97 protein-coding genes, 10 pseudogenes and 1 riboswitch are annotated in these 111045 nt (G+C 70.5%); of the genes and pseudogenes, 59 read left to right on the top strand and 48 right to left on the bottom strand.

Translation table 11 applies throughout. The features are described 5' to 3' along the window. Nucleotides 1-175: 175 nt before the first annotated feature. Both ASD25_RS30930 and ASD25_RS30925 read left to right on the top strand, forming a co-directional pair. A pseudogene (locus tag ASD25_RS30930) lies at nucleotides 176-1449 on the top strand (malic enzyme-like NAD(P)-binding protein); the annotation flags it as partial. A 1-nt stretch (nucleotide 1450) separates the two neighbouring features. Beyond that, nucleotides 1451-2569 (top strand): phosphate acyltransferase (locus ASD25_RS30925; protein ID WP_255356210.1); only part of this gene is annotated, 1119 nt, incomplete at its 5' end. Here the strand turns inward: ASD25_RS30925 and ASD25_RS28920 are convergent. From ASD25_RS28920 to rdgB, 9 genes are all read right to left on the bottom strand, one after another. Next, complete coding sequence (locus tag ASD25_RS28920) at nucleotides 2566-4311, bottom strand: MFS transporter (RefSeq protein WP_055831982.1); 1746 nt, start codon at nucleotides 4309-4311, stop codon at nucleotides 2566-2568. The two genes, ASD25_RS30925 and ASD25_RS28920, sit on opposite strands and share 4 nt — an antisense overlap. A gap of 35 nt (nucleotides 4312-4346) precedes the next feature. After that, nucleotides 4347-5855, bottom strand: a complete 1509-nt coding sequence (locus tag ASD25_RS28915; protein WP_235561816.1) for a response regulator — start codon at nucleotides 5853-5855, stop codon at nucleotides 4347-4349. A gap of 107 nt (nucleotides 5856-5962) precedes the next feature. Beyond that, complete coding sequence (locus ASD25_RS28910; protein WP_055831978.1) at nucleotides 5963-7552, bottom strand: YifB family Mg chelatase-like AAA ATPase; 1590 nt, start codon at nucleotides 7550-7552, stop codon at nucleotides 5963-5965. Nucleotides 7553-7640: 88 nt separating this feature from the next. Continuing rightward, nucleotides 7641-8585, bottom strand: a complete 945-nt coding sequence (gene gshB, locus ASD25_RS28905; RefSeq protein WP_055831975.1) for a glutathione synthase — start codon at nucleotides 8583-8585, stop codon at nucleotides 7641-7643. A 59-nt stretch (nucleotides 8586-8644) separates the two neighbouring features. Continuing rightward, nucleotides 8645-9460: a SirB1 family protein gene (locus ASD25_RS28900; protein WP_055831973.1), complete on the bottom strand. Its 816-nt coding sequence runs from the start codon at nucleotides 9458-9460 to the stop codon at nucleotides 8645-8647. Next, complete coding sequence (locus tag ASD25_RS28895; protein WP_369816709.1) at nucleotides 9457-9897, bottom strand: YraN family protein; 441 nt, start codon at nucleotides 9895-9897, stop codon at nucleotides 9457-9459. Before ASD25_RS28895 ends, ASD25_RS28900 begins: the two co-directional genes overlap by 4 nt. Further along, nucleotides 9894-10766 (bottom strand): 16S rRNA (cytidine(1402)-2'-O)-methyltransferase, encoded by an 873-nt coding sequence (gene rsmI, locus ASD25_RS28890; RefSeq protein ID WP_055831971.1) that lies wholly within the window; start codon nucleotides 10764-10766, stop codon nucleotides 9894-9896. Before rsmI ends, ASD25_RS28895 begins: the two co-directional genes overlap by 4 nt. A 410-nt stretch (nucleotides 10767-11176) precedes the next feature. Beyond that, nucleotides 11177-12346 carry a radical SAM family heme chaperone HemW gene (gene hemW / locus ASD25_RS28885; protein ID WP_055831965.1) on the bottom strand — a complete coding sequence of 390 codons (1170 nt, stop codon included), beginning with the start codon at nucleotides 12344-12346 and terminating at the stop codon, nucleotides 11177-11179. 40 nt (nucleotides 12347-12386) lie between these two features. After that, complete coding sequence (gene rdgB / locus ASD25_RS28880; RefSeq protein ID WP_055831963.1) at nucleotides 12387-12989, bottom strand: RdgB/HAM1 family non-canonical purine NTP pyrophosphatase; 603 nt, start codon at nucleotides 12987-12989, stop codon at nucleotides 12387-12389. A gap of 549 nt (nucleotides 12990-13538) precedes the next feature. On the opposite strand from rdgB, the gene ASD25_RS28875 reads away from it, so the two are divergent. From ASD25_RS28875 to ASD25_RS28865, 3 genes are read left to right on the top strand one after another with little or no spacing between them, the layout of a single operon-like run. Beyond that, the gene (locus tag ASD25_RS28875) at nucleotides 13539-14036 is read left to right on the top strand and encodes a DUF2975 domain-containing protein (RefSeq protein WP_055832022.1); all 498 of its coding nucleotides are present in this window, start codon (nucleotides 13539-13541) and stop codon (nucleotides 14034-14036) included. A 23-nt stretch (nucleotides 14037-14059) separates the two neighbouring features. Continuing rightward, entirely contained in the window at nucleotides 14060-14320 is a 261-nt protein-coding gene (locus ASD25_RS28870; RefSeq protein ID WP_055831960.1) for a helix-turn-helix transcriptional regulator, read from the top strand. Further along, nucleotides 14317-14859 carry a Smr/MutS family protein gene (locus tag ASD25_RS28865; RefSeq protein WP_055831957.1) on the top strand — a complete coding sequence of 181 codons (543 nt, stop codon included), beginning with the start codon at nucleotides 14317-14319 and terminating at the stop codon, nucleotides 14857-14859. Before ASD25_RS28870 ends, ASD25_RS28865 begins: the two co-directional genes overlap by 4 nt. Here the strand turns inward: ASD25_RS28865 and ASD25_RS28860 are convergent. From ASD25_RS28860 to ASD25_RS28850, 3 genes are all read right to left on the bottom strand, one after another. After that, nucleotides 14856-16121 carry a cupin domain-containing protein gene (locus ASD25_RS28860; protein ID WP_055831953.1) on the bottom strand — a complete coding sequence of 422 codons (1266 nt, stop codon included), beginning with the start codon at nucleotides 16119-16121 and terminating at the stop codon, nucleotides 14856-14858. The genes ASD25_RS28865 and ASD25_RS28860 overlap by 4 nt on opposite strands. Further along, a complete protein-coding gene (locus ASD25_RS30920; RefSeq protein WP_055831951.1) occupies nucleotides 16108-16863 on the bottom strand; it encodes a hypothetical protein in 756 nt (251 codons plus the stop codon). Before ASD25_RS30920 ends, ASD25_RS28860 begins: the two co-directional genes overlap by 14 nt. Nucleotides 16864-16969: 106 nt before the next feature. Continuing rightward, nucleotides 16970-17998 carry an adenosine kinase gene (locus ASD25_RS28850; RefSeq protein ID WP_156377024.1) on the bottom strand — a complete coding sequence of 343 codons (1029 nt, stop codon included), beginning with the start codon at nucleotides 17996-17998 and terminating at the stop codon, nucleotides 16970-16972. A 92-nt stretch (nucleotides 17999-18090) separates the two neighbouring features. On the opposite strand from ASD25_RS28850, the gene ASD25_RS28845 reads away from it, so the two are divergent. Then, the gene (locus tag ASD25_RS28845; protein WP_055831948.1) at nucleotides 18091-18981 is read left to right on the top strand and encodes a RimK family alpha-L-glutamate ligase; all 891 of its coding nucleotides are present in this window, start codon (nucleotides 18091-18093) and stop codon (nucleotides 18979-18981) included. A 219-nt stretch (nucleotides 18982-19200) separates the two neighbouring features. Here ASD25_RS28845 and nth read toward each other — a convergent pair whose 3' ends face one another. Next, complete coding sequence (nth, locus tag ASD25_RS28840) at nucleotides 19201-19932, bottom strand: endonuclease III (RefSeq protein WP_082560180.1); 732 nt, start codon at nucleotides 19930-19932, stop codon at nucleotides 19201-19203. A 44-nt stretch (nucleotides 19933-19976) separates the two neighbouring features. Between nth and ASD25_RS30915 the strand changes: the two genes are divergently transcribed. The 6 genes and pseudogenes from ASD25_RS30915 (at nucleotide 19977) to ASD25_RS28815 (ending at nucleotide 24762) form a co-directional block, all read left to right on the top strand. Beyond that, nucleotides 19977-20189 (top strand): hypothetical protein, encoded by a 213-nt coding sequence (locus ASD25_RS30915; protein ID WP_156377023.1) that lies wholly within the window; start codon nucleotides 19977-19979, stop codon nucleotides 20187-20189. Between the two features lie 39 nt (nucleotides 20190-20228). Then, the gene (locus tag ASD25_RS28835; RefSeq protein ID WP_055831944.1) at nucleotides 20229-21341 is read left to right on the top strand and encodes an HlyD family secretion protein; all 1113 of its coding nucleotides are present in this window, start codon (nucleotides 20229-20231) and stop codon (nucleotides 21339-21341) included. After that, a pseudogene (locus ASD25_RS28830) lies at nucleotides 21338-22827 on the top strand (DHA2 family efflux MFS transporter permease subunit). The gene ASD25_RS28835 and the pseudogene ASD25_RS28830 overlap by 4 nt, the downstream one beginning before the upstream one ends. Next, nucleotides 22827-23420, top strand: a complete 594-nt coding sequence (locus ASD25_RS28825) for a TetR/AcrR family transcriptional regulator (protein WP_055831939.1) — start codon at nucleotides 22827-22829, stop codon at nucleotides 23418-23420. Before ASD25_RS28830 ends, ASD25_RS28825 begins: the two are co-directional and overlap by 1 nt. 61 nt (nucleotides 23421-23481) lie before the next feature. After that, on the top strand, nucleotides 23482-24237 hold the full coding sequence (locus ASD25_RS28820) for a creatininase family protein (RefSeq protein WP_055831936.1): 756 nt from the start codon (nucleotides 23482-23484) through the stop codon (nucleotides 24235-24237). A 21-nt stretch (nucleotides 24238-24258) separates the two neighbouring features. Beyond that, complete coding sequence (locus ASD25_RS28815; protein ID WP_082560179.1) at nucleotides 24259-24762, top strand: phasin family protein; 504 nt, start codon at nucleotides 24259-24261, stop codon at nucleotides 24760-24762. Between the two features lie 132 nt (nucleotides 24763-24894). On the opposite strand, the gene ASD25_RS28810 is transcribed toward ASD25_RS28815, so the two are convergent. From ASD25_RS28810 to ASD25_RS28795, 4 genes and pseudogenes are all read right to left on the bottom strand, one after another. After that, entirely contained in the window at nucleotides 24895-26340 is a 1446-nt protein-coding gene (locus tag ASD25_RS28810; protein WP_055831934.1) for an AMP nucleosidase, read from the bottom strand. Between the two features lie 61 nt (nucleotides 26341-26401). Then, nucleotides 26402-27259, bottom strand: a complete 858-nt coding sequence (locus tag ASD25_RS28805) for an alpha/beta hydrolase (protein WP_055831933.1) — start codon at nucleotides 27257-27259, stop codon at nucleotides 26402-26404. A 73-nt stretch (nucleotides 27260-27332) separates the two neighbouring features. Continuing rightward, nucleotides 27333-29375, bottom strand: a complete 2043-nt coding sequence (locus ASD25_RS28800; RefSeq protein ID WP_082560178.1) for an AsmA family protein — start codon at nucleotides 29373-29375, stop codon at nucleotides 27333-27335. A 144-nt stretch (nucleotides 29376-29519) separates the two neighbouring features. Then, a pseudogene (locus ASD25_RS28795) lies at nucleotides 29520-31635 on the bottom strand (prolyl oligopeptidase family serine peptidase). Between the two features lie 111 nt (nucleotides 31636-31746). On the opposite strand from ASD25_RS28795, the gene ASD25_RS28790 reads away from it, so the two are divergent. The 7 genes from ASD25_RS28790 (at nucleotide 31747) to trxA (ASD25_RS28760) (ending at nucleotide 41936) form a co-directional block, all read left to right on the top strand. Next, nucleotides 31747-32610: a GNAT family N-acetyltransferase gene (locus ASD25_RS28790; protein ID WP_055831929.1), complete on the top strand. Its 864-nt coding sequence runs from the start codon at nucleotides 31747-31749 to the stop codon at nucleotides 32608-32610. A 1-nt stretch (nucleotide 32611) separates the two neighbouring features. Further along, a complete protein-coding gene (gene tsaE / locus ASD25_RS28785) occupies nucleotides 32612-33073 on the top strand; it encodes a tRNA (adenosine(37)-N6)-threonylcarbamoyltransferase complex ATPase subunit type 1 TsaE (RefSeq protein ID WP_055832013.1) in 462 nt (153 codons plus the stop codon). After that, nucleotides 33066-34154 carry an N-acetylmuramate/N-acetylglucosamine kinase AmgK gene (amgK, locus tag ASD25_RS28780; protein WP_055831927.1) on the top strand — a complete coding sequence of 363 codons (1089 nt, stop codon included), beginning with the start codon at nucleotides 33066-33068 and terminating at the stop codon, nucleotides 34152-34154. The genes tsaE and amgK overlap by 8 nt, the downstream gene beginning before the upstream one ends. Then, complete coding sequence (gene murU / locus ASD25_RS28775; RefSeq protein ID WP_055831925.1) at nucleotides 34151-34867, top strand: N-acetylmuramate alpha-1-phosphate uridylyltransferase MurU; 717 nt, start codon at nucleotides 34151-34153, stop codon at nucleotides 34865-34867. Before amgK ends, murU begins: the two co-directional genes overlap by 4 nt. Further along, nucleotides 34864-37950 carry a double-strand break repair protein AddB gene (addB, locus tag ASD25_RS28770; RefSeq protein ID WP_055831923.1) on the top strand — a complete coding sequence of 1029 codons (3087 nt, stop codon included), beginning with the start codon at nucleotides 34864-34866 and terminating at the stop codon, nucleotides 37948-37950. The genes murU and addB overlap by 4 nt, the downstream gene beginning before the upstream one ends. Beyond that, entirely contained in the window at nucleotides 37947-41465 is a 3519-nt protein-coding gene (addA, locus tag ASD25_RS28765) for a double-strand break repair helicase AddA (protein WP_055831921.1), read from the top strand. Before addB ends, addA begins: the two co-directional genes overlap by 4 nt. 132 nt (nucleotides 41466-41597) lie before the next feature. Then, the gene (gene trxA, locus ASD25_RS28760) at nucleotides 41598-41936 is read left to right on the top strand and encodes a thioredoxin (RefSeq protein WP_055831920.1); all 339 of its coding nucleotides are present in this window, start codon (nucleotides 41598-41600) and stop codon (nucleotides 41934-41936) included. A gap of 401 nt (nucleotides 41937-42337) precedes the next feature. Here the strand turns inward: trxA (ASD25_RS28760) and ASD25_RS28755 are convergent, their stop codons facing one another. The 9 genes from ASD25_RS28755 to ASD25_RS28715 form a co-directional block, all read right to left on the bottom strand. Then, nucleotides 42338-43612 (bottom strand): folylpolyglutamate synthase/dihydrofolate synthase family protein, encoded by a 1275-nt coding sequence (locus ASD25_RS28755; RefSeq protein WP_055831917.1) that lies wholly within the window; start codon nucleotides 43610-43612, stop codon nucleotides 42338-42340. 5 nt (nucleotides 43613-43617) lie between these two features. After that, nucleotides 43618-44511, bottom strand: coding sequence for an acetyl-CoA carboxylase, carboxyltransferase subunit beta (gene accD / locus ASD25_RS28750; protein WP_055831915.1), 894 nt, complete (start codon nucleotides 44509-44511; stop codon nucleotides 43618-43620). Between the two features lie 9 nt (nucleotides 44512-44520). Beyond that, a complete protein-coding gene (gene trpA / locus ASD25_RS28745; RefSeq protein WP_055832011.1) occupies nucleotides 44521-45351 on the bottom strand; it encodes a tryptophan synthase subunit alpha in 831 nt (276 codons plus the stop codon). Next, nucleotides 45348-45809, bottom strand: coding sequence for a hypothetical protein (locus ASD25_RS28740; RefSeq protein ID WP_055831913.1), 462 nt, complete (start codon nucleotides 45807-45809; stop codon nucleotides 45348-45350). Before ASD25_RS28740 ends, trpA begins: the two co-directional genes overlap by 4 nt. A gap of 1 nt (nucleotide 45810) precedes the next feature. Then, nucleotides 45811-46995, bottom strand: a complete 1185-nt coding sequence (gene trpB / locus ASD25_RS28735) for a tryptophan synthase subunit beta (RefSeq protein WP_055832009.1) — start codon at nucleotides 46993-46995, stop codon at nucleotides 45811-45813. A 63-nt stretch (nucleotides 46996-47058) separates the two neighbouring features. Beyond that, nucleotides 47059-47712 carry a phosphoribosylanthranilate isomerase gene (locus tag ASD25_RS28730; protein ID WP_055831911.1) on the bottom strand — a complete coding sequence of 218 codons (654 nt, stop codon included), beginning with the start codon at nucleotides 47710-47712 and terminating at the stop codon, nucleotides 47059-47061. 31 nt (nucleotides 47713-47743) lie between these two features. Then, entirely contained in the window at nucleotides 47744-48958 is a 1215-nt protein-coding gene (locus tag ASD25_RS28725) for an FAD-binding oxidoreductase (RefSeq protein ID WP_055831909.1), read from the bottom strand. Nucleotides 48959-49010: 52 nt separating this feature from the next. Then, nucleotides 49011-49700: a pseudouridine synthase gene (locus ASD25_RS28720; protein ID WP_055832006.1), complete on the bottom strand. Its 690-nt coding sequence runs from the start codon at nucleotides 49698-49700 to the stop codon at nucleotides 49011-49013. A gap of 38 nt (nucleotides 49701-49738) precedes the next feature. Then, complete coding sequence (locus ASD25_RS28715) at nucleotides 49739-50638, bottom strand: class I SAM-dependent methyltransferase (protein ID WP_055831907.1); 900 nt, start codon at nucleotides 50636-50638, stop codon at nucleotides 49739-49741. Between the two features lie 258 nt (nucleotides 50639-50896). On the opposite strand from ASD25_RS28715, the gene recQ reads away from it, so the two are divergent. Then, nucleotides 50897-52786, top strand: a complete 1890-nt coding sequence (gene recQ, locus ASD25_RS28710; protein ID WP_369816708.1) for a DNA helicase RecQ — start codon at nucleotides 50897-50899, stop codon at nucleotides 52784-52786. Nucleotides 52787-52862: 76 nt separating this feature from the next. Beyond that, the gene (locus ASD25_RS28705; protein WP_235562921.1) at nucleotides 52863-53759 is read left to right on the top strand and encodes an aldo/keto reductase; all 897 of its coding nucleotides are present in this window, start codon (nucleotides 52863-52865) and stop codon (nucleotides 53757-53759) included. Here ASD25_RS28705 and ASD25_RS28700 read toward each other — a convergent pair. Further along, entirely contained in the window at nucleotides 53743-55581 is a 1839-nt protein-coding gene (locus tag ASD25_RS28700; RefSeq protein ID WP_055831905.1) for a TonB-dependent siderophore receptor, read from the bottom strand. The two genes, ASD25_RS28705 and ASD25_RS28700, sit on opposite strands and share 17 nt — an antisense overlap. 163 nt (nucleotides 55582-55744) lie before the next feature. Then, nucleotides 55745-55944: riboswitch (cobalamin riboswitch) on the bottom strand. 51 nt (nucleotides 55945-55995) lie between these two features. On the opposite strand from ASD25_RS28700, the pseudogene ASD25_RS30030 reads away from it, so the two are divergent. From ASD25_RS30030 to ASD25_RS28670, 7 genes and pseudogenes are all read left to right on the top strand, one after another. Further along, nucleotides 55996-56439 (top strand): annotated as a pseudogene (locus tag ASD25_RS30030) (DNA mismatch repair protein MutS); the annotation flags it as partial. Between the two features lies 1 nt (nucleotide 56440). Next, nucleotides 56441-58801, top strand: a 2361-nt coding sequence (gene mutS / locus ASD25_RS28695; protein WP_056621573.1) for a DNA mismatch repair protein MutS, incomplete at its 5' end; no start/stop codon positions are given. Nucleotides 58802-59169: 368 nt separating this feature from the next. Further along, nucleotides 59170-59876: pseudogene (locus ASD25_RS32745) on the top strand (bifunctional uridylyltransferase/uridylyl-removing protein); the annotation flags it as partial. 585 nt (nucleotides 59877-60461) lie between these two features. Continuing rightward, nucleotides 60462-61799, top strand: a 1338-nt coding sequence (locus tag ASD25_RS30025; RefSeq protein WP_235562920.1) for an ACT domain-containing protein, incomplete at its 5' end; no start/stop codon positions are given. A gap of 9 nt (nucleotides 61800-61808) precedes the next feature. Continuing rightward, the gene (gene murJ, locus ASD25_RS28680) at nucleotides 61809-63518 is read left to right on the top strand and encodes a murein biosynthesis integral membrane protein MurJ (RefSeq protein ID WP_200943755.1); all 1710 of its coding nucleotides are present in this window, start codon (nucleotides 61809-61811) and stop codon (nucleotides 63516-63518) included. Nucleotides 63519-63559: 41 nt separating this feature from the next. Next, on the top strand, nucleotides 63560-64606 hold the full coding sequence (trpS, locus tag ASD25_RS28675) for a tryptophan--tRNA ligase (protein ID WP_055831997.1): 1047 nt from the start codon (nucleotides 63560-63562) through the stop codon (nucleotides 64604-64606). A 68-nt stretch (nucleotides 64607-64674) separates the two neighbouring features. After that, nucleotides 64675-65361: a GNAT family N-acetyltransferase gene (locus ASD25_RS28670; RefSeq protein WP_055831895.1), complete on the top strand. Its 687-nt coding sequence runs from the start codon at nucleotides 64675-64677 to the stop codon at nucleotides 65359-65361. Nucleotides 65362-65412: 51 nt separating this feature from the next. Here ASD25_RS28670 and ASD25_RS28665 read toward each other — a convergent pair whose 3' ends face one another. Further along, a complete protein-coding gene (locus tag ASD25_RS28665; RefSeq protein ID WP_055831894.1) occupies nucleotides 65413-66759 on the bottom strand; it encodes an RsmB/NOP family class I SAM-dependent RNA methyltransferase in 1347 nt (448 codons plus the stop codon). A 47-nt stretch (nucleotides 66760-66806) separates the two neighbouring features. Further along, entirely contained in the window at nucleotides 66807-69056 is a 2250-nt protein-coding gene (locus ASD25_RS28660) for a potassium transporter Kup (RefSeq protein WP_082572649.1), read from the bottom strand. A gap of 173 nt (nucleotides 69057-69229) precedes the next feature. Here ASD25_RS28660 and ASD25_RS28655 point away from each other — a divergent pair, with 173 nt between their 5' ends. Together ASD25_RS28655 and ASD25_RS28650 are read left to right on the top strand one after the other, a co-directional pair. Further along, entirely contained in the window at nucleotides 69230-69700 is a 471-nt protein-coding gene (locus tag ASD25_RS28655; RefSeq protein WP_055831891.1) for an Rrf2 family transcriptional regulator, read from the top strand. Between the two features lies 1 nt (nucleotide 69701). Next, nucleotides 69702-70514, top strand: a complete 813-nt coding sequence (locus tag ASD25_RS28650) for an SDR family oxidoreductase (protein ID WP_055831889.1) — start codon at nucleotides 69702-69704, stop codon at nucleotides 70512-70514. 124 nt (nucleotides 70515-70638) lie between these two features. Here ASD25_RS28650 and ASD25_RS28645 read toward each other — a convergent pair whose 3' ends face one another. Next, nucleotides 70639-71337 (bottom strand): MarC family protein, encoded by a 699-nt coding sequence (locus ASD25_RS28645; RefSeq protein ID WP_055831886.1) that lies wholly within the window; start codon nucleotides 71335-71337, stop codon nucleotides 70639-70641. 86 nt (nucleotides 71338-71423) lie between these two features. Here ASD25_RS28645 and pyrF point away from each other — a divergent pair, with 86 nt between their 5' ends. Continuing rightward, nucleotides 71424-72143 carry an orotidine-5'-phosphate decarboxylase gene (pyrF, locus tag ASD25_RS28640; RefSeq protein WP_055831884.1) on the top strand — a complete coding sequence of 240 codons (720 nt, stop codon included), beginning with the start codon at nucleotides 71424-71426 and terminating at the stop codon, nucleotides 72141-72143. Here pyrF and ASD25_RS28635 read toward each other — a convergent pair. From ASD25_RS28635 to ASD25_RS28625, 3 genes are all read right to left on the bottom strand, one after another. Beyond that, nucleotides 72140-73015, bottom strand: coding sequence for a hypothetical protein (locus tag ASD25_RS28635; RefSeq protein WP_156377021.1), 876 nt, complete (start codon nucleotides 73013-73015; stop codon nucleotides 72140-72142). The genes pyrF and ASD25_RS28635 overlap by 4 nt on opposite strands. Before the next feature lie 138 nt (nucleotides 73016-73153). Next, on the bottom strand, nucleotides 73154-73624 hold the full coding sequence (locus ASD25_RS28630; protein WP_055831880.1) for a hypothetical protein: 471 nt from the start codon (nucleotides 73622-73624) through the stop codon (nucleotides 73154-73156). A 70-nt stretch (nucleotides 73625-73694) separates the two neighbouring features. Continuing rightward, a complete protein-coding gene (locus ASD25_RS28625; RefSeq protein ID WP_055831995.1) occupies nucleotides 73695-73931 on the bottom strand; it encodes a DUF1674 domain-containing protein in 237 nt (78 codons plus the stop codon). 86 nt (nucleotides 73932-74017) lie between these two features. Between ASD25_RS28625 and ASD25_RS32740 the strand changes: the two are divergent. The 9 genes and pseudogenes from ASD25_RS32740 to ASD25_RS28590 all read left to right on the top strand — a co-directional run. Then, nucleotides 74018-74376, top strand: a pseudogene (locus tag ASD25_RS32740) (M48 family metalloprotease); the annotation flags it as partial. 1 nt (nucleotide 74377) lies between these two features. Beyond that, nucleotides 74378-74950 (top strand): M48 family metalloprotease (locus ASD25_RS32735; protein WP_235562919.1); only part of this gene is annotated, 573 nt, incomplete at its 5' end. Nucleotides 74951-75047: 97 nt separating this feature from the next. Next, nucleotides 75048-75481, top strand: a pseudogene (locus tag ASD25_RS30910) (argininosuccinate synthase domain-containing protein); the annotation flags it as partial. Nucleotide 75482: 1 nt separating this feature from the next. Beyond that, nucleotides 75483-76400 (top strand): argininosuccinate synthase (locus ASD25_RS28615; RefSeq protein ID WP_156389508.1); only part of this gene is annotated, 918 nt, incomplete at its 5' end. Between the two features lie 87 nt (nucleotides 76401-76487). Then, nucleotides 76488-76949, top strand: coding sequence for a hypothetical protein (locus tag ASD25_RS28610; protein WP_055831874.1), 462 nt, complete (start codon nucleotides 76488-76490; stop codon nucleotides 76947-76949). 111 nt (nucleotides 76950-77060) lie between these two features. After that, complete coding sequence (locus ASD25_RS28605; RefSeq protein ID WP_055831872.1) at nucleotides 77061-77654, top strand: hypothetical protein; 594 nt, start codon at nucleotides 77061-77063, stop codon at nucleotides 77652-77654. A 49-nt stretch (nucleotides 77655-77703) separates the two neighbouring features. Then, nucleotides 77704-78171, top strand: coding sequence for a hypothetical protein (locus tag ASD25_RS28600; protein ID WP_055831869.1), 468 nt, complete (start codon nucleotides 77704-77706; stop codon nucleotides 78169-78171). A gap of 48 nt (nucleotides 78172-78219) precedes the next feature. After that, nucleotides 78220-78852: a LysE family translocator gene (locus tag ASD25_RS28595; protein WP_055831867.1), complete on the top strand. Its 633-nt coding sequence runs from the start codon at nucleotides 78220-78222 to the stop codon at nucleotides 78850-78852. An 82-nt stretch (nucleotides 78853-78934) separates the two neighbouring features. Beyond that, nucleotides 78935-79483: a hypothetical protein gene (locus tag ASD25_RS28590; protein WP_055831865.1), complete on the top strand. Its 549-nt coding sequence runs from the start codon at nucleotides 78935-78937 to the stop codon at nucleotides 79481-79483. A 30-nt stretch (nucleotides 79484-79513) separates the two neighbouring features. Here ASD25_RS28590 and ASD25_RS28585 read toward each other — a convergent pair whose 3' ends face one another. Next, nucleotides 79514-80254: a DUF6065 family protein gene (locus ASD25_RS28585; RefSeq protein ID WP_055831864.1), complete on the bottom strand. Its 741-nt coding sequence runs from the start codon at nucleotides 80252-80254 to the stop codon at nucleotides 79514-79516. 51 nt (nucleotides 80255-80305) lie between these two features. On the opposite strand from ASD25_RS28585, the gene ASD25_RS28580 reads away from it, so the two are divergent. The 4 genes from ASD25_RS28580 to ASD25_RS28565 all read left to right on the top strand — a co-directional run bounded on the left by ASD25_RS28580 (nucleotide 80306) and on the right by ASD25_RS28565 (nucleotide 85027). Continuing rightward, complete coding sequence (locus ASD25_RS28580) at nucleotides 80306-80833, top strand: prolyl-tRNA synthetase associated domain-containing protein (RefSeq protein ID WP_055831862.1); 528 nt, start codon at nucleotides 80306-80308, stop codon at nucleotides 80831-80833. Between the two features lie 242 nt (nucleotides 80834-81075). After that, complete coding sequence (locus tag ASD25_RS28575; protein WP_055831860.1) at nucleotides 81076-82347, top strand: NRAMP family divalent metal transporter; 1272 nt, start codon at nucleotides 81076-81078, stop codon at nucleotides 82345-82347. Between the two features lie 186 nt (nucleotides 82348-82533). Beyond that, on the top strand, nucleotides 82534-84138 hold the full coding sequence (gene purH, locus ASD25_RS28570) for a bifunctional phosphoribosylaminoimidazolecarboxamide formyltransferase/IMP cyclohydrolase (protein ID WP_055831858.1): 1605 nt from the start codon (nucleotides 82534-82536) through the stop codon (nucleotides 84136-84138). A 133-nt stretch (nucleotides 84139-84271) separates the two neighbouring features. Then, nucleotides 84272-85027, top strand: coding sequence for a dienelactone hydrolase family protein (locus ASD25_RS28565; RefSeq protein WP_055831856.1), 756 nt, complete (start codon nucleotides 84272-84274; stop codon nucleotides 85025-85027). On the opposite strand, the gene ASD25_RS28560 is transcribed toward ASD25_RS28565, so the two are convergent. Continuing rightward, nucleotides 85024-85488, bottom strand: coding sequence for an OsmC family protein (locus tag ASD25_RS28560; RefSeq protein ID WP_055831854.1), 465 nt, complete (start codon nucleotides 85486-85488; stop codon nucleotides 85024-85026). The genes ASD25_RS28565 and ASD25_RS28560 overlap by 4 nt on opposite strands. Nucleotides 85489-85589: 101 nt before the next feature. Here ASD25_RS28560 and rpe point away from each other — a divergent pair, with 101 nt between their 5' ends. The 5 genes from rpe (at nucleotide 85590) to ASD25_RS28535 (ending at nucleotide 90006) form a co-directional block, all read left to right on the top strand. Next, the gene (gene rpe, locus ASD25_RS28555; protein WP_055831851.1) at nucleotides 85590-86249 is read left to right on the top strand and encodes a ribulose-phosphate 3-epimerase; all 660 of its coding nucleotides are present in this window, start codon (nucleotides 85590-85592) and stop codon (nucleotides 86247-86249) included. Then, nucleotides 86246-88054, top strand: coding sequence for a heparinase II/III family protein (locus ASD25_RS28550; RefSeq protein WP_055831850.1), 1809 nt, complete (start codon nucleotides 86246-86248; stop codon nucleotides 88052-88054). Before rpe ends, ASD25_RS28550 begins: the two co-directional genes overlap by 4 nt. 85 nt (nucleotides 88055-88139) lie before the next feature. Continuing rightward, nucleotides 88140-89036, top strand: coding sequence for a thioredoxin (gene trxA, locus ASD25_RS28545; RefSeq protein ID WP_055831848.1), 897 nt, complete (start codon nucleotides 88140-88142; stop codon nucleotides 89034-89036). 9 nt (nucleotides 89037-89045) lie between these two features. Then, nucleotides 89046-89705, top strand: a complete 660-nt coding sequence (locus tag ASD25_RS28540; protein ID WP_055831846.1) for an LON peptidase substrate-binding domain-containing protein — start codon at nucleotides 89046-89048, stop codon at nucleotides 89703-89705. Between the two features lie 106 nt (nucleotides 89706-89811). Next, complete coding sequence (locus tag ASD25_RS28535; protein WP_055831844.1) at nucleotides 89812-90006, top strand: Trm112 family protein; 195 nt, start codon at nucleotides 89812-89814, stop codon at nucleotides 90004-90006. Between the two features lie 47 nt (nucleotides 90007-90053). On the opposite strand, the gene ASD25_RS28530 is transcribed toward ASD25_RS28535, so the two are convergent. After that, nucleotides 90054-91307, bottom strand: coding sequence for a UbiH/UbiF/VisC/COQ6 family ubiquinone biosynthesis hydroxylase (locus tag ASD25_RS28530; protein WP_055831842.1), 1254 nt, complete (start codon nucleotides 91305-91307; stop codon nucleotides 90054-90056). Here ASD25_RS28530 and ASD25_RS32730 point away from each other — a divergent pair. The 5 genes and pseudogenes from ASD25_RS32730 to ASD25_RS28515 all read left to right on the top strand — a co-directional run. Beyond that, nucleotides 91306-92196 (top strand): annotated as a pseudogene (locus ASD25_RS32730) (DNA translocase FtsK 4TM domain-containing protein); the annotation flags it as partial. The gene ASD25_RS28530 and the pseudogene ASD25_RS32730 sit on opposite strands and share 2 nt — an antisense overlap. A gap of 1 nt (nucleotide 92197) precedes the next feature. After that, nucleotides 92198-93758: pseudogene (locus ASD25_RS28525) on the top strand (DNA translocase FtsK); the annotation flags it as partial. Nucleotides 93759-93767: 9 nt separating this feature from the next. Beyond that, the gene (locus ASD25_RS33510) at nucleotides 93768-93941 is read left to right on the top strand and encodes a DNA translocase FtsK (protein ID WP_200943756.1); all 174 of its coding nucleotides are present in this window, start codon (nucleotides 93768-93770) and stop codon (nucleotides 93939-93941) included. 355 nt (nucleotides 93942-94296) lie between these two features. Beyond that, the gene (locus ASD25_RS28520; RefSeq protein WP_055831991.1) at nucleotides 94297-94929 is read left to right on the top strand and encodes an outer membrane lipoprotein carrier protein LolA; all 633 of its coding nucleotides are present in this window, start codon (nucleotides 94297-94299) and stop codon (nucleotides 94927-94929) included. A gap of 172 nt (nucleotides 94930-95101) precedes the next feature. Next, complete coding sequence (locus tag ASD25_RS28515) at nucleotides 95102-95896, top strand: exodeoxyribonuclease III (RefSeq protein WP_055831840.1); 795 nt, start codon at nucleotides 95102-95104, stop codon at nucleotides 95894-95896. On the opposite strand, the gene ASD25_RS28510 is transcribed toward ASD25_RS28515, so the two are convergent. The 3 genes from ASD25_RS28510 to ASD25_RS28500 all read right to left on the bottom strand — a co-directional run bounded on the left by ASD25_RS28510 (nucleotide 95893) and on the right by ASD25_RS28500 (nucleotide 97726). After that, the gene (locus tag ASD25_RS28510) at nucleotides 95893-96264 is read right to left on the bottom strand and encodes a hypothetical protein (protein WP_055831837.1); all 372 of its coding nucleotides are present in this window, start codon (nucleotides 96262-96264) and stop codon (nucleotides 95893-95895) included. The two genes, ASD25_RS28515 and ASD25_RS28510, sit on opposite strands and share 4 nt — an antisense overlap. Further along, complete coding sequence (locus ASD25_RS28505) at nucleotides 96261-96947, bottom strand: response regulator transcription factor (RefSeq protein WP_055831835.1); 687 nt, start codon at nucleotides 96945-96947, stop codon at nucleotides 96261-96263. The genes ASD25_RS28510 and ASD25_RS28505 overlap by 4 nt, the downstream gene beginning before the upstream one ends. A gap of 62 nt (nucleotides 96948-97009) precedes the next feature. Further along, nucleotides 97010-97726, bottom strand: a complete 717-nt coding sequence (locus tag ASD25_RS28500) for a YggS family pyridoxal phosphate-dependent enzyme (protein ID WP_055831834.1) — start codon at nucleotides 97724-97726, stop codon at nucleotides 97010-97012. Between ASD25_RS28500 and ASD25_RS28495 the strand changes: the two genes are divergently transcribed. Then, nucleotides 97725-98360 carry a thiamine phosphate synthase gene (locus tag ASD25_RS28495; RefSeq protein ID WP_055831831.1) on the top strand — a complete coding sequence of 212 codons (636 nt, stop codon included), beginning with the start codon at nucleotides 97725-97727 and terminating at the stop codon, nucleotides 98358-98360. The two genes, ASD25_RS28500 and ASD25_RS28495, sit on opposite strands and share 2 nt — an antisense overlap. Nucleotides 98361-98366: 6 nt before the next feature. On the opposite strand, the gene ASD25_RS28490 is transcribed toward ASD25_RS28495, so the two are convergent. After that, nucleotides 98367-98759 (bottom strand): NtrZ family periplasmic regulatory protein, encoded by a 393-nt coding sequence (locus tag ASD25_RS28490; RefSeq protein WP_055831829.1) that lies wholly within the window; start codon nucleotides 98757-98759, stop codon nucleotides 98367-98369. A gap of 335 nt (nucleotides 98760-99094) precedes the next feature. Between ASD25_RS28490 and ASD25_RS28485 the strand changes: the two are divergent. The 4 genes and pseudogenes from ASD25_RS28485 (at nucleotide 99095) to holA (ending at nucleotide 103735) form a co-directional block, all read left to right on the top strand. After that, nucleotides 99095-99557, top strand: a pseudogene (locus ASD25_RS28485) (DUF3576 domain-containing protein). Between the two features lie 65 nt (nucleotides 99558-99622). Beyond that, the gene (gene leuS / locus ASD25_RS28480; RefSeq protein WP_055831825.1) at nucleotides 99623-102181 is read left to right on the top strand and encodes a leucine--tRNA ligase; all 2559 of its coding nucleotides are present in this window, start codon (nucleotides 99623-99625) and stop codon (nucleotides 102179-102181) included. Beyond that, complete coding sequence (gene lptE, locus ASD25_RS28475) at nucleotides 102181-102672, top strand: LPS assembly lipoprotein LptE (RefSeq protein ID WP_055831823.1); 492 nt, start codon at nucleotides 102181-102183, stop codon at nucleotides 102670-102672. Before leuS ends, lptE begins: the two co-directional genes overlap by 1 nt. A 10-nt stretch (nucleotides 102673-102682) precedes the next feature. Continuing rightward, nucleotides 102683-103735: a DNA polymerase III subunit delta gene (holA, locus tag ASD25_RS28470; RefSeq protein ID WP_055831822.1), complete on the top strand. Its 1053-nt coding sequence runs from the start codon at nucleotides 102683-102685 to the stop codon at nucleotides 103733-103735. A gap of 168 nt (nucleotides 103736-103903) precedes the next feature. Here holA and ASD25_RS28465 read toward each other — a convergent pair whose 3' ends face one another. The 8 genes from ASD25_RS28465 to rho all read right to left on the bottom strand — a co-directional run. After that, complete coding sequence (locus ASD25_RS28465) at nucleotides 103904-104089, bottom strand: hypothetical protein (protein WP_055831819.1); 186 nt, start codon at nucleotides 104087-104089, stop codon at nucleotides 103904-103906. Between the two features lie 25 nt (nucleotides 104090-104114). After that, on the bottom strand, nucleotides 104115-105005 hold the full coding sequence (locus ASD25_RS28460; protein WP_056621563.1) for a ParB/RepB/Spo0J family partition protein: 891 nt from the start codon (nucleotides 105003-105005) through the stop codon (nucleotides 104115-104117). Nucleotides 105006-105027: 22 nt separating this feature from the next. Next, nucleotides 105028-105840, bottom strand: a complete 813-nt coding sequence (locus tag ASD25_RS28455) for a ParA family protein (protein WP_055831815.1) — start codon at nucleotides 105838-105840, stop codon at nucleotides 105028-105030. Further along, nucleotides 105824-106444 carry a 16S rRNA (guanine(527)-N(7))-methyltransferase RsmG gene (rsmG, locus tag ASD25_RS28450; protein WP_055831813.1) on the bottom strand — a complete coding sequence of 207 codons (621 nt, stop codon included), beginning with the start codon at nucleotides 106442-106444 and terminating at the stop codon, nucleotides 105824-105826. The genes ASD25_RS28455 and rsmG overlap by 17 nt, the downstream gene beginning before the upstream one ends. A gap of 121 nt (nucleotides 106445-106565) precedes the next feature. Continuing rightward, nucleotides 106566-108422, bottom strand: a complete 1857-nt coding sequence (mnmG, locus tag ASD25_RS28445) for a tRNA uridine-5-carboxymethylaminomethyl(34) synthesis enzyme MnmG (protein ID WP_235561812.1) — start codon at nucleotides 108420-108422, stop codon at nucleotides 106566-106568. A 69-nt stretch (nucleotides 108423-108491) separates the two neighbouring features. Next, nucleotides 108492-109799, bottom strand: coding sequence for a tRNA uridine-5-carboxymethylaminomethyl(34) synthesis GTPase MnmE (gene mnmE, locus ASD25_RS28440; protein ID WP_055831810.1), 1308 nt, complete (start codon nucleotides 109797-109799; stop codon nucleotides 108492-108494). A gap of 136 nt (nucleotides 109800-109935) precedes the next feature. After that, nucleotides 109936-110175, bottom strand: coding sequence for a DUF6489 family protein (locus ASD25_RS28435; RefSeq protein ID WP_055831809.1), 240 nt, complete (start codon nucleotides 110173-110175; stop codon nucleotides 109936-109938). Nucleotides 110176-110215: 40 nt separating this feature from the next. After that, a partial coding sequence (gene rho, locus ASD25_RS28430; RefSeq protein WP_082572648.1) for a transcription termination factor Rho occupies nucleotides 110216-111045 on the bottom strand: 830 nt, incomplete at its 5' end.

The following is a 111045-nucleotide window of genomic DNA, read 5'->3' as shown; positions in this document are numbered from 1 at the left end:
CGCACGCCTGCTTCTCCCTCCCCTTCATGGGGAGGGATGTCGGCGCGAAGCGACGACAGGGTGGGGTGCGTCCGCCATTCCCCACCCGGTCGCTGCGCGACCACCCTCCCCACTTCGGGGGAGGGAGACGGCCGCGGCGGTTGTCCCGGCCGCCCCCCCGCTTTAGGAACATCCCATGGCTGACCTGACCGACAAACAGACCTTCTCCGACGAAGACGCGCTGGAGTTTCACCGCACCCCGACACCGGGCAAGATCTCCATGGCGCCGACCAAGCCGATGGCGACCCAGCGCGACCTGTCGCTGGCCTATTCGCCGGGCGTCGCCATTCCGGTCCTGGCCATCGCCGACGACGTCGACAAGGCCTATGACTATACGTCCAAGGGCAATCTCGTCGCCGTGATCTCCAACGGCACCGCCATCCTCGGCCTCGGCAACCTCGGCCACATGGCGTCCAAGCCGGTGATGGAGGGCAAATGCGTGCTCTTCAAACGCTTCGCCGACGTCGACAGCTTCGATGTCGAGGTCAAGACCACCGACCCGGACGAGTTCGTCACCGTGGTCAAGAACATCGGCGACACCTGGGGCGGCATCAACCTGGAGGACATCAAGTCCCCCGAATGCTTCGTCATCGAAAGCCAGCTGCAGGATCTGCTCGACATCCCGGTCTTCCATGACGACCAGCACGGCACGGCCATCATCTCCACCGCCGGCCTGATCAACGCGGCCCATATCGCCGGCAAGAAGCTGGAGGACCTGAAGGTCGTGCTCGCCGGGGCCGGCGCCGCGGGCCTGTCGTCCATCGCCCTGATGAAGGCCGCGGGCGTCCGGGCCGAGAACACCGTCATCGTCGACCGCGACGGCGTCGTCTACAAGGGCCGCGCCAATGTCGACCAGTGGAAGGCCGCCCACGCCACCGACACCCCGCACCGCACCCTGGCCGAGGCCATGGTCGGCGCCGACGTGGTGCTGGGCCTGTCGGCCAAGGGCGCGATCACGAAAGAAATGGTCGCCTCCATGGCGCCCGATCCGATCATCTTCGCCATGGCCAATCCGGACCCGGAGATCACCCCGGAAGACGTGCTGTCGGTCCGCTCCGACGCCATCATGGCCACCGGCCGGTCGGACTACGTCAACCAGGTCAACAACGTCCTCGGCTTCCCCTACATCTTCCGCGGCGCCCTCGACGTGCGCGCCCGGCGGGTGAACCACGAGATGAAGATCGCCTGCGCGCGCGCCCTCGCGGCCCTGGCCCGCGAGGACGTGCCGGACGAGGTCGCCGCCGCCTATCGCGGCCGCAAGCTGAAATTCGGCCGCGACTACATCATCCCGACGCCGTTCGACCCGCGCCTGATCTGGTACATCCCGCCCTTCGTCGCCCAGGCGGCGATGGACACCGGCGTGGCCCGCAAGCCGATCGAGGACATGGACGCCTACCGGACCCAGCTGCGNTTCGACCCGCGCCTGATCTGGTACATCCCGCCCTTCGTCGCCCAGGCGGCGATGGACACCGGCGTGGCCCGCAAGCCGATCGAGGACATGGACGCCTACCGSACCCAGCTGCGSTCGCGSCTCGATCCGWCCGCCGCCCTGATGCAGAAYATCTCGGSCGCCGTGCGCGCCGCCCCCAACAAGCGGGTGGTSTTCGCCGAGGGCGAGGAGACCGCCGTCATCCGCGCCGCCTGGGCCTTCAAACAGGCCGAACTGGGCACCCCGATCCTGCTGGGTCGCGAGGAGCTGATCCGCAAGAACGCCGCCGAGGCCGGCCTGATCTTCGACGACATGGGAATCGAGATCGTCAACGCCCGGGTCAGCGAGCACAACGCCGACTACACCGACTGGCTCTACGCCCGCCTTCAGCGCCGCGGCTATCTGCGCCGCGACGTGCAGCGGATGATCAACCAGGACCGCAACTATTTCGCCGCCGCCATGTGCGCGCGCGGCCAGGCCGACTGCATGGTCACCGGCGTGACCCGCAATTTCAACATGGTCCTCAAGGAGGTCCGGCGCGTCCTCGACGTCCGGAACCGCATGATCGGCGTGTCGATCCTGCTGGCGAAAGGCCGCACCCTGTTCGTCGCCGACACCTCGATCCATGAACTTCCGAACGCGGAGGAACTGGCCGAGATCGCCATCCAGGCCGCCGCCACGGTGCGCAAGCTGGGCAAGACCCCCCGCGTCGCCTTCCTCAGCTATTCGACCTTCGGCAACCCGCCCGGGGATCGCGGCGAGAAGGTGCGCGAGGCCATCCGCATCCTTGACCAGCGCGGCGTCGATTTCGAATACGAGGGCGAGATGCCGCCCGAGCTGGCGCTCGATCCCGAGGCGCGCGCCGCCTATCCCTTCATGCGCCTGTCCGGCCACGCCAACGTCCTGGTCATGCCCGCGATTCATTCGGCCGCCATCTCGACCCGGCTCGTGCAACAGCTGGGCGGCGCCACCGTGATCGGCCCGCTGCTGGTGGGGCTCGAGAAGTCGGTCCAGATCGTCAGCCTCGGGGCCTCGGTCTCCGAGATCATCACCGCCGCCACCTTCGCCGCCTATGACGAGGGGGCCGTGGTCGAGGGCTAGGACGGGTGGGCTTCCGTCGCATCGGCGGCCGCTTCCTCAGCCTGCCGAGCCTGCAGTTCGGTCTGCTTGCGCGCCACGATGAAGGCCAGCGCCACGGCGAAGACCCCGATCACGGTCGAGTAAAGGAAGAAGACCACATAACCGGCGCCCAGCGCCGCCGGCGTCACACCGCTGGTCGCCGCCCCCTCGACCAGCGATCCAGCCGGCAGGTTCCCGAACAGGCCCCTCAGAGGCGCGAACAGCCCCCCGCCCTCGGCCGCCCGGGCCGATCCTTCGACGATCCGCCCGGACTGCGACGCGATCAGCTTCCCCGGCAGGCCGTACAGCGAGCTGAACAGGGCGTATTGCGTCGCCGTAAACCCGAGGGATGTCAGGCTCGACATATAGGCGATCAATGCGGTGCCGGCGAAACCCGTGGCGGCGTTGTCGATGCCGATGGCGACGAAAAGCGCGCCGAGATCAGGGCCCTGGACAGCCAGCCAGGCGAAAACCAGATTCGACAGCGGGCTCATGAAGGCGCCGATCACCATGGTGCGGATGAGGCCCAATTTCGCCACTGCCCATCCCGCCACGAACACGCCGAAGGTCGTGGCGAAGACACCGAAGACCTTGCGGACCTCGGCCACCTCGGTCTTGTCGAAGCCGAGGTCGAGGTAGAACGGATTCATGATGTTGAGGACGAAGTCGGCCAGTCGGTAGACGCAGATCAACGCGAGGATGAGCGTCGCAACGCCGGCGAAGCGTCGGTAGAAGTCCTTCAGCGGCTCCCCGAACGAGCCCGCCAGATAGGCCCCTGGACGGGTCGGTACGCGCGGTATCGGCCAGCAGGCCAGCACCAGCAGCGCCAGCCCGCCGAAGGTTGCGGCGACCTGGATGTAGACACCGTCCGGTTTGGCCGTCCACGCGGCCTTCAACGCTTCTGCGCTCGTCGCAGACAGGCCCACAAGACCGAGCCCCCCGGCCAGCATGTCCGCCGCGCCGGTCAGGCCGGACCCGATGATCAGCGCCGCGATGACGATGATCAGCAGCCTCACGATCCACTCGAGAAACTCCAGCGGCGGGCGGGACGGAACGTCCCCGACCGGAATGGGCCGGATTTCGTGCGCCTTCTCCCGCGGAGCAAACAAGGCCGCGGCGATGCCGATCCCCATCAGCGCCGCCATGACCGCGTAGGAAACGTTCCAATTGTAGATGTCCGCCAGCACCAGCGGCAGGGCGCCGGCCAGAATCTGGGCGAAGCGGTAGCCGAGCTGATAGGCCGCCGCCATCGCGCCGTGGCGCGTATCGTCCGCGACCTCGATCCGCCAGGCGTCGATGACGATGTCCTGCGTGGCGCCGAACACGCCGGTCAGGACCGCGAACATGGCGACCGAAGCCAGCGAACCGGACGGGTTCTGGCCCGAGATCGACCACAGGCCGAAGACGACCAGCGCCTGGGTCACGACCATCCACGAGCGGCGATGCCCGAGCCATTTCGTCAGGACGGGGATCGTCGTGCGATCAACCAGCGGCGCCCAGATGAATTTGAGTGTGTAGCTGAGGGTCGCCAGACCGAAGAAGCCGATCACTGCGAGCGACAGGCCATCCTCGCGGAGCCAGGCCGAAAGTGTGTCGAAGATCAGAAGAAAGGGCAGGCCCGCCGAAAAGCCGAGCAGCAGCATGACGAACACGCGCCGCTCGCCGTAGACCGCCAGTCCCCCGAGGCCCCGCGCGGGTTTGGCGGGCGTGTTGGCGTCGGTCATCTGGCGTCCCTCGAAAGCGACGCCCCCGCGTCGGCTTATGCGACGGCGACCTTGGCGCGCTCCGTGCGGTTCGTCCAGCGGGCGAGTGAGGCGCGCAGGGTCTCGAGCTCCAGCGGCTTGACCAGATGATCGTCCATCCCGGCCTCCAGACAGGTCCGGCGGTCCTCGGTAAAGGCGTGGGCGGTCAGGGCCACGATCGGCGTCCTGTCGCCGCCGGCGCGGATGGCGCGAGCCGCGCTGGGCCCGTCCATGCCGGGCATCCGCATATCCATGAACACCAGATCGTAGCGGGCCCGCTTCATCGCCGCGACCGCCTCATAGCCGCTGGCCGCCGTCTCGACCGCGCAGCCCTCGCGGCGCAGCAGGGTCGCGGCGAGCAGGGCGCCGACCGGATTGTCCTCGACCAGCAGGACGCGGGTGCCCGAGAACCGGGTCAGGCCGACGCGATCGTCCTCGGGCGGCGGCGGCGGCGGCAGGCCCGCCTGCAGCGTGGCGCGGCCCCCGGCCGCCGCCAGCACCCGTTCGGCCACGGAGGCGCGGCGGAGGGGCTTGATCAGATAGCCGTGGAAACCGACGCCCTTGTAGCGGGCGATCAGATCGCGTTCCGACGGCTTCAGCAGGATGACGCCGCGGCCGTGGGCCGGACGGGCGGCCAGTCCCGAACCCACCGCGCGGGCCGCGTGGTCGATCAGGACCACGTCGCCATTGGCGCCCTGGCGTCCGCCGCAAGCCTCGATCTGGGCGACGGCGCCGGCGCGAACGAAGGGGTCGGGGCTGATGACGTTGACCGTGCAGCCCTCGAGCGGACGGCCGCGGCCGGCGGCGCCCTTCGCGAGCGGGAAGGCGGCCTCGAACCGGAAGCGGGCGCCCGGGCCGTCGGGCCGGTCGCCGACCGTGACCACGCCCTTCATGGCCGAGGCCAGCTTGGACACCACGGCCAGGCCCAGGCCGGCCCCGCCGAAGCGGCTGGCGTCCGAGGCGTCGACGTGGCCGAACTCCTCGAAGATGCGTTTGCGCGCCTCGGCCGGAACGCCCGGACCGGTGTCGTCGATGATGAAGGCCAGCCGCGGGCGCGAGGCCGCGCCGCCGACCCGCTCGACCGTGATGCGCACGGCGCCGGTTTCGGTGAATTTGATCGCATTGCCGGCCAGGTTGAACAGCACCTGACGCAGCCGGCCTTCGTCCCCGACGATGTCGACCGCGTCGGCGGCGACCGACCAGACGATCTCCAGACCCTTGTCGTGCGCCCGGGGGCTCAACAGTTCGGCGACGCCCCGCACCAGGCCTTCCAGATCGACCGGGGCGGCGTCGAACTCCAGCTTGCCGGCCTCAAGCCGGGCGTAGTCCAGCAGATCGTTGACCAGTCCGAGCAGGTGTTCGGCCGAGGAGCGGGCGGCTTCGGCATAGGCGCGCTGCGCCCCGTCCAGCCGCGTGCGTTGCAGCAGGCCCAGCATGCCGATCACGCCGTTCAGGGGCGTGCGCATCTCGTGGCTCATGAGGCGCAGGAACTGCTGTTCGGGCGCGTCCCCCCTGACGGGTTTCATGTCTGCCGGTTCGGTCGTCTTCCCACGTCGCGCCATTCTGGCCTCGCGTCCCTCACGTTGTGCGGGAAACATGCGGCCTCAGATATTAACACCCGCTCAAAAGCCCTTCAGAAAACAGGCACGTCTGCGCGATGCGAGATCTGGCGCTCGAAATCGCCCTGGGCCCCGACGGTCGAGCGGCGATAGACCAGGGCCTCCGCGATGTGCCGCCGCAGGACCCCGTCGCAGCCGTCGAGGTCGGCGATGGTCCGGGCCAGCCGCAGGGTCCGGGTCCAGCCGCGGGCGGTCAGCCCCCCGGCCTCTCCGGCCCGCATCAGCAGGGCCCGGCCCGCCGCGTCGGGCGTGGCGAACCGGTCCAGGGTCTCGCCCGAGGCGCGGGCGTTGACGGCCTGATCGCGCGCGACGGCCGGATCGACGCCTGCGGCGCGCAGCCGGTCCTCCTGCATGGCGCGGGCGGCGGCGACCCGGGCCGCCGCCTCCGCCGTGCCCTCGGCGGGCGGCGGCAGCGCCATGTCCGACGCCGTGACCGGCGGCGTCTCGACGGTCAGGTCGATGCGGTCGAACATCGGGCCCGAGATGCGGTTCTGATAGTCGCGCTGGCAGCGCGGGGCCTTGCCGCAGGCCCCGCGTCCGGCCCCGCCGACGCCGCAGCGGCAGGGGTTCATGGCCGCGACCAGCTGGAAGCGGGCGGGATAACGGACATGGGCGTTGGCCCGCGCCACCACGATCTCTCCGGTCTCCAGCGGCGCGCGCAGGGAATCCAGCGCCTGGGCCGAATATTCGGGCAGTTCATCGAGGAAGAGCACGCCGTTGTGGGCCAGCGACGCCTCGCCCGGCTTGGCTTTCAGCCCGCCGCCGGTCAGGGCCGCCATGGAGGCCGAATGATGCGGGGCGCGGAACGGCCGGGCGCGCGTCAGGGCCCCGCGCTCGATCAACCCCGCCACCGACCAGACCATCGAGGTTTCAAGCAGTTCCTGCGGCGTCAACGGCGGCAACAGGCCGGGCAGCCGCGCCGCCATCATCGACTTGCCCGAGCCCGGCGGGCCCACGAACAACAGGTTGTGGCCGCCGGCCGCCGCGATCTCCAGCGCACGCTTGGCGCTCTCCTGACCCTTGACCTCGCGAAGGTCCGCCGCCGCCGGCCCCGTCCGAACGGGTCCCGGGCCCGGCGCGCGCAGGACCTGGCTGCCCTTGAAATGATTGACCAGGCCGATCAGCGAGCGCGGGGCCAGGATGTTGACGTCCCCCGCCCAGGCGGCCTCGGGCCCGTTGGCCTCGGGACAGATCAGGCCCAGCCCCATGGCCGAGGCCGCGACCGCCGCCGGCAGGGTTCCGCCCACCGGCGCGATCTGGCCGTCCAGATTGAGTTCGCCGACAGCGGCCCACCCGTCTAGCGCGTCCGGCGCGATCACCCCCATGGCGGCCAGCAGGGCCAGGGCGATCGGAAGGTCGAAATGGCTGCCTTCCTTGGGCAGGTCCGCGGGGGCCAGATTGGCGATGATCCGCCGCGACGGCAGGGCCAGGCCGATGCCGGCGAACGCCCCTCGCACCCGCTCGCGGCTCTCGGCCACGGCCTTGTCCGGGAGGCCGACGATGGCGAAGACGATTGGCCCGTCATTGCCGACCAGCTGCACCTCGACGTCCACGCGCCGCGCCTCGACGCCTTCGAACGCGACCGTCACCACCCGAGCCGCCACCGCGCCCTCCCCGCTGCAGCAGGGAACGAAACACGAACCTCCCCGAAATGCAATCCTGATCTATATCAGGCCGCAACCCTGAATGGGATCAGACCGCCCGCTTGCGCTCGATCACGTCCCACATCAGCGCGGCCGCATCGACGCCGGTGAACCGCCTGAGCTGCTGGGCGCCGGTCGGCGAGGTGACGTTGATCTCGGTCAGGTAGTCGCCGATGACGTCGATGCCGACGAACAGAAGGCCCCGCGCCTTCAGCGTCGGCCCGATGGCGGCGCAAATCTCGCGGTCGCGGGCAGTCAGTTCGACCGGGGCCGCCGTACCGCCGACGCGCAGGTTCGAACGGACCTGGCCCGAGGCGGGAATACGATTGATGGCCCCCACCGGCTCGCCGTCGATCAGGATGATGCGCTTGTCGCCCTTCGACACCGCCGGAATGAATTTCTGGATCACCAGCGGGTCGCGGCTTCCCATGGCGTGGATTTCGATCAGGGCCTCGAGGTTGGGGTCGCCGGCCTTCAGCCTGACCACGCCCGAACCGGCCGCGCCGTGCAAGGGCTTCAGCACGACATCGCCGTGGCGCTGGTGGAAATCGACCAGGGCGACCGGATCCGACGAGACCAGCGTTGGCGGGGTAAGGCCGGGGAATTGCGTCACCAGCAGCTTCTCCGGGGCGCTGCGCACCTCGGCCGGATCGTTCACCACCAGGGTCCGGGGGTGCACCGTCTCCAGCAGATAGGTCGCCGTGACATAGGCCATGTCGAACGGCGGGTCCTGGCGCATCAGGACGACGTCCACGTCGGCGCCGAGGTCCAGCTTCACCTCGTCGCCGAAGGTGACGTGGTCGCCCTCGGTCTGGCGCAGCGTCACCGGCCGGGCGCGGCAGAACAGCCTGCCGTCTTCCAGCGCCAGGGTGCGGAAATCATAGACCCACTGCGCATGGCCCCGGTCCTGGGCCGTGGTCATCATCAGCCAGGTGGTGTCGGACTCGATGTTGACCGCCTCGACGGGGTCCATCTGGATCGCGACTCTGAGCATGCCCTGTCCTTCCAACCGTGGACCTTGGCTAATGGGCAGAGGGCGGCGGTCGCGCAACCCTAGTTCAGCTGAAGGCGCACGCGATCGACCGACATCCGGCGCGTGACCTCCATGGGGTCGTCGAGCGTCCGGGCGTGCGACAAGGCCTCCAGCGCGCCGGCCAGAGCGCCCCGCTTCTCCCGCGCGGCGGCCACGTCCAGCCAGGGGCGGTGATCCTCGGGGTCCAGCAGGGCGCGGCGCAGGGCCGAGCGTTCGGCGCCCTCGAAATCCTGGGCGCGGATGGCCCGGCTGAACAGGACGTTCTGCATGCGGATCAGGGCCTGCCGATCGCTGACCGGGGCCATCAGCACGTCCAGGCGGTCGGCCACGTGCGGGGTCAGCCCGGCCCGGAGCGCGCGGCGCGTCAGTTCCGACGGCAGGACCAGCCGGCCCTGGCTGAAGGGATCCAGCGCCACCGGGCCGTCGGGCGTCTCGACCCGCAGCAGGAAGTGACCGGGGAAGTCGACGCCCCGGGCCTTCACGCCCGCCCGCCGCGCCGCATCGAGGTAGAAGACGCTCAGCGCCACCGACAGGCCGCGCCGGCGTTCGGCCACATCGATGATGTCCGTATTGGCGGCGTCGTCATAGTGAAGCAGGTCGCCGTTCAGCCGTAGGTCGGCGGCCATGGTCTCGGCCAGAGCGTCATCGGGGCCTTCGCCGCCGACGCGTTCGGCCAGCCGTTCGGCCGCATGATTGGCCAGGGTCCGGACCGGCTCGGGATCACGGAACGGATAGTCGTGGATGGCGCAGGCGATGGCCGCCTCAAGCATCGGGAAGGCGTCGTCCTCGGCCTGTCCGGCCTCCGTCAGCACGGCGATCGCGTCGTCGCGGGTCATGCGCCGCCCCTCCCGAAGGCGTCAACGCCGCGACGATGGCGCGGAAACCGTCCGGGAGCCAGCGCCACCATATCGATTCTCAGCACATGACCGGTCAAGCTGGGTCTTTGGCGCAACACCGCCCGGCCCGCCGCCAGCAGCCGGTCGTACTGGTCCGGGGCCAGGGCCGCCACGGCGGCCTCCAGCGTGGCGCGGCGCTTGACCTCGGCCACGACCAGGGTCCGGCCGCGCCGCGCGAGGATGTCGATCTCCCCCGCGCGGGTCTTCAGGCGGAAGCCGAGGATCTGGTAGCCCTTCGCCATCAGCAGCGCGGCGGCCAGCCATTCCGAGCCATGGCCGGCCCGGTGCGACCGCGCGCCCAGCCCCACCCGCCAGTCCTGTTTGACGCGCCCGACCTTGGGCGCCGTCAGCCGGGTCGCGGGCTTCGGGGCCTTCACCGGCCCTGAAGCTCCAGCGCCCGCTTGTAGAGCGGCTTGCGCGGCAGGTTCAGGGCCCGCGACACCTCGGCGGCGGCCTCGCCGGGCGGCAGACGGGTCATGGCCTCGGCCAGGGCCGCGTCGGCGTCGGCGTCGGAGGCGACCTCGGTTTCGCCCGGCCCCACCACGACGACGATCTCACCCTTGGGAGACTGGCAGCGTGGATCGACGGCCAGTTCGGCCAGCGAGCCGCGCACGCACTCCTCAAACAGCTTGGTCAATTCGCGGGCGACGGCGGCGGGGCGCGGCCCCAGCACGGCGGCCATGTCAGCAAGACTGTCGGCCAGCCGCGGTCCGCTCTCGAAGAAAACCAGGGTCTGGCGCGCGGTCCGCAGCTCTTCCAGCATGGTCCGCCGCGCGCCCGATTTTGGAGGCAGGAAGCCGGCGAACAGCACCCGGTCGGCGGGCAGGCCGGCGATGCACAGGGCGGCCAGCAGACTGGACGGGCCGGGGATCGGGTGCACCGGCAGGCCGGCGGCGATCACCGCCCGGGCCACCACGAAGCCGGGGTCGCTGACCACGGGCGTGCCGGCGTCCGAGACCAGGGCCACCACCGCCCCCTCGCGCAACCGCTCGATGGCCAGTTCGGCGGCGCGGGGCGAGGCGTGGTCGTCGCAGCGCTCCAGCTTCGCCTTCAGCCCATAGGCCGACAGCAGCTTGCCGGTCACCCGCGTGTCCTCGGCCAGCACGAGGTCGGCGGCGGCCAGCACGTCGAGCGCCCGCAGGGTCATGTCCCTCAGGTTCCCGATCGGCGTCGCCACCAGATAGAGGCCCGACGCCACCTTGCGCGGCGGCGGGGCGGTCGGGGGAAACGGCGAGGGTTCGGACATCGGCGGACCGTGCCAGCGGCGGCCGCCCGGCTCAAGGGCGGGGCTTGACGCGCCGCCGGGCGGGAGACGGAACCGGCCCCGGAAAAATGCCGGAAAGCGAGACTCTCGCCCCCTCTGCGGCGGACGCTGAACGGCGGAAATTGCGCGGGTGGCGCGGGGTCCGGTCGGGCCGGACCGGTCGGGATGACGATGTCAAAGTCCGTGGCGGCGGGATTTCGGTTCCCGACCCATCCATTTTACCACGGCGGAGAGCGGCGCCAGGGAAACGAAGGCGGCTCGGCGGCCGGATCGGGGGGGGAGACGGCCTGACCAGGGGGGCGAAAGGGGCGGATGGCAGAGGGCGGGAATACCGCCTTCTGGCCGGAGCGCGGGTCAGGCGATCCAGATCGGGCCCGCAAGCCCCGACGGCGTCAGACCAGCAGCGCCCTCAGCACCCCGTCGAGCACAGGCCGTCCGGTCGCCGTCGCCCTGACCCGGCCCGCGTCCACCACAAGGAAGCCATCCGAGATCAGCCCGGCCAGCGGCTCCTCCGCCTCCGACCGGCCCAGCGGGGCCAGATCGGCCAGGGCCAGACCCTCGAACGTGCGCAGGCCCAGCAGCACCCTTTCCTCCGCCGCGTCCCGCGCCGACTGGGTCTCGCGCTCGCTCCACGGCGTCCCCGCCGCGACGCCGGCGACGTACGGACAGATACCCTTGTGCGCGACCGTCGCCGTTCGCGCCCCGCCCAGCGTCAGCCGGCCGTGCGCGCCCGGGCCGACGCCGAGATAGTCGCCGCCGCGCCATACATGGAGGTTGTGCGAGGATCGGGCCGCCACGCCGCGTGCGTGGTTGGAGACTTCATAGGCCTCGAACGCCGCGCCCTCGAGCACGCCCTGGGTCGCCTCATAGAGGGCGGCGGACAGGTCCTCGTCAGGCGGCGTCCAGGCATGGCGCGCCACGGCGCGGCCGAAGGCGGTCGTCGGTTCAATGGTCAGCTGATAGGGCGAGACGTGTTCGAAGCCGAGGCCCAGCGCCTCGGTCAGTTCGGCGGTCCAGCCGGCGACGGTCTGGCCGGGGCGGGCGTAGATCAGATCGATCGACAGGCGCGGAAAGGCGCCCGCGGCGACGGCGACGGCGCGCCGGGCCTCGCCCGCCGAATGATTGCGCCCGAGGAAGGCCAGGGCCGCGTCGTCCAGCGCCTGCACCCCCATGGAGAGGCGGTTGACCCCGGCGTCCGCCAGGGCGGCGAAGCGCGCGGCCTCGGCGTCGGTGGGATTGGCCTCGAGCGAAACCTCGATGTCGCCGCGCGGCTCGAACAAGCCCTTGGCCCGGTCGATGATCGCGGCCACGGCGTCCGGAGCCATCAAGGACGGCGTGCCTCCGCCGAAGAAGATCGAGGCCAGCCGTCGCGGGCCGACGAGGGCGGCCTGCGCCTCCATGTCGGCGAGGATGGCCGCAGCCAGCGCGGCCTGTTCCTCGACCCGCCCCCGGTCCCGCACGACGTTGAAATCGCAATATGGACAGATGCGAGCGCAGTACGGCCAGTGGACGTACAGGGCGAGGTCAGTTCCAGGGTCGCTATCGCGATGCGCGCGGCGCATCGCCACTCGAGCGACATCGTGCCCCGGGTCTGGAACGGGATCAGTCAATCAGCGCCGCCTTCAGCTTCGCGAACGCCCGCGCCCGGTGGCTGATGGAATCCTTCAGCGCGGGGTCCAGTTCGCCGAAGGTCTGGCCGTAGCCATCGGGAACGAAGATGGGATCGTAGCCGAATCCCCGGTCGCCGCGCGGGGGGAAGGTCAGCAGGCCGTCGACCCGGCCCTCGACGACCACCGTCGGGCCATCGGGCCAGGCCACGGCGAGGGCCGAGGTGAACCAGCCGCGGCGGTCGTCCGATCCGATCTCCTCGAGCCGTTCCTCCACCCGGCGCATGGCGAAGGCGAAATCCTTGTCGGGGCCGGCCCAGCGGGCGGAAAATATGCCCGGCGCCCCGTCCAGCGCCGCGACCGACAGGCCCGAGTCGTCGGCCAGGGCGACCTCTCCGGCCCGGTCCGCCGCGTGGCGCGCCTTCAGCAGGGCGTTGCCCGCGAACGTGCTCTCGGTCTCTTCGGGTTCGGGCAGGTTCAGGCCGGCCGCGGTGACCACCTCGTAATGTCCGTCCAGAAGCGCGTCGATCTCGACCGCCTTGCCGGGATTGTGGGTCGCCACCACCAGGCGCATCCCCTTGATAAGCTTCAGATTCATTCTGGTCACGCGCTCCGCAACAATCCATTGCCAAAGTTTAATATCGTTAAACGATATGTAACATGACTTCCTTCGACGCACGTCCTATCTATGTCCTCAAGAACGGACGCCGCGACGTTCCCCGAACAAGCCGATACCGGCAAGATCGATGCAGCGGAACAACGAACGAGGGGTGAAAACATCCCTCACTCAGGAACTACGGAGAAAGACCATGAACACCATGAACGCTTCCTNCGTGCAGGGCGCGGGCGATGACTGGTCGTGAGCATGGGCGCGGTAATCATTGGCGCGACGCTGGAGGAAGTAATTTTCCGCGTCCTGCTTTTGACGGCTCTGCCCCTGTGATTCTTCTCTGTCTCACCGGAGCTTTGACGATCGGCATGACAATCGCGATGAATAAGCCCGCGTGTGGGTTCGCCGGACCCCGCGCGGCATCCTCGCCTCGACCCCCGGCCTGAACGAGGCCCCTCCATGCGCTTCCCGAAAATGAAGAAACTCGGGATTAGCGTACCCCCTGTGCCCGGCTTGCGGGCCCGCTCGATGTCCCGGCTGCTGAATGCGGCTCTCGGCGTCGCCTACTGGCTGATGATCCTTCTGACGTTGATCGTGGTGGCGGCTTTCGTCGTCACCCTGTTCATTCCCATGGGACCCACCGGCCTGATCTTCAGCGACGAATCGGGCGGCACCCAGGTTCCGGTCTCACGCACCTACATCCTGTTCGGTTTCGGGGCCTTCGCCGGCTATTTCGGCGGTTTCGCCCTGATCCTGAGGCAGCTGCGCCGCATCTTCGCCACCCTCGCCACGGGCGACCCCTTCCATCCCACCAACGTCAGCCGGCTGAAGCAGATCGGCCTGATCCTGTCCGTGGTCACCGGCGGATCCTGGATCGGGCAGACGCTGGTGGCGCGCCTCGCCCGCGGCGAGATGGACCCCCCGTCGCTTTTCGACCTCGTCACCCCCGCCTTCTCCATCCTGGTCGTCTTCGTCCTGGCCGAGGTATTCCGCGAAGGCGCCCGCCTGCGCCGCGAATCCGAACTGACAATCTGAAAAAGGTCCGCTAGAGCCCCGCCATGGCCATTCGCGTCCAGCTAGATCGCATCCTCCTCGAGCGGCGCATGTCGCTGACCGAGCTGGCCGACCGCGTCGGCGTGACCCTGGCGAACCTGTCGATCCTGAAGACCGGCAAGGCCCGCGCCATCCGGTTCTCGACCCTGGACGCCCTGTGCCGCGAACTGAACTGCCAGCCGGGCGACCTGCTGGTCCAGACGCCGGGGCCGCAGGATTCGGGCTCCGACGAGGACGTCGACGGGACCGCCCCCGGCGCGACATGAGCCGCCGCGACGACCTGAGCCCCGACGACCGTCGCATCTGGGCCCGCGTCGCCGGTTCGGTCACCCCCGCCCAACCGAAGAAGGCGGCCTTGATCATGGCCGGCCCCGCCGCGGTCGAGCCCCCGGCCGCGCCGCATCCGAAGGCCACACCGAAAGAGCGTGGAACGCCGCCGTCCTACACGCCATCGATGGCGCCCGGACGCCCGCGCGGCCTGCCCGAGGAACTGGAGCCCCGCCGACAGCGCCGCCTGTCGCGCGAGCGCGATCCGATCGAGGCGCGGATCGACCTGCACGGCTTCGGCCGTTTCCAGGCCCAGGACGCCCTGACGGCCTTTCTGCTCGGGGCGCAGGCGCGCGGCTACCGCTCGGTTCTGGTCATCACCGGACAGGGCCGCCGGGGCGGAACCGGCGTGATCCGGGCCTCGGTGCACGAATGGCTGCAGAGCCCCGCGCTGCGGGGCGTGGTGTCGGGCTACGCCTCCGCCGCCCGCCACCATGGCGGCGACGGCGCCCTGTATGTGACGGTCCGGCGAGCCTAGTCGTTCGCGCCGCCGGCCCGACGATCGGCCGGCGGCCCGGGCGCCCTCCCCGGCCCCCAGGGAGCCGCGCGCTCGCCCGCCTGACGGTGCACCAGGCCGGCGGTGGTCAGACGCTCCACCACGTCGGCGGCCTCGGGATGGTCGAGGTCCGCCAGCCGGAAGGGCTCCCCCGACAGGATCCGGCGAACGAGGCCGACCGGGGCGCGACCGAAACGGAAGTCCGAACCCGGCCCCAGGACCCGGACGCCGTCGCCCAGGTCCGAGATCCGGGTGAAGGCCGGGCGGGCGACATAGATCGTCCCGTCGTCAGCCCGGTTGCGGGCGATGGCGTCAGCGATATCCGGTTCGCGTGAACGGATGAAGGCCTCGCTGATCGTCTCCCACGCGTTGGCGGGCGCGATCGCGCCGCTCAGGCGCTCGACGAGGGCGTCGAAAACCGGTTGCAGCCGGGCGGGGTCGAAATCCGGCCTCGCATAGTCGTACGGCAGGGCCTTCCGGAACGCCCGGTCCTGGAGGCAGACCTCGGACACCGCCTCGAGCATCAGATCCGCCCAGGTGCGGACGATCAACCCCACGGTGATGTGCAGCGACGGACCGTCGCCAAGGTTCGCCGCATCATGGAAATAGCCGCGAGGGATGTAGGCGCAATCGCCTTTTCGCAGAACGAAACTGTGGCTGGCCTCCCCGGCCGCGTGTTCACCGGAGCGGAATTTCTCGCCCCGATAGGGAGACGCGGCAGGCTCGTCGTAGAGGCGCCAGGTCTTCTCGCCCTCGACCTGGAGGACGAAGACATCGTGGCTGTCGTAGTGGGTGCGGAAGCCCTGTTCGCCGGGAGGCGTCAAATAGATGTTGGTCTGGATGTGGCACGACAGGGCCTGCTCCAGCGCGCGGCAGAAGTCGGCCAGCCGTTTGTCGCTGTGCTGAAGCTGGTTGACGACCAGGGTGGCGCCGTTGCGATAGCCCCTGGCGAGCGCCACGCGGTCGACGACGCCGTTGGCGACATAGTCCGACCGATCGACGGGCGAGCGGGCGTTGGTCATCTCGACCATGCCTTCCCGGAGATCCATTTCGGCGAGCCGGTCGTTGAGCCGGTCAAGGGTCAAAAGGGCGTCGAAGCGGTCGACATCGCCGCCGCCATGGATCAGCGGCTTCTGCTCATGGACATCGGACAGAAAGACCTGATCCGGGACGCCCACCATCCATTCGATCACGCCCGGCGCCTGCAGGGCCCCCATCAGGACGCGACCCTCAGCGCGGCCCACGCCCCTGATTGGCGCGGTCGGAACTGTCGCTGTCGGTGACGCCCGTGGTGTTTCGTCCCTGCCCCGACCGATCGGAACTGTCGCTGTCGGTCACGCCGGTCATGTTGCGGCCCTGACCCGAGCGGTCGGTGCTGTCGTTGTCGGTCTGGCCGGTCATGTTGCGGCCCTGGCCCGAACGGTCCGTGCTGTCGTTGTCGGTCTGGCCGGTCATGTTGCGGCCTTGGCCCGAACGGTCCGTGCTGTCATTGTCGGTCTGGCCGGTCATGTTGCGGCCCTGACCCGCACGGTCGGTGCTGTCGTTGTCGGTCTGGCCGGTCATGTTGCGGCCCTGACCCGAACGGTCGGTGCTGTCGTTGTCGGTCTGGCCGGTCATGTTGCGGCCCTGACCCGCACGGTCGGTGCTGTCGTTGTCGGTCTGGCCCGTGGTGTTGCGGCCCTGGCCCGAACGGTCGGTGCTGTCGCTGTCGGTCTGGCCCGTGGTGTTGCGGCCCTGGCCGACGCGGTCGCTGCTGTCGGTGTCGCTCACCCCTGTGGTGTTGCGGCCCTGGCCGACGCGGTCGCCGCTGTCGGTGTCGCTCACGCCCGTGCCGCGGCCGGCGCCCACGGAGTCGGTGGGATCGGAATCTGTCGGTCCGTCCTGCCGGGCGAAAGCCGGGCCTCCCGCAACCGTCGCCAGCGCCCCGCCCGTGACGCCCGCGCCAATCACCCGCTCGAGAAACGAGCGCCTGCTGAAGTCCGCCATCAAGTCCCCCGAACCAAGCCTCCGCGCGCAACTTTCGCGCACTCCCGCAGACAAGGTCCTGTACGGACCGAAACCTGTCAACCCAGGCGGGTTGCAGGCGAGGGCGTCAGGCGTTCAGGGCCAGGCCCGCCTCTTTCGCCAGCCGCTCCAGCGACGTCATCGGCCGCGGACCCCAGTGGGCGATGACTTCGGCCGCCGCCAGCGAACCGAGCTTGCCGGCGTCCTCCAGCGACAGGCCGCGGGCGAGACCCAGCAGGAAGCCGGCGGCATACTGGTCGCCCGCGCCGGTGGTGTCGACCACCTTGTCGACCGGGCAGGCGGCGATCTCGACCCGCTCGGTCCCGCCGCCTCCGAACACCACCGAACCGGCGGCGCCGCGGGTGACGGCGGCGACGTCGACGATGCGGCCCAGATGGGCGGCGGCCGCGTCGAAATCCTCGGTCTCGAACAGGGCGTGGAGCTCGTTCTCGTTGGCCAGAACGATGTCGGCGGAGGCCTCGATGAAGGCCAGCAGTTCGGCGCGCCAGCGGTGAACCACGAAGGAATCGGACAGGGTGATGGCGACCTTGCGTCCGGCGGCGTGGGCGGCCGCGGCGGCGGCCTCGAACGCGGCGCGGGCCGGGGCCGGATCGAACAGATAGCCTTCCAGATAGACGATGGCCGAGGCGCCGATGAGGGCCGCGTCGATGTCGGCGGCCGCCAGCTGGTTGGCGGCGCCGAGGAAGGTGCACATGGTGCGCTGGCCGTCCGGCGTGACGTTGATCATGCAGACCCCGGTGGCGAGGCCCCGTTCGGGACCATCCTTCAGCGGGACGGTGTCGAATACGACGCCGGCGGCGCGGATGTCGTGGCTGAAGACGCCGCCCAGGGTGTCGTCGGCGACCTTGCCGATATAGGCGGCCCGCCCGCCGAACGAGCCGACGCCGGCGACGGTGTTGCCGGCCGAGCCGCCCGAGGCCTCGACCCCCGCCGCCATGGCGCCATAGAGGGCGGCGCTCTGCTGCGCGTCGACGAGCTGCATCGAGCCGGCGGTCAGACCCTGGGCCGTCAGGAAGGCGGGATCGCAGGGGGCCAGGACGTCGACGATAGCGTTGCCGACGGCGCAGACATCGTAGGAGGCGGGGATCTGGGTCATGGGCGGCCCATAGCGGACGACCGGCCCGGCGTCATCCAAAAACCCATAAGGAAACCCTTATGCATTTCCCGACTGTTCGCTAAGACCCGGGGATGACCGAAGTCGCCGTCCTGACCCCCGACCCGTCCGATCCCTCCTACGCCGGCCAGTGGCCGGGCGTGCTGGCGCGGCTGGGCGAAGCCCTGTCCCTCGCGGGCGTGACCGTCGTCCCGACGCCGTGGACGGAACACGTCGCCGACGCCTCGGCCCTGGAGCGATTTCCGCTGGTCCTGCCGCTGATCGTCTGGGGCTATCACCGGGACCATGAGCGCTGGATCCACGCCTGCGCGACCTGGACCGGGGCGGGGCTGCGGATGTTGAACCCGCCGTCGGTGCTGGGCTGGAATTCGGACAAGAGCTATCTGAAGCGACTGGCCGAGCAGGGGATCGCCATCCCCGACACGGTCTGGATCGACAGCCCGGGACAGGCCGATGTCGACGCCGCCTTCGACCGCTTCGGAACCGACCGGCTGGTGGTCAAACCCCGCGTCTCCGGCGGGGCGTGGAAGACCCTGCGACTGTCGCGCGGCGACCGGCTGGTCGACGCGCCCGGGGGGCCGGCGATGATCCAGCCCTATCTGCCGACCATCGAGACGGAAGGCGAAACCTCCCTGCTGTTCTTCGGCGGCGGGCTCAGCCATGTCGTCAACAAGCGGCCGGTTCCCGGCGAATTCCGGGTCCAGGTCCAGTACGGCGGCGGCTACACCGCCCTCGCCCGGCCGCCCGCCGGCGCGCTGGCCCTTGCGGAGCAGACGCTGGCGGCCATCGGCGAGGATCTGCTGTACGCCCGCATCGACATGGCGCCCGACGCCGACGGCCGCTGGCTGCTGATGGAGGCCGAGCTGATCGAGCCGGACTTCTATCTCGGTTCCGCGCCGGAAGGCGGGCAGAGGTTCGCGGACGCGGTGCGCGCCCGGCTGCAGGCGGAATGTCGAGTCCGCTGATTTTAGCGGACATTGCGGACTCATCGGACTCTTCCGCGCTTCCCCGAAGGTTGGAAAGAGAGTGTAACCCCGCCAGAAGGGGCGCCAGGCATTTGACGCTGGTCGGCTGGAAAACCTGTTTCCTTTCAATGAGTCGATCGACCAAAGTCGTCTGGCAAAACGGGTTTCTGGATCAAGTCCTGAAGGCGGGGCGCTGAACTCCCTCCCGCTGGAAAGGATTCAGCCCGCCTCGCCCATCGCCACCAGATCGGGCCGCGTCGGACACAGGTCGCTGATCAGACAGGCGCTGCATTTCGGCCGGCGCGCCGTGCAGGTGTAGCGGCCGTGCAGGATCAGCCAGTGGTGGGCCTTGGGCAGCCATTGCTCGGGCACCACGCGGAACAGCTGGGCCTCGACCTTGTCGGGGGTGGCGGCGTTGGCCAGACCCAGCCGGTGAGAGACGCGGAAAACGTGGGTGTCGACCGCGATGGCGGGCTCGATTCCCAGTTCGTTCAGCACCACGCTGGCCGTCTTGCGCCCGACGCCGGGCAGGGCCTGCAGGTCGGCGCGGTTCAGCGGCACCTCGCCGCCATGCTGCTCCATCACGATCTGGCTCAGGGCGATGACGTTGCGCGCCTTGCCGCGATAGAGGCCGATCGAGGCGATGTAGGGGACCAGTCCGGCCTCGCCCAGTTCCAGCATCTTCGCCGGCGTGTCCGCCACCCGGAACAGCCGGTCGGTCGCCTTGTTGACCGAGACGTCGGTGGCCTGGGCGGACAGGGCGACGGCCACGACCAGGGTGTAGGGGCTGGAGAAATTCAGCTCGGTCTTCGGCTCGGGCATGACCGCCGAAAGCCGCTCGAAGACGGCCTCGACCCGGTCCTCGTCGGGCGGCCAGCCCAGCACGGGGATCGCCGCGCCGGTCATGACGGCGGGACGTTTGGGCGTGTCTCTGGAAACCTTCCGGGTCATGGCCGACTTAGAGCGCGGCTGGCGTCGCCGCGCCAGATCAGCGCGTGATCCGCGCGACAACCGGAACCACCTTCGGCCGCACCTCGACGACGACGGGCGGTGTCGAGAACCGGCCGGCGCGCGGCTTCAAGGGCGGTGGCGTCGATCTCGCCCGCCGCGAGCCAGCGGACATCACGGCCGCCAAACGATGCGAAACAAGACGTGTTGCGGCGCCGAAACGAGCGTTGTTGATTTTTGGACAGTATCGTCCATTTTAAGTCGTCCTCCCTGACACCCCCTGCTCCGAGCGCGCCCCCATGGCCCTGTCGCCCACCCTGAAAAAACGCCTGCCCCTGATGGTGGGCGCCGTGGTCGCCGTGGCCGTCCTTGTCGGCGGGATCGCGTGGTGGCAGGGCAAGCAGCGCTGGGAGTCCACCGACAACGCCTTCGTCGCCGCCGACACCACCGAGGTCAGTCCCCAGATCGACGGCTATGTCGTCGAGGTGCTGGTGGCCGACAACCAGCGCGTCGCGCCGGGCCAGATCCTCATCCGCCTCGACGACGCCAACGCCCGCGCCGCCCTGGCCCAGGCCGAAGCCAATCTGGCCTCGGTGATCGCCGCCGTCGGCAATGTCGACGCCCGCGCGGCCCAGGAACAGGCCCTGATCGCCTCGCGCGCCGCCGGCGTCGCCCAGGCCCAGGCCCAGGCCGATCTGGCCCGCCAGCAGGTCGACCGTTACGGCAAGCTGGCCGAACAGGGCTGGGTGTCGCAGCAGCGCATCCAGACCGAACAGGCCGGCGCCCGCACGGCCCAGGCCACCGTCGCCGAGGCACAGGCCGCCCTGGTCGCCGAACAGCGCACCGCCGGGGTGCTGGGTTCGACCCGCAGCCAGAGCGTGGCCGCCGTCGAGGTGGCCCGCGCCCAGGTCGAACAGGCCCGCATCGCCCTGGACCGCACCGTCATCCGCGCGCCGGTCGCCGGCGTGATCGGCGCGCGCGGCGTGCGCGTGGGCCAGTATGTCCGTCCGGGCGGCCAGATCCTGTCGATCGTGCCGCTGGGCGACGCCTATGTGGTCGCCAATTTCAAGGAGACCCAGGTCGATCGCCTGCGCCTCGGCCAGACCGTCGAGATCAGCGCCGACGCCTACCCCGGTCAGGCCCTGACCGGCCACATCGACAGCTTCTCGCCCGCGACCGGCTCCGAGTTCGCTCTCATCCCGATCGAGAACGCCACCGGCAATTTCACCAAGATCACCCAGCGCGTGCCGGTGCGCATCCGCGTCGATCGCGCCTCGGGCGCCGCCCTGCGGCCCGGCCTGTCGGTCGAGGTCAAGGTCGACCTGAAGAGCCGGGGAGGCCTCAGCTTCGCCCAGGCCGCCACCGGGACCATCGCCACCGCCGCCGCCGACACGGGCGTCGCGGTCCAGTGACCGCCGCCGCTCCCGCCGTGGCCGGAGCAGCCCCGGCCGAACCGAAGATCAACTGGACCATCCTGCTGCTGGGCTTCGCCGGCATGGTGATCGGCCAGTTCATGGCCATCCTCGACATCCAGATCGTGGCCTCGTCCCTGCCGCAGATCCAGGCCGGTGGGGGACGCAGAAGGTGTTCCTCGTCTCCTGCGCCGGCTTCATGCTGATGAGCGTGGCCACGGGCCTGTCGTCGTCGATCGACGCCATGATCTTCTTCCGCGCGCTTCAGGGCTTCGTCGGCGGGGCCATGATCCCGACCGTCTTCGCCGTCGCCTTCACGGCCTTCCCGCCGGAAAAACGCATCACCGCCAGCGTGGTCATGGGGCTGATCGTGACCCTGGCGCCCACCGTCGGCCCGACCTTGGGCGGCCACCTGACCGAGTGGCTGAGCTGGCGCTGGCTGTTCTTCATCAACGTCCCGCCGGGACTGCTGGTGCTGTTCCTCGTCGGCCGTTACGCCAATTTCGACAAGGGCGACCCGTCGCTGACCAAGGGCTTCGACTGGTGGGGCCTGGGCCTGATGGCGGTCTTCCTGATGAGCCTGCAATTCGTGCTCGAGGAAGGGTCGAAGAACGACTGGTTCTCGGACGACAACATCCTGTGGCTGTCGGTCCTCGCCGCCATCACCGGCCCGGCCTTCATCTGGCGGTCCCTGACCTACCATAACCCCGTGGTCGAGCTGCGCGCCTTCACCAACCGCAACTTCATGGTCGGGGTGGTGATGACCTTCACCGTCGGCGCGGCCCTGTTCGGGGGCACCTTCCTGCTGCCGCTGTTCCTGTCCCGGGTGCGGGACTATTCGGCGGCCGAGGTGGGCACCACCATGGTGGTGTCGGGCCTGGCCATGTTCGTCACGGCCCCGTTCGCGGGCCGGCTGGTGCGCAAGGTCGACGCTCGCATCCTGATGTTCGGCGGCTTCATGCTGTGCGCCTGGGGCATGTGGGACGCCCACGCCGTGACCAGCGAATGGGGCTTCTGGGAATTCGCCGGGGTCCAGGCCGTGCGCGGGGCCGGTGTGATGATGGCCATGATCGCGGCCCAGCAGGTGACCATGTCGACCCTGCCGCCGCACATGGTCAAGAACGCCTCGGGCCTGGTGAACCTGTCCCGCAACGTCGGCGGCGCCTTCGGCCTGGCCTTCCTGAACACCTCGCTGACGCAGAACACGGCCTCGCACATGAGCGAGCTGACCCAGAACATCTCCGTGACGAACGGCGGCATGCAGGCCATGCTGGCGGGAATGCAGGAGCGGTTCGCGGGCTCGATCGACCCGGCGGGAGCGGCGATGAAGGCGATCCAGGGCATGCTGAATCTCCAGGCCACGACCCTGGCCTTCGGCGACGCCTTCGCCATGCTGGCCGTCGGCTGCGTCTTCGCCGCCTTCGTGACCCTGTTGTCCCGTCCGGTGAAGGCCGTGGCGGGCGGCCCGCCGGTGGACGCCCACTGATGGCCCGCGTCGCCGGACAGATCGACGAGGCCAAGACCGAGGCCATCCTGGACGCGGCCCTGGCCCTGTTTTCGGAGAAGGGCGCCCTGACCTCGATGGAGGCCATCGCCCGCCGGGCCGGGGTGTCGCGCCAGACCCTCTACAACCGCTTCCCGTCCAAGGTGGAGATCGGCCGCGTCCTGGCCGCCCGCCGCTCGGACGCCATCAGCACGCCGCTGCGGAGCGGCGGGGATCCCGAAACGGTGCTGACCGCCATGGCCGCCGGCATGCTGGAAAAGCTGTGCGGCGCCCAGGCCGGCGCCTCGATGCGCGGTGTCGCCCTGATGTCGCCGAGCGACCCGGAACTGGCCGCGGCCATCTATCAGGCCGGCCCGGCCGAAGGCCTGCGCCGTCTGTCCGCCTGGCTCGCCGAGCAGGACCGCAAGGGCTTGCTGCGCATCCCCGATCCCGACGCCGCCGCCGAGATGTTCTCGGGCATGGTGCTGGGCCACGGCCACCTGCGCGGCGTGCTGGGCCTCCCCCATCCGGACTTCGACCTCGGGGCCCGCGCCGCCGAGGCGGCCCGCCGCTTCCTGCGCGCCTTCGCCGTCTGAGGCGGTTGGCCGCGGCGGACAATCGGCCTAGACCGCGCCCGTACCGTTCCGGAGCGTACCCATGCTGATCCACCTCTCCTCCTGGCCCGAGATCGACGCGCGGCTGAAGACGACGAAGACCGTCGTCGTGCCCATCGGCTCGAATGAACAGCACGGCCCGACCGGCCTGCTCGGCACCGACTGGCTGTGCCCCGAGATCATCGCCCACGCGGCGGAGGCGCAGGACGAAAGCCTGGTCGTGGCTCCGACCTTCAATATCGGCATGGCCCAGCATCACCTGGCCTTCGCCGGCACCATCTCGCTGCGGCCTTCGACCTTCATGGCCGCCATCACCGACTGGGTGTCGTCGCTGAGCCGGCATGGCTTCGAGCGGATCTATTTCCTCAACGGGCACGGCGGCAACGTCGCCACAATCGAGGCGACCTTCGCCGAGATCTACGCCGAATGGTCGTTCGTCGAGGAGCAGCCGCCGTTCGTGCTCAAGCTGAAGAACTGGTGGGACCTGCCGGGGGTGCACAGCCTGTGCGCCAGGATGTTCCCGACGGGCCACGGGATGCACGCCACCCCGTCCGAGATCGCCGTCACCCAGGCCGCCTATCCGGATCGCATCAAGGTGGCGGACTACAGCCCGCAGATCGCCCCCACCGGCCCGATCCGCGACGCCCTCGACTATCGCGCCCGCTTCCCCGACGGCCGCATCGGCTCGGACCCGGCCCAGGCCAGCCCCGAAAAGGGCCGGACCATCATCGACGCGGCGGTCCCCGCCCTTCTGAAGGATGTGGCGGACTTCTCGTCGGAGGTCTTGCCCGCGACCTGATTGCGGCCCAAGGCTCGGCGCATGACCCAGTTCGACAAAGCCATCAAGACCGGCCGCCGCCTGACCCGCGACGGCGCGCGCGCGGCCAGCACCGCCCTGTCGGGCGGGGAGATGCTGCAGGCCGCCGGCGATGTGATCACCGCCCGCATGGAGATCATGGCCGCGGGCCTGGTCGACCCGCGCAAGGTCGACCTGAAGGAAATGTCGTTGATGAGCACCGAAAAGGTCGAGGCCCTGTCCGCCTCGGCCTCGGCCATGGCGAAGACGTTCGGCGACATCGGCGGCCGCGTCGGCTCCGGCTTGATGACGGAAGCCGGGCACGCCTCCAGGGCCGCGACGTCGATCGCCTCCGCCTCGACCCCCGCGGCCGCCATGCAGGCCCAGTACAGCTACGCCGTCGGCTGGTGGAGCCGCGCGGCGACCCAGATGCTGACGATGAACAGCGCGCTTCTGAAGGGCCAGGCCGACGTCATGCGTCCGATCCACCGGACCGCCGTCGCCAATGCGAAGCGGCTGAAGAAGTAGGCGAGATATTCTCCCTCCCCTTCATAGGGAGTGGGGTCGCGCAGCGACCGGGGGGGAATTTCAGACGCACCCCACCCTGTCGTCGCTTCGCGCCGACTTCCCTCCCCATGAAGGGGAGGGAGAACGTGTTTCTTACCGGAACGGCGGCTCGTCGAAGGCGCGCAGCTTGCGCGAATGCAGGCGGGCGCCCTCGGCGCGCAGCAGGTCGATGGCGTGAATGCCGATCTGAAGGTGCTCGGAGATCGAGCCCTCATAGAAGCGGTTGGCCTGTCCCGGCAGCTTGATCTCGCCGTGCAGCGGCTTGTCCGAGACGCACAACAGGGTCCCGTAGGGCACGCGGAAGCGGTAGCCCTGGGCCGCGATGGTCGCCGATTCCATGTCGATGGCCACGGCCCGGCTCTGGTTGAAGCGCAGCGCCGACTTGGAATAGCGCAGCTCCCAGTTCCGGTCGTCGGTGGTCACCACCGTGCCGGTGCGCAGGCGCCGCTTGACCTCCTCGCCCGGCGCGCCGGAGACGATCTTGGCTGCGTCGTACAGCGCCCGCTGGACCTCGGCGATCGAGGGGATGGGAATGTCCGGCGGCAGCACCGCGTCCAGCACGTGGTCGTCGCGCAGATAGGCGTGGGCCAGCACATAGTCGCCGATGCTCTGGCTGGGCCGCAGACCGCCGCAGTGGCCGATCATCATCCAGGCGTGGGGACGGGTGACCGCCAGGTGGTCGCAGATGGTCTTGGCGTTGGACGGGCCGACGCCGATGTTGACCAGGGTGATGCCGCGATGGCCCGGCGCCGTCAGGTGATAGGCCGGCATCTGGTGCTTCTTCCAGGCCGCGTCCATGACCGCCGTCTCGGGGCTGGGCGTGTCGCGCGTGATCTCGATCCCGCCGGCGCAGACCAGCCTGTCATAGGCGCTGTTCGGATCCTGCAGCTGGGCGCAGGCCCAGCGCACGAACTCGTCGACATAGCGGTTGTAGTTGGTGAACAGGATGTAGCTCTGCACATCCTCGACCGGCGTGCCGGTGTAGTGGCGCAGGCGGGCCAGCGAGAAGTCCGTGCGCAGGCCGTCGAACTGGGCCAGCGGGAAATCCCGGGTCAGGTCGAACATCCCGTCCGAGATTTCGTCGCCGATATGGGCCAGGTCCGTGGTCGGAAAATAGCGCGCGACGGCGGCCGTCTGGCTGCGGTCGAGGGCGACGTCCGAACCGTCCATCACATAGGGGAAGGGGATCTCCTGATCCGACGGGCGCACGTCGAAGGCCGCGCCATAGTCCGCCTCCAGCAGGGTCAGCTGTTCCAGCAGATAGGGACGGTACAGGTCGGGCCGGGTGATGGTGGTCGCATAGACTCCCGGCCGCGACAGCCGGGCGTAGGCGCGCTGTTCCAGATTGGCCGGCCGTTCGCCGTACCAGCTGACCCTGAGTTCAGGATAGGAGAACAGGCCCTTGGCCCGGGCCTCGGGATCGGCGCGTTCGCCGGTCCGGAGAAAGGCCCCCACCGCGGTGCGCAGGTTGGAGACGGACTGGTTGTAGAGGGCTTCGAGGCGGTCCAGCGCCGCCTGTGGTGTCATCGTTTCTGTCATGGCCTCATCTAGCGGAAGAAGATGACCTTGGCGAGACGGTGGAGCTTCAGCGCCCCGGGCATCAGCCCAGCTCGCGGCGCAGGAAGGTCGTGACGTCGTCCAGCACCGGCGCCTTGCTGCGGAACAGGGGCGAGAAGGTCGCGATCAGGTCGGCGTGATTCAGGCCGGGATAGAGCTTGGCCTCGCAGCGGCCGCCAACGGCCTTCATCCGGTCGCACAGGATGGCCGTGTCCTCGGCATGGACCACCACATCCTCCACGCCATGCCCCAGCCACAGCGGCGGGGCGTCGGCGCGGGCGAAGGTCACCGGCTGGGTCAGGGTCGGGTCCGGAACCCGTCCGAAGGCGTTGACCGAGGCCGGCACGTCAAAAGGCAGAAAGTCATAGGGCCCCGCCAGACCGGCCGCGGCCCTGATCAGCCCTGGCGCGCCCGCGCCGGTCATATAGCGGCGATCGAGGGCGATCATCATCGCCAGATGAGCCCCCGCGGAGTGTCCGATGACGCCCAGCCGGGCCGGATCGGCGCCGTACCGGTCGGCGATCTGCCCGGCCTTCGCCGTGGCCGCCGCGGCGTCCTCGATAAAGGCCGGGAAATGCGCCTGGGGAACCAGCCGGTAGTCCGGGGTGGCGACCACGAAGCCGCGCGCGGCCAGCGCCTGCGCCGCCCAGCCGTAGAGGCGGCGCTCGCCGCTGTCCCAGCCCCCGCCGTAAAAGAAGACCAGCATCGGCCACGGCCGGTCGCCCGCCTCGACGGGGGCGTGAATGTCCATCCTCTGACGGGGATTGTCGCCATAGGCGAGGTCGCGCGCCACGCGCCGCACGCCCCGGTCGCGCGGAGCCAGATTATTCAGCAGGCCCAGCGGCGAACAGGCCGCGGCGATCAGGCCGAGGGCGGGGGCGAACAGGCCTCTTCGGGTCATGCGGTCCCTGGTTTCAGACGGAGTTGGACCAAGATACGCACGGAAGTCGGCTACGGCTCAACCGCGCGGCCGCTTATCGCGCCGACGAGATCAGGGCGCCGCAGTTGGCGTCCTCGGCCAGTCCCGGGTCGACGAAGGGCAGCAGGGCCACCAGCGGGTTGATCAGGGCCCCGAGCACCGTGCCCAGGCCGACCTGTCCGGCGATGGCGCCGCCGTCGACGCCGATCTTCGGCGCCGTCAGCGGGCCCCGGATGGTGATCGGCGACCACAGGCGGATCAATCGGGGCGACTTGGTCTCGCCGTCGATGCGCAGGTTCATGGTCTCGGCGCCGAGATCGATGGTCCCCGTGCCCTTGGCCAGCACGGGCGTGGTGTCGATGACGAAGGTTCGCGCGGTGGCGGTGCCGCCGCTGACGGTGAAGTCGGCCACGGCGCAGCGGATTTCCGACGTGCCGGTGTCGCCTGACAGTAGCTTGCCGAGGCCGGCGGTGACATTGATGCCCAGCAATTCGGCGAAGGCGGCGCGCATCCGGCCCTGCGGCACGACCAGGCTCAGCGTGCCCTTCGAATTGGCCGCGAAATCGTGAATCGAGGCGCCCGGCCCCTCCAGCTTCGCCCGCCCGATGGCGCGGCCCGTCACCGTGGGGACGCCGTTTCGCGCGGGGATGATCGACTCCAGCGGATAGCCGCGCAAACGGAAGTCGGCGGTCGAATAGGGCACCTTGTTGTTGGCGTTGATCCGCGCCGTCCCGTCCAGTTCGCCGCGGTTGAAGTCGAAGGCGACGGGATCCAGATTCAGGATGCCGTCCTTCAGCCGGGCCCCCAGATTGACGCGCCGCACGTCCAGTTCGTTCCGTTTCACCTGGGCCGCGCGATAGGTCAGCGTCCCGTCCATGACGCGCAGACGCTCGACGTTCAGCGGCGCGTCCGGCAGCAGCTTGCCCGGGGCGCCGGAGGTCACCACCGTGTCGCCGGACGCGGTGACCCGCGGCGTCCCGCCCAGCACCGAGGCGAGGTCGTCGATGTCGAGCAGGCGGGAATAGAGGCTGGCCTCGACCCGGCGGCGGTCGCCGACCTTGTCCACTTTCAGATCGCCCGACAGGTCCGAAGAGCCGACCCGGCCGCTGAAGTCGTTGAAGGTGAAGACGTTGTCGTTTCGGGTCAGCTTGCCGTTGAGACGATACGGCGGCGTGTTGGGGGTGGTGATGCCGGTCAGCAGATAGATGTCCGCCAGGTCGCGCCCGCGCAGACCCAGGGTGGCGTTGAACTGGCCCAGATCGAACGGCCGGGTGATCGCGCCATCGGCCGTCAGTGTCGTGCCCACGCCGGACAGTTCGGCCTTGAATCCATAGGGGCGGTCGCGCTTGATGTTGATGAAGGGTCCGCCCCGCACCATCAGCGTCAGGGGCGTGCCGTTGATCGTCCCGCGGCCATCGAGGTGGAAGCCGGCGTTTCCGTCCGAGCCCTCGCGCGCGTTGACGGTGGCGTTCAGGCGGATGTTGCGGCCCTGCTCGTCCAGGAACACCTGTCCGTCGCGGATGACCAGCCGGTTGATCGGCGGCAGCTTCATCGGGCCGGTGTCGGGCTTGTCCGGGTCCAGCACCCAGCTCTTGCGGCCGTCGGCGGTCGAGATCAGCACGACCTGCGGGCGGACGATCTCGACCAGCGGCATCTCCACCCGACCCGACAGCAGCGGCATGAGACGCACCGAGGCCACGGCGTCCTCGACCGTCAGGGTGTCCTTCTCGCTGGCCCAGTCCGGGCCGCCGACGCGCACCTGGCGGATGCGGGCCGAAGGCGTCCAGCTGAACAGCTGCACGTCCAGATCGCCCTGCAATTCGATGTCGCGGTCGTACCGGGCCGAGGCCCATCCGCCGATCGGCCCCCTGAGCCAGTTCCAGTCGAACAGCACCAGGAAGACGACGACCAGGGCGATCAACGCCAGCGCCACACCCGCGGCGATCTGCTCCGGCCGCCCCGGCTGGCGGAAGCTGGTGTAGACCGGGTCGTTGGCCCTGACCCAGTCGCGACGGTCCCGCGCCCAGGTCCCCGCCGGGACCAGCGCCCGGTCGCGCACGGCCAGCCAGTTGGGATGGTCCTTCAAGGGGTTGGACAAGCGCGGGACTCCGTCGAAGCCTCCACAACGCGCAAACGTCCGGAAAGGCTCAGGGCGGGCCGCGGGCGGCGGCGTATTCCCGCGCGGGCGGCAAAAAGGGCGCGCCCGGTCCGGACGCGCCCTGCCTGCCGAAGACCGGTCCGGTTACGGCGCGGGCTTCAGATATTTGTCCAGCCAGCCGAACACCTCGGTGTGCCATTGCAGGCTGTTGGCCGGCTTCAGCACCCAGTGGTTCTCGTTCGGGAAGAACAGCAACCGGCTTTCGACGCCCCGGCGCTGCAGGGCGGTGAAGGTCGACAGGCCCTGCGAGGTCGGGATGCGGAAGTCCAGATCGCCCTGCACCACCAGCATGGGGGTCTTCCACTGGTCGACGTGATGGACCGGGTTGAAGGCCTCGTAGCCGCGCGGATTGTCATAGTGGGTGCCGCCGTACTCCCATTCGGTGAACCACAGCTCCTCGGTGCCATAGGCCATGCCGCGCACGTCGAAGACGCCATCGTGGTTGACCAGGCATTTGAATTCGTCGGACCAGCGGCCGGCGATCCAGTTGATCATGTAGCCGCCGTACGAGGCGCCGAGGGCGCAGGCGTTGTCGCCGTCGAGGAAGCCGTAGCGTTCCTGCGCCGCGGCCCAGCCCTTCTGCAGGTCTTCCAGCGGGCGGTCGCCCCAGTGCTGGCTGATCGARTCSGTGAAGGCCTGGCCGTAGCCGGTCGAGCCGTGGAAATCGATCATCACCACCGCATAGCCGGCGCCGGCGTAGGTCGGGATTCCAGCGGTAGGACCAGCCRTTGCCGAACGATCCCTGAGGTCCGCCGTGGATCAGGAAGGCGACCGGATATTTCCGGCCCTCGACATAGTTCGCCGGCTTGATGACATGGCCGTAGACAGTCTCGCCGTTCCAGCCGGCGAAGCTGAACTGCTCGGGCTCGCCGAACGCCTGATCGTCCAGCTGCGGGTTCACATTGGTGATCCGGCGCGGCATTTCGCGGCCGCGGAAGGTCTTGACGAACAGCTCGCTGGGCCGGGTCAGCGTGTCCTGGGCGAAGACGAAGCCGGTGGGCGTCTGGGCGAAGGCCGAAACATGTCCCGGACCCGTGACCGGGGTGACCACGCCGTTGCGCGTGTCGATGGCGAAGATCCGGGTCTGGCCGACGTCGCCGGCGGTGACATAGACGGTGTTCCCGTCCGCCGACCATTGCAGGCTGTCGGCCGAGCGGTCCCAGTCCGCCGCGATCTGGCGCGTCCGGCCCGTGGCCACGTCGCGCAGGAAGATGGCGAATTTGTCGGCCTCGAAGCCGGGCCGGGCCATGGCGCGGTAGGCCATCGTCCGGCCGTCCGGCGAGAAGACCGGGCCGGTGTCCCAGGCGTCATTGTCGTCGGTCAGGTTCTCGAACGTGCCGTCGCCCGACAGGCCGTTGGTGCGCCACAGGTCGAAATTGGTGCTCCACGGCTCGCTCTGGCCGGCGAGGCGGGCCGAGAAGACGATCGCCTGCCCGTCCGGGGCGAAGGTGAATTCGCTCTCGTCGCCGAACGGCTTGGAGGGGGTGTCGCCGTCGAAGCCTTTCGTGACATGGACGGGCTGGCCCGTGGCGCGGCCGTCGGCGCCGATCGACTGGACGAACAGATGGTTCTGGGTCCCGTCGTTCCACGTATCCCAGTGGCGCACGAACATGCGGTCATAGACCTGGCCGGTCGCGGGATCCTCGGCCACGGCCTTCGTGCGGTCGACGGTGCAGGCGATGTCGCCGCACCCGGGGAAGACGGCCAGCGACACCGCGACCTTGTCCGCGCCGGGGCTCAGCCGGTAGGCGTTGACGTCCAGCGCCAGGTCCGTGACCTGCACCGGACCCGTTCCATCCGCGTTCGCCCGCCAGACCTGGCTGGTGCCCGAGCGGCCGGACAGGAAATACAGCTTGCCGTCCGAGCCCCAGCGCGCGGTGTTGGCCCCGCCCTCGCTGATCGCCAGCCTGCGGCCCTCGCCGCCCTGGCGCAGGTCCATGATCCAGAGCGAACCGGCGCGGCGGTTGGCGGCCACATCCGTGGTGGTCACAGCGTAGACCACCCAGCGTCCGTCCGGCGACACCTGCGGATCGGCCAGGCGATTGGCCGAAATCATGTCGCGGTAGTCGAAAGCGTCCGCCGACTGGCTGGCCGGGGCGGGCGCCGGGGCGCCCTCGGCGGGAGTCTCCGCCAGGGCGGGGACGGCGGCGAAAATGGCCAGGGCGGCGCTGGCGCCGGCGAGCAGGGAACGGTGGCGCATGGACGGTTTCCTCGTGACTTGTCTTCAGTCCCGGGCGCTGGCGTAGCACCGGGCGCGGGCAGGCGGAAGCCGCTTGCCGTCCGCGCCGCGAGCGGCGACAACCGGCGTCGAATGACCGAGATCGTCGCCCTCACGCCGACCCGCCGGGAACCGCACGTCTGCGACGTGCTGATCGCCGAGCGCGCGCCGCGTCTGACCCGGTCCATCGCCTGGCCCCTGGTCCGGCCCTTCCTCTACCGGCTGCTCAACTACCGCGCCGCCGTGCGCATGGCCGACGCCGTCAGGCCGCTCCCGGGACCCGGAGCGCTCGACTATATGAGCGACCTGCTGGATCTGAAGGTCGCGGTGATGAACCCCGAACGCATTCCGGCCGAGGGCCGCTGCATCATCGTCGCCAATCACCCGACCGGCATCGCCGACGGCATCGCCGTGTTCGACGCCATCCGGGGCCGGCGGACCGACGCCGTCTTCTTCGCCAACGCCGACGCCCTGCGCGTTTCGCCCCGGCTGGGCGAGACCGTCATTCCGGTCGAATGGGTGGTCGCGAAACGCACGCGCGAAAAGACGCGGGCGACGCTTCATGCGGCGAAGGAAGCCTTCGAGGCCGAGCGCTGCGTCGTCATGTTCCCGGCCGGGAGGCTGGCCCGCGTGGCCCGCGACGGCTCGGTCACCGATCCCGAATGGGCCCCGACCGCCGCTTCGCTGGCGCGCAAATACGGCGCCCCCATCGTACCCATCCACGTCGCTGGCCCGACGTCGCGCCTGTTCCACCTCTTCGACCGCATTTCGCCGGAACTTCGGGACATCACCCTGTTCCACGAACTGCTGAACAAGCGCCGCAAGGCCTTCCAGCTGAAGGTCGGCAAGCCGGTGCCGCCGACCCGTCTCGACATCGACGCGGTCAAGGCGACCTACGGGCTCAAGGCCTTCACCGAACGGGTCCTGCCCAGCCAGCCGGACGCCGATTTTGCCTGAGATCAATGGCCTGACGCTGCCCGACGCCGACGCCACCGCCCGCCTCGGCGCCGCCATCGCGCCGCGGTTGCAGCCGGGCGAGGCGGTGTTGCTGTACGGACCGCTGGGCATGGGCAAGTCGACCCTGGCGCGGGGCCTGATCCGCGCCCTGACGCGGCCGGACGAGGACGTGCCCTCGCCGACCTTCACCCTGGTGCAGTTCTACGAGAGCGACCCCCCCGTCGCCCATTTCGACCTCTACCGCCTGACCCGGCCCGGGGAGGCGTCCGAGATCGGCCTCGACGAGGTGCTGGACGACGGCTGCGCCATCATCGAATGGCCCGAACGGCTCGGCGACGATCCGGCCCGCTGGCTGGGCCCCGACATTCTGACGGTGACCCTCGCCGAGGCCGGAGACGGCCGGGTTGCGGCCCTGTCCGGCGCAGGCGCATGGGAGACGAAACTGAAGGACCTTCATGTCTGACCGCGAGCAGCAGCGTCTCGACTTCCTCAAAGCCGCCGGCCTGGCCGAGGCGGCGCGCGCGCCCCTGCCCGGCGACGCCTCGACCCGCCGCTATGAGCGGCTGACGACGCCATCGGGCGTCAGCCTGATGCTGATGGATCAGCCGGCCGCCGCCGAAAGCCCGCCCGCTGATCCGTCGTGGTCGCCCGAGCGCCGCAAGGCCGAGGGCTGGAACGCCGTCGCCCGCCTGTCCGCCGGCCGCATCGAGGCCTTCGCCGCCGTCGCCGCCCACCTGAGGTCGCTGGGCCTGTCCGCCCCCGAGATGGTCGCCGTCGACGCCGCCGCCGGCCTGGCCGTGCTGGAGGATTTCGGCGACGACCTTTTCGCCCGGGTGATCGAGGACGGCGCGCCCGAGGAGCCGCTCTATCTGGCCGCCGTCGAGGCCTTGGCGACCCTGCACGACACGCCCGCGCCGGCCATACTGACCGGACCCGCCGGCGACTGGCCGCTGCTGGCCTATGACGAAACCGCGCTGCAGGGCGGGGCCGACCTGTTCGTGGAATGGATGCCGAAGCTGGATGCGTCGCTGATCTTCGACGACGCAGCCGTGGATGAATGGCGGGCGGCATGGGCCCCCGTCACGGCGCGCGGGGCGGCCGGAGCCACCGTCATGGCCCACCGCGACTATCACGCCGAAAACCTGATCCGCCTGCCGGGCCGCAGCGGCGCCGCGAGCGTGGGGCTGATCGACTTCCAGGACGCCGTGCGCGCCCACCCCTCCTGGGACCTGCATTCCCTGCTGCAGGACGCCCGCCGCGACGTGCCGGCGGCGCTGGAGACGCGGGCGCTGGACCACTATTTCGCCCTTCGTCCGCTGACGGACCGGCAGGCCTTCATGCGCGACTACGCCGGGCTGGCGGCGCTGAACGAGGCGCGCATCCTCGGGGTCTTCGCCCGGCTGATCGTGCGCGACGGCAAGCCGCGCTACCGCGCCTTCATGCCGCGCATGTGGGCCCATCTGAACGCCAATCTGAAGGCGCCCGGGCTCGAACCCGTGGCCCGCTGGTTCGCCGCCCATGTCCCGGAGACGAGACGCCGATGACCGCCCCAAGAACGGCGATGGTGCTGGCCGCGGGCCTCGGCACCCGCATGCGTCCCCTGACCGACGACCGGCCCAAGGCCCTGGTCGAGGTCGGCGGCCGCGCCCTCATCGACCATGTGCTGGACCGGCTGGCGGACGCCGGGGTCGAGCGGGCGGTGGTCAATGTCCACTGGTTCGCCGACCGGCTCGAGCGCCATCTGGCCGCGCGCCGCGGCGGGCCGGACATCGTCATATCCGACGAACGCATCGAACTGCTGGAAACGGGCGGCGGACTGAAGAAGGCGGCGGCCCTCCTCGGGCCCGACCCGGTCTTTGTCGCCAACATCGACAGCGTCTGGACCGACCCGCGGGGCGATGCGCTGAATCAACTCGCCCGGTTGTGGAATCCGTCAATCATGGATGCGGCGCTTCTTCTCGCCAGGCGCGAAGGCTCGATCGGCTTCGAGGGCGAGGGCGACTTCTTCCTCGCCGACGACGGAAAACTGACCTTCCGGGGCGACGCCCCCTCCGCCCCCTTCGCCTATATGGGCGTCCACATCTGTCGGCCCGACTATGTCGCCGACGGCCCCGACGGCCCCTTCTCGCTGAGCGGCTTCTGGCGCCGGTCCGCCGCGGAAGGTCGCCTGTACGGCTGCGTTCTCGACGGCGACTGGATGCATGTCGGCGACCCGCAGGCCCGCGACGAGGCCGAGGCGAAACTGGCGCTCGAATGACCGCCCGCTTCGATCCCTTCCTGCCCCCCGGACCGCGATGGTACGCCATTGAGGCGCGACGGCCCTTCCTCGAGGATCTCGCAGCCGGAGTTCTGGACTGGCTCGGCGACCATCCGCCCGAGGCCCTGTCCGACGCCGTCATCCTGCTGCCCAACCGCCGCGCCGCGCGCGCCTTCACCGCCGCCCTGTCGAAACAGGCGGGCGGACGCCCCCTGCTGCTGCCCCAGGTCCGCCCGCTCGGCGACCTCGAAGAGGACGAGCCGCCCTTCGCGCCCGGCGAACTGGGCCTCGACCTTCCCCCGGCCATCGCCCCCCTGACCCGCCGTTTCGAGATGGCGCGGATGATCGTCGAGGACTTCCGCCCCGGCCTTACGCCCCTGCGCGCGCTGGAGATGGCCGACGCGCTCGGCGGCTTCCTCGATTCCTGCCAGCTGGAGGAGATCGGGGACCTGCACCGCGTCGCGACCCTGGTCGAGGGCGATCTGGCCGAGCACTGGCGCGAGTCCGCCGAATTCCTCGCCCTCGCCGTCGAAGCCTGGCCCCGACGGCTGGAGGCCATGGGGCTGGTCGATCCGGCCTGGCGCCGCGCCCGCCTGTTGCGGCTGCTGGCCACCGCCTGGACCGAGCGGCCGCCGTCCCAGACCGTCATCGCCGCCGGCTCGACCGGCACCGCCCCCGCCGCCGCCGATGTGCTGGCCGCCGTCGCCGCCGCGCCGCGCGGTTGCGTCGTCCTGCCTGGCCTCGACCGGGAGCTGGACCCGACCGTCTGGGCCACGCTCGGCGACAATGAACAGCATCCGCAGAACGCCCTGTGGCGGCTGCTGGACGGCCGCACCGAACGCGACGCCGTCCGCCCGTGGTTCCAGCCGGTCGGCGACGCCGTCGCCGAGGCGCGCGGCCGCGCCCGCCAGCGGCTGATCAACGAGGCCCTGCGCCCGGCGGACGCCACCGACGACTGGCGAACGGTCATCGCCGCCCTGCGCAAGGACGCCTTCAGGGACCAGTCCGCCGATCCGATCGCCCAGGGGCTGGAAGGCCTGTCGGTCGTCACCGTACGCGCCGAGGAAGACGCCGCCGCCGTCCTCGCCCTGATGATGCGCGAGACGCTGGAGACTCCGGGCCGGACCTGCGCCCTCGTCACCCCCGACCTGGCCCTTGGCCGCCGCGTCGCCGCCCGGCTGGAGCGCTGGGGCGTCGCCGCCGACGTCTCCTCCGGCCAGCCCCTGTCGCGCATGGACGCCGGCCGGCTGATCGATCTCGCCGTCCGCTTCGTCGACAAGCCGCTCGATCCCCACGCCCTGCTGGGCCTGCTGAAGCATCCGCTGGTCCGGCTCGACCTCGGCGAAACCGATCCCGCCGCCGCCCTGCGCGCCCTCGAACATCACGCCCTGAGAGGCCCCCGCCATCGCGACTGGAGCCGCCTGCGCCGCGCCCTGCTCAAGGCCGGCGAGCCGCGCGACGACGGCAAGCCCCCCTCCGACGGGACCCGCGCCCGCCTGACCGCCGCTACGGCCCTGGTCGATCGGCTGGAGGCGCTGTCCGCCGCCGCCCTCGCCCCGTTCACGCCCGACGCCCCGCTCGACGCCGCCGCCCGCACCCTGACCGGACTGATCGAGGCGCTCGCCGGTCAGGACGCCTGGGCCGGTCCCGACGGCGAGGCCGCCGCCGCCCTTCTGGCCGGTCTGATCGAGGGCGGCGCCTCCCTCGGCGCCGTGTCGTGCGCCGAATTCGCCGACCTGGTCCGTGACCTGCTCGCCAGGGAGACGGTGCGCACCGGCGGCGCCACCCAGCCCCGGCTGCGCATCCTCGGCGCCATCGAGGCGCGGCTGGTGCGCGCCGACCGCATGATCCTGGCCGGGCTGGAGGAGGGGGTCTGGCCCAACGCCGCTCCGACCGATCCCTTCCTGTCACGGCCCATGCGCCAGACTCTCGGCCTGCCCCCGCCCGAGCGCCGCCTCGGCCAGACGGCCCAGGACTTCGTCCAGGCCGCCTGCGCCGACGAGGCCATACTGGTCCACTCCGAACGCCGCGGCGGTCAGCCCGCGGTCAAGTCGCGCTGGCTGTGGCGGCTGGAGATGTTGACCCGCGGCGCCGACGCCCCGGCCACGCCCATCGTCCTCGAACGCCCCTCGACCTCGGTCGACGCCGCCCGCGCGCTGGATGTCCCGCCGCCGGGACCACCGCGCTACGAGCGCCGCCCGGCGCCGAAGCCGCCTGTCGCGCGCCGCCCGCGCAAACTTCCCGTGACCAGCGTCGAACGCTGGGTCCGCGATCCCTACGCCGTCTACGCCCAGCGCATCCTCGGCCTGCAGAAGCTCGAGCGCCCCGGCGCCTCGGCCGAGGCCATGGCGCGCGGCAACGCCGTGCACCGCGCCATCGAGCGCGTCGTCGTGTCCTGGCCCGACGCCCTGCCCGAGGACTGCGCCGACCAGATCGAGGACTTCCTGCGCGAGGAGCTGGACGCCGCCGGCTTCGAGGACCACGCCATGGCGCGCGAAACGCCGCTGGCCCGCAACTGCGCCGTCTGGCTGGCCGGCTGGGAGCGCGAGCGCCGCGAGCGCGGCGCGACCCTGCTGATCGAACAGACCGGCCAGATGACCTTCGGCGCGCCGTTCGGCCCCTTCACCCTGACGGCCAAGGCGGACCGGATCGAACTTGACGCCGACGGCGCGGCCGTCATCGACTTCAAGACCGGCTCGACCCCCAGCGCCAAACAGGTGGCCCAGGGCTTCGCCCCCCAGCTGACCCTGACCGCCGCCATCCTCGCCGACGGCGGCTTCGCCGACGCCCCGCCGACGCCGGCCTCGGAGTTGCTCTACGTCAAGGTCACCGGCCGCAAGACGCCGGGCGAGGCCGTCGACGTCGGCAGGGTCACCCGCAGCCAGCCCCTGACCGCGGCCGAACTGGCCGAACGTGAACTGGCCCGGCTGGTCGACGGCGTCGCCGCCTTCGACGACGAGTCCCGGCCCTATGTCTCCTGGGCCGCGCCGCAGTTCATGGGCAATTTCGGCGGCAACTACGACCATCTGGCCCGGGTCTGGGAGTGGCACGTCGTCGGCGGCGAGGACGAGGCGCCCGAATGACGCAATCCACGCCGACTTTGGCCCCGCTCGACCAGGCCCGCGCCCACCAGACCGCCGCCGCCGACCCCGGCCGTTCGGTCTTCGTCACCGCCAATGCCGGCTCGGGCAAGACCACCACCCTGGTCGACCGCGTGGCCCGGCTGCTGCTGCAGAAGGCACCGCCGGGCGAGATCCTCTGCGTCACCTACACCAAGGCCGCCGCGGCCGAGATGCAGGCCCGGCTGTTCGACAAGCTGGGCCGCTGGGCGGTCATGGACGACGCCGAGCTGTCGGCCGATCTGGCGGGGCTGGACGGCCGCGATCCCGCCGGCCTGAAGCCCGCCGACCTGAAGGAGGCCCGCCGCCTGTTCGCCCGCGCGCTGGAGACGCCGGGCGGTCTGAAGATCCAGACCATCCACGCCTTCTGCGAAAAGCTGCTGCGCCGCTTCCCCATCGAGGCCGGCGTCTCGCCCGCCTTCAAGGTGCTGGAGAACGAGGCGGCGATCGCCCTGTCGCACGAGGCGCGCGAGGATCTGGCCCGCGCCGCCCTGGTGGATCCCGACGGCCGGCTCGGCGCCGCCTACGCCCATTTCGCGGTCGAACTGGACTGGAAATCCTTCCACGCCCTGCTGGCCATGATCGAGACCGAGCGCGGCAAGCTGGTCGCTTATGTCGAGCGCTGGACCTCGGGCTCCGCGCCGGGTCCGCATATTCTCGCCGGCGTCTCCGAAGATGAGACGCCTTCAGCCATCGAGACCGACTTCCTCAACTGGCTCGACCCCGCCGCCTGGCGCGCCGCCGCCGACGGCTTCGCAACGGGCTCGGCCAACGACCAGAAGATCGCGGCCCAGATGCGCGAGGCCGTCCCGCCCCACTCCAGCCTCGCCGCCATGAAGGCCCTCTTCATCGACTCCAAGGGCGAGGCGCGGACGAAATTCGGCACGAAGAGCGCCCCGCCTGCGGCCGCTGCGTATCTCGACTCCGTCTCGCTGAAATACTGCGCCGTTCTGGACCGGATGCGCGCCGCCCGGGTCGCTGACGACACGGTCAAGGCCCTGACCCTGGCCCGGACCCACGCCGCCCTCTATGAAGCCGCCAAGGCCCGGCAGGGCGCGCTCGATTTCTCCGACCTCGTGGTCCGCACCGTCGACCTGCTGACCGAACGGGCCACCGCCGCCTGGGTGCTGTTCAAGCTGGACGGCGGCATCGAACACGTCCTCGTCGACGAGGCCCAGGACACCGCCCCCGACCAGTGGGCCATCTTCAAGGCCCTGACCGAGGAGTTCTTCTCGGGCGAGGGCGCGGGGCGGCGCGGCGATGCCCCGCGCATTCCCCGCACCGTCTTCGCCGTCGGCGACGAGAAACAGTCGATCTACTCCTTTCAGGGCGCCCGCCCCGAACGGCTGCGGCAGGAGGCCCAGGCCTATGAGGCGCTGGCCCGTGGGGCCGGACGGCCGTTCGAGGAGGTGCCGCTGGACACCTCCTTCCGCTCGACCGAGGAGGTGCTGGCCTTCGTCGACGCCGCCTTCGAGGGCCCCGAGCGGACCCGCGCCCTCGTCGGCCAGCTCGGCGACATCCCGACCCACCATCCCGCCCGCGTCGGCCAGCACGGCTCGATCGACCTCTGGCCCCTGTTCCACGATCCGGCGACGCCCGACCGCGAGGCCTGGAACGCCCCGGTGGACAAGGAGGACGCCCGCAGCGGCCGCAAACAGCTGGCCCAGGCCCTGGCCCGCGACATCCGCAAGCAGGTCATGGCCGGCGTCGCGGTTCACAACCATCGCCGATCGGAGACCGACCCGCCGATGCGCCCGGCCCGCTGGGGCGACTTCCTCGTCCTGGTCCGCCGCCGCGACGCCCTGTTCGAGGAGATCATCCGCGCCCTAAAGGCCGAGGCCGTGCCCGTCGCCGGCGCCGACCGGCTGAAGCTGAAAGAGCACATCGTCTTCGACGACCTGATCGCCGTCGCCCGCTTCGCCCTCTACCCCGACGACGACCTGTCGCTGGCCGAGGTGCTGCGCAGCCCCTTCTGCGACGTGACCGATTTCGGCGACGCCCACAGCCTGTATCCGCTTGCCGACAAGGATGGGCGCGCCGGCCGCTCGCTGTGGCGCGCGCTGCGCGACCGGGCCGACGAACAGCCGCAGTGGCGTCGCGCCCGCGACTTCGTCCAGGCCGCGCTGGACGCCCGCGACCGCGACCCCTTCGCCTTCTTCTCCAGCCTGCTGAACCGCGTCGACGACACCGGCCTCACCGGCCGCGCCCGCATCCTCGCCCGCCTGGGCCGCGAGGCCGAGGAGGCCATCGACGAGACCTTGGCCCAGGTCCTGGCCGCCGAAGGGCGCGGCGGCGTCGATCTGGAAACCTGCGTCGCCCGGCTCGAGGCCGCCGATGTCGAGGTCAAGCGCGAGATGGAGGGCGCCCGCAACGAGGTGCGGGTCATGACCGTCCACGGCGCGAAAGGTCTGGAGGCGCCCATCGTCATCCTTCCCGACACCACCTCGCGCGCCAAGCCCCAGGGGCCGACCCTGATGCCCTCGGCGAACGAGGACGGCGCAGAAGGCGAGGGCTGGCTGATGTGCCCCGGCTCGGCGAAGGACGACTGCCCGGCCTCGAAGGCCGCGCGCGAGGCCCGGGTGGCCCGCACCGACGCCGAGACCCTTCGCCTGCTCTATGTCGCCCTGACCCGCGCCCGCGACCGGCTGGTGATCATGGGCCGGGCGGTCCGGCGGCCCGAGGAAGGCTTCGAGGCCGGCAGCTGGTGGAGCGTCATCGCCGAAACCTTCCAGCGCCTGCAGGAGGATGATCCGCAGAACGTGCACGACATCGGCGACGGCGTGCGGCGGTTCGGCGTCGACCCTGAAACGCTTGCCGCCGGGATCGCCGCCCGCCCGACGCCGGCAGGGGCGCCGGCCTGGGCGCGCACCCCGCCCGCTCCCGACAGCGCCGCCCGCTTCGCCTCGCCGTCGAAGATGGAGGAGACGACCCGCATCCCTGCGCCTTCGCCCCTGGCGACGACCGCCGGACCCGGCGCGCCGCTGGGCCGGTTCCGGCGCGGCGACCTGATCCATCGGCTGCTCGAGCGCCTGCCCGACATCGCGCCGCCCGAAAGGGCCGACGCCGCGCGCCGCATCCTGTCGCGCGAGCGGGACCTGGATGACGAGGCCCGCGGCGAAATGACCGGCGCCGCCTTCGCTGTCCTCGAGGACGCCCGTTTCGCCCCGGTCTTCGGTCCAGGCTCCCGTCCGGAGGTCGCCCTGACGGGGTCGGTCGGCGATGTCCCGATATCGGGACGCATGGACCGGCTGGTGGTTACCCCGGATCGGGTCCTGGTCATCGACTACAAGACCAACCGCCCGGCTCCCGATCGTATCGAGGACGCCGACCCCGCCTATGTGCTGCAGATGGCGGTCTACGCCTCGGTGCTGGCCCGGCTCTACCCCGACCGGACCGTCGAGGCGGCCCTGGTCTGGACCGATGGCCCGCGTCTGATGCCCGTGCCCGCCGACCTGATGCGGGCCGCCCTGTCCGGATGACGGGCCGTCCGAACATCCGCGTTGATTTGCGCGCCGGGACATCCCACATCGGGGCGCCCGGGCCGAACTCATTGAGTCTGAGCGGCCGATCATTCGCCTTCGCCGACGCCGGCGCCAGACAGGAATATCCGCATGGCCACCATCAAGGTCACCGACGACAGCTTCGACGCCGACGTTCTGAAGGCGTCCCGGCCCGTACTGGTCGACTTCTGGGCCGAATGGTGCGGCCCCTGCAAACAGATCGGCCCGGCCCTCGAGCAGATCGCCGATGATCTGGCCGGCCAGGTGGTCATCGCCAAGGTCAACATCGACGACAGCCCCATGATTCCGTCGAAACTGGGCGTGAAGGGGATTCCCACGCTGATGCTGTTCAAGGACGGCCAGATGGCGTCGATGAAGGTCGGGGCCATGCCCAAGGGCAAGATTCTCGAATGGCTGGCCGAGTCCGGCATCGGAACGGCCGCCGCCTGATCCGGCCGGGGTCGAACGGCCCCGGATTTGCCCGGCTGAAAAATCGGTGTTCTGCTTCGGGTCCCGGAAGGACACGGAGCTCCATAGCCATGCTGACCGCCGCCCTGATCGCCGCCGCCCTTTTGCTCGACGGGGGCCAGGTGAGAGTCATCGCCGGTGCCCCCGCGCCCGCCGCGGCCCGGTCGGCGGCCACTCCGCCCGGACCCGGGCGCCACCCGTCGCGTCTGCCGCCTTGAACGCGCCACCGGATCGAACATGCAGCAGAGGGTCTGCAGAAACATCCCCGTCAGCGGCGTCCAGGACCAGCAGACGCGCGATTTTCTCCGCAATCTGCAGCGCGTCCGCACGCCGGACGAACACTAGCCGCCGGCGCGGACGTTGGACGTTGAACGGGTGAGAATTCAGTCCGGCCAGGTTTCCCGCGCCGCGCCCAGAACCTCGCCGGCAAGATACAGCGAGCCGCAGATGGCCACCCGGCCGGCCCCCAGCCGCAAGGCCCGCTCCAGCGCCTCCTGCACCGAAGCACAGGCCGCGGCGCCCAGACCGTGGCCGCGCGCGACGGCGGCCAAGGCTTCCGGCTCGGCGGCGGCGCCCTCGAACGGAACGGTGAAGACGGCCGCCCCGGTGGCTCTCATCGCCTCGAAGAAGCCCCCTGCGTCCTTGTTCGCCAGCATGCCGACGATCAGGGCCAGCGGACGGGGCGCCCTGGCCTGACGCTCGGCCAGCGCCTCCGCCAGGGCCCTTGCCGCGTGCGGATTGTGGCCGCCGTCCAGCCACAGCTCCGCGTCCGCCGCCCGCGCGGCCTCGCCATAAGGCCCCGCCGTCAGTCGCTGCAGGCGCGCGGGCCAGCGCACGGCGCGCAGGCCTTCGGCGATGGCGGTCTCGGGCAGGTCCAGCTCCAGCGCCACGGCGACGGCCAGGCCGGCGTTGGCGATCTGGTGCGGCCCGACCAGCGCCGGCGCGGGCAGGTCGAGGAATCGCTCCTGATCCTGGAAGGCCATGCCGCCCCGCTCCGCCCAGGCGTCGAAATCAACGCCCATGACGGTCAGGGGCGCCTGCACGGCGCGGGCCGCCGCCTCGATCACCGCCATCGCCTCTTCGGATTGCCGCGCGATCAGGCCCCGCGCGCCGGACTTCAGGATGCCCGCCTTTTCCGCCGCCACCCCGGGCAGGGACGTTCCCAGAAACTCGGCATGATCCAGATCGACCGGGGCGATGACGCTCAGCAGCGGGCGTTCGATCACATTGGTGGCGTCCAGCACCCCGCCAAGCCCGACCTCGACGACGGCCAGGTCGGCCTTCGTCTCGCTCATGGCGACGAAGGCGGCGGCCGTGGTGCTCTCGAACACCGTCGCCTCGACATCCAGCGCCTCGATGCGGTCGAGGATGTCGTTCAGGGCAGCGTCCCCGATCAGTTCACCGCCCAGACGGATGCGCTCGTTGAACCGGACCAGATGGGGCGAGGTGTAGACGTGAACCTTCAGCCCGGCCGCCTCGGCGATGGCGCGGATGAAGGCGACGGTCGAGCCCTTGCCGTTGGTCCCGGCCACATGGACCACCGGCGGCAGGCGGTGCTGGGGGTCGCCCAGGGCCGCGCACAGCACCCGCATCCGGTCCAGCGACAGATCGATCCGCTGGGGATGCCGCGCCCTCAGTCTTTCCGAGATCGGGTCCACGGCGGTCAGGCCGCCCGGCGCCGTCCGCCCATCAGCATCGACAGGATCTGGCCCAGCACCTTCGGCAGGTCCTCACGGGCGACCACGCGATCGACCATGCCCTTCTCCTGCAGATATTCGGCGCGCTGGAAGCCGGGCGGCAGTTTCTCGCGGATGGTCGCCTCGATGACGCGCGGGCCGGCGAAGCCGATCAGGGCCCCCGGCTCGGCCAGATGCACATCGCCGAGCATGGCGTAGCTGGCGGTGACCCCGCCGGTGGTCGGATCGGTCAGCACCACCACGAACGGCAGCTGCGCCGCCTTCAGCTCCTGGATGGCCAGGGTGGTGCGCGCCATCTGCATCAGGCTGAGCGCGCCCTCCTGCATCCGGGCCCCGCCCGCGGCGGTGTAGCAGACCAGCGGCACGCCCCGCTCCACGGCCGCCCGGGCCGCGGCGATGAACGCCTCGCCCGCCGCCATGCCCAGCGAGCCGCCCATGAAGCTGAAGTCCTGGACGATCACCACCGCGGGCGTTCCGTCCAGCTCGCCGAAGCCGATCGCCATGGTGTCCTTGCGGCCGGCCGCCTTGCGGGCGGCGATCAGGCGGTCCTTGTAGGGCTTGCCGTCCGAGAATTTCAGCGGGTCCTCGGGCACGTCGGGCGTGTCGATGGCCTCAAAGGCGCCGTCGTCGAAGGTGTAGCGCAGCCGCTGTTCGGCGTTGATCCGCATGTGGCGGCCCGAGGGCGTCACCCACAGCGAGGTTTCCAGGTCCGACCGGTACAGCATCTCGCCCGTGTCGGGGTCCTTGACCCACAGGTTCTCGGGCGTGTCGCGCCGGTTGACGATCTTGCGCACGCCGGGGGCGAAGCGGCTCAGCCAGCCGCCGCGCTTTTCCTGGGGAGGTTTGTTCTTGTCGACCATGGCGGCGCTTTAGACGCTTTCTTTCACGCGCGCACCCCGGACCGCATCGGCCAGGGACCGCACCTTCGCCAGAACGCGCGCCGCCGCGGGTTCGTTCGCCTCCAAAGCGGCCGCGACCTCATCGACCAGGACCGATCCGGCCACCACCGCATCGGCCACGCGGGCGATCTCGGCGGCCCGTTCCGGCGTCCTGACCCCGAAACCGACGGCGACCGGCAGCCCCGAGGCCTTGCGCACCCGCTCGACGGCCGGAGCCACCGACAGGGCCTGCGCCTCCTTGACCCCGGTCACGCCCGCGACCGAGACATAGTAGACGAAGCCAGAGGTCCGTTCGGCGATGATCTTCAGCCGCGCATCGTCCGAGGTCGGCGTGGCCAGCCGGATCAGCGACACCTGGGCCGCGTCCAGGGCGTCCGACAGCGGCCCGGCTTCTTCCGGCGGGCAGTCGACGACGATCAGACCGTCCACCCCGCTGGCCGCCGCGTCGCGCGCGAAGGCGTCGTAGCCGTAGGTCTCGATCGGATTGAGATAGCCCATCAGGATCACCGGCGTGTCCGCGTCGCCCTCGCGGAAGGCGGCCGCCAGGGCCAGCGTGCCCTTCAGGGTCAGCCCCGCCTTGAGCCCGCGCAGGGCCGCGCGCTGGATCGGCGGCCCCTCGGCCATCGGGTCCGAGAACGGAAAGCCCAGCTCGATGATGTCCGCGCCCGCGCCCGGCAGGCCGCGCAGGATCTCCAGCGCCTGGTCCCGCGTGGGGTCCCCGGCCATGACATAGGCCACGAACCCGGCCCGGCCCTCGGCCTTCAGCGCGGCGAAACGGGCGTCGATGCGGGCTGTGGTCATTGCGCCGGGGCAGGCGTCGGGGCGGGAGCGGCCGCCGGGCCGGCGCAAACGTCGCCGGGGATCGGGCCGAAGCCGAGATAGCCCGTGGACTCGGGACCCGCGGGCCGGGCGGTGTCGTAGAAGGCCTGCATCTGCAATCCGTCGCAGCCGCCGGTGTCGCGCCGGCGCACGAAGACCACGCGGTTGTCGTCCCCGCCCGCCGCGATCCAGCCCTTGGTGGCGAGGTCGGCGATATAGGCGTCGGCCAGGGTTCCGATCCCCGCCAGCGGCGCGCTGACGCAGAAGGCGCGGCCCGCCAGGCCGTACAGATTGCCGCAATCGGGCGCCAAGGTCGCGCCCGGCAGCACCAGGGCGTCCGGCGACACGACAACCGGCGCTGTGGCGGGAGCCGCTGGCTCCTGGGCCCAGGCGGGACTGGCCAACAGGGCCGCCGCGGCGGCCAATACTGCGATCTTCATTCTACAACTCCACGCCCAGATGTTTCGCTACCGCGAAAATGTCCTTGTCGCCCCGCCCGCACATATTCAGCACGACATCGCCGCCCTTGCCCACTTCCTTCGCGATCTCGCCGATCCGGGCGAGCGCGTGGCTGGGCTCCAGCGCGGGGATGATCCCCTCCAGACGCGAACACAGCTGGAAGGCCTCCAGCGCCTCGGCGTCGGTGGCGGCGCGGTATTCGGCCCGGCCGATATCCTTGAGCCAGGCGTGTTCCGGGCCGATGCCCGGATAGTCGAGACCGGCCGAGATCGAATGGCCTTCCAGAATCTGGCCGTCGTCGTCCTGCAGCAGATAGGTGCGGTTGCCGTGCAGCACGCCGGGGCGGCCGCCCTGCAGCGAGGCCGCGTGGTCCGGTCCGTCGAGCCCGCGCCCGGCCGCCTCGACCCCGATCAGCCGCACGCCCGCGTCCTCGATGAAGGGGTGGAACAGGCCGATGGCGTTCGACCCGCCGCCGATCGCCGCCACCACCGCGTCGGGCAGCTTGCCCCGCCGGGCCAGCATCGAGGCCCGCGTCTCCTTGCCGATCACAGACTGGAAGTCCCGCACCATGGCCGGATAGGGGTGCGGCCCGGCCGCCGTGCCGATCAGATAGTAGGTGTCCTCGACATTGGTGACCCAGTCGCGCATCGCCTCGTTCATGGCGTCCTTTAGCGTGGCCCGGCCCGCTGTCACCGGCACGACCTCGGCTCCCAGCAGCTTCATGCGGAAGACGTTGGGCGACTGCCGCTCGACGTCGGTCGCGCCCATGTAGACGACGCATTTCAGCCCGAAGCGGGCGCAGACGGTCGCGGTCGCCACGCCATGCTGGCCGGCGCCGGTCTCGGCGATGATCCGCGTCTTGCCCATCCGCATGGCCAGCAGGATCTGGCCCATGCAGTTGTTGATCTTGTGCGCGCCCGTGTGGTTCAGCTCGTCGCGCTTGAACCAGATGTCGGCGGCCCCGTAGTGCTCCGTCAGCCGCTCGGCCAGGTACAGCGGGCTGGGCCGGCCGACATAGTCGGTCAGGAAACCGTCCAGCTCGGCCTGGAAGGTCGGATCCGCCCTGGCCGCCGCATAGGCCGCGTCCAGCTCGTGGATCAGCGGCATCAGGGTCTCGGCCACAAACCGCCCGCCATAGGGGCCGAAACGGCCCTCGGCGTCGGGCATGGCGTACTGGTTGGGGATGATGGCGTTCACGGCGGTAGCTTTCACGCGGGGGAGCGGCGGAAATCAGGCGGAGCGGACGGCGTCGAGGAACGCCGTGATCAGGGCGGGGTCCTTAACACCCGGCGCGCTTTCCACGCCAGAGGACACATCCACCAGGGGCGCGCCGGACACCCGGATCGCCTGCGCCACATTGTCCGGGGTCAACCCGCCCGCCACGAACCAGGGATGACGGAAGGCCCGGTCAGCCAGCAGGGCCCAGTCGAACCGCGCCCCGACCCCGCCCGGCAGGGCGGAGCCCTCGGGCGGTTTGGCGTCGAACATCAGATGATCGGCGAACGGCTCCCAGGCCGCGGCCTCGGCGAAATCCCCGTGTGTGCGGATCGGCAGCACCTTGATGATCCCGGCCCCGGTCAGCGTCCGCACCCGTTCCGCCCGTTCGCGCGTCTCATGGCCATGAAGCTGGATCAGGTCCGGCTTCAGGATCAGGGCGATTTCGGTCAGCAGGGCGTCGTCGGCGTCAACCGTCACGGCCACGATCTTCGCCCCCCCTGGACCCTGGCCGCGCGCCCGCTCGAACAGGGTCGCGGCGTGCAGGGGTTCGATGTGGCGCGGACTCTTCGGGAACACCACCGCGCCCACGAAGGCCGCCCCGCCTGCGAGGGCCGCGTCCAGCGTGTCCGGCGTGGTCAGGCCGCAGATCTTGGCGTGGGCGCTCATCAGGCGCAGGTGCCCCCGCCGCCGGCCGGGGTCAAGGCCGGTACAGGTCCGCGTCCGGATCGGCCCCGCCGCGCAGCGCCGCCGAGACCACCTGCGAGGCGATGACCGAATAGGTGATGCCGTTGCCGCCGAACCCCATCACCGCCCAGGCGTGGTCCATGGTCGGCACGGGCGCGATCGAGGGCAGGCCGGTGGCGCTCTCTCCGAAAGCCCCTGCCCAGCTGTAGTCGATCTCGAACGCCACCTCGGGCAACAGCCGTTTCAGCTTGGCGGCGATCGTCTCGCACTTGCGTTTCAGCTTCGCCTTGTCGGCATGGGCGTCCGGCGTCGCCTCGTCCTCGCCGCCGACGATCAGCCGCCCGTCTCCGCCCATGCGGAAATAGAGGTAAGGGTCCGACGCCTCCCACACCAGGGTCTCCCTCAGCCAGGCCGGGCAGCGCTGACGCGGCTTCGAGGCCATGGCCCAGGTCGAGATGACCTTGGCCCCGGGCGTCGGCACGCCCCTGGGGAATTCATAGCCGCAGCAGAACACCACCGCCTTCGCCCGCACCGCATGGCCGGCGTCGGTCAGCAGGGTCACCCCGTCCGGATCGCTGGCCGCCTCCATCACCTCGACCCGCGAATAGACTTTCGCCCCCGCCGCCTGCGCCCGCCGCAGCAGGCCGGCCGCCAGCCGGGCCGGATCGCCGCTGGCCGAGCCCTGGCTGACGATGGCGCCGGTTCGGTCGATGCCGAGCCGGTCCCGCAGAATCTCCGGCCCGACGTATTCGCTCTCCAGCCCGATCGCCGCCCGCGCCTCGGCCTCGGCCTGCAGCGCGCGATGGCCGTATTCGTCGCCGGCCAGATAGAGGGTCGCCTTGTCATGGCAGCCGCAGACGATCCCCTCTTCGGCGATCACCTGTTTCAGGTCGTCCACCGCCCGCCGCGATCGCAGATACGCCCGCCGCGCCTTGGCCATGCCGATCCGCTCGCCCAGCGCCGTCAGCGGCAGGTCGATCTCCCATTGCAGCAGGGCGGTCGAGGCGATCGTTGATCCCATCAGCGGCGGCCGCCGGTCCAGCACCGCCACCGAATGATCCCGGCTCAGCTCATGCGCCATGAAGGCGCCGCTGATCCCCGCCCCGACGATGGCCACATCGACCGAGATCGCTTCTCTCAGCGGCCGTACCGGCACGCCGAGACCGAAGCTGTCGGCCCACAGCGAACGTCCGGTGCGCAGGTCTCTCTTGATCGTCGCCCCGGTCATGTCGCCTCCGCTGCAAGCGGAGCGATAAGCCGGCGGCGTGGGTGAGGTTCCGTCAGGCGAAGATCGCGTCGATCTCCGCCGCATCCAGCAGCCGCCAGTCCCCCGGACCCAGATCGTCCGGCAGGGCCAGCCCCCCGACCCGTTCACGGTGCAGGCCCTCGACGTGATTGCCCACCGCCGCGAACATCCGCCGCACCATGTGATAGCGGCCCTCGGTCACGGTCAGCCGCGCCTCCGTTGGCGACAGCACCTCCAGCACCGCCGGCGACAGCGGCTTGTCCTCGCCCTCCAGCACCAGACCTCCGGCGGCGAAGACATCGCCCTCCGTCCCGTCCAGCGGCCGCGCCAGGGTCGCGCGATAGACCTTGGCCACATGCCGTTTGGGCGAAATAACCCGGTGCAACAGGTCGCCGTCGTCGGTGAGCAGCAGCAGGCCCGTGGTCTGCTTGTCCAGCCGGCCGATGGTCGAGATCGCCGGATCGCGCCGCCGCCAGCGCGGGGGCAGAACGTCATAGACCAGGGCCCCGTCCTCCTTGCGCGAACAGGTCATGCCCAGCGGCTTGTGCAGCATCATCACCAGACCCGGCGTCGGATCGAGCGGCTCGCCGTCGATCTCCATCCGCGACGGCAGGTCCGGCGTCACCGCGATCCGTTTCGACACATCGGTCAGATCGGCCCCGTCCAGCACGATCCCGCCCGCCTTGCCCAGCCGCGCCATCTCGGTCCGCGAGCCATAGCCCATCGATCCCAGCAGCTTGTCGACGCGGGCCGTCGGCGTCTTCACTTCACCGCCTCGAACACCTTGTAGCCGCCCGCGTCGGCGGCCATCCGCACCCGCTTGAAGGCGGCGTTCAGCTCGGCCTCATAGGGCAGGTGCCGGTTGGCCACGAGCCACAAGACGCCGCCCTTGCCCAGCATGGCGGCGGCCTGACGGATGAAGGCCTGACCCAGCCGCTTGTCCTCGGCGCCGCCGTCATGGAACGGCGGATTGGTGACGACGAAATCGAGATCGCCCGCCGCCTCGATCGTGCGGGCGTCGGACCATTCGAAGGTCGCGCGCGGGTCGGTGACATTCTTCTCCGCCGCCGCGATGGCCCGCCGGTCCAGATCGATCAGCCGCAGCGAGGTCACCGCCGGCGATTTCAGCACCACCGTCGCCAGGGCCCCGTAGCCGCAGCCGAGATCGGCCCCCGCCCCCTTCAGCGCGGGCGCGGTCTGCGCCAGCAGCAGGGACCCCGCATCGATCCGGTCCCAAGCGAAGACGCCCGGCTGCGACCAAGCCTCCAGCCCCTCGACCAGACGCGGCGCCCCGGCCGCGATCGCTTCGTCGATCCCGGTCAGCGTCTCCGGCCGGATGACGACGCAACGCCGGTGGTGCGCCTTGGCGCTTTCACCGACCTCGGCGCCGAAGCCCTCCAGCTCCTTCTTCAGCCGCGACCCGCCCTTGTCCTTGGCCGCCATCGCATCCAGCCGGCCGCCCGGCTTCAGCGCCCGCAACGCCAGCGCCAGCGTGTACCGCCGCTCCAGCACGCCGGGCGGGGCGTAGATCATGATCTCGTCCGCCGAAGCTTCGGCGACGTCCTCGAGCGGCGTCGAGCCCGGGATCAGCGGCGAAACCTGGGTCGCCGCGCCGGGCGGATCGAACACCGCCGGCGGGCGGCCATACAGAAGGGTGGTCATGGCGCGGCCTATAGCTGGAATGCGTCGCGGCGGGGACCCCCTGCCGTCCCTTCGCCCTTCACGGGGGAAGGTGGCTCGCGCAGCGAGACGGATGGGGGCTGTCTGCGGCGGACTCTGGTTGTCGACCGCTCATGCGGACAGAGCCCCCATCCGAGCGGCTTCGCCGCCCCCCTTCCCCCGAAATGGGGAAGGACCGTCTGGGCCTGCTCCACAGGCGGGGCTTCCCCGTCCCAATTCCCCGCTGACAAACGAGAACAAATGAGGCACAAGCGCACCATGCTCGCGGATTCAACCTTAACGTTAGTCGCGCCGCCGACACTCGCCGACGCCCGGACGACGCTCGAGCGCGTCTGGGGCCACGGCGACTTCCGCGGGCTGCAGGCCGACGTGGTCGCCGAGATCCTCGCGGGTCGCGACGTGCTGGCGGTCCTGCCCACCGGCGGCGGCAAGTCGGTCTGCTACCAGATCCCCGCCATGCTGCGGCCCGGGCTCGGCCTCGTGGTCTCGCCCCTGATCGCCCTGATGACCGACCAGGTCGAGGCGCTGAAACAGCAGGGGGTGGCGGCCGCCCGGCTCGATTCCGGCGTCTCCATGGACGACCGCTCGGCCATCTGGCGTCAGGCCCGGGCCGGCGAGCTCGACCTGCTCTATGTCTCGCCCGAGGGACTGGCCCAGCCGCATCTGATCGACCGGCTGCACGACCTGCCGCTGAGCCTGATCGCCATCGACGAGGCCCACTGCGTCAGCCAGTGGGGCCACGACTTCCGCCCCGACTACCGCACCCTCGGCCGGCTCGCCGAACTCTTCCCCGACGTCCCCCGGATCGCCGTCACCGCCACCGCCGACGCCCGCACACGGGAAGACATCGTCCGCTCCCTGCGGCTGGAAGGCGCGAAGGTCCTCGTCGACAGCTTCGCCCGCCCGAACCTGCAGCTCTCGGCCGTGCGCAAGGAGAACGCCTCGCGGGCGAAGACCGATCTCACCGTCATTGATCTGGTGCGGCAGCGCCGCGGCAAGTCGGGCGTGGTCTATTGCGGCTCTCGCGACGGCTGCGAGCGGGTCGCCGACGCCCTCAAGGCCGCCGGGACCAACGCCATCGCCTATCACGCCGGCATGGACGCCCGCGACCGCGACCGCCGCCTCGAACGCTTCCTGGCCGAGGACGGGGCCGTCATGGTCGCGACCATCGCCTTCGGCATGGGGGTCGACAAGGCCGACGTCCGCTTCGTCATCCACGCCGACCCGCCCGGCTCGCTGGAAGCCTACTGGCAGGAGATCGGCCGCGCCGGACGCGACGGCGAACCGGCCGAGGGGATCACCCTCTACGGCCCCTCCGACATCGCCTGGACCCTGAAGCGCCTCGAGGGCCGCCCCATGGCCGAGGCGGTCAAGGCGGTGCAGGTGAGGAAGGTCCGCCAGCTGTTCGCCATGCTGGACGGCGCGACCTGCCGGCCCCAGACCGTGCGCCGATATTTCGGCGAGACGGCCGCCCAACCCTGCGGCGTCTGCGACATCTGCCTCGAACCGCCCGCCGTGTTCGACGCCACGGTTCACGCGCAGAAGGCCCTGGCCGCCGTCCAGCGGCTCGGCGAACGCTTCGGCAAGACCCGCGTCATCGACCACCTCCTCGGCAAGACGAAGGAAGTCCAGCCGTGGGAGACCGCCCTGTCGACCTGGGGCGTCGGCGCCGACGTGGCCCTGCACACCTGGCGCGACGTGGTCGACCACCTGATGTTCGAGGGCCTGCTGGTCGAGGACCCCAATGACGGCAAGCCGCTGGTTCGCATCGGCGAGCCCGAGGCCGTCCGCGCGGTCTATCGCGGCGAGCGCGCCGTCGAGGTGCGCCTGACTCCCGCCCGCGTCGTGGGTTCGAAGGAGCGCGTCCGCACCGGCCGCAACGCCGCGCTGGAGACCATGGACGCCGATGTCCGCGCCCGCTTCGAGACCCTGCGCGCCTGGCGCCGCGACCGCGCCGCCGAACAGCGCGTGCCGCCCTACGTCATCTTCCAGGACAGGACCCTGCTGGAAATCGCCATGGCCGAACCCGGAAACCTCGAGACGCTCGGCCATATCTCGGGCGTCGGCCAGACCAAGCTGGACCGCTACGGCAAGGGCGTTCTGGCCGCTCTTGCACAGGCTGTGGATTGAAACCGACGTTCGCGAGGTAAGGTTCGGGCAAGGTCTTGGAAGGGGCGCCTTAAACTTTGGCCGTCACAGTCCGGATGTGATTCCGAACCGCGCCCCGATTCCGGTCGATAAACTCGCTCTGGCCGTCGTGCACGCGCCGGACCGCGCCATACCCGCGCCCGCCGGGGCGCGCGAGGAATCGCTGCGCATCCTGCTTCAGACCGCCGCCGACTCCGGCGTCACCCGCGTCGCCACCCGCCCCGACGGCGATGGGGAGCGCTGGCTCGGCCAGTCCTGGCCCTTCCCCTCGCCCTTCCAGGTCTCGGTCCGCACCGTGCCGGTCAGCGACGGCGTCGACCGGGTCGAGGCCCGCGCCCGCCGTTCGCTGGAACGACTCGGCCTGCCGCGCGGCGACGCCCTGCTGATCTCCAGCGCCTCGGACCTCGCCGGAACCGAAGGCCGCGCCCTGTGGGACAAGCTTCTGGCCCTCAAGGACCGCGGCCTGTACCGCCGCATCGGCTTCTGCGCCTCGGTCGAGGATGGCCCGGGCCTGCTGGCCCGCCGCTTCCAGCCCGACATCGTCCAGCTGAAATGCAACCTGCTGGACCAGCGCGCCCAGCACGCAGGCGTCCTGTCCGAGCTGGCCTCGCTGGACGTGACCGTCCACGCCTCCTCGATCTTCGCGGACGGCCTGCTGTTCATGAACAGCGAGGCCCTGCCGGTCGAGATGCACCGCCACGCCCCGACCCTGTCGCGTATCCGTCGCCGTCTGGCCGAGGCCCGCGTCGACCCGATGCAGGCGACCCTGGCCTATGCCCTCGGCCTGCCCGAAGTCTCCGCCGTGGTGGCCAGCGTCGCCTCGGCCGCCGAACTGCGCGCCGTGGTCGCCGCCGCCCACGCCCCGACGCCCGCCCTCGACTGGGCCGCCATGCAGCTGGAGCCGGCGACGGCGGGCGCCGCCACCGGCCTTCGCCGGGTCAGTAGCGCAGCCTGAGCCCGACAGAACCGGACCGTCCCGGCTCGCCGTAGCCGAACACCTGCTGGTAGCGCTCATCCGCCAGATTCTCGATCCGCGCGGTCAGCGTGACCCGGTCGGTCAGCACCCAGGACCCGTTCAGATTGGCTGTGATGAAGGCCTCGCGGACCCCGCCGGCGTCGTCCTGATCGCCTTCCGACCGAACGGTGAGCGCGCCGGTCAGCCGCCGCCCGGTCCAGCCCAGGGTCGCCGACCCCGACTGTTCCGGCACGCGCAGCAGCCGCGCCCCGGTCGTCTCATCCCGGGCGTCGGTCCAGGCGTATGCGAGCGTCAGGTCGAACCCGCCCGGCAACTGGCCGCGCCCTTCGAACTCCACGCCGTCCGTCGCCGTCTCGGCGATGTTGACGTAATAGCTGTCGAAGGTGGCTGGATCGAAGACATAGGTGATCTGGTCCTCGACCTTCAGCCGGTAGGCGGTCAGCCGGCCCTCGATGCGGCCGTCGGCCGAGCCCCAGCCGATCGCCCCCTCATAGCCCTCGGCCGTCTCGGGCCTCAGCACCGGGAAGGGCTGTGCCGAGAAGCAGAAGTCGCACACCGCCTGGCTGATCGACGGCGCCTTGAACCCGGTGCCCCAGGCCGCCGACAGGATGAAGCCGGCTCCGGCCTCGAAGGCGCCGGACACGCGGCCCGTCGTCTTCGAGCCGAAGGCGTCCGTATCATCGAACCGCAGGGCCCCGGTCAGGCTCAGCCGGTCGGTCGGATCGATCCGGGCCGTGGCGAAGGCCGAACTCGTCCCCAGTTCCTCGGTCAGGCCGCTGGACAGGCTGCCCTCGGTGTCCTCGCGCTCGGCGCCGATGGCGAAGTCGACGCCCGCCGCCGAGCCGTCCCCCTGCCAGCGAAACACCTGCCGGTCGGCCTCGAACACCGAAGGGAAGGCGGACACGGTTTCGCGCGAAATGTCCGACGCCGAGACGCTGATCTGATGCGCCAGTCCCAGCGCGTTGAGGCGCAACCGCCCGAACCCCGACCATTGCTCGCTGGCCTGCGTATCCAGCGTGTCGGCCAGGGCGTAGGCCGGGGCTGGATAGCCGTCGAGATCCGCGTCGCTGTCGGTCCAGCGGACCGATCCGTCCAAGGCGACGCCGGGCGTGAAGGCGTAGCGGCCCCGCGCGCCCATCGTGGTCGAGGTGAAGCCGTCCGGCTCGGGATTGCCGTCCGCCGCGTCTGCGGCGGAGATGCCGTCGGTGTCGAAATGCAAGACCCAGGCCCCGAAGCCGTAGCGTTCGGTCGATACACCCGCCGCCAGCCGGCCGCGCACGGTCTCGTACGACCCGGCCTCCAGATCCAGCCCGAAACCCTCGAGCTCGCGCGTCGTGAAGGCGATGACCCCGCCGATGGCGTCCGATCCCCACAACGAGGACTGCGGGCCCGACAGCACCTCGATGCGATCGATGTCCGACAGCTCCAGTCCCGAGAAGTCGAAGGCGCCGTTGACCTCGGCCGGATCGTTGACCGGCACGCCGTCGACCAGCACCAGCGTCTTGCCCGGCGTCGCGCCCCGTATCCGCACCTGGGCGACTCCTCCGAAAGCCCCCGACCGCACTACCGAAAGGCCGGGAATGTCCTGCAGGATATCCGCGGCGAACGCGGCCCCGCGCTGCTCGATCGCCGCCCGGTCGATCACGCGTGCGCCCGGCGTGTCGGCGACGATGGCCGGCAGGCGGGTGGCGGTGACCACCACCTCGGGCAGGGGCGCGTCAGTTTCGTCCGCCGACTGGGCGTGGGCGGACAAGGGAAACAGCACGGCGGCTGCGGTGGCGTAGAGAAAGGATCGCGTCATGCGCGGATCTCCGTCGGCCCCGCGCGGGCGCTGCGCGGCGGCGTGTGAAAGCGACCGACCCGGTCCCGAAAAGGGGCGCGGCGCTGGGGTCGGGTCGCTTCGACGGAACGGCTTCCGCATCGCGGAAGGGTTGGCCCCACGCCTCTGTCTGGTCCCGGACAGCGGACGAGCGACGTCGGCGGCCAGGTTTCCTGGCTTGCGGGTCAAAAACGGAGGATCGCGCCTTCCCGGTTGCCCAGTGACGCCGAAGCCGAAGCCCCGGAGTGATCGTCCGTCTCGCCGCCTACAGTTGCGGGCACAGCCGCGGTGTCTCACCGCGTTCCCTTAACCGCCTGCCGGGCTTGTCGCAGTGCGGCACAGCTTGCGCAAGACGCTTGAGGCGGGCGGCGCAATCCTTCACCTTGCGGCGCTCTCATGAACGCCCCCCTCGTCCACCCTCCGAAAGCCGACGCGGTCCCGTCCAGCGAGGGGACGACGCCTGTCATGGCGCAGTTTCTGGCGGCCAAGGCCAGCCAGCCCGACGCCATCGTGTTTTTCCGCATGGGCGATTTCTACGAGCTGTTCTTCAGGGACGCCGAGATCGCCTCCGCCGCCCTCGGCATCACCCTGACCAAGCGCGGCAAGCACCAGGGTCAGGACATCCCCATGGCCGGGGTGCCGGTCCACGCCCTCGACGGCTATCTCGCCCGCCTGATCCGGCAGGGGTTCAAGGCCGCCATCTGCGAACAGCTGGARGCCCCGTCCGAGGCCCGCAAGCGCGGCTCCAAGGCCGTGGTCCAYCGCGACATCGTCCGCGTCGTCACCCCCGGCACCCTGACCGAGGACAGTCTGCTGGACGCGCGCGGCGCCAACCGTCTGNGCCCGCAAGCGCGGCTCCAAGGCCGTGGTCCATCGCGACATCGTCCGCGTCGTCACCCCCGGCACCCTGACCGAGGACAGTCTGCTGGACGCGCGCGGSGCCAAYCGTCTGGCCGCYGTCTCKGTSCGCAAGGGCCGCGCCGCCGTSGCCGTGGTMGARCTGTCSGCCGGSTCGGTCGACGCCGTCGCCTGTTCGCTGGAAGACCTCGGCGCSACCCTCGCSTCCTTCCGCCCGTCCGARGTGCTGGTCCCCGACCGCCTGTTCTCGGACGAGGCGACCAGGGCCGCGCTCGACGGCTCCGGCGGCGTGGTCCAGGCCCTGCCTCAGGCTCTCGCCGAGCCGGTTGGCGCCCGGGTCCGGGTCGAGCGGCTGTACGGCGTCGCCTCGCTGGACGGCTTCGGCGCCTTCGAGGAGGCCGAGGTCTCGGCCCTGGGCCTGATCGCCGCCTATCTGGAAACGACCCAGGCCGGCAAGATTCCCGCCCTGTCCCCGCCGCGCCGCTCGGGCGACAGCGGCTTCCTCGCCATCGATCCGGCGACCCGSCTCAGCCTCGAGATCGACCGCACCCAGCGCGGCGAGCGCGAAGGGTCGCTGCTGGCCTGCATCGACCGGACCGTCACCTCGGGCGGAGCGCGCGCGCTGGCCGAACGCATCGCCCGCCCGCTGCGCGACACCACGGCCATCAACCACGGCCTCGACGCCGTCGAATGGCTGCTGGAGCGCCGCGATCTGCGCCGCGACCTGCGCGAGGGGCTGCGCGCCTCGTCGGACGTCGCCCGCGCCACATCGCGGCTCGTGCTGGGCCGCGGCGGACCGCGCGACCTCGTCGCCATCCGCACCGGCCTGTCGATCGCCGAGGGACTAGCCGGCCTGTTCCCGCCCGCCCGCGACCCGCTGACCGGCCCGCCCGCCCGCATCGTCGCGGCGCTGGACCGGCTGACCCTGTCGCCCGATCTCGGCCGCCTTCTGGTCGATCTGGCCGAGGGTCTGGTCGCCGAGCCGCCGCATCTGGCCCGCGACGGCGGCTTCGTCTCGGCCGGCTACCGTCCCGAGCTGGAAGAGGCCCGCCGCCTGCGCGACGACAGCCGCCGCGTCGTCGCCGACCTCGAGGCCCGCGCCGTGGCCGAGGCGGGCGTGCCGTTCAAGATCCGCCACAACGCCGTGCTGGGCTATTTCCTCGAGACCAGCGCCAGGGCCGCCGAACCGCTGCTGCGCCCGACCGGCGAGAGCCCCTTCATCCACCGCCAGACCCTGGCCAATCAGGTCCGCTTCACCACCGTCGAACTGTCCGAGCTCGATGCGAAGATCAGCCAGGCCGGCCATCGCGCCCTCGCCATCGAGGGCGAGACCTTCGAGGTCTGGCGCGCAACGGTTCAGTCGCTCGCTCAACCGCTTCAGGCCGTGGCCGAGGCTCTGGCGGAGCTGGACGCCCATTCCGCCCTCGCCGAATGGGCCGAAGAGGTCGGCGCCGTCCGCCCGGCCGTCGATGACACGACATGTTTCGAAGTCACCGCCGGCCGCCATCCCGTGGTCGAGGCGGCGGTGAAGGCGCAGGGCGATCCGTACACGCCCAACAACTGCCGGCTCGACGGCTCCGGCGCGGCCTGCGCCCGCCTGTCGATCGTGACCGGCCCGAACATGGCGGGCAAGTCGACCTTCCTGCGCCAGAATGCCCTGCTGGTCGTCCTCGCCCAGGCCGGCGCCTTCGTGCCCGCCCGCGCCATGCGTCTCGGCGTGGTCGACCGGCTGTTCAGCCGCGTCGGCGCCGGCGACGACCTCGCCCGCGGCCGCTCCACCTTCATGACCGAGATGGTCGAGACCGCCGCCATCCTGACCCAGGCCACCGAACGCAGCTTCGTGGTGCTGGACGAGATCGGCCGGGGGACCGCCACCTATGACGGCCTCGCCATCGCCTGGGCCGTCGCCGAGGCCCTGCACGACCGCAACCGGGCCCGCACCCTGTTCGCCACCCACTATCACGAGCTGGCGGGACTCGAGACGCGGCTGGCCCACGTCTGCAACCTGTCCATGGTGGCCAAGGAGTGGAACGGCGATCTCGTCTTCCTGCACGAGGCCGCCCCCGGCGCCGCCGACCGCAGCTACGGCGTCCAGGTCGCCAGACTGGCCGGCGTCCCCGCCGCCGTCGTCAGCCGCGCCCGCGAGGTGCTGGAACGTCTGGAGGGCGAGAAGGGCGCCGCGATCAGCCTCGACGACCTGCCCCTGTTCGCCATGGCGGAGGCCCCGCCGCCCCCGCGTTCGTCCGCCGTCGAGGACGCGCTTCAGGCCATCGAACCCGACGAACTGTCCCCGCGCGAGGCGCTCGAGGCCCTGTACCGGCTGAAGGGTCTGGGCCGCCGGTGACCCCCGCCCTCGACGACCGGCTGGTTGACGCCGCGTCCGCCCCCGATGTGCGCAAGGCGGTCGCCGAAATCCTGCGCGAAAGCTACGCCGCCGCCCAATCCCGCGCCGCCCGCCGCCTCGACGCCGGGGGCGAGGGCGTCGAGGTGGCCCGGCTCTATTCCCTCGCCGCCGACGAGCTGCTGATCGCCCTTTGGCGCTTCACCACCGAGACCCTCTATCCCGCCCACAATCCGACCGAGGCCGAGCGGCTCAGCCTGATCGCGGTGGGCGGCTACGGCCGGGGCGTGCTGGCGCCCTTCTCGGACCTGGACCTGCTGTTCCTGCGTCCGTGGAAACCCATCCCGCGGACCGAACAGGTGATCGAATTCATGCTCTACGTCCTGTGGGACCTGGGCGTGAAGGTCGGCCAGTCGGCGCGGTCGATCGACGAATGCCTGGCGCTGGCGAAGTCCGACATGGTGATCCGCACCACCCTGCTGGAGGCGCGGCCCCTGGCCGGCGACGACCGTCTGGCCCAGGACTTCATCGCCCGCTTCCGGACCTTCGTGACGCGGGCCGATCCCCGCCCCTTCATCGCCGCCAAACTGGTGGAGCGCGACCTGCGCCACCAGAAATCCGGCGCCGTCCGCTATCGCGTCGAGCCCAACGTCAAGGACGGCAAGGGCGGCCTGCGCGACCTCAACACCCTGTTCTGGATCGCCCGCTCCCTGGCCCCCGAAAGCCCGCTGGGCGCCCGGGTGCTGGACGACCTGCTGACCGCCCGCGAACGCCGGACCTTCGAGGAAGCCTTCGACTTTCTCTGGCGCACCCGGGCGCATCTGCACCTGACGGCCGGGCGGGCAGAGGAAAAGCTGACGTTCGACCTCCAGCCCGAGGTGGCCCGCCGCATGGGCTGGCGCGGACGCGGCGACGAGCCGGCGGTCGAGCGTTTCATGCGCCGGTATTTCCTCGTCGCYCGCGACGTCGGCGCCCTGACCCGCGCCATGTCGGCCAAGCTGGAGGCGCGCCAGCAGAAGCCGACCATGAGCCTGTCGCGSCTGATCCCGGGCCGCAAACGCAAGCTGGGCGTCGAGGGNAAGCCTTGGGCTAACGCCGGGGTTGGAGGTTCGCCGCCGCGCCGCAACGACCGAGGTTGGAGTAGCCGCGTGAGTCCCGTGTACCTTGATTACAATGCCTCGGGCGCCCTGACCCGCGCCATGTCGGCCAAGCTGGAGGCGCGCCAGCAGAAGCCGACCATGAGCCTGTCGCGSCTGATCCCGGGCCGCAAACGCAAGCTSGGCGTCGAGGGCTTCAYCGAGGACGCSGGCCGCCTGTCGGTSAMAGGCCCCGAGGTCTTCGCCGCCGCGCCYGARAAGYTGCTGATGCTGTTCCGCACGGCGGACGAACACGATCTGGACCTGCACCCCGACGCCTTCTCGGCCGTCAGCCGGTCGCTGTCGCTGGTGACCCCGTCGCTGCGCCGCGACCCCGAGGCCACCCGCGCCTTCCTCGACATCCTSGCCCACGGCCAGCGSCCCTACCGCGTCCTGACGCTGATGAACGAGACCGGCCTGCTGGGCCGGTTCCTGCCCGAATGGGGGCGGATCGTCGGYCAGACCCAGTTCAACATGTACCACGCCTATACGGTCGACGAGCACACGCTGCAGGCCATCGGCATCANTTCCTGCCCGAATGGGGGCGGATCGTCGGCCAGACCCAGTTCAACATGTACCACGCCTATACGGTCGACGAGCACACGCTGCAGGCCATCGGCATCATCAACGACATCTGGCGSGGCAAGCTSAAGGCSGAYCATCCGTCCTCGWCCGAGATCGTCCAYCGCATCGACGATTTCGAGGCCCTGATGCTGGCCATGTTGCTGCACGACGTCGGCAAGGGCGGCGACCGCGGCCAGCTGGAAGACGGGGCCATCGCCGCGCGCCGCGCCTGCGACCGGCTGGGCCTCGAYCCGCGCCGCACCGAGTTCGTGGTCTGGCTSGTGCGCAACCACCTGGCCCTCAGCGACTACGCCCAGAAGCGCGACGTCTCGGACCCGGCGACGGTCCGCGCCTTCACCCGGCTGGTCGGCGACCCCGAGCGGCTGCGGACCCTGCTGATCCTGACCGTGGCCGACATCCGCGCCGTCGGGCCCGGCGTCTGGAACGCCTGGAAGGGCAATCTCATCCGCGACCTCTATCTGCGCACCGAGGGCGTGTTCCGGGGCGAGGACGTCACCCACGCCGATCCGCTGGACGACTATCCCGCACTGGTCGCCCGCGCCCGCGCCGACGGCGCCGCCGCCGAGGCCTTGACGGTCGAGGAGAGCGGGGAGGATGAGCGCGCCGCCACCCGCGTCGCCGTCGCCGCCCGCGACCGACCGGGCCTGTTCGTCGATCTCGCCGACGCCCTCGCCGCCGCCGGGGCAGACGTCGTCGGCGCGCGTGTCGCCACTGCCCCCGACGGCACGGCTCTGGACGTGTTCGAGCTTCAGGACGGGGGCGGCGCTCCCTACGGCCAGGCCGAGCCGCGCCGACTGACCCGGCTGATCGAGGGGCTTGAGACGGCGGCGCGCGGCGGCGTTCCCACGGCGCCGCCGCCGGTCGCCCCGCCCAATCCGCGCCGCGCCGCCTTCGACGTGCGGCCCACGGCCATGGTCGATCTGGACGAAAGCCCCACCGCCGCCGTGGTCGAGGTGTCGGGCGCCGACCGCCCCGGCCTGCTGGCCGACCTGGCCCGGGCCTTCGCCATCCACCGCCTTTCGATCCGTTCGGCCCATATCGCCGGCTTCGGCGAGCGCGCGGTCGACAGCTTCTATGTCACCGACGCGGCGGGCAGAAAGCCGAAGCCGGGGCCAAAGCTGGACGCGCTGCGCGCCGATCTGGAAACCGTCCTGGACTTCACCGAGCGGGGCGGCCACCGCGTCTCGGCCCCCGTTCGGGCCAGCCTGCGCGACGTCTCCGAAGTCGGTCGCCGCCGCTCGGCTCAAGAGCCCGTATCGCGCGCGCCGGAACCACGCTAAGGCGCTGACATGGCCAAAAAGATCGACCCTGAAGCCCAACCGATCGAGGCCGCGCCGCCTGTGCCTTCAGCCACGGCCATAACCGATCCGATGGTTCAGCCGCCGGCCTCGGCCACCACCTCGCGCAAGGGCGGCGGCATGATGCGGTCGTCGGCGATCTTCAGCGGCCTGACCCTCGTCAGCCGCTTCGCCGGCTTCGCCCGCGACATCGTCATCTCGGCGGCCCTGGGCGCCTCGGTCGGACCGGCGGCGGACGCCTACAACACCGCCCTGAACTTCCCCAACCTGTTCCGCCGCATCTTCGCCGAAGGCGCCTTCGCCGCCGCCTTCGTGCCGGCCTACGCCAAGACCCTGGAGACCGAGGGCGAGGCGGTGGCGGACAAGATCGCCACGGACGCCCTGGCGGCGGTGGCCTTCGCCACCCTGGCGCTGACCATTGTCGCCCAGCTGGCCATGCCGTGGCTGATGGCCGTGATCAACGTCGGCTTCCTCGACGATCCGGCGCGCTTCAAGCTGGCGGTGGTCCTGACCCAGATCACCATGCCCTACCTGCCCTGCATGGCGGTGGCGGCCCTGCTCAGCGGCGTGCTGAACGCGCGCGGACGGTTCATCGTCTCGGGCGCCTATCCGGTCCTGCTCAACCTCATCATGCTGGTCGCGGTGATCCCGGCCCAGGGCGGCCAGATCGGCGCGGCCTATGCCGCCTCCTGGGCCGTGCTCGTCGCCGGAATTTCGCAGGCCGGCCTGTGCTGGTGGGCTGCGCGCCGGGCGGGCGCCGACATCCGTCTGGCCCTGCCGCGGCTGACGCCGGCGGTGAAAGCCATCATCATCACCGCGATTCCGGCCGCCATCGGCAACTCCGCGACCCAGATCAACGTCTTCATCTCGGGCAACCTGTCCAGCTTCGTCGCCGGCGGACGGACCTGGCTGGCCACGGCCGACCGGCTGTACCAGCTGCCGCTGGGCCTGGTCGGCGTCGCCATCGGCATCGCCCTTCTGCCGCGCCTGTCCCGCGCCGTGGCGTCGCAGGATCACGGCCAGCAACAGGCCTCGATGGACGAGGCCCTGATCCTGTCCATGGCCCTGACGCTGCCGGCCGCAGCGGCGCTGATGGCCATGCCCTATTTCCTGATCGACGCCCTGTTCACCCGGGGCGCCTTCCTGCAGGTGGACGCCGTCAATACGGCCCGCGCCCTGTTCCAGTTCGGCTGGGGCGTGCCCGCCTTCGTCCTGATCCGCATCCTCGCGCCCGCCTTCTTCGCCCGGCGCGACACCCGGACGCCGATGAATTTCGCCCTCATCTCCGTGGCGGTGAACGCAGCCCTGGCCATCGGGCTGTTCAACCTCGGCTGGGGCATAGCCGGCATCGCCGCGGCGGTGTCCGCCGCCGCCTGGACCAATGTGATCCTGCTGGCCGCGACCCTCTGGCGCCGCGGGCTCTACCGGCCCGGCCCCCAGGCTCTGGCGCGCCTGGCCCGCATCGGCCTGTCGGCCGCCGGTCTGGCGCTGGTCGTCGGCCTCGCCGCCGCCGGCCGGTCGCGGATCGAGGCGCCGGTGGCCGATATCCTCGGCGCCATCGGCATCGGCGTCGGCGCCAAGGAGGCCGCCCTGCTGCTGGTCACCGCCGCCGGGGGTCTGGCCTACATCGGTCTGGCCTTCGCCACCCGGGCGATCACGCCGGCGGAAGTGAAGGGCCTGCTGCGGCGGACAGGCAAGTAACGGCTTGCTCCTTGGGCGACGGTCGGGCATTGCGCCTCGACATGACCGACGCCTCCCCCGCCGCCGCTCCCGCCTACACCGGCCCGCGCCGTGTCCTGTCGGGCATCCAGGCCTCCGGCGCCCTGCATCTGGGCAACTATCTGGGGGCCCTGAAGCGGTTCACCCAGCTGCAGGACAGCGGCGCGCCCTGTTTCCTGTTCGTCGCCGACCTGCACGCCATCACCGTCTGGCAGGACCCGGCCCTGCTGACCGCCCAGACGCGCGAGATCGCCGCCGCCTATCTGGCGTCCGGCCTCGATCCGTCCCGGTCGATCATCTGGCCCCAATCGGCGGTGCGCGCCCATTCCGAGCTGGCCTGGATCCTCAACTGCGTCGCCCGCCTCGGCTGGCTCGATCGCATGACCCAGTTCAAGGAGAAGTCGGGCAAGCACAAGGAACGCTCGTCCGTCGGCCTCTATACCTATCCGGTGCTCCAGGCGGCCGACATCCTGCTCTACAAGGCCACCGAGGTGCCGACCGGCGAGGACCAGAAACAGCACCTCGAGCTGACCCGCGACATCGCCCAGAAGTTCAACACCGACTTCAGCGCCCCGGGCTTCTTCCCCCTGCCCGAGCCCCTGACCCAGGGGCCGGCGCCGCGGGTCATGAGCCTGCGCGACGGCATGGCCAAGATGTCCAAGTCCGATCCTTCGGACCAGTCGCGCATCAATCTGACCGACGACGCCGATGCGATCACGGCCAAGATCCGCAAGGCCCGCACCGATCCGGATCCGCTGCCGGAGACCCTCGAAGGCCTCGAGGGCCGCGCCGAGGCGAAGAACCTCGTCACCATCTACGCCGCCCTGGCCGACATGAGCCGCGAGGCCGTGCTGGCCGAATACGCCGGCCAGGGCTTCGGCGCCTTCAAGCCGAGGCTGGCCGACCTCGCCGTCGCCTCCATGGCCCCGGTGACCGCCGAGATGCGCCGGCTGATGGCCGATACGGCCGAGATCGACCGGGTGCTCAGGGACGGCGCCGAACGCGCCGCCGCCATCGCCGATCCGGTGGTCGACGAGGTCAAGAGGATCGTCGGCTTCTGGCGCGCCTGACGGCGGCTTTCGGACCCCGCCTTTCCGGTCCCTCTGGCGGACCGTCGCGCTTGCGCTAGACAAGGCCGATGAGCCCTGCCCATCCGTTGGATCGCCCGGTCTGGAGCACCCTGACCAGCCGCCAGGCCGATCTGGCGCTCGGCGATGCGCGGGCGCTGCGGTTCGATCCGGCCTGGGCCCTGTTCGGCGCGGCCGCCGACGCCTCGCCGGAGAGCCAGGCGGCGCTGGCGGCTCTCAATACGTCGCCCAACGGGATGGGGCTGGTGGAGGCGGGCGACATGCCCCCGCCCTCGGGCTGCCGCGTCCGATCGGCCGCGCTGTGCGTGCAGATGACGGCCTCGGCCTTGACGGCGGGCGGGCGGGACATCGCCTTCGAGCCTCTGGGCGAGGCCGACGCCGGCGAGATGCTGGCGCTGGCGACCCTGACTGTCCCGGGTCCCTTCTTCGAGAAGACCCACCAGCTCGGCGAATTCATCGGCGTGAAACGGGACGGTCGGCTGATCGCCATGGCCGGGGAACGGATGCGGCCGACGGGCTTCACCGAGGTGTCGGGCGTCTGCACCCATCCCGACCACCGCGGCCATGGCTACGCCAGCGCCCTGATGCGGGTGGTGACGCAGCGCATCCTCGAACGCGGCGAACAGGCCTTCCTGCACGCCTATGCCGCCAATACCGCGACCATCACCCTGTATGAGACGCTCGGGTTCACCGTGCGGACGCCAGTCACCTACACGGTGCTGCACGGGCCGGAATGACGCTCCGGGAGTCGCGGGCCGGGAGAGGCGGGAGTCTCGATCCGCCCGATCTCAGCCGACCCGGTCCAGACGGGCGATGAAGAAGCCGTCCAGCCCGCCCTTTTCCGCCCACATCGACGGCAGGATGCGCAGCCAGCCCTCGGAAGTGAGTGCTTCGTCGGGCGCGCCGACCTCGGCGGGGACGGCGGGCGCCGTCCTGAACGCCGGGTTCCGGCGCAGGAAGGCGATGATCTGGGTCTCGCCCTCCTCGCGCTCCAGCGAACAGACGCAATAGACCAGCCGTCCGCCCGGCTTGACCCGTTCGGCGGCGGCGTCCAGCAGCCGGTGCTGCACATCGGCCAGTTTGGCGACGTCGGCGGGCTTGGTGGCGCGCAGGACTTCGGGGTTGCGCCGGAAGGTGCCGGTGGCGGTGCAGGGCGCGTCCAGCAGGACGGCGTCGAAGGTGCGCGGGTCGTCCCAGTCCTCGGCGGGCGTGGTCACGACCTCGGAGTTCAGGCCGGTCCGCTGCAGATTTTCGGTCAGCCGCTTCAGCCGCACCGCCGACCGGTCCAGCGCCACCACGCTGGCGCCCGAGGCCGCCAGTTGCAGCGTCTTGCCCCCCGGGGCGGCGCACAGGTCGATGACGGTCTCGCCGGCCTTCGGGGCCAGCAGCCGGCCGGGCACGGCCGCCGCCGCGTCCTGGACCCACCAGACGCCGTCCTCGAAGCCCGGCCAGGCGGCGACATCGCCCCTGAGACCGGTGCGGATCGAGCCCCCGGGCAGGACCTCGCCCTCGACCGCTTCCGCGACCGCCGCCGCCTCGACGTCCGGCTTGACGCTCAGGTCCGTCGCCGGCTCCTCGCGGGCGGCCAGGGCCAGGCCGACCAGCGCCGGCTCGCCATAGGCGGCCCGCCAGCGGGCGGCCAGCCATTCGGGCAGGTTGCTCTCGGCCGTCGTCAGGCCGGGCCCTTCGCGGTCGATGCCGCGCAGGACGGCGTTGACCAGGTTCTTGTAGGGCCGCGTCTTGGGCTCGCGCTCGGCCAGCTTGACCGCCGTCGACACCGCCGCGAAGGCCGGCGTCTCGAGGATCAGCATCTGGGCCAGGGCGACGCGCAGGATGGTGCGCACCGCCAGCGGCGGGCCCTTCTGCAGCTTGCGGTCAAGGATCTGGTCGATCTCGCCCAGCCGCCGCAGCGCCGCCATGGCCACGGCGCGGGCGAAGGCCCGGTCCGGCCCCGGCAGGCTGGAAACCTCCCGGAACGACAGGGCCGCATCCAGCCCGCCCCGCCCTTCGAGGGCGGCGTTGAGCAGGACGCCGGCCGCGATCCGCGCCTCGACGCCGATGTCGGGGCTGTCGTCATGGACCTCGACCCTGGGCGGGCGCGGCGGCCGGGTTCCGGCCCTTGCCTTGTCCGCCATGCGGCGACCGCGGGCGGCGGAGCTGCGCCCCGGCTCGGGCGAGCGGCTCACACCACCACCTGTGTACCCAGCTCGACCACCCGGCCCGGCGGGATGTGGAAGAAGTCGGTCGGGTTGGCGGCGTTGCGGGTCAGGAAGATGAACAGCCGGTCCTGCCACAGCGGCATGCCCTGCGACGCCGAGGCGACCACCGAGCGCCGGCCGAGGAAGAAGCTGGTCGACATGATGTCGAACTTCAGCCCCTGCTTCCGGCACACGCCCAGGGCCTTGGGTATGTTGGGCTGTTCCATGAAGCCGTAGCTGATGGTCAGCTTCTTGAAGTCRTCCGAGATCGGCTCGATCGTCACCCGCTGGCTGTCCGGCACGCGCGGCCTGTCGGTGGTGCGGACGGTCAGGATGACGTTCTTCTCGTGCAGCACCTTGTTGTGCTTGAGATTGTGCATCAGGGCGACCGGGGCGACGTCGGGGTCGCTGGTCAGGAAGATGGCCGTGCCGGGCGCCCGGTGCGGCGGGCGGGCCCGCAGCATCTCGATCAGGTCGGTCAGGGGCAGGCTGTCCTTGCGCGTCTTGTCCGACAGGATCTGGGTGCCGCGCACCCAGGTCCACATCAGCAGCACGAGCGCCGCCCCCAGCACCAGCGTGGTCCGGACGGTCAGGATGACGTTCTTCTCGTGCAGCACCTTGTTGTGCTTGAGATTGTGCATCAGGGCGACCGGGGCGACGTCGGGGTCGCTGGTCAGGAAGATGGCCGTGCCAGGGGCCCGGTGCGGCGGGCGGGCCCGCAGCATCTCGATCAGATCGGTCAGCGGCAGGCTGTCCTTGCGGGTCTTTTCCGACAGAATCTGCGTGCCGCGCACCCAGGTCCACATCAGCAGGACCAGCGCCGCGCCCAGCACCAGCGGGAACCACGCCCCCTGCGGGATTTTCAGCATGTTGGAGGTCAGGAAGACCAGGTCGATGGCCACCAGCGGGCTGATCGCCGCCAGCGACAGGGGCAGACTCCATTTCCACAGCTTGCGGACGATGAACCAGGCCAGCAGGCTGTCGACGAACATCGATCCGGTAACCGCAATGCCGTAGGCGGCGGCCAGACTGGTTGAGGTCTGGAAGGTCACCAGCAGAGCCAGAACCCCCACCATCAGCATCATGTTGATCGAGGGCACGAAGATCTGGCCGGCCTGGCTTTCCGAGGTGTTGCGGATGTCGATGCGCGGCAGCAGACCCAGTTGCACCGCCTGCTGCGTCACCGAGAAGGCGCCGGTGATGACCGCCTGCGAGGCGATAACGGTGGCGATCGTGGCCATGATCAGGACCGGCCAGTACACGACGTCCGGGACCATCATCCAGAAGGGATTGGCCGCCGCGGCGCGGGTGTCGAGCACCAGGGCGCCCTGACCGAGATAGTTGAGGGTCAGGCAGGGCAGAACGACCCAGAGCCAGCCCAGCCTGATCGGCGCCTTTCCGAAATGGCCCATGTCGGCATAGAGAGCCTCGGCCCCGGTGACGGCGAGGAAGACGCTGCCGAGGATCACGAAGCCCAGGAAGCCGTTGTCGAACAGGAACAGCACTCCGTAGTGGGGCGACAGGGCGCGCAGGATCGAGGGGTCGTCGAAGATGTGATAGACGCCCAACGCGGCCAGGATCAGGAACCAGACGAGCGTGAGGGGGCCGAAGAACCGCGCCACGCTGGCGGTGCCGCGCGACTGGATCAGGAACAGGGCGATCAGGATGCCGGCCGCGATCGGTACGACGTAGGGACTGAGGGCGTCGCTGACGCCCGGCGCGTCGCGCAGACCTTCCACCGCCGAAACGACCGAGATGGCGGGCGTGATCACCCCGTCGCCGTAGAACAGGGCCGCGCCGCAAACCCCGAGGATGAAGATGAGCCCGGAGCGCCGTCCGATGGCGTGCTGGGCCAGAGCCATCAGAGCCAGGGTCCCGCCCTCGCCCTTGTTGTCGGCCTTCATCAGAAAGACCACGTATTTCAGGGTCACGACCAGCAGCAGCGCCCAGAACACCAGGGAGACGACGCCCAGGACGGCCAGTTCTTCCGCCCCGCCGCCCCTCGAGTGGTGCAGGGCCTCACGCATGGCGTAGAGCGGGCTGGTGCCGATGTCGCCGAACACCACGCCGATGGCGCCGATGATCAGGCCCCATTTGCCGGCCTTGACGTGACCGCCCTCGCCGGCCGCCGCGGGATGCGGATGGGCCGGAGCGACGGACTTGTCGGAGGGAGTTTGCGAATTGGAGGTGGCGGCGCCGGCGCCGTCTTCACCTTGGGGAGAGGCCCCGGCCATAGAGTTCCTCCGGGACCCCGCACAACGCGGTTCCCATCAAAAGAGCGGCGAGCCTTTAGGCTCTTTCATTCCGCGGTTCAATCGTACTGCGAGTGCGAAGGTTGCAAGGGCGCCGCCCTGAAGATGTCCGGTTTGTGAAAGAGCTTGGCAACGCCTATCTTGGAGGCTGCATCATGTCAGACAGCCAACGTTTCCCCGTCGCCGCCCACACCCTGGCCTATCTGGCCCACAAGGGCGCCTATTCGCCCGCCGACGCGGCGGCGAGCGCGATTCTGGCGGCCTCCATTCCGACCAATCCCGTCGTCGTTCGGCGCGTGACCGCCCTGCTGGCCAAGGCCGGGCTGATCGCCACCCGTCCGGGGGCCTCGGGCGGCGCCTGGTTGCTGCACCGGCCGGAGGACATCTCGCTCGAGACCGTGCTGCGCGCCGTCAACGGCTGCGCCCACCTCGGCTCGCCGCCCGCGGGGGCCAAGGGCTGTCCGGTCAGCGAACACATCCCCCGTCAGGTGGCCAGGGCCCTGACCGCCGCCGACCAGGCCGCCGGCGCGGCCCTGTCGAAGATCACCATCGCCGACCTGCTGGACCAGGACCCCGTCTCGCTGAAGGCGTTCGCTCCGCACCCATCCTGCCCGGTCGCCGCCTGAGATGAGCCTGCCCTCGCGGCCGAGGCCGGTCATGCTGGTCACGGGCGCGTCCGCCGGCATCGGCGCCGCCCTCGCCCGGGTCTATGCCGGGCACGGCTGGGACCTGGTGCTGACGGCGCGGCGCGAGACGCCGCTGAAGGCCCTCGCCGAAGAGCTTGCCCATGCGGGCGCGGCCAGCACCGTCCTGACGGAAGATCTCGCCGACCCGGAAGCGCCCCGCCGCCTGTTCGGCGCCATCGCGCAGCGGGGCCTGACGGTGGACGGTCTGGTCAACAACGCCGGTTTCAGCCGCACGGCGGGCTTTCTCAACACCGACCCGGCGGCCCACGCCGCCATGATCCGCGTCATGCTGGCCGCCCCGGTCGAACTGGCCCGGCTGTTCGCCCCCGGCATGGTCGAGCGGGACTATGGCCGCATCCTCAACGTCGCCTCCCTGGCCGGCCAGATGCCCGCCACCGGCGGCGACACCCTGTACGGGCCCATCAAGAGCTTCCTGATCAAGGCCTCGCAGGGCCTGTACCTCGAGCTGCGCGGAACGGGCGTCCACGTCACCGCCCTGTGCCCCGGCTACACCCTGACCGAGTTCCACGACGTCAACGGCACGCGCGAGGAGGTCTCGACCGCCTATCCCGCCTGGATGTGGCAGACGGCCGACCACGTCGCCCGCGTCGGCTACGCCGCCTGCGAGGCCAACCGCCCGAAGGTCACGCCGGGGGTGATGAACAATCTGCTGGCCGGGCTGGCCAAACACCTGCCGGATCGCGTCGCCCTGAACATGGTCGGCGGCCATGCGAAGCGGCTGAAGCGGATCTGACCCGGACGCAGTCTCCGCTGTATTCCATGTCGCACTTTCGGGCCGGAAACCGTCTTCGAATTCCTCCGAAAACCGTCTTCCAATTCCTCGACGGAATTCGCCGCCTTCCGCAGGTCTTTCGGCGTCAGTGACCGCCCGTCGGATAGGGCGTGGTCACGGCGCCCGAGATCATGCCGGGCAGGGCTTCGGACAGGCCCATCAGGATGAACTGGACGGCGAGGGCGCACAGGATCAGGCCCAGCACGCGGACGATGATCGACATGCCGACCTCGCCCAGCATGCGGCTGATGGGACCCGTCAGGGCGAAGCACAGGAAGGTGGCGATACAGGCCGCGATGATGGCCGCCATGCCCGCGACCTGGCCCTGATAGCCGATCTTCGACGCCTCGCCGGCCTGGATGATGATGGTCGAGATGGCCCCCGGCCCGATCATCAGGGGCATGGCGAAGGGCACCACCAGCCGCTGGAACCGCCGTCGGGCATAGCCGCGCACGTCGGCCGGATTGCTGTCCGGGTCGTTGTCAGCGAAGGATTTGAGGAAGTCCCCGCGCGTCATGTCGAGGCCCAGCAGCAGCAGCAGGATGCCGCCGGCGATGCGGAACGCCGCCAGCGAAATGCCGAAGAACTGCAGCAGGCCCAGACCGGTGAAGAAGAAGAAGGCCAGGAAGGCCGCCGCAAACAGGCAGATCAGGGCGGCGACCGACAGCCGCTGGCGCGTCGTGGCTCCCGCCGTCGCCGCGGCGAAGATCGGGATATTGCCGATCGGATCCACCAGGGCGAACAGGGCCACGAACAGGTTGACCCCCAGATCGACCGCGTCCATGTGCTGACCTCGCCCCCAATTGAATCGAACGCATAAGGGCCGACGCGATCGCGCGCGTCCACCCCCTGCGTCGGAACGGAGACGTCATGACGGCTGCGAAGACCGACCCCCGCCTGATCGTCGGCCTGGACCTGCCCTCCGTCGACGCCGCCCGCGCCATGGTCGACCGGCTGGGCGAGGCGGTGATCTCCTACAAGATCGGCCTGACCCTCCTGGCCCGTCCCGGAGGCGTCGCCTTCGCCCATGAACTCCGATCGGCGGGCAAATCCGTGTTTCAGGACTGGAAGCTGCACGACATCGGGGCCCAGGTCGAAGGCGCCGCGCGCTCCGTGGCCGAGGGCGGCTGCGACCTGCTGACCGTCCACGCCGAACCCCAGGTGATGCGCGGCGCGGTCAGGGGCCGGGACGCGTCCGGGTCGGACACGAAACTGCTGGCCGTCACCGTCCTGACCAGCCTGTCGGACGCGGACCTGACCGAGCTCGGCTACGGCTTCTCGGCGGCCGAGCTTGTCGAGCGGCGGGTGCGACAGGCGCTGGACTGCGGCGTCGACGGCGTGGTCTCCAGCCCGCTGGAGGCGGCCCGGGTGCGCGAGATCGCCGTCGCGGCGGGCCGGCCCGACTTCCTGATCGTCACCCCGGGCGTGCGGCCCGCCGGCGCCGACAGGGGCGACCAGCAGCGCGTGGCGACGCCCGCCGACGCCCTGCGCGCCGGCGCGACCCATCTGGTCGTCGCCCGGCCGGTGGTCGGCGCTGACGATCCGGCTCAGGCCGCGGCAGCCATCGTCGCCGAGATGAGCGCCGCCTAGCCGCGCTCGCCAGGTTCCTGGCTGTAATACTGCCGGGGCGGCGGCGCTTCACCGCCGATGCCATAGTACTGGTTCGGGGTCATGGGCGCTTCATAGACGGGCGCGGGCGGCGGCTCGGGCGCATAGCCATACGGGGCCGGCTCGGGCGCATGGACATAGGGCTCGCCGTCCCGACCGTCCGGGCGGCAATCGCAATCGCGCCGTCCGTCCATATAGCCCCGGTCGTACTCGCGGGCGCCATATTCGACGTCATGGCCGCCGCGGTCCTCGTACCGCTCTTCCCGGCGCCCATGGTCGGCGTCTCGCCAGACGGCCCCGCCTTCGAACGAACTGTACGCCTCCCGGGACTCGTACCGGTTTTCCTCGTACCGGCTCTCCGCATAGGAATCCCGCCGCTCGCTGTAGCCGTAGCGGCCGCCCCGGTCGGCATCCTCATAGTACCGATTGCCGCAGACGGGGGCGTAGCGCTCGTCGCGCCCGAAGCCGCCCAGCACATAGCCGAACGGAGCCGGTGCGCAGGCGCGGCCCTCATAGGCGACCTCGTTGTAATGGACCGGCCCGCCGTAATAGCCGCCGGCGTCCCCGCCGTAGCCGCCGCCGACATAGACCGTTCCGCCGCCGACCGCGCCCCGCGCGCCGCCGACGCTGTAGGCGCGGGCGTTCAGGTACGAGCGGGCCGAGGCGCTCGCGGATGCGCTGGCGCTGGCGTTCGCATTGACGTTGACGTTGATGTTGCGGTTCCCGCCGCCGCCGCAGCTGCCGCAACCGCCGCCCGGATGGCCGCCATGACCGCCCGTGGGGCCGCTCGCCATGGCGGGGCCGGCGGCGAGGATCAGGAAGGCGGCTCCGGCCGCGACGGTAAGCATACGCATGAGACAGGCTCCGGTGTTGGAGCCATCCTAAGTCTCTGGAAAGAAAAGGGTTCGGATTACACCGCAGGGGTGAAACCGGGACGGCTTCATTCCCCTGTGACCCTCCAATTTAACCTTGCCGGCGCGATGTCCGCCGGATCAGCGGTCATAGAAATAGACATCCGGACAGCCGCAATCGCGGTCATGCTGATGGCGCACCCGCCGCTCGCCGCGCCCTCTCCAGGCCGACGGCGGCCGGTCGTCGTTGTAACCCCACGCGTCCCGATAGCCGGGGCGGGGGGGCGGGTCGTAATGGCCGCCATATCGATAACCCCGGTCATAGCCGTAGGCGCCATGGCCATGGGAGCCGTAGGACCGGTAGCCGCTGCCGTAGCGGACATAGGGCCGCCCATAGCCGGGCGCGGGCACATAGACCTGCGGCCGATCGGAATAGCCGTCGCCCCAGCGTCCGGTCTCGACGTAGGAGCGGGTCTCCACCTCGGACAGCGGCGTCCCGCCAACGGGCCGGCCGTATGCATTGAGATAGATCGGCTGCCCGTAGGTCTGGGCCGAGGCGGCCCCGGCGAGCGCGAGCGTGGCGAGAGCTGCGGCGGCGAGCGGTCGTAACATCGGCGGCGTCTCCTGAACGGAACGGTTAACGCCGTTCGCCCGCCTTCGTTCGCCCGGCCTGGAAATCGGCTTAGAAATCGACCGCCAGACCCTTCTTCTCCCAGTCGCCGTAGCGGGTCGGTTCGGGCCCGCGCGGCCCGCCGTGTTCGGTCTGGGGCTCGGCTGCCGTCGCGGCGGCGCGGCGCCCGGCGGCTTCCAGCAGGGCCCGGCGCGCGGCGTCGCTCAGCGGCCGGTCGGGCGCGGCGTGGGGCACGTCCTGGTTCAGCTGCGGCGCGGCGCCGGGTTCGGGGGTGGGATGATCGGTCACAGCGGCCTCGCCTTGAGCCTGGGCGTTGAACCCCACAAGTTAGGCCTTCTCCCCGAAGGCGCCAGCGGCGTTCCGGTAAAACCGACATGAACCACCTGAAGACCTTCATTCTTCTCGCCGCCCTGACCGCCCTGTTCATGGGCGTCGGCTACATGATCGGCGGCGCGACGGGGATGCTGATCGCCCTGGTCGTCGCCGGCGGCCTGAACCTGTTCAGCTACTGGAACGCCGACAGGATCGTGCTGAAGATGTACCGGGCCCAGCCGGTCGACGAACAGCACCCCAACGCCGTGGTCCGCGCCTATGTCGCCGACGTGGCGCAGATGGCCCGGAACGCCGGCCTGCCCCGGCCCGTCATCGCCATCATCCCCAACGACCAGCCCAACGCCTTCGCCACCGGCCGCAATCCGGCCAACGCCGCCGTCTGCGCCACCACCGGCCTGCTNCGCGGCGTCATGGCCCACGAACTGGCCCATGTGCGGAACCGCGACACCCTGACCATGACGGTCACCGCCACCGTCGCCGGGGCCATCGCCGCCCTGGCCAATTTCGCGATGTTCTTCGGCGGCGGCGACGACCGGGAACGGCCGGGTGGCGTCGTCGGGACCCTGGCCCTGATGATCCTCGCGCCCATGGCCGCCGGCCTGGTGCAGATGGCCATCAGCCGCTCGCGCGAATACGAGGCCGACCGCGTCGGCGCGGACATCGCCGGCGATCCGCATGCGCTGGCCGCGGCGCTGCAGAAGATCGACGCCTCGGCCCGCCGGATCGTCAATCCGACGGCGGAGCGCAATCCGGCCTCGGGCCAGCTGTTCATCATCAACCCCTTGGCAGGCCGCGGGGCCGACAACCTGTTCTCGACCCATCCGGCCACCGGCAACCGGGTGAAGGCGCTGATGGAGATGGGGACGAAGATCGGTCGGGCGCCGCGCCGTGCAGCCTTCGCAGACGCCGCGCCCGGGACGGCGACGACCAGCGTCCCCGTCACGCCCGCCGGCCGCTCGGGCCCCTGGGGCTGATCCTGCCGCATTCCCGCCCTTGCATCGCGGGGCGTCTGGTCCTTTAAGCGCGCGCAACGCCGCCGAACGCCTCCCCGCGTTCTACGAAGGATTCCGCATGACCCAGTCCGCGCCCAAGAAGGTCGTCCTCGCCTATTCCGGCGGTCTCGACACCTCGATCATCCTGAAATGGCTGCAGACCGAATACGGCGCGGAGGTGGTCACCTTCACCGCCGACCTCGGCCAGGGCGAGGAGCTGGCGCCGGCGCGCGAGAAGGCGCTGAAGCTGGGCATCAAGGAAGAGAACATCTTCATCGACGACCTGCGCGAGGAGTTCGTGCGCGACTACGTCTTCCCCATGTTCCGGGCCAACGCCCTGTACGAGGGCCAGTATCTGCTGGGCACCTCGATCGCGCGGCCGCTGATCGCCAAGCGCCAGATCGAGATCGCCCGCATGGTCGGCGCCGACGCCGTCTGTCACGGCGCCACCGGCAAGGGCAACGATCAGGTCCGCTTCGAGCTGGGCTACTATGCATCGGCCATTCGTCGCCCNCGCCAGATCGAGATCGCCCGCATGGTCGGCGCCGACGCCGTCTGTCACGGCGCCACCGGCAAGGGCAACGATCAGGTCCGCTTCGAGCTGGGCTACTATGCGCTCGAGCCCGACATCCGCGTCATCGCGCCGTGGCGCGAATGGGCCTTCAAGTCGCGCGAGCACCTGCTGGACTTCGCCGAGAAGCACCAGATCCCGATCGCCAAGGACAAGCGCGGCGAGGCCCCGTTCAGCGTCGACGCCAACCTTCTGCACAGCTCCTCCGAGGGCAAGGTGCTTGAGGATCCGTCGGTCGAGGCCCCCGAATTCGTGCACCAGCGCACCCTGTCGCCGGAGGACGCGCCCGACGTCGCCACCGTCATCACCATCGGCTTCGAGAAGGGCGATCCTGTCTCGATCAACGGCGACGCCATGTCGCCGGCGACCCTGCTGACCGCCCTGAACCAGTACGGCCACGACAACGGCATCGGCCGGCTGGACCTGGTCGAGAACCGCTTCGTCGGCATGAAGTCGCGCGGCGTCTATGAGACCCCCGGCGGGACCATCCTGCTGGCCGCCCACCGTGGGATCGAGTCCATCACCCTCGACGGCGGGGCCATGCATCTGAAGGACGAGCTGGCGGTCAAATACGCCCATCTGGTCTACAACGGCTTCTGGTTCTCGCCCGAGCGCGAGATGCTGCAGGCGGCCATCGACCATTCGCAGGCGAAGGTCTCGGGCACGGTGCGGGTCAAGCTGTACAAGGGCAACGCGACCGTCATCGGTCGCGAGAGCGCCGAGAGCCTGTACGACCAGGAGCTGGTCACCTTCGAGGACGGCGCCGTGGCCTATGACCAGAAGGACGCCGCCGGCTTCATCAAGTTGAACGCCCTGCGCCTTCGGGTGCTGGGCAAGCGGGACGCGCGCGACCGGGGCTGATCCCGGGAGATTGGCCTCGCTCCGTTCCGGAATATCCGTCATCCTGCGGACGGGAGCACGGGCTCCTTCCCCGCACCAGGAACCGTCATGTCCATCCGAATGATCCTCGCCGCCTCGGCCGCCCTGGCCTTCGCCGTCCCCGCCTTCGCCCAGGACGGGCCCGCTGCGCCGCCGGCCGCCGAAGCGGTCGATCCGGCCGAAGCCGCGCTGGACGCGAAGGGCGAAGCCTTCGGCGCCCGCATGGAAGCCATGGGCGGTGAAATGCAGGCCGCCGTCACCGCTGCGGCGGGCGATACGGCCGCCGCCGACGCCGCGCTGGACGCCATCGTCGCGCGCTACCAGCCTGACGCCGACGCCTTCAGCGCCGAGCTCAAGGCGTTCTTCGACGCGAAGGCGGCCGCCGGGACCGAGGAAGAGAAGGCGGAGATGGCGTCGGCGGCCTCGACCGTCGTGCCCATGATCCAGGGCCTGCCGGCCATGGTGCGCGGCCAGATCACACAGGCCGCCGCGGCCGCGGCGGCGCCCGCCGCGCCTGCGACGCCGCAATAAGTTATTGATCCGGAAGGCGGCGGCTCCGGGTCCGCCGCCTTACCGCGATTTCACTTGAGAGCGGACGGCGTTCGGCGGAACCTCGGTGGGCTCGCTCAAGGAACCCGACCGATGATCAAGGCCCTCTCCCTCGCCGCCGCCCTGGCCCTGCTGCCGCTCTCGGCCGCCGTCGCCGAGGACGCGCGCGGCCCGTCCGAGGACGCGCTGGAAGCCGCCGCCAACGCATTCGAGGCGCGCATGGAGGCCTTCGGCGAACGCGCCGAGGCCATTTCCGAAGACAAGAGCCTGACCGAGGATCAGCGCGAGCTCCGCATCGCCGCTCTCTGGACCGAATATCAGCCCGACGTCACCGCCTTCACCACCGTGGCCACGCAGCACGCCTCGTCGATCGCCGCCGAGGCCCTGGCCGCGATCGATGTGAATGCGATCGTCGCCGAGGCCCTGGCCGGGGTCGATGTCGGCGCGGTCGTCTCGGACGCCATGGCCCAGGTCCCGGGCGCCCTGGCCGTCGCCCAGGGCATCGCCACGAACGGCTCCTGGGCCTCCAACGATCCGGAACACATGGTCACCTACGGCCTGGTCGCCGAATACGCCGTCGGCGAGGCCATGGATTCGCTGGACGAAGCGCAGGTCGAAGTCGCCGCCGGCCGCGCCGAAGACGCTGACGAAACGGACGAAGCCCCGGAACACGACGACGGGACCTGATCGGCCGGTCTGACATGGCGCCCGGGGGGCGCGCCGACAGGAGAGAGCCATGCCTTCCGGTCTGATCCTCGCCCTTGCCGCCGGCCTCGCCATCGGCGCTCCCGCCCTCGCACAGGATGCGGCGCCGGCGCCCGCCCGGGCCCTCGCCCCGTCCGACGCCGACATCAACACCGCGGCGGATGCGTTTCGCACCCAGGTCGAGGCGATGAACGCCGAGGTCCGCGCCGCCGTGCAGGCCGCCGGATCCAGCCGCCGCCGGGCGTCGGCGCGCGTGGAGGAAGTCCTGGCGCGGTATCAGCCGGGGTTCGAGAGTTTCGCCGTCCAGCTCGAGGCCTGGTTCAGCCGGCGCGCCGCGGCGGCGGCCACGGACGAAGCCCGCGCCTCGATCGTCCAGACCGGCGCCGCCAGCGTCGCCCGGGTCCGCGGCGTCCCCGATCAGGTCCGCGCCGGTCTGGCGCAACAGGCCCGCTCCGCGCCCGAGCAACCGCGCAACACCCAGCCCTCCACCGGCTACTGAGCCGCCCGACAGGCTTGACCGCAACCGCCGCCCGCCCGACAGGACGGCATGGCCAGCCTTCCCGTCGATCCGCACCTGTATCTGACCTTCCTCGGGGTCATGACGGTGATGGCGATCACCCCGGGGCCGGCCAACATCTTCTCGGTCGCCAACGGGGTCCAGCGCGGCAAGGCCGGGGCGCTTCTGGGCGTGGTCGGCATGAACGCCGCCACCCTGGTCTGGTTCGCAGCCGCCGCCCTTGGGCTGGGGGCCCTGGTGATCGCCTTTCCGCAGGTGTTCCGGCTGATCTCGATCGGCGGCGCCCTCTATGTGGCCTGGCTGGGACTCAACGCCCTGCGCGGCGCCTTCCGCACCGCCGCGGACCCCGATGCGCCGACCGTCCGGATGGGGCGCAGCGCCCTGGTCGACGGCTTCATGGTCCAGATCGCCAACCCCAAGGCCATACTCTTCTTCACCGCCGTCCTGCCGCCCTTCCTCGACGTGAACCGCCCCGCGGTCCCCCAGCTGGCCCTGTTCGCCCTCGCCACCATCGGCATGGACGTGCTTTCGATGTCCGCCTACGGTCTGGGGGGAGCCGCCCTTGCGCGGCGCATGAACGAGCCACGTTTCCGCAAGGGTTTCGCCCTCATGACCGGTGTTTTGCTGCTGGCCGCCGCCGTCCTTATTGTTTCGCGTTTATAAGGGCTTGCGGCCAGACGGAACCGCGCTGTTCATGTCCCGTTCAGCAGGCAGGGCGCGTCATGACGCGTCAAGGAGAGTTCCCATGAGATACCGGTTCCTCAAGCCCGTGCTACTGGCGGCGACGGCGGCCCTGGCCCTGTCCGCCTGCGCCACGGCCACCCCCTACGGACCCGCCGGCGTCGACAGCCGCTATGGCTATTCCGAACAGCGCGTCGACGCCGACCGCTACCGCGTCAGCTTCTCGGGCAATTCCGTCACCTCGCGCGACCAGGTCGAGATGGCCCTGCTGCTGCGCGCCGCCGAGATCACCCGCGAAAACGGCTATGACTGGTTCGCCACGGTCAACCGCGCCACCGACCGCGACGTCCGCCTGCAGGCCACGCCCGACCCCTTCTACTACGACCGGTACGGCCCCTACTGGGGTCCGTCGTGGCGCTACTATCGCCGCGGCTACTGGAGCCCGTGGGGCGATCCGTTCGCCCGCGATTTCGACGTGCGCGAGATCGACCGCTTCGAGGCCTCCGCCGAGATCGTCATGGGCCGCGGCCCCAAACCGGCCGGCGACCCCAACGCCTTCGACGCTGGCGAGGTCATCTCCAACCTCGGCCCCCGCGTCACCCGGCCGATGTAACCCTGACCTCCCCGCTTCGGCGGGGAGAGTTCAGCCCACGCGCGGCGACTTGAGCCGGCGCTTGTTGACGTGGGTTTCCGGCGCCGCGCCGAGATCCTCGGGAATCTCGCCCTTGAAATAATAGCGCTGCCACGCCTCCTTGGCGGCGTCCGGGTCGCCCGAGGCCAGCCGTTTGTTGAAGTCGGTGCGGGCCCGGTTCCAGGCCTCGAATTGGCCGTGCATGACCGGATTGGACTCCAGCGACCGGATCACCGGCTGCATGGTCTCGACCTTGCGGTGCTCGATCGGGGTGATGAAGCAGAAGGGTTCGCCCTTCTCGAACTTCACCCGGCCGGGCCGGGTGAAGAGCCAGTTCATGGTGAAGGGGAAGGGCAGCCAGTCGGTCTCGATCAGGCCGGTCAGCGGCTGGATGCCGTCCTTCATGTGGTTGGGCGAGCCGCCGGCCAGAAGGCCCCAGCCCGGCGGCGTGCGGAACAGATACTGCGGATGCATGGTCAGGACCCCGCGCGAGAAATGCGAGGTCACCACATGGGTCAGGTCGGCGGTCGGACGCTCGGGCGTGATGACGATGTCCGCTTGGCTGGGTCCGCCGTTCCATTCGGCGGTGAAGGTCAGGGGGCACAGGAGCTCCCAGCCCGTGGTGTTGGCCATGGTCAGCGGCAGGCAGCGATAGGGGTGGCGGCTGGCGAAGGCGTCCATCCAGTTGCGCGACTGGCGTCCGGGCACCAGGTCCGGCGGCGTCTGCGTCATCGGATAGCATTCGAGTTCCACGAGCGGGCTCCGGGCGGTATCGAGTGACGTTTCCATCCCTAGCGGCCCCTCATGACCGAAGACAAGACGCCCGAGCCCGCCTTCGACCGCGATCGCCTGATGGCGTGGATGGATGACCATGGCGTCGCCCGGACCACCCACGACCACCCGGCCGTCTTCCGCGTCGAGGAGGGGCTGGAGCTCAAGGCCGCCATGCCCGGCGCCCACACCAAGAACCTGTTCCTCAAGGACAGGAAGGGCCGGCTGTGGCTGATCTCGGCGCGTCAGGACACGGTCGTCGATCTGAAGCGCGCGCCCCGGACGATCGGCTCGGACAAACTATCCTTCGGCGCCGAGGCCCTGCTGTACGAGACCCTGGGCGTGCGCGGCGGCTCTGTCACGGCCCTGGGCCTGATCAACGACCCCGACCGGCGGGTGACCTTCGTCCTCGACAAGGCCCTGTGGGATGCCGATATCGTCAATTTCCATCCCCTGACCAACACCGCGACGACGGCGCTGGATCAGGCCGCGTTCCGGCGCTTTCTGTCGTTGATCGGGCGGGAGCCGATGGTGGTGGATTTCAGTCAACTGGCGGCCTGACGCCCGCTTCCGGGACCGGCCCAAGGGATCCGCGTGCGAACCCGGCGCCGACGCCGCGCAGCGGATTCCGGCATGCGCCTCTCGCGGCCCACATCCCTCATCCAGATCATGGAATAGACTCGGTATGGCCAAGCCATCATTGTGGGCGGGATCGCGCTGTTATGCGGCGCCCTCCCCTATCGATTAAGCGCACGTCTGGATTTGAGCATGCGCCCGGGGCGCCGGCGGGACGGGACAAGACGATGAAACCGACCTCCGGCAGACTGCGCCGCGCGGCGTTGCTCAAGCGGCTGGGCCCGGGGCTCATAACGGGCGGGGCTGGCGACGATCCGAGCGGCATCGCCACCTATTCGCAGGCCGGCGCGCAGTTTGGCGTCAACATGCTTTGGGCCATGGTCTTCCTGTATCCGCTGGTGTCCTCGATCCAGCTGATCAGCGCCAGGATCGGCCGCGTCACCGGACATGGTCTCGCCGCCAATCTGCGTCGGGTGTTTCCACAGCCCGTGGTCACCGCCCTGGTGGCGCTCCTGTTCATCGCCAACACGATCAACATCGGCGCGGATCTCGCCGCGATGGGCGCGGCGGCGGAACTGGCCCTGGGCTGGGGGCGTCACGTCTTCACCCTGGTCTTCGCGGGCGTATCCCTGACGCTTCAGATCCTGGTGCCCTATCATCGCTATGTCCGCTTCCTCAAATGGCTGACGCTGGCGCTGCTGGCCTATTTCGCCGTCGCGCTCACGGTGCATGTCGACTGGGGCGAAGTCGCGCGGCGCACCGTCATGCCGCAGCTCTCGCTCACCGGGGCGGCGGTGACGATGATCGTGGCGCTCTTCGGCACCACGATCAGTCCCTACCTGCTGTTCTGGCAGGCGTCCGAGGAAGTCGAGGACGACGAGGCCGATCCGACGACGGACCCGCTGATCGAGCATCCCGAACAGGGGCCTTCCCAGCTCAGCCGCATCCGCTGGGACACCTATTTCGGCATGGGCTTCGCCAATCTGGCCGCCTTCTTCATCATCCTGACCACGGCCGTCACCCTGCACGCCGCGGGCGTGACCAACATCCAGACCTCCGCTGACGCGGCCCGCGCGCTGCGTCCGATCGCGGGCGACCTGGCCTATGGGCTGTTCAGCCTGGGCGTCATCGGCGCCGGCCTCCTCGCGGTGCCCGTGCTGGCGGGATCGGCGGCCTATGCCGTCTGCGAATCGCGCGGCTGGCCGGTCGGGCTCGAGCACAAGCCGCGCGACGCGGTGGGCTTCTACGCGGTGATCGGGCTGGCGGTCCTGGTCGGCGTGGCGGTCGATTATTCGCCGCTCGATCCCATCAAGGCGCTGTTCTGGAGCGCCGTGGTCAACGGCGTGATCGCGGTGCCCCTGATGGCCGCGATGATGATCGTCGCGTCGCGTCGCGACGAAATGGGCGCGTTCGTCGCCCCGCTGCCGCTGCGCCTGACGGGCTGGTTCGCGACCGGCTGCATGGCCGCTGCGGCGATTGCGATGTTCGCCATGATCTGATGCCGGTTTAAGCCCCTGCGACATCCGGAAGATCCGGCCTTCTCCAGCCGGACCCGCTCTTCCCGTCCACGCGCCGATCGGGGTCGATTTCGGCGGTCTGATCCACCCCGGCGGTTCTATCGCGGCGCGTCCGGTGCTAGAGGCGGCGCGTCTCCCCGACCCCTCACGCCAGATACGGACGCCGCCATGCCCGCCGCTCCCGACTTTCCCCCCGCGCCGGACCGCGTGGCGCCGAAGCGCGCCCTGATCTCCCTGTCCGACAAGGCCGGGCTGCAAGAGGCCGCCCGCACCCTGCACGGCCTCGGCGTCGAACTGGTCTCGACCGGCGGCACCCGCGCCGCGATCGCCGGCTTCGGCGTACCGGTGAAGGACGTCGCCGACCTGACCGGCTTCCCCGAGATGATGGACGGCCGGGTCAAGACCCTGCATCCCGTGGTCCACGGCGGCCTGCTGGGGGTGCGCGGCGCCGCCGCCCACGCCGAGGCCATGACCACCCACGGCATCGGCCCCATCGATATCGTCTGGGTCGACCTGTATCCGTTCGAGGCCACGGTCGCTTCGGGCGGCGGCTTCGACGCCGTGGTCGAGAACATCGACATCGGCGGCCCGGCCATGATCCGCTCGGGCTCGAAGAACCACGGCTATGTCGCCGTCTGCGTCGACCCGGCCTCGGTCGCCGAACTGCTGGAGGCCCTGAAGGCCGAGGGCGCCACCACCCTGGCCCTGCGCAAACGCCTCGCCGCCCGCGCCTTCGCCCGCACGGCCGCCTATGACGCCGCCGTCTCCGGCTGGTTCGCCGGCCAGGTCGGCGACGCCGCCCCGGCGCGCAAATCGATCAGCGGCGCCCTGGCCCAGACGCTGCGCTATGGCGAGAACCCGCACCAGACCGGCGCCTTCTACCGTACCGGCGACGCGCGACCCGGCGTCGCCCACGCCCGCCAGCTGCAGGGCAAGGAGCTGGGCTACAACAACATCGCCGACGCCGACGCCGCCTATGAGCTGGTGGCCGAGTTCGAGAGCCCCGCCTGCGTCATCGTCAAACACGCCAATCCCTGCGGCGTGGCCGTGGGCAATGACCTGTCGGCCGCCTACGCCCGCGCCCTGGAATGCGACGCCGTCTCGGCCTTCGGCGGGGTGGTCGCGGTGAACCGGCCGCTGTCGGGCGCCGATGCGAAACTGATCACCGACATCTTCACCGAGGTGGTCATCGCCCCCGGCGCCGACGACGAGGCCCAAGCGATCTTCGCCGCCAAGAAGAACCTGCGCCTGCTGCTGACCGACGGCCTGCCCGACCCGCTGGCCGCCGGCGAGGTGTTCCGCTCGGTGGCCGGCGGCTTTCTGGTCCAGTCGCGCGACCGCAGCCGCATCGCCGCCTCCGATCTGAAGATCGTCACCCGTCGCCAGCCGACGCCGCAGGAGATCGAGGACATGCTGTTCGCCTTCACCGTGGCCAAGCATGTGAAATCCAACGCCATCGTCTATGCGAAGGACGGCCAGACCGCCGGCATCGGCGCCGGCCAGATGAACCGCCGCGACTCGGCCCGCATCGCCGCCATCCGCGCCCGCGAGGCTGGCGAGGCCAAGGGTCTGGCGCATTCGCTGGCGGAGGGCTCCGCCTGTGCTTCGGAAGCCTTCTTCCCCTTCGCCGACGGTCTTCTGGAAGCGGTCGCGGCGGGCGCAACGGCGGTGATCCAGCCCGGCGGCTCGATCCGCGACGACGAGGTCATCGCCGCCGCCGACGAGGCCGGGGTAACGATGGCTTTTACGGGAGTGCGGGTCTTCCGGCACTAGCCGCGCTCCCTCTCCCCTTGCGCCGACGGGCGAGGGGTCGCACCGCCGGCCCGGCAACGCCCGTGAAACCCCTCATCCGACCCGCTACGCGGGCCGCCTTCTCCCGCAAGGGGAGAAGGGATAGGTGAAAGCCATGCAAACCCTCTCCCAGCGCTGGTCGATGCTCGAGCCGCACACGACCGTCGTCGGCCCCGACGACGACCGGGCGCGCCCGACCGTCATCCTGTTCCACGGCTGCGGCGGCCTGCGTGATCACCTGCCCCGCTACGCCGCGGCCGCTGTCGCCGCGGGCTGGCGCGCCGTGATCGTCGACTCCTATGCGCCGCGCGGCTGGAGCCGCCAGTTCGCCATGGCCATGGTTTGCACGGGCGTCCTGCTGCACGGCTCGCAGAGGGCGGGCGACGTGCTGGCCGCCTTGCACGGCGTGTCGCGACGGCCCGACGTCGACGCCTCGAAGATCGTGCTGGCCGGCTGGAGCCATGGCGGCTGGGGCATCATGGAGGCGATGAGCTCGCCACGCGGGCGCCGCATGCTGGGCGTCGAGGACCCCGGGGCTGTCCCGCTCGACGGCGTGGTCGGCGCCTATCTGGCCTATCCCTACGTCGGCGTCGGCGCGGTGAACCGGATGCGGCCATGGACCCATTGTCCGAAGACCCTGGCCGTGATCTCGCGCACCGATCACCTCACCACCGTCCGCAACGCCGAGCGCGTGCACGACATGGTCCGCCGCTGCGGGGTCGAGGTCGAGACCTGGATCGCCGACGGCACCCATTCCTTCGACGAGCCCATGACGGCGCCGCCGATGCGTTATCATCCCGAACTGGCCGACGAGGCCGTGCGGCGCTTCACCGCCCTGCTGAACGACGTCGCCGTGGCGCCGAAGGTCTAGCGCGGCTCGATCGTCACCTCGGCCCGGATCGAGTTCGCGATGTAGCAGGCGCTGTGAGCCCGGTGATGCAGATCGTCGATGGCGACGGCGTCGGGCGTCTGGTCGCCGGAGAACACGACGGCGGGCCTCAGCGCGACGGTCGTGATCGAGGTCTTGCCGCGTTCGTCCCGCGCCAGAACTCCGACCGCCTCGTCGCGGTAGGAATCGACGGTGAAGCCGGCCCTGGCCGCAAAGGCGAGGAAGAACAGCATGTGGCAGCTGCTCAGGGCCGCCACGAGCGCCTCCTCAGGGTCGACCGCGGCCGGATCCGACAGCGGCGCCGGCACGAGGGCGGACGGCGCAGACGAGCCGCGCACCACCGCCCCGCCGTCGAAGCGCCAGTCGTGGGCGCGCGAGTAGCGGGCGCCGGTGAAATCCTGATCGCCGCGGCTCCATTCCACGGTGGCGAGATGTTCACTCATGACGGTTTCCCTGCGGTGATGACCGAACCGTGTAGCGCCGGAACCCTCCCGACCCAAGCCTGCGCCTTGCTCCCGCCCCCGACCCGCCTTATCCCGCTGACATGGCCGCGCCCCTGATCTGCCCCTCGATCCTCGCCAGCGACTTCGCCCGCCTCGGCGAGGAGGTTCGCGCGCTCGACGCCGCGGGCGCCGACTGGATTCACGTCGACGTGATGGACGGGCATTTCGTGCCCAACATCACCATCGGCCCGGATGTGGTGAAGGCGCTGCGTCCGCACACCGCCCTGCCGTTCGACGTCCACCTGATGGTCGCCCCGGTCGATCCCTGGCTGGAGGCCTATCGCGAGGCCGGGGCCGATATCCTCACGGTCCATCCGGAAAGCGGGCCGCACCTGCACCGGACCCTGGGCCGCATCCGCCAGCTGGGGGCGAAGGCCGGCGTGGTCCTGAATCCGGGGACGCCGCTCGGCGTTCTGGAAGACGTCATCGACCTGGTCGACCTGGTGCTGCTGATGTCGGTCAACCCGGGCTTCGGCGGCCAGTCCTTCATCGCCGCCACCCTGCGCAAGATCGAGCGGGCCCGCGCCCTGCTCGACGCCGCCGGATCAAAGGCGCACCTGCAGGTCGACGGGGGGGTCACCGCCGCCAACGCCGGCGCCTGCGTCGCCGCGGGCGCCGACGCCCTGGTCGCCGGCACCGCCGTGTTCCGGGGCGGGCCGTCCGCCTACGCCGCCAACATCCAGGCCCTGAAGGCAGCGTGAGCCCTCTCGGCCCCTTCGCCCGCCCCGAAGCCGACAGTCCCGCGCCGGGACAGATTCCGGGCCTGCGCGGCGCCCCGATGCGGACGCCGGTCCGGACCAGCGGCGCGTCCAGCGGACCCGGCCTCTGGCCCGCCGTCATCGGTCGCCTGCTGACCCGCCAGCTGTGGATCGAACTCTATGGCCTGCCCGGCTACAGCCTGACCCTGAAGGGCCGCCCGGCCCAAGGCTTCGCGGCCACGCCGCGCGACTTCCGTCCGGTCGATCCCGCCCAAGGCAAGACGGTGCTCGGCGGAAAATTCGCGCTCGCCGGATCCAGCCTCGAGGCCGCCGCGCCCGCCGACCCCTGGAACCGGGCCAGCCCGACCCGCGCCTTCGCGGTCGAGCTGCACAGCTTCGCCTGGCTGCCGTCGCTGATGCTGCAGGGCGAGCGCGGCGCGCGCGAGGCGGTGCGGCTGACCCTGGCATGGGCCGACGCCTTCGCCCGCTGGTCGCCCTTCGCCTGGGGTCCCGAGATCCTCGCCCGGCGCACCATCAACCTGGCCTGCGCCGCCCGCCGCATGGGCCAGGTGGCGACGGAGGCCGAGCGGCTCCGGCTGGCCGACATCCTCGGCCGGCAAGGCCGTCAGCTCCTGCGGCCCCCCGGCGGTCTCGCCGGCAAGGCCGGGCGCCTGACCGCCGCCGCCATCGCCGGCTGCACCCTCGCCGGCGGGACGGGCGCCGGTCTGCGGCGCTCCGCCCTGCGCGGCCTGCCCGGCGCGCTGGACCGCACCGTCGGCCCCGACGGCGGCCACGCCAGCCGCAGCCCGGAAGCCGGGCTCGAACTGTTGCTCGACCTGCTGACGCTGGACGACGCCCTGTCGCAGGTCTCGGAAGCGACCCCCGACGCCGTGCGCGCCACGATCCGGCGCCTGACCCACGCCCTGCGGCTGCAGACCCTGCCCGACGGCCGGCTGATCACCCTGCAGGGCGGCGGGCCCTCGACGGCCGCCCGGGTCGCCGCCGGCCGGGCCCATGACGACGCCCACAGCGACGCCGTCAGCGGCACGGTCGCCGGCGTCGCCCGCATCCGCAGCCCCCTGCTGACGATCGCCGCCGACATCGCCGCCCCCGCGCGCGGCGCCTGGTCCGGCGCGGCCTGCGCCCAGCCGATGGCGCTGGAGATCGTCTGCGGCAAGGACCGGATCGTCACCGGCTGCGGCTGGACCCCGCGCGCCCCCGATCGCCAGGGCCTGCGCCTCGCCCCCGGCCATTCGACCCTCACCCTGGGAGAAGGCTCGACCGGCGAACCCCTGGGCGGCTGGCGCGGCGAGCTGCTGGGCCATCGTCTGGTCGGCCGGCCGCTGCACCTCGCCGTCGACCAGCGCGACGGCGAGGGCGCGGTCTGGCTCGAGGTCGAACACGACGGCTGGGTTCACGACTACGGCCTGCTGCACCAGCGCCGCCTCTATCTGGACCAGCGGCTCGACGAACTGCGCGCCGAGGAACGGCTGCACCCCGCCCCCGGCCACAGGGACGTGGTCCGCGCCATCGCCGCCCCCTATGCCGTACGCTTCCAGCTCGAACCCGGCGTTCAGGCCTCTCTGGCCCGCGACCGCCGCTCCATCCTGCTGCGCGGCCATTCAGGCCGGGGCTGGTGGTTCCGCACCGACGGGCCGGACGTGGCCATCGAGCCTTCCGTCCATATCGACGAGGGGCTGAGCCGTCGCTCGCTGCAGATCGTGGTGCGCGGCTCGGCCCGCACCGATTCCGAAACCAAGATCCGCTGGAAACTGAGCCCCGCCGGGGCGGGCGGCGATCCTTCCTGACCGCCGCCCTTGAGACGAACGGTCGCCGCGACCATCTGGGGACTGCCGCGTTACCTTTCGGACCACCGACCCCCCAAGGACGATCATGAGCCTCGCCGACCCCATCACCCTGCCGGATGACCTGATCAAGGACGGCTCCGACGCCGGCTTCATGACCGACGTCATCGAGGCCTCGAAGACCCAGCCCGTGCTGGTCGATTTCTGGGCCACCTGGTGCGGGCCGTGCCGGACGCTGACGCCGATGATCGAAAAGGCCGTGCGCGCCGCCGGCGGGGCCGTCAAACTGGTCAAGATCGATGTCGACAAGAACCCGGCCTACGCCGGCCAGCTGCGCGTCCAGTCGATCCCCACCGTCTACGCCTTCGTCAACGGCCAGCCGGTCGACGGCTTCCAGGGCGCCGTGCCCGACAGCCAGCTCAAGGCCTTCATCGACAAGCTGACCGGCGGCGAGAGCGCCAACTCCGACATCGAACAGCTGCTGTCCCTGGGCGAGGAGTCCCTGTCGCTGAACGACCTCGGCGGCGCGGCCCAGGCCTTCGCCCAGCTGCTGACGCTGGAGCCGGCCAACGAAAAGGCCATCGCCGGCATGGCGCGCGTCTATCTCGCCGACGGCGACACGGACCAGGCCCGCCAGACCATCGCCATGGCGCCGCAGGATTCCAGAGAGCCGACGGTCCAGAGCGTGCGTGCGCAGTTGTCGCTCGCCTCGGCCGCCCCGAGCGGCGCCGCATCCGAACTGGAAGCCCGGGTCGCCGCCGATCCGGCCGACCATCAGGCCCGCTACGACCTGTCCTTGGCCCAGGCCGCGGCCGGCGATCTGCAGGGGGCGGTCGAGAGCCTGCTGGCCATCGTCGCCGCCGACCGGGAGTGGAACGACCAGGCCGCCCGCAAACAGCTGCTGGTCGTGTTCGACGCCGCCGGCGGGGCGTCCGAGGTCGCCCGCGACGGGCGCCGCCGCCTGTCCTCCATCCTGTTCGCATAGGAGACCCGGGTGGCGCAGGGATATGTGAAGGCCGTCGACCTGCCGCAGGTGATCCCGGTGTTCCCGCTGCCGGGCGCCATCCTGCTGCCGCGCGGCCAGCTGCCCCTGAACATCTTCGAGCCGCGCTATCTGAACATGGTCGACGACGCCATGGCCGGCGACCGCATCATCGGCATGCTGCAGCCCCAGGTGGGGCCGCGCCGTCTGCCCAGCCTGGCCCCGGTCGGCTGCGCCGGCCGCATCACCAGCTTCGCCGAGACCTCGGACGGCCGCTATCTGATCACCCTGACCGGCTGCGCCCGCTTCCGTCTGGCCAGCGAACTGCCCGCCCAGACGCCCTATCGCCAGATCCGCGCCGACTTCGCCCCCTTCGAGAACGACCTCAGCGCGCCGCCCGTCGATGACGTCGGCCTTGACCGGGACGGCCTGCTGGACGCCCTGCGCGCCTATCTCGAGACGCGCGGCCTCGACATAGACTGGGACACCGCCGAGACCGCCCCGCCCGAGGCCCTGATCAACAGCCTGTCCATGGCCCTGCCGTTCGAGCCGCCGGAGAAACAGGCCCTGCTGGAAGCCGTCAGCCTGACCGACCGCTCCGCCGTCCTGACCGCCCTGCTGACCATCGACGCCGCCAGCGACGGCGAGGGCGAGACGCCGTCGATCCAGTGAGGGCAGGGGCTGGCGGCTGGTGATTGGTGCGCGGCATTCCGGCTGTCGCCAACACTGCCTCGGCGCCCTACGGTCTTCCTCGTCACCAGCCACTAGCCACCGAGCCATGTCCGACACCTTCCACACCCCCGCCTCGGTCGATCCCCGCCTGCTGGAAGTGCTGGTCTGCCCGGTCACGCGCGGCAAGCTGACCTATGACCGCGAGCGTCAGGAGCTGGTGTCGAAGGGCGCGAAGCTGGCCTATCCGATCCGCGACGGCGTGCCGATCATGCTGCCGGAAGAGGCGCGGACGCTGGACTAACGCCACTCCGCTCATCCCGGCGAAAGCCGGGTTGAGCGGAGAGAAAACTAGACCGCCTCGCCCCTCAGCAACCGCGGCAAGTCCCCCGTCGCCCCGCCCGCCTCGTGCATGAAGGCGCGGCGCAGGGCCGGGATGCGATTGACGGCGGCGATGCCCAGACCCCGGGCCAGGCGCACCGGCGCGACGTCGTTCGAGAACAGCCGCACGAAGGCGTCGAACCCCGCCGCCAGGGCGACGTTGTCGAACCGCCGCCAGCGGGCGTAGCGGTCCAGCACCGTCTCCGAGCCGATGTCCTCGCCCAGCCGCATGGCCTCGACCAGCACCTCGGCCAGGGCGGCCGCGTCCTTCAGCCCCATGTTCAGCCCCTGGCCCGCCACCGGATGCACCCCGTGGGCGGCGTCGCCGATCAGGGCGGCGCGCGGGCCGGTCAGGGCCTCGGCCAGCTGCAGCGACAACGGATAGACGAAGCGCGGCCCGACCACCGTCACATCCTCGAGGAAGTCGCCGAACCGCCGCATCAGATGCGACTGGAAGGCGGCGTCCGAGGCGGCCTTCAGCGCCTCCGCCCGGCGCGTCGTCTCGGTCCACACCAGGCTGGCGCGCTGTTCCGTCAGCGGCAGGATGGCGAACGGGCCAGAGGGCAGGAAATACTCATGGGCGACATTGCCATGGTCCCGGCCCAGGGACACGGTCGCCACGACCCCGCTCTGTCCATAGCCCCAGCCGACCGTCTCGATGCCCGCGCTTTGTCTCACAGGCGAGAAGCGGCCCTCCGCGCCCACGACCAGGGGCGCCTGAAGCCGGGAGCCGTCCGTCAGCGTCACGGTCGAAAGACCGGGCCCGGCTTCGATCCTGGCGGCGGCGGCGGGCGCCCGGATCTCGATCCCGGCGGCCGTGACGGCCTCGGCCAGCGCCGTCCGGATACGCCGGTTCTCGACCATATAGCCGAGGGGCTCGCCGTCGGTGCGGTCGCCGATCTCGTCGGCGTCGAAGCGCAGGAAGGCGGATCCGGCGGGCCGCGACGCCGCCCCCGGCCGCCGCCCGTCGGTGACCAGAATCCGGTCCATCCGGCAGGCGTGGGGCCGCAGGGCCGCGCCGACCCCCAGCGCGTCCAGCATGCGGAAGGTCGAGAAGGCGATGGCCGTCGACCGTCCGTCGAACGTCGGCGCCAGCTGCAGCGAGAACGGCTGCGGATCGAACAGCACGACCTTCAGCCCGCCCTGTGCGGCGGCAAGGGCGAAGGTCGCCCCGGCCAGGCCGGCGCCGGCGATGATGACGTCATGACGGTCGGGCGTGCTCATGCCGCGGTTGTCGCGCCGGATCGGGGGCGCGTCCAGTGCCGCAAGGTCGCGGTTCGACGGAGCTGGTAAACAGCCTCTTAACCCTGCGAGGGCGACAATGACGGTTCAGTTCGATCCTCCGGAGTCCGTCGCCGCAATGTCCGCCGCCCTCGCCATCGGCCATCGCGCCTTCGAGAGCGCCCGCATCGTCTGGGGCGCGCCCATCGCCATCAAATTCCGCGGCGTGCTCCAGGCCCTGCTGGCGGCGCTGCTGCTGGCCGCCCTGGTGTCGTGGAATCCGGCCGATCCCAGCCTCAACGCCGCCTCCGGCGTCGCCCCGACCAACTGGCTGGGCCTGAACGGCGCCCTGTTCGCCGACCTGTTCATGCAGTCGCTGGGCCTGGCCGCCTTTCCCGCCGCCCTGCTGCTGATCGCCTTCGGTCTGGCCGCGGCCATCGGCGACGTGATCCAGCAACGGCTCAAGCCCACGGCGTTGAAGGCGCTCTCGGCCGCCGGCGGCGTCCTGGCCCTGTCCGCGGCCCTGTCGGCGCTGGCCCCGCCCGCTGCCTGGCCGCTGGCCGCGGGCCTCGGCGGCCTGTGGGGCGACGCCATCGTCGGCCTGATCCGCATGGCCTGCACGGCCCTGCGCCTTCCCGGCGCTCCGGTCATCGCCGGCGTGCTATTCCTGCCCATGGCGCTGTGGGCTATCGGTTACGCCATCGGCCTGCGCGCGTCCGACCTCGGCGACGCCTTCGCCTGGGCCCGCAGCGGCCGCTCCATGGCCCCGCCTCCGGCGAAAGCCCGCCGCGCCGCCGTCAAGGCGCCGCCCCGCCCGCGCCCGGCGCCCGAACCCGACGACTATGCCCCGATCGGGCTCGACGCGCGGGATGAGCCGCCGTGGGACGGTCCCNGGTCCCGTCCCCGCCCGCGACGCGCCCGAGCCGAAGGTCGCCGCCGCCAAGGCCCCCAAGGCCTCGAAGCGCGAGCTCGACGACAGCCAGGCCGCCTTCGACTTCGCCCGGCCTTCCGGCGGATTCGAACTGCCGCCGCTGGGCATGCTGACCAAGCCGGCCAAGCGGGTCGCCTCGGTCGACGAGGAGGCGCTGAAGCAGAACGCCAAGATGCTGGARGGCGTGCTGCAGGAATTCGGCGTGCGCGGCGTCATCGACCAGATCCGCCCSGGCCCCGTCGTCACCCTGTACGAACTGGTGCCSGCSCCCGGSGTMAAGCACGGCCGCGTSGTGGCCCTGTCCGACGACATCGCCCGCTCCATGTCCGCCCGCGCCTGCCGCATCTCGGTCGTCCCCGGCCGCAACGCCATCGGCATCGAACTGCCCAACGCCAGGCGCGAGACCGTCTATCTGCGCGACCTGCTGGCCTCGACCGAATACGACAAGCCCGCCCACCTGCTGCCGCTGGCCCTGGGCGAGACCATCGGCGGCGAGCCCTATGTCGCCGAYCTGGCGCGCATGCCCCACCTGCTGATCGCCGGCACCACCGGCTCGGGCAAGTCGGTCGGCGTCAATGCGATGATCCTGTCGATCCTCTACCGGATGACGCCGGCCGAGTGCCGCTTCATCATGATCGACCCCAAGATGCTGGAGCTGTCGGTCTATGACGGCATCCCGCACCTGCTGGCCCCGGTCGTCACCGATCCCAAGAAGGCCGTCGTCGCACTGAAATGGACCGTGCGCGAGATGGAGGACCGCTATCGCCGCATGTCCAAGCTCGGCGTGCGCAATATCGCCTCCTACAACGAGCGCGCCCGCGAGGCCGTGGCCAAGGGCGAGCATTTCGAGCGCACCGTCCAGACCGGCTTCGACGACCAGGGCCGTCCCGTCTACGAGTCCGAGAAGATCCGCCCCGAACCCCTGCCCTTCCTCGTCGTCGTCATGGACGAGATGGCCGACCTGATGCTGGTCGCCGGCAAGGACGTCGAGGGCGCGGTGCAGCGTCTGGCCCAGATGGCCCGGGCCGCCGGCATCCACCTGATCATGGCCACCCAGCGCCCGTCGGTCGACGTCATCACCGGCACCATCAAGGCCAATTTCCCGACCCGGATCAGCTTCCAGGTCACCTCGAAGATCGACAGCCGCACCATCCTCGGCGAACAGGGCGGCGAACAGCTGCTGGGCCAGGGCGACATGCTCTACATGGCCGGCGGCGGCCGCATCACCCGCCTGCACGGCCCGTTCGTGACGGACCAGGAGGTCGACGAGGTCTGCAAACACCTGCGCGGCCAGGCCGAGCCCGACTACCTCGACCTGATCACCGACGATCCGGACGGCGACGGCGACGCGGCCTTCGACGACGAGGGCGGCGGCGGCTCGGGCGACGACCTCTACGACCGCGCCGTGGCCGTGGTCACCCGCGACCGCAAGGCCTCGACCAGCTACATCCAGCGCCGCCTSCAGATCGGCTACAACCGCGCCGCCTCCCTGATCGAGCGGATGGAGCAGGAGGGCGTCGTCANACCGCGCCGTGGCCGTGGTCACCCGCGACCGCAAGGCCTCGACCAGCTACATCCAGCGCCGCCTGCAGATCGGCTACAACCGCGCCGCCTCCCTGATCGAACGGATGGAGCAGGARGGCGTCGTCAGCCMGGCCAACCACGCCGGCAAGCGCGACATCCTCGCCGGCCCGCCGCCWATGTAGCAGTCGGCGGGAGCCCATCGCGCTGATTTCACACGGCTTTCCATTTTTTTCGCCCTTATTCCTGGCGCCCTCGGCGGCGGCGGTATGATGGAGGGTCGCTGTTTCGCGGCGCTGGAAGGAGAGGGAAAAGAGTCCGATGTGTCCGCAATGTCCCCTGTTTGCGAGCGGACTCTCCCTCCGGTTCTGCGCAACGGAGCGGCCCTGTCCGCGTTCGTCAGGGCCCGCCGTCCCCGGGTGAAGCTGAACAGGGCTTCATCGCAGCGCCGGAATATGGTCAGGCTCGGGCCATGCCCCGGCCTTTCGCGTTCCGCATGACGGCATGATCGACAACCATCCCGAACGGGAGAAGACCCCTATGACCGTCTCGCGCCGCGCCTTCGCTCTTGGATCCGCCGCCCTCGCCGCGGTCGCCGCCCTGCCGGCGGCCGCCCAGTCCGGCCTGTCGGCCGAGGACCGCGCCGTCGTGGCCCAGGCCCAGGCCTATCTGCAGGGCCTGACCTCGGCCCGGGGCAATTTCGTCGAGACCTCGGGGGCCCAGCGCCGCGAGGGCCGCTTCTGGCTGCAGCGCCCGGGCAAGATGCGCTTCGAATACACCAACCCGGCCGGCCTGCTGGTCGTGTCGGACGGTTCGAACGTCAAACGCTACGACCCGCGCCTGAACGTCTTCCGTCAGGTGCCGCTGGGTTCGACCCCGCTGTCGACCTTCCTCGCCCGGACCGTGCGTCTGGACCAGGGCGTGCGCATCGACCGCGTGACCCGCATGGCCTCGGGCGCCTTCGCCATCACCGCCCGGGACAACCGTCGTCCCAATGACGGTTCGGTCATCCTGTCCTTCGCGGGTTCGCCCCTGCGTCTGCACGAATGGACGATCACCGACGCCCAGGGCGGCCGCACCCGCACCCAGCTGACCTCTCTGCAGCCGGCCCCCGGCCTCGCCGCCAGCCTGTTCCAGCTCAGCGATCCGACGCGCCGCCCCCGCCGGAGCTGATTCCCGCCCGAGGGGAGTTTGACATTTTTTCCGGCGCGTGGCACTTTGGCAACAGGTCGGCGGGAGTCGGCCTGACCGCTACGGATTTCATCCCCTTCCCGGCGGCGAGAGACGAACCTTCCAGCGCCCGGTCCCTCCGATCGGGCGCTTTTTTGTGTGCTAGAGCCCAGCCATGCTTCGCATCGCCACCTGGAACATCAACTCCGTCCGCCTGCGCATCGACCAGGTCGCTCGCTTCGTCGAGGAGAGCGGCACCGACGTCCTGTGCCTGCAGGAGATCAAATGCCTCGAGGACCAGTTCCCCCGCGCCGCCTTCGAGGCCATGGGCCTGCCCCACCTGAAGATCGGCGGCCAGAAGGGCTGGCACGGCGTCGCCATCGCCAGCCGCAAGCCGATCACGGCGGCCCCGGCGCTCGACGTCTGCCGTGAGAAACACGCCCGTTGCGTCGGGGTGGTCGTCGAAGGTGTCGAGATCCAGAATTTCTACATCCCCGCCGGCGGCGACACGCCCGACCGGGCGCTGAACCCGAAATTCGATCACAAGATGGACTTCTACGAGCGGCTCACCGCCGAGATGGCGGGCCGGGACAGACAGCGCCCGCTGGTGCTGGCGGGCGACTTCAACATCGCCCCGGGCGAGAACGACGTCTGGAACCACCGCTACATGTCGAAGATCGTCAGCCACACGCCGCTGGAGGTCGAGACCCTGCGCCGCCTCCAGGCCGCCGGCGGCTTCGCCGACGTGGTCCGCGACCAGATCCCCGAACCGACCAAACTGGCCAGCTGGTGGAGCTACCGCGCCGCCGACTTCCGCAAGTCCAACCGCGGCCTGCGCCTCGACCACCTCTGGACCTCGCCCGGCCTGACCCCGGCGGTCGCCGCCGGCTCGGCCCGCATCCACGACACGGTCCGCGAATGGACCCAGCCCAGCGACCACGCGCCGGTCACGGTCGATCTGGCGGTCTAGCCAATCCGTTCAGAGGACGGCTCATCGAACACGAACCGCGCCCCCGGTCTGACAAGATAAGGGACCTCGGTTCGCCACCAGTCGGCAGCGGCGGGCGCATGCTCGGCCAAGCAGGCGACCGCGGTATCCGCCGCGACCACATAGCCTGCGACCGGCTTCGCTCGTCCGGCAAGGCATAGAAACCAGTCGAGAACGATATTCTTGGGACCGGTCAGAACGCCGAAGCCGGATGTCGACACCGGCTCCGCGACCAGCAGCGGGATCTCGATGCCGATCCATGCGTCCCGCACCCATTCCGGCGCTTCCCCGGCAGGCCGGCGGACAATCCTGATGCGGAAGGCCGTTTCGGCCCAACGCCACCGGATCACGGCTGCAGCCGGTACCCGCCCGCGTCGGTCAGCAGCAGCCGCGCCTGGCCCGGCTCGGGCTCGATCTTCTGGCGCAGGCGGTAGATGTGGGTTTCCAGCGTGTGGGTCGTGACCCCGGCGTTATAGCCCCAGACCTCGGTCAGCAGCTCTTCGCGCGACACGGCCTTGGCCCCGGCGCGATAGAGGTATTTCAGGATGCTGGTTTCCTTCTCGGTCAGGCGCACCTTGCGCGCCTTGTCGTCGACCAGGACCTTGGCGGCGGGCCGGAACTCATAGGGGCCGATGCGGAAGACGGCGTCCTCGGACTGTTCGTGGCTGCGCAGATGGGCCCGGATGCGGGCCAGCAGGACGGCGAAGCGGAAGGGCTTGGTGACATAGTCGTTGGCCCCCGACTCCAGCCCCAGCACGGTGTCGGAATCCGACGTCTGGCCGGTCAGCATGATGATCGGCGTCGACACCCCGTCCTTGCGCAGCAGCCGGCAGGCCTCGCGGCCGTCCATGTCAGGCAGATCGACATCCAGCAGGATCAGGTCGGCGCGCACCTCGCGCCCCATGCGGACGCCTTCGGCGGCGGTCGAGGCCTGCACCGGCCGGAAGGCTTCGTGCAACGCGAGTTGCTCGGCCAGCGCCTCGCGCAGGTCGTCGTCGTCGTCGATGATCAATATGGTCTTGGGCGTGGGCATGGGTACCAGAATGGCGAGCGTCGGCGGTTCCGCCAAGGGTTGGACCGCAAGCGGCGCGGTTTTCAGTCCATAGAGGGTGTTTGAAGGGTGTTTCGTTCCCCGAACAGCGCCGAACCGACTCGCACATGGGTCGCGCCGAAGCGGATGGCGGTCTCATAGTCGCCGCTCATCCCCATCGACAGGACCGCCAGCCCGTTGCGACGGGCGATCTCTCCCAGCAGGGCGAAGTGGGAGTCCGGCTCTTCGTCCGCGGGCGGAATGCACATCAGCCCCTCGACCCTCAGGCCCAGCGCCCGGGCCTGCGCGATCAGGGCGTCGGCGTCCCCGGGCAGGACGCCGGCCTTCTGCGGCTCGGCCCCGGTGTTGACCTGGACCAGCACCCGCGGCGTCTTGCCGGCCTTCGCGCCCGCGGCCGCCAGGACCTCGGCCAATTTCGGCCGGTCCAGCGTCTCGATCACGTCGAACAGGGCGACGGCGTCCGCGGCCTTGTTGGTCTGCAGCGGCCCGATGAGGCGCAGTTCGAGATCAGGCGTCGCCGCGCGGCGCTCCGCCCATCGCGCCCGGGCCTCCTGCACCCGGTTCTCGCCGAACACCCGCTGGCCGGCCGCGAGAATGGCGTCGATCGCCTCGGGCGGCTGGGTCTTGGTCACGGTGGTCAGGACGACGCTGTCGGGCGCGCGGCCGGCGGCGGCGCTGGCCTCGGCCATCCGCCGCTGGACCGCCTCGAGGCGGCGGGCGACGCTGGACGCGCCCGTGTGATCGGGGGATGAGGAGGCCATGAACCGCTCGGACGCCGAAACCCTGTGGGAAGTCGCCCGTGTCCTCGCACGCGACGCCGCCAAAGTCAGCCGCTCGCCGCGGCCTCTGCCGCCCCTGCTGTTCTTCACCGACCCTGTCCGCACCCCGCGTCCCTGGGAGACGGCCGCGGGCTTGCCCGCGGGCTCCGGCGTCGTGTTCCGCCATTTCGGCCGACCGGACGCCCGTGAAACGGCGTTGCGGCTGCGCGAGACCACGGCGGCGGGCGGTGTAATCCTGCTGATCGGTCTCGATGCGGATCTGGCCGGGGCCGTCGGTGCGGACGGCCTTCATCTGCCCGAACGGGCGCTGGATCAGGCCCGGTCCCTGTCAGAGACGCGCCCCGACTGGCTGATCACCGGCGCGGCTCACGCCGGCGCCGCGCTGGACGCCCCGCATCTCCACGCGCGGGTCCTGTCGCCGGTCTTCGCGGCGGGCGGCGCCTCGTCAGATACGCCCGCGCTGGGACTGGCGGCTTTCCGGGCGCTGGCGGCGGCGGCGGCCGTCCCCGTTTACGCCCTGGGCGGAATAGACGCCGGGAACGCGCGCGGCCTCATCGGCTCGGGCGCGTGCGGTCTGGCGGGGGTGTCGGCGATCCAGGCGGCGTTCAGCGCCTGACCCGCGTCAGAAGCGGAAGATCGATTCCAGCCGGAAGCGCGGAGCCGAGCGTCGCTCGGTCTGGGGGCCGCGGGCCGGATCGGTGTCGGTCTCGGCGAGGCCGGCGGCGGCGCCCACGCGAAGGCGCGGATTGACGCGGTAATAGGCGCCGGCCTCGACGTCGCCGACATTGCTGTCGCGCGTTTCCGGCTGGCTGAGGTTCAGGTCGAGGCCCCAGCGGCCGCGTTCGGTGAAGCGCAGGCGCGAAGGGCTGCCGACCACGCGGGCGGACTGGGCTTCGGTCAGGGAGACGGCGGGCGCGCGGGTCCGGGCAGCGGTCTGGGCCGACGCGACGTCGGCCACGGCCAGGAGCGCAAGCCCCGCGGCCAGTCCAGCGATGACGGCGCTTTTTCCGCGCATGTCCTGCCCTTCACGCCGCGACGGGGTCCCGCCGCGATCTCTTCCAGCAACTAGACACCGCTGGTCAGCCCGGTCAACGAAACGGCGCCGCTGGAGGGGGGTTCCGCGCGACTCTGGAAGACTCCTGTGGCGCGAGCGTCACGGCCCGCCGGCTCTCGCGACACGCGAACGCCCGCCGCCCGACACGATCCTTGGGCTCCGGACGCGTCTTCGCCTTGTCATCGCCCCTTTTCGCCGTGTTATAGAGCCTCGCTTCGGCTGCGACCCACGTTCGGGCGAGCCAGCGCGTGGGTGGAAACGGTCCGCCGCACGTCTCGATCGAATGGAGTTTCTCGATGGTGCTGGTTCGCGGCGCGACGCTCGCCCTGATCGCCTCGGGCGTCCTGCTTGGCGGCTGCACGGCCGAACGCCCCTTCGGGCCCACGGTGGGCGACGTGTTCGGCATGGACGGCGCCCGACGGTCGGCCGCCTCAAGCCAGCCCGGCATCGGCGTCAACGCCTTCCTGTGGCGCGCCACCCTCGACACCATGGCCTTCATGCCCCTGGCCAACGCCGATCCCTGGGGCGGCGTCATCAACTACGACTGGTACACCGACCCCGAACGAGCGGTTCAAGGCCACGGTCTTCATCCTMGACACGCGTCTGCGCGCCGACGCGCTGAACGTGACCGTGACCAAGGAAGTCCGCGACGCGACCGGCCAGTGGATCGGCGCACGCGTGGCGGCCCAGACCGAGACCGAYCTGGAAAACGCCATCCTGACCAAGGCGCGCCAGCTCAACCTCCAGAACGCCGGCTAACCCTCCCCCTACGACCCCCGCCTCCTTCTGGCCCGGCCTTCAGGAGCGACGCCTGAAGGATTCCCGTGGCCCGATACGAGCCCAAGACCGCCGAACCCCGCCAGCAGGCCCGCTGGGCGGCCGCCGACGCCTTCCGCACGCCCACGGAAAGCACGGGCAAGCCCAAATACTATGTGCTGGAGATGTTCCCCTATCCGTCGGGGGCCATCCACATGGGCCACGCCCGCAACTACGTCATGGGCGACGTCGTGGCGCGCTCGAAGCGGGCGCAGGGGTTCGACGTCCTGCACCCGATGGGCTGGGACGCCTTCGGCCTGCCCGCCGAGAACGCGGCCATCGAACGCGGCGTCCATCCCGGCGACTGGACCTGGTCCAACATCGCGGCCATGCGCGACCAGCTGAAGCTGCTGGGCCTGTCGCTGGACTGGTCCAGAGAGTTCGCCACCTGCGACCCGGCCTATTACGGCAAGCAGCAGGCCTGGTTCCTGGAGTTGTTCAAGCGCGGCCTGGTCTATCGCAAGGACTCGGTGGTCAACTGGGACCCCGTCGACAACACCGTCCTGGCCAATGAGCAGGTCGTCGACGGCCGCGGCTGGCGCTCGGGCGCGATTGTCGAGAAGCGCAAGCTGAACCAGTGGTTCCTGCGCATCACCGACTACGCCGACGACCTGATCGAGGGGCTCAAGGAACTGGAAGGCCGCTGGCCCGACAAGGTCCGGCTGATGCAGGAGAACTGGATCGGCCGGTCGAAGGGCCTGCAGATGACATGGAAATGGGCCGGCGACGCGCCCGCCGCCGCGCCCGACGGTCTGGAGATCTACACCACCCGCCCCGACACCCTGTTCGGCGCCAGCTTCATGGGCGTGGCCCCCGACCACCCGATCGCCCGCGAGATCGCCGAAACCGATCCGGCAGCCGCCGCCTTCATCGCCGAATGCCGAAAGGGCGGCTCGACCCAGGCCGAGATCGAACAGGCCGAGAAGATCGGCTTCGACACTGGCCTGAAGGTGCTCCATCCGTTCGACGGCCGCGAGGTCTCGGTCTGGATCGCCAACTTCATCCTGTCGGAATACGGCACCGGCGCTATCTTCGGCTGCCCGGCCCACGACCAGCGCGACCTCGACTTCGCCCGCAAATATTCCCTGCCCGTGATCCCGGTCGTGAGGCCCGACGGGACGGGCGATGATTTCGCTGTCGCTACAGAGGCTTATGTCGGGCCGGGTCGCCTGTTCCAGTCCGATTTCATGGACGGAATGGAGATCGAAGCGGCCAAGGCCGCGGCCATCGCCCGCGTCGAGGCGGCGGGTCAGGGCCAGGGCGCGACCATCTATCGCCTGCGCGACTGGGGCGTCAGCCGCCAGCGATACTGGGGATGTCCCATCCCCGTGATCCACTGCGCCAAATGCGGCCCGGTGGGCGTGCCGACCGACCAGCTGCCGGTCGAACTGCCGAAGGACGTGACCTTCGACACGCCCGGCAATCCGCTGGACCGGCACCCGACATGGAAGCATGTCCCCTGCCCGACCTGTGGCGGCGAGGCGGTGCGCGAGACGGACACGCTCGACACCTTCGTCGACTCCAGCTGGTATTTCGCCCGCTTCACCGACCCGACCGCCGCCGAGCCGATCTCGAAGGCGGCCGCCGACAAATGGCTGCCGGTCGACCAGTATATCGGCGGCGTCGAACACGCCGTCCTGCACCTGCTCTACGCCCGCTTCATCAGCCGCGCCCTCAGCGACGCCGGCCTGATGTCGGTGCGCGAGCCGTTCGCCGGCCTGTTCACCCAGGGCATGGTGGTGCACGAGACCTACCGCCGCGCCGACGGCGGCTGGGTCGAGCCCACCGATGTCGAACTGACCAATGACGCCGGCAAACGCTCGGCCCGCCAGCTGTCGACCGGCGAGACCCTGATCATCGGCGACATCGAGAAGATGTCGAAGTCTAAGAAGAACGTTGTCGCCCCGCAGGAGATCGTCGAGGGGTACGGCGTCGACGCCGGCCGCCTGTTCGTGCTCAGCGACAGTCCACCCGAACGCGACGTGCAATGGACCCCCGGCGGGGTCGAGGGCGCCGGCCGGTTCGTCCAGCGCGTCTGGGCCGAGGTCGATGGCTTCGACGCCGCCGCCGCCGGCGAACCCGAGGCCGACGCGGCTCTGGTCCGCGAGACGCACAAGGCCATCAAGGCCGTGTCCGAAGGCGTCGCCGCCTTCCGCTTCAACTCGGCGATCGCCAAGCTGTACGGCTTCATCGCCACCATCCGCGACACGCCCAGGGCCGGCGGCGCGGCGCGGCGCGAGGCCCTGTCCGCCCTGACCCGGCTGATCGCCCCCTTCACCCCCCACCTGGCCGAGGAGTGCTGGACGCGCCTCGGCGAACGGGGGATGGTGCTGGACGCGCCCTGGCCGGCGTTCGATCCGGCCCTGGCGGCGGATGACGAAGTGGTCCTGCCGATCCAGGTCAACGGCAAGCGCCGCGGCGAAATCCGCGTCGCCCGCGGCCTGGAGCCGGCCGAGGTCGAGGCGATCGTCATGGCCGACGCCGATGTGCAGGCGCGACTGGAGGGTCAGACGGTGAGGAAGATCGTGGTGGTCAAGGATCGCATCGTCAATCTGGTGGTCGGCTGATGCTTCGCTCCCGACTGGCGTCTGTAATCGCGCTTGTCTCTCTTGTGGGACTATCCGGCTGCGGCTTCACGCCCCTGTACGGCGACGCGGGGGCGGGCTCGTCCCTGTCGCGGATCGCCGTGGCCACCCAGGACGACCGGCTCGGCTATCGCGTGCGCGAGCAGCTGCAGGACGCCCTGGGCCGCGACGGGTCGCGAGAGCCCCTGTGGCGGCTGCAGACCACGCTTGAGCAGTCGCGTCAGTCGTTGGGACGCCGGATCGACGACACGGCCACCCGCTATGAATTGACCGTGCGCGGGGCCTGGACCCTGACCCCCGTGGGCGGCGGCGAACCGATCGCCGGCGTCGAGACCGTCACCACCACCTACGCCGCCGCCGACCAGCCCTATGCCGCCATCGCCGCCCAGCAGGACGGCGAGGAACGCGCCGCCGCCGAACTGGCGCGCCTGATCCGGCTGGACATCCTGCGGGCGCTGTCGGCGCGGCCTTGAGGGTCGCCGCATGATCCTGACCAAACGGCCGGAGGTCGACCGCTTTCTGTCCGCGCCCGACCGCGGCGTCCGCGCCGCCGTCATCCATGGCAAGGACCGCTCGGGCGTCGGTGAACGCGCCGAAATCCTGTGCAGGGCGATCACCCCCGACCTGAACGACCCCTTCAACGTGACCGTCCTGACCGACAGCGACATCGACGGCGACGAGGCGCGTCTGGAGGAGGCCCTGACCGCGCTCAGCATGATCGGCGGCCGCCGTCTGGTTCGGGTGAGGCTGGGGTCCGAGAAGGCCTCGATCGACAAGATGCTGGCCGCGGCGCTCAAGCGCCATGCCGAGGGCGCCTACAATCCTGACGCCATGCTGGTGATCGAGGCCGGGGCCCTGGGCCGGGATTCCGCCTTGCGCAAGGCCGCCGAGGGGGCGTCCGGCGCCGTCGGCATCGCCTGTTATGAGGATGAGACGGGCGATGTGGCCCGGATGACGCGCGAGGCCCTGGCGGCGGACAAGGTCGGCCTGACCGGCGACGCCCTGGACCGGTTCGTCAGCCGCCTGCCCCGCGAACGCGGTCTGATGCGGCAGGAGATCGAGCGTCTCGCCCTCTATATCGGCCCCGGCTCGGGCAAGACCATCGACGTGGCCGAACTGGAGCAGCACCTGGGGGTCGAGGCCGACGCCTCCCTTCAGGACGCCGCGCTGCAGGCCTTCGGCGGCCGCCCGGCCCCGGCCCAGTCCGGCCTGCGGCGCGCCCTGGCCGAGGGGGAATCGCCTGTCATGGCGGTGAGACAGGCCTCGATCCACCTGGGCCGCCTGCGCCGCATCAATGTGCTTCAGGCCAATGGCGCCGGAGCCAAGGAGGCGGCCAAGGCGGCGGGGGTGTTCTGGAAACAGGAGGCCGAGATGCTGCGTCAGGCGCGCAGCTGGCGGCTGGAGGATCTCGACAGGGTGCTGGACAGCATCAACACGGCCGACGTGGCGACCAAGACCACCGGTTCGCCCGACCAGCTGATCGCCGAACGGCTGCTGCTGGAAATCTCCGCCCGGGCGCGGCGACTCGGGCTTTAAAACCGCCCGAAAACGCCGAGGAATTCAGCGACGGATTCGCGAGGAATTCGACCACGGATCGGAAGAAACGGGAGACAGGGGATACAGACGGTCGAGACCGGCGTCGCCCCCCCTCCGTCACGGCGCGAAGCCGCGCCACCTCCCCACGCGTGGGGAGGAGACCGGCCATCACCCCCGCTTCGACGCCTTGCGGAAGGCGGGCTTGGCCAGGGCGGCGCTGCGGGCCTGCTGGGCCTTTTCCTCGGCGCGGGCCGAGCCGTGGAGGCCGCCGTGGGACGGTCCCCCGCCCGCCTTCTTGGCGGCGAGGGCGCGCTTCATGGCTTCGGCGGTCGGATTGCTCGGCTTGTCGGTCATGACCCCAGCCTAGCACAGGTTGCCGTCAGCCCCGCATCAGCCGGCGGCACAGGTCGTCCAGCTGTTCCAGCGAGCCGTAGCGGATGGTGATCTCGCCCCTGCCGCCCTTGTCCGCCAGCTGCACCTTCAGGCCGAGGGCGTCGGCCAGATCCTGCTCAAGCGCGGCGACATCGGCCGCGCCCTCGCCCGACGACGAGACCTTCGCCCGCGCCTTGTCGGGCTTCGGCCCTTCGGCGGCGCGCCGCGCCAGGGCCTCGGCCTGACGGACGTTCAGTCCCTCGTCGACGATCTGCTGGGCCAGGACGCCCGGGTTGGGGGCCGTGATCAGGGCGCGGGCGTGGCCGGCGCTCATCTTGCCGTGCCGTACGAACCAGAGAACCTCTTCCGGCAACTGGAGCAGACGCAGGGTGTTGGCCACATGGCTGCGGCTCTTGCCCACCACGCCGGCGACGGCGTCCTGGGTGCGGCCGAACCGCTCCATCAGCATGCGATAGGCGTCCGCCTCCTCCAGCGGGTTCAGGTCGCTGCGCTGGACGTTCTCGATGATCGCCACCTCGAACACCTCGACATCGTCCATCTCGCGGACGACGACCGGCACTTCGGTCAGACGCGCCAGCTGGGCAGCGCGCCAGCGGCGTTCGCCGGCGATGATCTGCCAGACCCCGTCATGGCCCGGCTGCGACCGCACCAGGATCGGCTGCAGCACCCCCTTGTCGCGGATCGACGCCGACAGCTCGGCCAGATCCTCGTTGTTGAACAGCTTGCGGGGCTGTTCCGGRTTGGGCTTSAGGCTCTCGATCGGGGCCATGCGCACGCCGGCGGGCGCGGGCGCGCCGTCGAYCGGGGCGCTCTCGGCCACCTGTTCACCCAGAAGGGCGGAAAGACCCCGCCCCAGACCGCGCTGACGTTCGCTCAAGACACTGATTCCATTCTTCTAATCACGCGGCCTGAAGCCGACGGGATTTCTCGCGCGCCACCACCTCGCGGGCGAGGCGCAGATAGGCCTGGCTGCCRGCGCATTTCAGGTCGTAGATCAGGGCCGGCTTGCCGAACGACGGCGCCTCSGCCACCCGCACATTCCGCGGAATGACCGATTCATAGACCTTGTCGCCGAAGTGRTTSCGCACGTCGTTGGCGACCTGTCCCGACAGGGCGCTGCGCCGGTCGAACATGGTCAGGACCAGCCCCTGGATCTCCAGTGTCGGGTTCAGACTCTGGCGGACCATCTCGATGGTCTTCATCAGCTGGGTCAGCCCCTCGAGGGCGAAGAATTCGCACTGCAGCGGCACCAGCACGGCGTCGGCCGCGGCCATGGCGTTGAGGGTCAGCAGGTTCAGCGACGGCGGGCAGTCGATCAGCACATAGTCATACCGGGTCTGGCCGTCCGCCCCCTGCCCGGCGAGCGCATCGCGCAGGCGGAACGAGCGACGGTCGGCCTGGCTCAGTTCGATCTCCACGCCCGACATGTCGGCGTCGGCGGGGATGATATGCAGACCCGGGACCGACGTCTGGACGGCGGAATCGTCGACAGAGCGCCCATCGACGATCACGTCATAGATCGTCACCCGCCGTGTTTCACGTGGAACACCCAGACCCGTGGAGGCATTGCCTTGCGGATCCATGTCGACGATCAGCACCTTCTCGCCGATCGCGGCCAGGGCGGTGCCCAGATTGATCGCCGTGGTGGTCTTGCCGACGCCGCCCTTCTGGTTCGAAACGGCGAGGACGCGGGTCTTACCGGTGGGGGACACGGCGGAGGCTCCGGACGGAAACGATACGGCCGCGCGGATCGCTGCGCGAGACGGAGAGGTCGCTATCGAACTGCCAGACCTTGCGGGCGTCGATCAACTCAGCCTCGGCCTTTTCCCCCTTGAGAAACAGCCCCTGTGCGCCCCGCTGTAGATAAGGCTGTGCATAGCCGAGAAGCTTCTCCATCGGAGCGACGGCGCGGGCGGTGACGACGTCGACCTTGACCCTCTGCTCCTCGGCCCGGCCGTTGATGACCGTGGCCCGCAGGGACAAGGTCTCAACCACCTCCTGCAGGAAGCGGCAGCGCTTGCCCAGACTGTCGATCAGCCAGACATGGCTGTCGGACCGGTCCTTCAGCAGGATGGCGAGCACCAAGCCGGGGAAGCCGGCGCCGGCGCCGAGATCGGCCCAGGTTTTTGCGGTGGGCTTCATCTCCAGCAGCTGGGCCGAATCCCAGATGTGGCGGTTCCAGACGTCGGGCAGGCTGTCGGGCCCGACGAGGTTCATCACCGCATTGGCCTCGGTCAGGCGGGCGATGAAGGTCTCGAGGTCGGCCATCTGCGCGGGGGTCGCGTCGGTCTGGATCTGGAATTCTTCGGGAGTCATCGACGGGTCTCCTCCCCATGAAATGGGGAGGCGCCGCGCCGCGCGGCGGCATGACGGATGGGTCCCCTCCACCCCTTCGGGGTCCCCCTCCCCATGGCATGGGGAGGAGACGGGCGTTGGATCATGCCGCCACCCGCGTCCGTTTGACGTGGGACAGAAGCGCGGTCAGCGCCCCGGGGGTCATGCCCTCGATGCGGCCGGCCTGACCGAGGGTGCGGGGCTGGACCAGGGTCAGCTTCTCGCGGACCTCGTTCGAGAGACTGCCGACGGCGGCGTAGTCGAGGTCGACCGGGAGGGCCAGGGCCCCCTCGCGCCGCAAGGCCTCGGCGTCCGAGGCCTGACGATCGAGATAACCGGCGTAGCCCGCGTCGATCTCGATCTGCTGGCGGACCTGATTCGACCAGCCCGCGATCTCCGGACGGGTCGAGGCGAAGGTCTCCAGGGTCACACCGGGGAAGGCCAGAAGGTCGCGGATCGAACGGCGCTGGCCATCGGCGTTTACGTGAATCCCGAGCGCCGCAGCCTCCTTGGGCGTGAACACCGTTTCACGTGAAACAGCCGCCGCCTCGGCCAGCTGGGCGGACTTGGCCCGGAAAGCCTCGCCACGACGGGAAGAGACGATGCCCGCCTCCATCGCCAGGGGGGTCAACCGTTGATCGGCGTTGTCGGCCCGCAGCGTCAGCCGGTATTCGGCCCGGCTGGTGAACATCCGGTAGGGCTCGGTCACGCCACGTGTGACCAGATCGTCGATCATGACGCCGATATAGGCCTGGTCCCGGCCGAGAACGATCGGGTCCGAGCCGGCGGCGGCGCGGGCGGCGTTCAGCCCGGCGATCAGACCTTGCGCCCCCGCCTCCTCATAGCCCGTGGTGCCGTTGATCTGGCCAGCCAGATACAGGCCGGGACGCTTCTTGACCTCCAGCGCCGGGGTCAGCTCGCGCGGGTCGACGTAGTCGTATTCGATGGCGTAGCCGAAGCGGAACACCTCGACCGCCTCGAGGCCCGGGATGGTTCGCAGGAAGGCGGCCTGGGTCGTGTCGGACACCGAGGTCGAAATGCCGTTGGGGTAGACGGTCGGGTCATCCAGGCCCTCGGGCTCGAGGAAGATCTGGTGCGAGGTCTTGTCGGCGAACCGGACCACCTTGTCCTCGATCGAGGGACAGTAGCGCGGGCCCCGGCCGGACAGGTGGCCCCCATAGACGGCGCTGTCGCCCAGGTTGTCGGCGATGATCCGGTGCGTCTCGGCCGTGGTGTGGGTCACCCCGCAGGCGATCTGGGGCGTGGTGATCCGGTCGGTCAGGAAGCTGAACGGCACGGGCTCGGCGTCGGCCGACTGCATTTCCAGCCGGTCCCAGGCGATGGTGCGGCCGTCCAGACGGGCGGGCGTGCCGGTCTTGAGCCGGCCCATCTGCAGGCCGGCGCCATAGAGATCGGCGGCCAGGCCGGTCGAGGGCGCCTCGCCGTGGCGGCCGGCGGGAATGCGCTGGTCGCCCTTGTGGATGACGCCGTTCAGGAAGGTGCCCGTGGTCAGGACCACGGCGCCGGCGTGGACCTCGGTCCCCTCGCCCGTCACCACGCCGACGACGCGGCCGCCGTCGAGGATCAGGCGCTCGGCCGTGCCGGCCATGAGGGTCAGGTTCGGCGTCTGCGCCAGCTCGGCCTGCATGGCCTCGCGGTACAGGCGGCGGTCGATCTGGCTGCGGGGGCCCTGGACCGCCGCGCCCTTGGAGCGGTTGAGCAGGCGGAACTGGATGCCCGAGACGTCGCCGAGACGACCCATGACGCCGTCCATGGCGTCGATCTCGCGGACCAGATGGCCCTTACCCAGTCCGCCAATGGCCGGGTTGCACGACATCTCGCCGATGGTCTCGAGCTTCTGGGTCAGAAGCACCGTCCTCGCGCCGGCGCGCGCCGACGCGGCCGCGGCCTCGCAGCCGGCGTGCCCGCCGCCGATGACGATGACATCAAAGGATTTCATGGCCGGGGACATAGGGGAAAAGCGCCCGAAACGCCACCGGGGCCGTTTGGCTGTTTCACGTGAAACACGTCACTTGCCGATGCAGAAGGTCGAGAAGACCTCGCCGAGAATGTCTTCGACGCCGATGGCGCCCGTGACCCGGCCGAGGGTTTCCGCCGCGCGGCGCAGGTCGTCGCCCGCCATCTCCGGCGCGCGGTCGAGCGCGCGGCGGGCCGCCTCGACGTCAGCGAGGGCCTCACCAAGGCGTCGGCGATGCCGTTCGCGGGTCACGGCCGGGAAGTCGGCGCCTGACAGGTCGCGGGCCAGGCGCGCGGCGATCCAGTCGTGCAGTTCTGCCATACCCTCGCCGGTCGTTGTGCTGACCACAAGGTCTTCCAGCCCCTCCACGGGATCGACCTGGCCGATGTCCGACTTGTTGCGGATCAGCAGGTCGCCGGGCCGGACATAGTCGGCGGCGACGCCCGGCGGATCGCCCGGGCCCCGGACCCACAGCCGCAGCTCAGCCGCCTCGGCCCGGGCCCGGGCCCGGCGGACGCCCTCGGCCTCCACGATATCACCCGACTCCCGCAGGCCCGCGGTGTCGGACAGGGTCACGGCGTAGCCGCCGATGATCAGATCGGCGTCCAGCACATCCCGGGTCGTGCCGGCGATGGGCGTGACGATGGCGGCCTCGCGCGCGACGAGGGCGTTGAACAGCGACGATTTCCCGGCGTTGGTCTCGCCGATCAGGACGATGCGGTAGCCCTCGCGCACCCGCTCCCCGCGTCGGGCGTCGGCCAGGGCGGCGCGCAGATCCTCGATCAGCTGGTCCAGAACAGGACCGGCGGTGCGGGCCAGATTGTCGGGGATGTCCTCGTCGGGGAAGTCGATCTCGGCCTCGACGAGCGCCATGGCCTTGAGCAGGTCGCGGCGGAAGCCCGTGTAGGTCCGCGACAGGGCGCCGTCCAGCTGGCCCAGAGCCTGCGAGGCCTGGGCCGTGGTTTCGGCGTCGATCAGGTCGGCGACGGCTTCGGCCTGGGCCAGATCCATACGGCCGTTCTCGAAGGCCCGGCGGGTGAACTCGCCCGGTTCGGCCGGGCGCAGGCCGAGCGCGATCAGGGCCTGGCTGGCCGCCTCGACCACCGCCCGGCCGCCGTGGAGGTGGAGTTCGGCGCAGTCCTCGCCGGTGTAGCTGTTGGGCGCCAGGAACCGCAGGACCAGGGCCTGGTCGATGGGCCGGCCGGCGTGAGTCAGGGCGCGTAGGGAGGCGAAGCGCGGCTTGAGGCCTCCGGCACCGAGGGCGATCAGGGCGGCGTCGGTCGCCGGACCGGAGAGGCGGACGATGGCGATGGCGCCTCGGCCCGGGGGGGTGGCGAGGGCGAAGATGGTGTCGGTCATGTGTATCCTCCCCCTTTATGGGGGAGGGGAGCCACGAAGCGGTGGAGGGGGCTGGCCGCATCCGCCGGTGTCCGGGGTTTGCCCCCTCCGTCGCGCTGCGCGCGCCACCTCCCCCATAAAGGGGAAGGAGACGCTGTCACGGCTTGCTGGCTCCGCCGACCGCCGTCTCCATCAGCTTGCGGAACTGGTCCTGGGCCTGGAGGCCGAAGCTGGTCCAAGTCTTCATCAGTTCGTCGGGCTGCATGGCGTTCATGTTCTCGTCCATGCGCCGCTTCATCTCGGCGACCAGATGATCGTTCAGCGGCTCGACATTTGGCAGGCCGAGGAAGGCGCGCGCCTCGGCCGGTTCGCACTCGATCTCGATATTGACCTTCATGCCGCCGCTCCATGTTTCACGTGAAACAGCCGGGGCCGCATCAGGTGTTCATCGACTGGAAGAAGTCCGCATTGTTCTTGGACTGGCGCAGCTTGTCGATCAGGAATTCGATCGCGTCCTGCGGGCCCATGGGGTTGAGGATGCGGCGCAGGACATAGGTCTTGGCCAACTGGTCCTTGGGCGTGGTCAGCTCTTCCTTGCGGGTGCCGGACTTGAGCACGTCGATGGCGGGGAAGATGCGCTTGTCGGCGACCTTGCGGTCAAGCACGATCTCGGAGTTGCCGGTGCCCTTGAACTCTTCGAAGATCACCTCGTCCATCCGGCTGCCGGTGTCGATCAGGGCGGTGGCGATGATGGTCAGCGAGCCCCCCTGCTCCACGTTGCGCGCGGCGCCGAAGAACCGCTTCGGCCGCTGCAGGGCGTTGGCGTCGACGCCGCCGGTCAGGACCTTGCCCGAGGACGGGACGGTGGCGTTGTAGGCGCGGCCCAGACGGGTGATGGAGTCGAGCAGGATGACGACGTCCTTCTTGTGCTCGACCAGGCGTTTGGCCTTTTCGATCACCATTTCGGCGACGGCGACGTGGCGGGTGGCCGGCTCGTCGAAGGTCGAGGCGATGACCTCGCCCTTCACCGTGCGCTGCATGTCGGTGACCTCCTCGGGGCGCTCGTCGATCAGCAGCACCATCAGGGTCACCTCGGGGTGGTTGCGCTCGATCGACTTGGCGATGTTCTGCAGCATCACCGTCTTGCCGACGCGCGGCGGGGCGACGATCAGGCAGCGCTGGCCCTTGCCGAGCGGGGCGACGATGTCGATGACCCGGCCCGAGCGGTCCTTCAGCGTCGGGTCCTGGATTTCCATGTGCAGCCGCT

This window comes from Brevundimonas sp. Root1423 (assembly GCF_001426805.1).
Note: the sequence above shows the minus strand (reverse complement) of the source record. Positions and strands in the feature narration are given on the sequence as shown.

Bases quoted from the DNA above. Each gene is read 5' to 3' on its own strand.
- ASD25_RS28720 (WP_055832006.1), bottom strand. From the start codon at position 49,700: ATGGGCTATGGCTCGCGGACCGAGATGGCGCGGCTGGGCAAGGCGGGC.
- ASD25_RS28725 (WP_055831909.1), bottom strand. From the start codon at position 48,958: ATGACCGGGGCGACGATCAAGAGAGACCTGCGCACCGGACGTTCGCTG.
- ASD25_RS28595 (WP_055831867.1), top strand. From the start codon at position 78,220: ATGGCCAGCCTTCCCGTCGATCCGCACCTGTATCTGACCTTCCTCGGG.
- ASD25_RS28920 (WP_055831982.1), bottom strand. From the start codon at position 4,311: ATGACCGACGCCAACACGCCCGCCAAACCCGCGCGGGGCCTCGGGGGA.
- ASD25_RS28515 (WP_055831840.1), top strand. From the start codon at position 95,102: ATGCTTCGCATCGCCACCTGGAACATCAACTCCGTCCGCCTGCGCATC.
- ASD25_RS28820 (WP_055831936.1), top strand. From the start codon at position 23,482: ATGCTGATCCACCTCTCCTCCTGGCCCGAGATCGACGCGCGGCTGAAG.
- ASD25_RS28700 (WP_055831905.1), bottom strand. From the start codon at position 55,581: ATGACGCGATCCTTTCTCTACGCCACCGCAGCCGCCGTGCTGTTTCCC.
- ASD25_RS28495 (WP_055831831.1), top strand. From the start codon at position 97,725: ATGAACCGCTCGGACGCCGAAACCCTGTGGGAAGTCGCCCGTGTCCTC.
- ASD25_RS28835 (WP_055831944.1), top strand. From the start codon at position 20,229: ATGGCCCTGTCGCCCACCCTGAAAAAACGCCTGCCCCTGATGGTGGGC.
- amgK (WP_055831927.1), top strand. From the start codon at position 33,066: ATGTCTGACCGCGAGCAGCAGCGTCTCGACTTCCTCAAAGCCGCCGGC.
- ASD25_RS28870 (WP_055831960.1), top strand. From the start codon at position 14,060: ATGGCCATTCGCGTCCAGCTAGATCGCATCCTCCTCGAGCGGCGCATG.
- ASD25_RS28740 (WP_055831913.1), bottom strand. From the start codon at position 45,809: ATGAAGATCGCAGTATTGGCCGCCGCGGCGGCCCTGTTGGCCAGTCCC.
- ASD25_RS28670 (WP_055831895.1), top strand. From the start codon at position 64,675: ATGAGCCCTGCCCATCCGTTGGATCGCCCGGTCTGGAGCACCCTGACC.
- rdgB (WP_055831963.1), bottom strand. From the start codon at position 12,989: ATGAATCTGAAGCTTATCAAGGGGATGCGCCTGGTGGTGGCGACCCAC.
- rpe (WP_055831851.1), top strand. From the start codon at position 85,590: ATGGCCGCGCCCCTGATCTGCCCCTCGATCCTCGCCAGCGACTTCGCC.
- trxA (WP_055831920.1), top strand. From the start codon at position 41,598: ATGGCCACCATCAAGGTCACCGACGACAGCTTCGACGCCGACGTTCTG.
- ASD25_RS28610 (WP_055831874.1), top strand. From the start codon at position 76,488: ATGTCCATCCGAATGATCCTCGCCGCCTCGGCCGCCCTGGCCTTCGCC.
- ASD25_RS28815 (WP_082560179.1), top strand. From the start codon at position 24,259: ATGACCCAGTTCGACAAAGCCATCAAGACCGGCCGCCGCCTGACCCGC.
- rsmI (WP_055831971.1), bottom strand. From the start codon at position 10,766: ATGTCCGAACCCTCGCCGTTTCCCCCGACCGCCCCGCCGCCGCGCAAG.
- ASD25_RS28560 (WP_055831854.1), bottom strand. From the start codon at position 85,488: ATGAGTGAACATCTCGCCACCGTGGAATGGAGCCGCGGCGATCAGGAT.
- ASD25_RS28490 (WP_055831829.1), bottom strand. From the start codon at position 98,759: ATGCGCGGAAAAAGCGCCGTCATCGCTGGACTGGCCGCGGGGCTTGCG.
- pyrF (WP_055831884.1), top strand. From the start codon at position 71,424: ATGACGGCTGCGAAGACCGACCCCCGCCTGATCGTCGGCCTGGACCTG.
- ASD25_RS28845 (WP_055831948.1), top strand. From the start codon at position 18,091: ATGACCGAAGTCGCCGTCCTGACCCCCGACCCGTCCGATCCCTCCTAC.
- murJ (WP_200943755.1), top strand. From the start codon at position 61,809: ATGGCCAAAAAGATCGACCCTGAAGCCCAACCGATCGAGGCCGCGCCG.
- ASD25_RS28900 (WP_055831973.1), bottom strand. From the start codon at position 9,460: ATGACCCGCGACGACGCGATCGCCGTGCTGACGGAGGCCGGACAGGCC.
- gshB (WP_055831975.1), bottom strand. From the start codon at position 8,585: ATGCTCAGAGTCGCGATCCAGATGGACCCCGTCGAGGCGGTCAACATC.
- trpA (WP_055832011.1), bottom strand. From the start codon at position 45,351: ATGACCACAGCCCGCATCGACGCCCGTTTCGCCGCGCTGAAGGCCGAG.
- ASD25_RS28850 (WP_156377024.1), bottom strand. From the start codon at position 17,998: ATGACCCAGATCCCCGCCTCCTACGATGTCTGCGCCGTCGGCAACGCT.
- ASD25_RS28825 (WP_055831939.1), top strand. From the start codon at position 22,827: ATGGCCCGCGTCGCCGGACAGATCGACGAGGCCAAGACCGAGGCCATC.
- addB (WP_055831923.1), top strand. From the start codon at position 34,864: ATGACCGCCCGCTTCGATCCCTTCCTGCCCCCCGGACCGCGATGGTAC.
- ASD25_RS28530 (WP_055831842.1), bottom strand. From the start codon at position 91,307: ATGAGCACGCCCGACCGTCATGACGTCATCATCGCCGGCGCCGGCCTG.
- mnmG (WP_235561812.1), bottom strand. From the start codon at position 108,422: ATGAAATCCTTTGATGTCATCGTCATCGGCGGCGGGCACGCCGGCTGC.
- ASD25_RS28635 (WP_156377021.1), bottom strand. From the start codon at position 73,015: ATGCGTATGCTTACCGTCGCGGCCGGAGCCGCCTTCCTGATCCTCGCC.
- ASD25_RS28500 (WP_055831834.1), bottom strand. From the start codon at position 97,726: ATGGCCTCCTCATCCCCCGATCACACGGGCGCGTCCAGCGTCGCCCGC.
- ASD25_RS28805 (WP_055831933.1), bottom strand. From the start codon at position 27,259: ATGACCCGAAGAGGCCTGTTCGCCCCCGCCCTCGGCCTGATCGCCGCG.
- ASD25_RS28505 (WP_055831835.1), bottom strand. From the start codon at position 96,947: ATGCCCACGCCCAAGACCATATTGATCATCGACGACGACGACGACCTG.
- accD (WP_055831915.1), bottom strand. From the start codon at position 44,511: ATGGTCGACAAGAACAAACCTCCCCAGGAAAAGCGCGGCGGCTGGCTG.
- ASD25_RS28865 (WP_055831957.1), top strand. From the start codon at position 14,317: ATGAGCCGCCGCGACGACCTGAGCCCCGACGACCGTCGCATCTGGGCC.
- ASD25_RS28645 (WP_055831886.1), bottom strand. From the start codon at position 71,337: ATGGACGCGGTCGATCTGGGGGTCAACCTGTTCGTGGCCCTGTTCGCC.
- mnmE (WP_055831810.1), bottom strand. From the start codon at position 109,799: ATGACCGACACCATCTTCGCCCTCGCCACCCCCCCGGGCCGAGGCGCC.
- ASD25_RS28605 (WP_055831872.1), top strand. From the start codon at position 77,061: ATGATCAAGGCCCTCTCCCTCGCCGCCGCCCTGGCCCTGCTGCCGCTC.
- ASD25_RS28665 (WP_055831894.1), bottom strand. From the start codon at position 66,759: ATGGCGGACAAGGCAAGGGCCGGAACCCGGCCGCCGCGCCCGCCCAGG.
- purH (WP_055831858.1), top strand. From the start codon at position 82,534: ATGCCCGCCGCTCCCGACTTTCCCCCCGCGCCGGACCGCGTGGCGCCG.
- ASD25_RS28650 (WP_055831889.1), top strand. From the start codon at position 69,702: ATGAGCCTGCCCTCGCGGCCGAGGCCGGTCATGCTGGTCACGGGCGCG.
- ASD25_RS28915 (WP_235561816.1), bottom strand. From the start codon at position 5,855: ATGAAACCCGTCAGGGGGGACGCGCCCGAACAGCAGTTCCTGCGCCTC.
- trpS (WP_055831997.1), top strand. From the start codon at position 63,560: ATGACCGACGCCTCCCCCGCCGCCGCTCCCGCCTACACCGGCCCGCGC.
- trpB (WP_055832009.1), bottom strand. From the start codon at position 46,995: ATGCCCGACGCCGAGGGCCGTTTCGGCCCCTATGGCGGGCGGTTTGTG.
- rsmG (WP_055831813.1), bottom strand. From the start codon at position 106,444: ATGACTCCCGAAGAATTCCAGATCCAGACCGACGCGACCCCCGCGCAG.
- ASD25_RS28600 (WP_055831869.1), top strand. From the start codon at position 77,704: ATGCCTTCCGGTCTGATCCTCGCCCTTGCCGCCGGCCTCGCCATCGGC.
- ASD25_RS28465 (WP_055831819.1), bottom strand. From the start codon at position 104,089: ATGACCGACAAGCCGAGCAATCCGACCGCCGAAGCCATGAAGCGCGCC.
- recQ (WP_369816708.1), top strand. From the start codon at position 50,897: ATGAGGCACAAGCGCACCATGCTCGCGGATTCAACCTTAACGTTAGTC.
- ASD25_RS28790 (WP_055831929.1), top strand. From the start codon at position 31,747: ATGACCGAGATCGTCGCCCTCACGCCGACCCGCCGGGAACCGCACGTC.
- ASD25_RS28655 (WP_055831891.1), top strand. From the start codon at position 69,230: ATGTCAGACAGCCAACGTTTCCCCGTCGCCGCCCACACCCTGGCCTAT.
- lptE (WP_055831823.1), top strand. From the start codon at position 102,181: ATGCTTCGCTCCCGACTGGCGTCTGTAATCGCGCTTGTCTCTCTTGTG.
- ASD25_RS28535 (WP_055831844.1), top strand. From the start codon at position 89,812: ATGTCCGACACCTTCCACACCCCCGCCTCGGTCGATCCCCGCCTGCTG.
- ASD25_RS28575 (WP_055831860.1), top strand. From the start codon at position 81,076: ATGAAACCGACCTCCGGCAGACTGCGCCGCGCGGCGTTGCTCAAGCGG.
- nth (WP_082560180.1), bottom strand. From the start codon at position 19,932: ATGACCCGGAAGGTTTCCAGAGACACGCCCAAACGTCCCGCCGTCATG.
- trxA (WP_055831848.1), top strand. From the start codon at position 88,140: ATGAGCCTCGCCGACCCCATCACCCTGCCGGATGACCTGATCAAGGAC.
- ASD25_RS28730 (WP_055831911.1), bottom strand. From the start codon at position 47,712: ATGAGCGCCCACGCCAAGATCTGCGGCCTGACCACGCCGGACACGCTG.
- ASD25_RS28630 (WP_055831880.1), bottom strand. From the start codon at position 73,624: ATGTTACGACCGCTCGCCGCCGCAGCTCTCGCCACGCTCGCGCTCGCC.
- ASD25_RS28520 (WP_055831991.1), top strand. From the start codon at position 94,297: ATGACCGTCTCGCGCCGCGCCTTCGCTCTTGGATCCGCCGCCCTCGCC.
- ASD25_RS28590 (WP_055831865.1), top strand. From the start codon at position 78,935: ATGAGATACCGGTTCCTCAAGCCCGTGCTACTGGCGGCGACGGCGGCC.
- murU (WP_055831925.1), top strand. From the start codon at position 34,151: ATGACCGCCCCAAGAACGGCGATGGTGCTGGCCGCGGGCCTCGGCACC.
- ASD25_RS28810 (WP_055831934.1), bottom strand. From the start codon at position 26,340: ATGACAGAAACGATGACACCACAGGCGGCGCTGGACCGCCTCGAAGCC.
- hemW (WP_055831965.1), bottom strand. From the start codon at position 12,346: ATGCGCCGCGCGCATCGCGATAGCGACCCTGGAACTGACCTCGCCCTG.
- ASD25_RS28580 (WP_055831862.1), top strand. From the start codon at position 80,306: ATGACCGAAGACAAGACGCCCGAGCCCGCCTTCGACCGCGATCGCCTG.
- addA (WP_055831921.1), top strand. From the start codon at position 37,947: ATGACGCAATCCACGCCGACTTTGGCCCCGCTCGACCAGGCCCGCGCC.
- ASD25_RS30920 (WP_055831951.1), bottom strand. From the start codon at position 16,863: ATGGCGGACTTCAGCAGGCGCTCGTTTCTCGAGCGGGTGATTGGCGCG.
- ASD25_RS28435 (WP_055831809.1), bottom strand. From the start codon at position 110,175: ATGAAGGTCAATATCGAGATCGAGTGCGAACCGGCCGAGGCGCGCGCC.
- ASD25_RS28715 (WP_055831907.1), bottom strand. From the start codon at position 50,638: ATGACCACCCTTCTGTATGGCCGCCCGCCGGCGGTGTTCGATCCGCCC.
- ASD25_RS28565 (WP_055831856.1), top strand. From the start codon at position 84,272: ATGCAAACCCTCTCCCAGCGCTGGTCGATGCTCGAGCCGCACACGACC.
- holA (WP_055831822.1), top strand. From the start codon at position 102,683: ATGATCCTGACCAAACGGCCGGAGGTCGACCGCTTTCTGTCCGCGCCC.